This is a genomic window from Harryflintia acetispora (assembly GCA_004340125.1).
Lineage (GTDB): Bacteria > Bacillota > Clostridia > Oscillospirales > Ruminococcaceae > Harryflintia > Harryflintia acetispora.
In genome coordinates this window covers 56,760-169,286 of sequence record SLUK01000007.1, presented here as the reverse complement: position 1 = coordinate 169,286, position 112,527 = coordinate 56,760, and the positions used below count along the sequence as shown (strand labels likewise).

Genomic DNA, 112,527 nt, shown 5'->3' with positions numbered 1-112,527 from the left:
GGATATTCTTATAGATATGCCGCGTGTCGTTGGTGATGGTCACCTCGACCCGGCTGCCGTGCCCGAGCCCCAGCGCAAGGAACATCTCGCGCGGGATGTTGGTCCACAGGCTGCCGAAGCGCACGTCCAACACGTCGATGGTGCCGGCGACCAGGTCGCCCTCCCGCCTGGCCTCGACGACCGGCAGCTCGACCACACTGTCGACGGGCACCTCGGGCCCGACCTGCTCAAAGGTGATCACCCCGGAAGCCAGCCGCGCGCCGGTATAGGCGTAGATATCCCGCCCGTGGAAGGTATAGCTCTCGCCGGAATTCGGCAGGCGGTTGACGCTCTCGTCGATCACCCGCGCGGCGACGACCCCGCACATGCGCTTGACATGGGTCAGGGTGCCGTTGTCCGGGGAGACCACATACTGCCCGCTGCTGGTCTCGACCACGATCGAGCGCCGCGTCGAGCCCACGCCGGGGTCCACCACCGAGACGAAGACCGTCCCGGCGGGCCAGTACTGCACCGTCTGGATCAGGCGGTAGCTGGCCTCCCAGATGTCATAGGGGGTAATTTCATGGGTGAGGTTGCTTATCTTGAGATCCTCGCTCACCGAATAGGCGACGCCGTACATGGCGCTGACCGCCCCGTCCGCGAGGCCGAAATCGGTTTGAAACAACAGGGGATGTCCCATGTTATGCTCTCCTTTCCCAAAAGCCGACGGCTTTATGTCTCAAGTTTCGCTTGAGACTATAGGTTTATTATAGTCTTTTCGGATCAGGCTTGTCAACCGAAGCGGACCAACCAGTCCGTCTATCTTTATTATATCAAACCCCCGCGCCATATCCAAGCATTCCACCTGAGTTTTCTGCCAATTTCGATCCTGAAAAGAAAAAACCCGCAGAAGCTCTGCGGGTTTTGTGCTTGTTAAAGCCCTGTCAATCCAGGATGATCGACTTGCCGTCCATCTCGGCCGGCTGCGGCAGTCCGAGGATTTTCAGCATGGTGGGCGCGAGGTCGGCAAGCCTTCCCCCCTCGCGCAGCTTACACGGGTACCCCGCCACCACCAGCGGAACCTGGTTGGTGGTGTGCGCGGTGAAGGGGGAGCCGTCTGGCTCGTACATCTTGTCGGCGTTGCCGTGGTCGGCCGTGATCAGCGCGGCGCCGCCCTTTGCGAGGATGGCGTCCACCACCTTGCCCAGGCACTCGTCCACCGCCTCGACCGCCTTCTCGGCCGCCTCGAACACGCCGGTATGCCCGACCATGTCGCAGTTGGCGAAGTTGAGAACGATGACGTCGTACTTGTCGCTGGCAATCCGGCGAAGCAGCTCGTCGGTCACCTCATAGGCGCTCATCTCGGGCTTGAGGTCGTAGGTGGCCACCTTCGGGGAGGCGATCAGCGCGCGGTCCTCGCCGGGATAGGTCGCCTCGACGCCGCCGTTGAAGAAGAAGGTGACGTGGGCGTACTTCTCGGTCTCGGCGATGCGCAGCTGATGGAGGCCCTTCTGGGAGATGTATTCGCCGAAGGTGTTCTTGAGCGACTGGGGCTTAAAGGCGACGTGCACGTTCGGCATGGTCGCGTCGTACTGGGTCATGCAGACGAAATAGAGGTCCAGCGCGCCGTCACGCCGCGCAAAGCCGTCGAAGTCCGGATCGACGAAGGTGCGGGTGATCTCGCGCGCACGGTCGGGGCGGAAATTAAAGAACACCACCGAGTCGCCGTTTTTGATCGGCTCCATCCCCTCCACCACGAAGGGGATCACGAACTCGTCGGTCACGCCCTCTTCATAGGACTTCTTGACCGCCTCATACGGGCAGGCGGCATGGCCGCCCTGACCCAGCACCATCGCATCATAGGCCTTCTGCACCCGCTCCCAGCGGTTGTCGCGGTCCATGGCGTAGTAGCGGCCCATCACGCTGGCGATCCTGCCGACGCCGAGCTCCTCCATCTTGTCGTGGAGCTCCTTGACATAGTCTGCGCCCGAGGAGGGGGGAACGTCCCGCCCGTCGAGGAAACAGTGCACATAGACCTTATCGAGGCCTTTTTTCTTGGCCATCTCGAGCAGCCCGTAGAGGTGCTTGTTGTGGCTGTGCACCCCGCCGTCCGAGAGCAGGCCCATCAGGTGCAAAGCGCCCCCGTTCTGCTTGCAGTTGTCCATCGCGCCGCAGAGCGCCTCGTTCTCGAAGAAGGTCCCCTCGCTGATCGCCTTGGTGATCCTGGTCAGCTCCTGGTAGACGATCCGCCCGGCGCCGATGTTGGTATGCCCGACCTCGGAGTTGCCCATCTGCCCGTCGGGAAGGCCCACGTCCATCCCGGACGCGCCGATCAGGGTGTGCGGGCAGGAGGCCATCAGCTTGTCCATGGTGGGGGTATTGGCCGCGGCAATCGCGTTGCCGTAGCTGTCGGGATTATAGCCGTACCCATCCATGATGATGAGTGCAACAGGTTTTTTCATAGTATGAACCTTGCCTTTCTCAGCGAATTTTACTTGGAGGCCGCCTTGACGATCGCCGCGAAATCGGGCGCCTTTAAGGAGGCGCCGCCGATCAGCCCGCCGTCGACATTCTTCTTCGAGAGCAGCTCGTCGGCGTTGGCCGCGTTCATCGAGCCGCCGTACTGGATGGTGAGCGCATCGGCCGCCTTCTTATTATAAAGTTTCTCCACCACCGAGCGGATAAATGCGCAGACCTCCTCGGCCTGGTCGGCGGTCGCGGTTTTGCCGGTGCCGATCGCCCAGACCGGCTCATAGGCGATGATGATCCTTTCGAGCTCGGCCTCGCTCACCCCCTGGAGCGCCACCTTGGTCTGCATGGCACAGATCTCCTCGGTGATCCCCTGCTCGCGCTGCTCGAGCAGCTCGCCCACGCAGAGGATGACCCGAAGGCCCGCATCCAGCGCGGCGCGCACCCGCTGATTGACGGTCACGTCGGTCTCGCCGAAGTACTGGCGGCGCTCGCTGTGGCCGATGATGACGTACTCCACACCCATCTCGGCGAGCATGTCGGCCGAGATCTCGCCGGTGAAGGCGCCCGACTTGGCCCAGTGGCAGTTTTCCGCCCCCACGCCGACATTCGAGCCCTTGCAGAGCTCGAGCGCGGTCTCCAGATTGGTGTAGGGCACGCAGACGATCACGCCGCAGTCGGCGTCCTTGACCAGGGGCTTGATTTCCTCGATGAGGGCTTTCGCCTCGGCGCGGTTCTTGTTCATTTTCCAGTTTCCGGCGATGACCGCCTTGCGAAGGGACTTCTCCATAACGTTTTAACTCCTTTGTCTTCTTATCTTATATTTAATATTTCGGCTGCTTGGGGATACACACGCCCGCCACCCCGACCGGCACATTGCTGCGGATCAGGAACTTGGCGATCCCATCCAGGCGCAGCACCGACAGGATGGTGTAGAGCGCCGCCATCGACGGCTCAAAATCGGTATAGAGCCAGTAGTCGGCCAGCACGCTTGCCACCAGCCAGCAAAGCCCCACCAGCGAATAGGCGAGCCTGAAAATCCAGCCCACCAAAAAGATGTGCCAGAAGATCGGGCGCAGCACGAAGCCCGCCACCGCGATGACCCCCACCGCGATGGTAAGGCTGCATAAAAACTCGGTCTTGCCCTGCGCCTTGCGCGCGCGGTCCCCCATCCTGGCGCACTGGTACTCGTGCAGGAAGGGGACCCAGGCAAACCACGCGCGGCCCAGCCCGGTGTTCTTCGACATCCGGTACAGCCCCAGCGCGCGTAGCACATAGAGCGCGACCCCGGCCAACGAGGCCAGCGCGCCCAGCAGCTCCCAAGTGACGTGGTAGTCGTAATAAAAGGGGTAAAAAAAGTGCATCGTTTCCTCCCGCTCCTCACCAGCCCAACGGGCGGGAGAAGGCTATATTGCGAAAGACGTGGCGTTTCCCCCACGTCTTTCGCTTTCAAATCATTACTTATCGTTCAGGCAGGCGATTCCGGGGAGCTCTTTGCCCTCGAGGAACTCGAGGGACGCGCCGCCGCCGGTCGAGATGTGGGACATCTTGTCCGCGAAGCCCAGCTTGGTCACCGCCGCGACCGAGTCGCCGCCGCCGATGATCGAGATGGCGCCGCTGTCCGCGACCGCCTTGGCGATCTCCAGGGTACCCTCGGCAAAGGGCTTAAACTCGAACACGCCCATCGGCCCGTTCCAGATCACGGTGCCGGCGCCCTTGATCGCCTCGCAGAAGAGGGCGATCGACTTCGGGCCGATGTCCATCCCCATCCAGCCGTCCGGGATGTCGTCGGACTCGACCAGCTTGCGCTCGCAGTCCTCCTTGAACTCGTTGCCGACCATGTTGTCCACCGGCAGCAGGAACTTGACGCCCTTCTCTTCGGCCTTCTTCATCATCTCGCGGGCCAGCTCCACCTTGTCGTCCTCACAGATCGAGGTGCCGATGGTGTGCCCCTGCGCCTTGAAGAAGGTGTAGGCCATGCCGCCGCCGACAATCAGGGTGTCTACCTTATTAATAAGGTTCTCGATCACGCCGATCTTGTCGGACACCTTCGCGCCGCCCAGGATGGCGACCAGCGGGCGCTTCGGGTCCTCGAGCGCGCCGCCCATGAAGTTGATCTCCTTCTGGATCAGATAGCCGCAGGCGGCGGGCAGGTAATCGGCCACGCCGGCGGTGGAGGCGTGGGCGCGGTGCGCCGCGCCGAACGCGTCGTTGACATAGAGTTCGGCCAGGGAGGCGAGCTCCTTGGCGAACGCCGGGTCGTTCTTCTTCTCTTCCTTATGATACCGCACGTTCTCCAGCAGCATCACGTCGCCGTCCTTTAAAGCCGCGGCCTTCGCCTTGGCGTCCTCGCCGATGACGTCCTTCGACATGGCGACCTCCTTGCCCAGCAGCTCGCTGAGCCTCTTGGCGACCGGGGCCAGGGAAAACTCGGGCTCGAAGCCCTCCTTCGGGCGGCCGAGGTGGGAGCACAGGATCACCCGGGCCCCCTTGTCGATCAGATATTTGATGGTCGGCAGGGCGGCCACAATGCGCTTGTCGTTGGTGATCACGCCGTCCTTGAGCGGGACGTTGAAATCACAGCGCACCAGTACGCGCTTGCCCGATACCGGCAGGTCTTCCACGGATTTTTTGTTCAATGAAGTCATTTTCAAAACACCCTTTCTTTTCTATTGAAACGCCACTTGTTAAACATACTACAATCAAACCTATTGTAAAACAATCGGCTGTATTTTGCAAGGGGAAACCGGGATGGTCACAAACTTTTTACACATTTTTCCCACCCGCCGAAACGGAGAAAAAAAGAAAGCCCCTCCCCCGGAGAAGCCCTTCAAAATCCCCTATTCCTTTGCCGGCCTTGTCGCCGGCCGCCCGGCCTGGTAGCCGAGCTTGTAAAACGCCTCGATCTCCCGGTGTACCGTCCCGTTGAGCTCCCGGTACATTTCGGTGAACTCCCGCAGCTCGCCGCTCTCCCAGCCCAGCCCGTGGCGCAGCCGCTCGTAGCTCTCCTGGAGCTGCTCGTAAAGATAGATTGCCTGTGGGCGCAGATGCTCATAGCGCAGATAGTGCAGGAAGCCCTCCTTCTGCGGAAGCTGCGACCAGGCGCACAGCCGCCCATAGCGGAAGGCGCGCCCGGGGTCGTATAGCTGCTGCTCCTGTTCGAGCAGCCCCATATAGCGGGTCATCTCGCTCGGGTCGCTCTGCAAGCGCGCGGCAAGGCGCGACTGCAAATAAGCCAGCTCCAGCGGAAGTTTGGTCTGGCGCATGGACGCCGCCTGCTCTTCCAGCAGATGTTCCTGTAGGGTGGCGACCACCCCGTAATCATGTTCGTTCAGCCGCACCGTTCTCATCTCCCTCGAAATTTTTACCCCTGTATAGGGTACCCCTTTTTAAGGTAGATGTCAATATGGATAGCCTTGTGCTATGCTGAAACCACTTTTATTAAAGAAAGGGGGCTCAGGTCAGGTTCGGACGATATTCGACATTTGGGACAACAAAAAAGGAGGAAAACAACATGAGAAGGATGTATCAAGGGCAAGACCACGGAAGAATCTTAGTGAGGATCGACGAGAAAATGGCGGAGCTAAACGTCAGCAAAAGCACATTGTGCAGGTATACCGACAGCAAATACGATGTGATCAATCGTTACTGGCACGGTGCCACGCTGCGCAGGGCCGATCTTGATATTCTCGCAAGGATTTGTTATGTCCTGGAATGCCCGCTGCACGAGCTGATGTACTACGCCGAGCCCGAGCAGGAAGACGAGCAGCCCGACGAGAAAGACGAGCAGCCGGAAGAGGCAGCCGCCCCTTCGGCGCAGGAGTAACGGCGCCGGGGGCAACCGGCAACACTCCATAGGATGAAGAAAAGGAAGAGGGGCGGGACAAGGGTCCCGCCCCTCTTTCTCCCCCTTTCGGGGAAGGCGGGGGTAAGCCCCATATTTGAGGTGTGGCGTTGCCACAAGTATATTATACTGCTTTTCTAATAGAAAAGCAATTGTTTTCAAATATATAATTATTAGTCTTTCTAATGTACAATAATACTTAGAAAGGGGGTATCCGTGTGCCATTCAAGCTAAAAAGTGGAGACGATTCAGAAACAAAGTCTGTTTACATGCCAAAAACTTTGATTAACAAGCTAGATGAGCTGGCTGGCAAACGGAAACTCAGTTTCAGTCAAGTCGTTGTACAGTGTTGCGAATTCGCATTAGAAAGTATGGAAGAAGAAATTGTAGACAACTAATTTGGCGGCCGGAGGCCGCCCTTACCCCCTTCGCGGGAAAAGGCCCCCGAAGGGGGTGCAATCGTTGTTGCCATCAGTCGCCTGCGCGGGCAAAAAGCCCCGCTCCGGGTTTCCGGAGCGGGGCTTCGCATTTCGCGGCGGGCTAGACATGTATAGTCCGCGCGTGGTCGCGCGAGGGGTGGTCAAGGAGGGGCGTCCCCTCCTTTGTTTGCTTTCTTTCCCCCTTTCTTTTCAAATAAAAGAAAGGGGTCGGGGTGCGGGGCGGACAGCCCCGAAGCAACACCCCCGGGGTGCCGGGGCAAGGATGCATTGATCCTGAATAACCCGTCATCAGTCCGCGACTGGCGGACAGCTTGGAGCTTCCGCGTTGGGAGAAGATGGCGGCAAAACCGCCATGGGGAAACCCCTTGATAGGGTTTCCCCACGCAAAAACCTCCCACTGGGAGCTTTTTGCTCCCCTTCCTGATCCGAGGAAGGATTCCGTCAAGGCGAGTGCCAGCAAACCCGGCTAAGGTCGCGGACGCAGTCCGCACCTGCCAAAGGGGCGCCGCCCCCTTGGAACCCTTTTCTTAAATCGAGCAGATGTCAACCAGCTCGATGTCGCCCAGAGAATGGCGCTTCTTGAGCGAGTTGGCCATCGCGTTGGCCGTATCCAGCGAGGTGAAGCACGCAACCGAACGCTCCACCGCCTTGCGGCGCATCTGCACCGAGTGGCGCGCGGGCTTGCGCCCCTTCGCCGAGGTCGAAATCACATAGTCGATCTTCCCTTCGTCGAACAGGGTCATGATGTTCGGCTCGCCTTCCTCGATCTTGCGCACCACCGAGGCGGCCACCATGTGCCGGTTGAGTTCGTGCGCCGTGCCCTCGGTCGCGTAGATGTCAAAGCCCATGCCGTCAAACTTGGCGGCGATCGGGATGACCTCCTGCTTGTCCGTGTCCCGCACCGTGATCAGTACCCCGCCGGTGCGCTTCATGTTGTACCCCGCGGCGGCAAGCCCCTTGTAGAGCGCCTCCTCCAGCGAGTGGGCGATCCCCAGCACCTCGCCGGTGGACTTCATCTCGGGGCCCAGGTGGGTGTCCAGGTCGTGCAGCTTCTCAAAGCTGAAGACCGGCACCTTGACCGCGACGTATTCGGCCTCCTTGTAAAGCCCCTTGCCGTAGCCCTGCTCCAGCAGGGATTGCCCCAGCATGATCCGGGTGGCGATGTCCACCATCGGCACACCGGTCACCTTGCTGATATAGGGCACGGTGCGGCTCGAGCGGGGGTTGACCTCGATGACGTAGACCTCGTCCTGGTAGACGACGTACTGCACGTTGACCAGGCCCCGAACGTTCAGCGCGAGCGCCAGCTTCCCGGTGTAGTCGATGATGGTCTGCCGGGTTTTTTCGCTGAGGTTCTGCGCCGGGTAGACCGAGATCGAGTCGCCCGAGTGCACGCCCGCGCGCTCAATGTGCTCCATGATCCCGGGGATCAGGAAATCCTTGCCGTCGCAGATGGCGTCCACCTCGACCTCGGTGCCCATCAGGTATTTGTCGATCAGCACCGGGTTTTCCAGCGAGTTGTGCGCGGTGATGACCGCCATGTACTCGACGATGTCCTTGTCGTTGTGGGCGATGATCATGTTCTGTCCGCCCAGCACGTACGACGGGCGCATGAGCACCGGGTATCCGAGGTCCTGCGCGGCGGTCAGCGCCTCCCCTTCGGTGAAGACGGTGTGCCCGGCGGGGCGGGGGATGCCGCAGGCGGCGAGCAGCTCGTCGAACCGCTCGCGGTCCTCGGCGGCGTCAATGCTGTCGTATCCGGTGCCGATGATGTTGACGCCCTTCTGGTCCAGGTACTTGGCCAGCTTGATGGCGGTCTGCCCGCCGAACTGGACCACCACGCCGTCCGGGCGCTCGACCTCGAGGATCGCGTCCACGTCCTCGGGGGTCAGCGGGTCGAAGTAGAGCCGGTCGGCGGTATCGAAGTCGGTCGAGACGGTCTCGGGGTTGTTGTTGATGATGACCGCCTCGCACCCCTGCTCCTTGAGCGCCCAGACGCAGTGCACCGAGCAGTAGTCGAACTCGATCCCCTGCCCGATCCGGATCGGGCCCGAGCCGAAGACCAGGATTTTCTTTTTCCCGGTTTTGTGGTTTTCGATGAACTCGGCCGCCTCGTTCTGCTCATCGAAGGTGGAGTAGAAGTAAGGGGTCTGGGCCTTGAATTCGGCCGCGCAGGTGTCCACCATCTTGTAGACGGCGCGGCGCGGATGCGCGACCTTCTGCGAGCTTAAGCGCTCGATGGTGCTGTCGAGGAAGCCCAGGCGCTTGGCGTCGAGGTAGAGCGCGTCGGTGAGCGGCTCGCTTTGCAGCGCCTTTTCCATGTCGCTGAGGTTTTTGAGCTTTCCTAAGAAGAGGCGGTCGATCTTGGTGATGTCGAAGATGGTGTCGAAGCTGATCCCGCGTCCCAGCGCCTCATAGACCACGAAAATCCGCTCATCGTCGCACTCGTGCAGCTGCTGCACGATCTCGTCGTCGCTCTTTTCCCGGAGCTTCTTCAGCTTCAGGGTGTCCATCCCCAGCTCGATCGAGCGCACCGCCTTCATGATGGCCTGCTCGAAGCTGGAGCCTATACTCATCACCTCGCCGGTGGCCTTCATCTGGGTGCCCAGGCGGCGCTTGGCGTAGACGAACTTGTCGAACGGCCACTTCGGGAACTTGAGCACCACGTAGTCGATCGCCGGCTCGAAGCAGGCGTAGGTGGTGCCGGTCACGGCGTTGACGATCTCGTCGAGGGTGTAGCCGATGGCGATCTTGGCCGCGACCTTGGCGATCGGGTAGCCGGTCGCCTTGGAGGCCAGGGCCGACGAGCGCGAGACGCGGGGATTGACCTCGATGACCGCGTATTCCATCGAATCGGGGTGCAGCGCGAACTGGCAGTTGCACCCGCCCTCCACATCGAGCTCCTCCACGATCTCCAGCGCCGCGGTGCGCAGCATGCCAAATTCCCTGGGCGAGAGCGAGAGGGCCGGGGCGACCACGATGCTGTCGCCGGTGTGCACCCCGACCGGGTCGATGTTCTCCATCGAGCAGACGGTGATCGCGTTGCCCTTGCGGTCGCGGATGACCTCGAACTCGATCTCCTTCCAGCCCGAGATGCACTTTTCCACCAGCACCTGGGTGATCGGCGAGAGGCGCAGGCCGTTTAGGGCGATTTCGTGCAGCTCGTCTACATTTTCGGCGATCCCGCCGCCGCTGCCGCCCATGGTGAACGCCGGACGGATGATCACCGGGTAGCCGATCTCTTCGGCGAAGGCGAGCGCATCCTCCACGGTGTTGACCACCTTGGAGGGGATGCACGGCTGGCCGATCTTCTCCATGGTGTCCTTGAAGATCTGCCGGTCCTCCGCCTTGTCGATGGTTTCGGGCTTGGAGCCGAGCAGCTTCATCCCGTGCTTGGCGAGGAAGCCTTCCTTGGCCAGCTGCATCGAGAGGGTCAGCCCGGTCTGCCCGCCGAGGTTTGAGAGCACGCTGTCCGGTTTCTCGATCTCGATGATCCGTTTGATCACCTCGAGGTTGAGCGGCTCGATGTAGATTTTGTCCGCCATCGCCTTGTCGGTCATGATGGTGGCAGGGTTGGAGTTGCAGAGCACCACCTGCAGCCCTTCGCTTTTCAGCGCCCGGCAGGCCTGGGTGCCCGCATAGTCGAATTCGGCCGCCTGGCCGATCACGATCGGCCCCGAGCCGATCACCAGCACTTTTTTGATATCGTCCCTGAGCGGCATACTATTTCTCCTCCTTCTTCACCATCGTCCTATATGCGCGGAAGATATCCCCGGTGTTCATATGCCCCCGCTCATAGGCCGGGATGAACGCCACCGACATTGCGTTGGGATAGCGCACCCCTTCGCAGCTCCCGTCGCTGAGGTTGCGGTGGGATACCTCCCCCGCCCCCACGCTCTCCAGGATCAGGCCGTGGTTTTGGGAGGTGATCACCGTGCGCCCGCTGCGCAGGTCGGTCACCGGGATGTTCGCCCCGCGGTGGCCGTGGGTCAGTGCGCCCACCTTGCCGCCGAGCGCCGCCCCCAGCAGGACATGCCCGAGCCCCACCGCCAGGATGGGGAGCCCCAGCTTGTAGATTTCTTCCAGCTGCTTTGCGTACGCCCCTGGCTCCACCCCAAATTCCGGGCCGCTGGACAGCACGACCCCCTCCGCTTCGAGCCCGGCGAGCGCCTGGGCCTTGGTGCCGGCTGGGCAGACGGTCAGCGCAAACCCCGCCGCCCGGAGCGAATCGAGGAAGGAGCGCTTGCATCCGAGGTCGAGCACCGCCAGCCTCGGGCCGTCGTTTTCCGTCGCAATGCTTTCCATTTTGTCACAAGTGGTCTTTGTTATACCATCCGTAATATTTTCACCCTTGATTTTGGCGACCGCCGCCGCAAGGTCGGCCGGGCGCTCGGTGGTGAGAAGGCAGCGCTGCTCCCCGCCGTCGCGGATCGCGCGCACCAGCGCGCGGGTGTCGATCCCGCACATCCCGACAATCCCCTGCTCTTTCATGAAACCGCCGATGTCCCCGCTCATGCGGAAGTTCGAGGGCGCCTCGCACCACTCGCGCACCAGGAGCCCGTGCACCGTCGCGCCCGGCGACTCGAAGTCCTCGCCATTGACCCCATAGTTTCCGATGCAGGGAAACGCCTGCACCACGATCTGCCCCAGGCTGTCCGGGTCGGTGAGCATCTGCTGATAGCCGACGCAGGCGGTGTTAAACACCAGCCGGCCGATCTGCTCCCCCTTCGCCCCGAAGGAAACCCCTTCGATCACCCTTCCGTCCTCCAGCACCAGCCAGGCGGGCGACCTCTGTGCACCATACGCCACCATGATTCCTCCTTTATACCACTTGTTGCTTTTCTCTCCAAAGCGCTTCGGTTTCGTCCCCGCCGAAGGTCCATCCTTCGAGCGCCTACCTATTTATATATACTTTAGATGTGTATCGCTTTGTTCACCGCGGCGAGGTCCTCTTTCATGCGCAGCGCCTCGCGGCGCGCGGCGCCCGCGAAGTCGCGCTCGTCGCACCCTTCCTTCTTCCAGGCGGTGAGCACCGCGCGGGAGGAATTGACGACCGCTCCGAGGCCCCGTTCATCGAACGCGCCCGCGATTCCCGCGGCGCTTCCGCCCTGCGCGCCGTAGCCCGGCACCAGGAAGAAGGTGTGCGGCAGCCGCAGGCGCAGCTCCTGCAGCTGCTCGGGATAGGTGGCGCCCACCACCGCGCCCACCGCGCTGTAGCCGTATTTGCCCAGGTGCTCCCCGCCCCACGTCTCGCACAGGTCGCCCATCATCTGGTAGACCGTTCGCTCCCCGCAGAGCTTGTCCTGCACCTCTCCCGAGGAGGGGTTCGAGGTCTTGACCAGCACGAAGATCCCGCGGTCCCGCTCGTCGCACACCTCGAGCAGCGGCGCGATCCCGTCGGTGCCGAGATACCCGTTGACGGTCAGCGCATCGCCGCCGAAGGGCTCGGCCTGCTTCCCCGCTGCCCCGAAGGTGCCCAGATGGGCGCTCGCATAGGCCTTCATGGTGCTGCCGATGTCGTTGCGCTTGCCGTCGGTGATGACGAACATCCCCTTCCCTTTGGCATAGCGGATGGTCTCGCAGAGGGCGCGCACACCCTGCCAGCCCAGCGCCTCGTAGTAGGCCGCCTGGGGCTTGACCGCGGGGACAATGTCATAAATGGCGTCGATGATCCTTTTGTTGTACTCCAAAAATGCCGCGGCCGCACCCTCCATCGGGTCGTCGAATTCGGCCAGGAACGGCTCCTTAAGGAAGCCGGGGATGTAGTCGAGCGTCGGGTCCAGCCCCACCACGGCCGGGTTCTGGGTCCTCACGATGCCTTCGATCAAACGGTCCAGTGACATGTCTTCTCCTCCAAACTTTTATCTCTGTCTTTGATATACGATCCGTCCGCCACACACCGTCAGCACGCAGGGGCCAAAGAGGGCCGTCCCGGCAAACGGGGTGTTGCGCGCCTTGGAGCGAAACCGCTCCGGGTCCACCGTGACCTCCCGCTCAAGGTCGAAGACCGCCAGGTCGGCGTTTGCGCCGACCGCCAGCGTTCCGGCGGGCAATCCCAGCAGCCGCGCGGGCGAGAGGGACATCAGCTCGACGAGCCGCCGCAGCGGCAACAGTCCGGTTTTCACCAGGTTGGTGTATCCCAGCAGGAAGGAGGTTTCCAGCCCCACGATTCCGTTGGGAGCGCTCAGGAAATCCGCCTTCTCCGCCGGCGTGTGCGGGGCGTGGTCGGTCGCGATCGCCTCCAGCGTCCCATCGCGCAGCCCCTCGATGACAGCCAGCCGGTCGGCCTCCTCCCGCAGCGGGGGGTTCATGCGCCAGTTCGCGTCCCGGCGTAGCAGCTCGCGCTCGGTCAGGGTAAAGTAGTGCGGCCCCGTTTCCCCGCTGACCGGTACCCCCCGCGCCTTGGCGCGGCGCAGCAGCTCGACCGAGCCGCGCGTACTCACATGGGCGATGTGCACATGCCGCCCGGTGCGCTCGGCCACCGAGATTTCCCGCGCGGTAATGCTGTCCTCGCTCTCGCGGTCCATCCCCCGAACACCGAGCTGCTCGCTGACAGCCCCCTTGTTGATGATCCCGCCGTCGATGATTTTAAGGTCCTCACAGTGGCTGATGGTCAGCAGCCCCGCCTCTGCCGCCCGCTTGACCGCCCTCTCGAACATCCCTTCGTCTTCGACCGGACGGCCGTCGTCGCTGACCGCGACCGCGCCGGCCGCACGCAGGGACTTGTAGTCGCAGAGCTCCTCGCCGCGCAGGCCCTTGGTGATCGCCCCGCAGGGATAGACCCGGGCACTCCCCCACCGGGCGCGCTCCAGGATATAGGAGACGGTTTCGGCGCTGTCGATCGCCGGGGCGGTGTTGGGCATGCAGACGAGGGAGGTCACCCCGCCTGCGGCCGCGGCCGCGGTGCCGGTGATGATGTCCTCCTTGTGGGTCTGGCCGGGGTCGCGCAGATGGACGTGCATGTCCACCAGTCCCGGGGCCACCAGCTTGCCGCCCGCGTCATAGCAAAGGTCCGCCCGCTCGTCGCAGTGCTCCGAGAGGGCGGCGATCTTCCCGTCCTCAATGAGCAGGTCCATGCGCCCGTCGATCCCCTGTGCGGGGTCGAGCACCCGTCCGTTTTTAATCAGAAGCCTCATGTAAGACCATTCCTTTCCTGGGGATTTGCAGGGGATCATTCTTTTAATTCTTCTCTTCCTCGGCATAGATGGCGACGTAGTCCTCCCCGTCGCATTCGCGCAGCTTGACGCGCACCATCTCGGACTTGGAGGTGGGCAGGTTCTTCCCGATGAAGTCCGCCCGGATCGGCAGCTCGCGGTGGCCCCGGTCGATCAGGGCGGCGAGCTGGATGTTCTGCGGGCGCCCGCGGGCCATCAGCGCATCGATGGCCGCGCGCACCGTGCGCCCGGTGTGGATCACGTCGTCCACCAGCACCACCCGCCGCCCCTCGATGGGGAAGCCGATCTCGGTGGTGTCCTCGCCCGCCTCTCCGCGGCGGTCATCCCGGTAGGGGGTGATGTCCAAGAATCCCACCGGCACCTGTTCGCCCTCGACCTGCCCGATCTTCTGGGCCACCCGCTGCGCGAGGTAGATCCCCCGCGTACGTATCCCGACCAGGCAGAGCGCCTCGGTCCCCCGGTTGCGCTCGATGATCTCGTAGCCGATCCGCGCGACGGCCCGTGCCATCGCCTTTTCATCCATGATCCTGGTTTTTTCCAGGTGCATTTTCTTCTCCCCCGTTTTTGTATAACAAAGTATAACAAAAGCCGCCTTTCCCGCAATCGGAAAAGACAGCCCGCCATCCGGCCCCCAAATTCAGCAGTCGCCCGCCGCCTGGTGCCTTGCTTATATACTGCCTTGTCAGCCTCACGGGACCAACTTAAAGGAACAACATCTTTGTTTCAGCTTTTTACTAAGTATAGCGCAAAACCCCATCCAAGTAAAGAGGCAAATTGACCGTATCCACCGTTTTTTTCAGCCAATGTTTGCCCAGGGCTACAAAAGCGCGTTATATCCTGGTCACCTGCCAGATCCCGACAACGATCAGGAAGGACCCGGCAAACAGGGCGGCGCTCAACGGCTCGCCCAAGAACAGCACCCCGGCAAAGGTGGAGCAGACCGTGCTGATCGCCCCGAAGGTGGTCAGCTTGACGACCGGCATTTTACCTGTGGCATAATTGACCATGATCCCCGCCACGATGGAACAAAATACCCCGAGAACCAAAGCGGGCCCCAGCACCCTCGGCTGCAGCGCCAGATCAAAGTATTTGCCGAAGTCCCCGCCGACCGACCGGAAGGCCGACAGGGTGAAGACCACGCTCCCGGCCAGCAGCCCCATATAGGTGCGCTCGAAGGGCGAATAATCCCTGGACACCCTGCGGTTGAGCGTTTTCGATGCCGCCGAAATCAGGCAGGTGCAAAAGAGGAGCACCAGCCCGAGCGCGCTGGCGATCCCCATCGAGCTGCCGCAAACCGTGATGACGATCACGCCCGCAACCGGGAACAGGCAGAAGAGCACCTGCCGCCGCAGGGGGTATTCCTTGAGGAAAACGGCGGCCAGTACAATGGAAACCACCGGCGTCGCCGCCAGGATCACGCCGGCCAGGGTGGCGTTGGTATAGAGGATGCCATAGCTTTCAAAGAAGAAGTAAACCGGCTCCAGCAGCCCCAGGACGATCAGGGGCTTGAGATTCTTGCCCCTCAGCGAGACCCTCCCTTTTCCCAGGAGAATCAGCAGGTTCATGAAGAGGAAGGCCGTGACGAACCGGACCGAAAGGAGGATTTCCGGGCTGGCGGCCTGAAGCGCCATCCGGGTGAACAAAAAGCTGAAGCCCCAGAGCACATTGCCCGCACAGGCGGGGATGAACGGCGGCAGATTGCGCAGCTTTGACGCGGCAGGCCCAAAAGCGTTCCGGCCCACGGGCGCGGCTATGGCGGCCGTATCTACTTTTTCCATGGTAGTACCCCCATTCGGTTTCTCGCCAAGCGAAGCAAGCATAAGCTCCGCGGCTGTTTTTATTATAGGGGCTGTCCGCGGCCTTGTAAAATACCATGTTTTTGTATATAATATTGAATCAAATCAATATATGAAATGAGCGGGTGAAAACGATGACCAATGCGCAGATCGAGGCTTTTCTGGCCGTCTGTGAATACAAAAGCATCTCCCGGGCCGCCGAGCGGCTTTTTATCAGCCAATCCTCTCTGAGCACCAAGATGCGCACCCTTGAAAATGAAACCGGCTGCCTGCTCATCGAGCGCCGCAAGGGGGGCCGCACGGTCGCCCTGACCGAAGCCGGCGAAACCTTCTACCGGCTTTCGCTGCAATACCGGGAGATCACAAGGCAGATGCTCGCTCTGGGCAGGGCCAACCTGCCCGACAAGCTGCGCGTCGCCACCATCAACAGCCTCGGCACCTATCTGTTCCCAAGTGTCTACGAGCGGTTCCTGCAGAAATCGCCCGACACGGTGCTGGAGGTCCAGGAAATGGCTTCCAATACCGCCTGCCTCAATCTGGAAAACGGCCTGACCGATCTCGCCTTCACCCCGATCAGCTACTCCTCCCAAAGGGTGCTGTCCTTCCCCGTCTTTTCAGAGGCCATGGTTTTCGTCTGCTCCCAAGGCTCCGATTACCCAGAGGTGGTGGAGGCCGGGATGCTCGACGTAAAAAAAGAGGTTTATATCAACTGGTCCGATCCATTCCAGCTTTGGCATGAAACGGCCCTGGGCGATCCGCTGCATTCCCAGATCAAGCTGGAGATCATGGGCCAGCTTCAGTACTTTGTCATGAAGGGGCGCAACTGGGCCATCGTGCCCGCCAGCGTGGCGCACGGCCTTTGCCAAAACGGCGGGATCAAGCGCTGCCGCATGGCGTTCGCGGTACCCAACCGCATCGTGAATTGCTTCTATCTGTCCGACCGGGCCAAGGATGGGCTGACCGATTGCTTCAACGGCTGCCTGCGGGAAGTCCTGCTCGGTATGAATGACAGCGAAATCAAGCTTTACATATGACCGTAGAATGGGACCTTTCCGTAAGCACGCAAAGGGCGGAGCGCCAGACCCGGGGCCCTGAAGAAAAAAAGCGCGCCCTTCCCGGGCGCGTTTTTCGCTTCAACTGATCGCTATATTAAGGTTGCGTCATAATGGCACAAAAAGAGCGGGCCCACATGGGCCCGCTCTTGGAAGAAACTGATGGTTAAATCAGTTGCAGATGCACTTTTCGGTCTCTTTGTCGAAGAGGTGGAGCTTGTTGACATCGATCGCCATCTTGATGGTGTCGCCGGTCTTCGCAGTGGAGCGCGGATCGACACGGGCGGTCATGCTCACGCCAACGCAGGTCAGGTACAGGTAGGTCTCGGCACCCATCATCTCGGTGACCTCGACATCCGCGTCCACGATACCAGTGGTGGCGCTGGAGAGGAACATCTCCTCGTCATGCAGGTCTTCCGGACGAACGCCCAGAACAACGTCCTTGCCCACATAGTCGCGCAGACCCGGGGTGTTGGCCTTGCTCTCCGGCATAACGACGGTGTACTTCTTGTCGTTGCCGAACTCGACGACCATCTTGCCGCCCTCTTCCTTGAGCTTGGCGTCCACAAAGTTCATTTGCGGGGAGCCGATGAACCCGGCGACGAACATGTTGACCGGGGTGTTGTAGAGGTTCTCAGGAGAATCGACCTGCTGGATGAGACCGTCCTTCATGACGACGATCCGGTCGCCCATGGTCATAGCCTCGATCTGGTCGTGGGTAACGTAGATGAAGGTGGTGCCCAGGCGGATGTGCAGCTTGGTCAGCTCGGTACGCATCTGAGCACGGAGCTTCGCGTCCAGGTTGGACAGCGGCTCGTCGAGGAGGAAGACCTTCGGCTCACGCACGATAGCACGGCCCAGCGCAACACGCTGACGCTGACCACCGGAGAGCGCCTTCGGCTTTCTGTCGAGCAGGTGGGCGATGTCGAGGATTCTGGCAGCCTCTTCCACGCGGCGCTTGATCTCATCCTTCGGGGTCTTGCGCAGCTTCAGGCCGAACGCCATGTTCTCGAACACGGTCATATGCGGGTACAGCGCGTAGTTCTGGAACACCATCGCGATGTCTCTGTCCTTCGGGGCCACATCGTTGACCAGCTTGTCGCCGATGTACAGCTCGCCCTCGGAGATTTCCTCCAGACCGGCGATCATACGCAGGGTGGTGGACTTACCGCAGCCGGAAGGTCCGACCAGGATGACGAACTCCTTATCCGGAATCTCGAGGCAGAAGTCGGTTACGGCGGTGACGCCGCCTGCATATCTCTTATAAATGTGCTTTAACGAAAGACTTGCCATGTTACAATCTCCTCCTATTTGCTGGATGACCCCGAGGGGCCAAATTATGTACTTCACGTAAGTTTTAGCTTGTATCCATATCATAACAAAACGGCGCCAAATGTGCAATTTGCCGATTATCCAAACTTATATTTTGCCGTTCGGTCACTTTGACAACAAAAACAGCATTATCACCAAAAAGGCGAATGGAATTATCAGGTTTTATACATTTTTTAATGACTTTGGCTTGATAAAGCCATTTGAGGCGATCTTTTCCAGCTCCCCGGCGTCCAGCGGGCGGCACCCGCCGAGCGGAAGGGACCCGTCAAGCGGCAGCTCCCCGATGGCCTCCCTCTTTAAATAAACGACCTGCGCGCCGCAGGCGAGGAACATCCTTTTCACCTGGTGGTACATCCCCTCGTGGAGCACCACCCGGTACTCCCCATTTTGGGGTGAGAGGGCCTCCAGCTTTGCCGGACGGCAGAGGGCGCCGTCCTCCAGCGTCACCCCCGCGCCGAAGCGGGCGGCGGCATCCGCGCACAGCTCCCCTTCCACCCGCGCGAAGTAGGTCTTGGCGACATGGTTTTTCGGCGAGAGGATGCGATGCGCAAAGTCCCCGTCGTCGGTCAGCAGCAAAAAGCCCTCGGTGTCCTTGTCCAGCCTCCCCGCCGGAAAGAGGCTCTTGCGCCTCAGTTCGGGCGGCACCAGCTCGAGCACCGTCTTCTGTCTGGGGTCGTCGGTCGCGCTGACAAAGCCCGCGGGCTTGTTCATCATCAGATAGCTGTGCCCGCAGGCGATTGGGCGGCCGAGCAGGGCGATCTCCTGCCTGTCGGGGTCCACCTTCTGCTCGGGGCGCCGCGCCGCTTCGCCGTCGACCGTGATTTCACCGCGCAGAATCATCCTTTTGAGCTCGCTGCGGGTATAGGTCGTGCATTCGCTCAGTATCCGGTCCAAACGCTGCGGCAAGGCGCAATCCCCCCTTCCAGATTCTCCTGCGTCATTATAACACAATATCGAAAAATAAAAAGACCCATAGTATAAGAATCTACCGGTCTCTTTGTCCTTTTATTTGCGCAGGGGATTCGAGCGCGCTGCCGTTTATCCCCGCCATTTTTCTAATTATATCCTTTTTTGAAAAAATATGCAAGCCAAAGGCCCCTTTCTTCCCGCCTTCTCCCCTTCCAATGACCGATGGATTCTTATACTAACGGTCATTTAAAGGAGGATGGCAATTCAGATGAAACGCTTGGGCAGATGGTGCGGGCTTCTCTGCACAGCAGGGCTTATCATCGCACTCTCGTTCACGGCGCACGCGGCGCAGCCCGAGGCCTTCGCCGGACTTTTAGGGATCACGGTGCCGGTCACGCGCGGCGCGCAGGGAGTGCAAACCATAGAGGGCTTCCGCGTCTGGGCGGTCGGGGTCGGGGCGGGCTCGGCACAGGAAGGGCAGGTTTTCCAGGCGCAGGATACGCCGGCCGCGTCGGGAGACGCATTCCGGTATTTTATCCCCATCTCCTTCCCCGATGCTGTCCAGGAGTATGAAATCCATGTCGTCTCGAAACCGCCCGAGAGCCTGCAGGGGCTGCGCCGCGAGGCGGAAAAGACCGTCCGCTGGACCTTCTATCCCATATCCATCGAAGAATCCGTAACCCTCACCTTTGCCAAGGCTTTAAACCGCGCGACGATTGCGGCCGACAATCCGCAAAACATTCCCCTCTCATGGAGCAGCAGCGACCCGAACATCGCCACGGTGGACGCCAACGGGCAGCTTACGGGAACCGGAATCGGCTCCTGCACCGTCACCGCCGCGATCCCGGGCACCACCTTTTTTGACAGCTGCACGGTGCGCGTAAACCCGCTTTCCGAGGAGCAGATCCGCACCGGGTCGAGCGGCAGCCCGCACATCTGGGGAGAAGACCTGGGCGGGTATGAATGGTACGCGATGGACCGGGACGGCGCGGGCGTATACACCCTGCTCTGCACGGGCAACCTGTCCACCGCCCAGCTTTGGGACAACCGCGCGACGGAGGACGACAGCCGCAGCGTCGGCAAGAACGACTGGTCGGGCAGCCTGATCCAGGGGTATCTTGTCGGCCATCCGCTCAACCAGACCCTGCGAAACGACGCCCGGGTACTAAGCGCCGCAGACTGCCTCAAGCCGGTCGCACGGTATTACTACGGCTCCAACCTCTCCCCCAGCACGGGATACCTGTCGAGCGAGAAGCTGTTCCTGCCCGCGGTCTCGCAGCTGTGCGGCGCGACCAATCCTTCCGGATTGGGCAACCCTCTCATGCCGGATCTGACGGCGCGCAGCTGGGACGGCCTCGTCGATGGGCGGGGCGGGCCGCAGTGGGACTGGTTCTCCGCGCATAACCGGAAGAGTGCCCTCGCCGCCGTCTTTGGCGGGAGCAACTGCTCCTGGACCTCGTCCCCACAGCCGCAAAGCTCCAGAAGCGTCGTCTTTGTACGCACCGACGGGGACCTGCATGCCAACTACGGCGGCTGGTATTCCTACAACGTGCGTCCTGCCATCAAGCTGAAGCCCTAACCGTCTCTGGACAATTCCCGTGATATAAAATAAAAAGGCCGCAAGCAAGGGTTGCTTGCGGTCTGCTCTTCCTGCCAACGGCGCGCCGGGCGCGCCCATTTCGGTCTTTTCCTGCTTTATTTTACCATATCCTTGTAATATTTTCAAGTAACCGCCCGGTACTCCCCAAACGACCCGGGAATCCCTCCGCTCCTTTGACCGCAAGCAACCCTTTCTGTCGGTCAAAGGCTTTTAGGAGGGATTCCGGATGAAACCAAACCGTCTGTTCGTGCTCGCCGCGGCGGGCCTCTGCCTGCTCTCTGGCGCCGCCGCGCACGCGCAGGAGCCGCTCGCCGCTTCCTATGCGGCGGTGCAGGGGATCAAGATCGACTTCACCCCCTCCCCGCGCACCCCGCATTACCGGTTCGAGCTGCGGGAAAAGGGGGGCGAAACGCTGCTGTGTGCGAAAGAATTCGACTCCCTCCCCGGGCGGACCGACGTCTTCCTCCCCTTTGACGCCGCGCTGCCGGGGGCCCAATATACCCTGTCGGTGACCGCCCTGCCCCAGACGGAGAGGGCGGGGCTGGACGACGCCGCCACCAAGGTGCGGGACTTCTCCCTCCCCACCGTCTGCGGGCATACCCTGGCGCAGGGCGGCTTCCTCTATGGCGACGGGAGCGAGGGGAACCCCTATCTCGTCGCCTCCCCGGCCCAGCTGCAGCACATCTCCCACGCCGACCACCGGGGCAAGGGGCAGTATTTCAGGCAGACGCGGGACATCGACCTGCTCGATCCCGCCTTTTATCAAGACGGCGCGCCCTACGATGCGGACACCAGCCCCTCCAACGGCAACTGGCTGCCCATCGCCCCGGCCCACAACTGGAACAATACCTTTATCGGCCACTACGACGGGGGCGGGCACGCGGTGCGCAACATCTCCTACATCAACTCCCTGACCAGCAACCAGGACGCCGGGATTTTCGGCATCGTCAGCCGGAACAGCTCGATCCACGACCTGGGGGTGGAAAACTTCCACTTCGAGGGGCTCGGCGCCGGCGGCATCGTCGGCGCCGCCAGCGGCTGGACCACGGGGATGACCACCCGCTTCTACCGCTGCTATGCCCTGAATGGTTACGCCAAGGGCGCGAACGCCGGCGGGTGCTTCGGCTATCTGCACAGCGACACGGGAAACCTGCAAATCGAGGACTGCTACTGCGCCGGGTTCACGGGCGAGGTCGTCTACAGCAATGGGTATAACGACGCCGGCGGGATCGCCAGCGAAATTTCTTCCAACCACACGGGGCAAAATTGGGTGCGCGGCTGCTACGCTATCCCGCTCTCCCTGAGCACCAACAACACTTCTGCGCGCCACGGCCTGGGCGGGGTCGTCGGCACCGTCGTCCACCCCTCCTATGTCTCTTACCCCAGCTATGCCGATTTTGTGGACGTGCAGGGCAACTACTATCTCGCGGGCTCGGCGCCCTACGGGGTGGGCCATCCGGCCTCCGACAGCGGGGCCGCGCCCATTTCTTCAAGCAGCTTCGGCGAGCAGTCCACCTTCTCCGGCTGGGATTTCGAGGGCACCTGGACGATGGGCGCCGTCTCCTATACCGACGCCTCGGGCGCGGAGCGGACCATCGCCGCCCCGGTGCTGCGCGCCTTCCAGGGCGGCCGGGACTATGCCGCCGCGCAGGGCGCACGGATGCGCGCCGCCCTCACGCTGGGGTTCTCCGAATAGAGGGAATAACAAAAACACCCGCGCCGGTTGGCGCGGGTGTTTTTATCTGTGATAAGAAACTTATTTGACTTCGACTTCGGCGCCGGCATCTTTGAGCTTCTTCTCAATCTCGTCGGCATCGGCCTTGGAGACGCCCTCTTTGATCGGCTTCGGAGCGCCGTCGACCAGCTCCTTGGCCTCCTTGAGGCCCAGACCGGTGATCTCCTTGACGACCTTGATGACGTTCATCTTGCTCTCGCCAGCGGACTTGAGCACAACGTCGAACTCGCTCTTCTCTTCACCAGCCGGGGCAGCGCCGCCAGCAGCCGGAGCAGCGGCAACGGCAACCGGAGCAGCGGCGGAAACGCCGAACTCCTCCTCGAGGGCCTTGACGAGCTCGGAGAGCTCCAGAACAGTAAGGGACTTAACATCTTCGATCAGCTTTAAAACTTTCTCAGAAGCCATGGTAATTTACCTCCATAAATTTCATTTTAATGTTGTTTGGATGCGGGGCTTTAGGCGCCCTGCTTTTCGGCGATGGCGTTAAGCGCCACCACCAGCCCGCGGATGTTGCCGTTAAGCACATTGACAAATCCGGTGATCGGCGCGTTGAAGCCCGCGAGGGCCTTGGCAACGAGCTCTTCCCGGCTGGGCAGCTTGGCAAGGCTCTGCACTTCGTCAGCGTCGAGGACTCCGCCATCGACGTAGCCCGCCTTGACGTTAAAGACGGTCTTGGACTTCTCCGCATACTTGCAGATGATCTTGGCGGCGGCGACCGGGTCGCTCTCGCTGATCGCGACGGCGGTGGTCCCTTCGAGCACCTTGGTCAGGTCCTCGAGGCCCGCATCCTTCGCAGCGAAGCGGACCATCGAGTTCTTGTAGACGGCGTAGTGCACGCCCGCCTGACGCAGCTCGCGGCGCAGCGCGGTGTCGTCGGCCACGTTGATCCCTTTGTAGTCCACCAGGACGCCGGCCACGGAGCCTTTCATCTTTTCGGTGAGGGCTGCGACCGCTTCCTTCTTGCTTTGCAGTATCTTTTCACTCGGCAATTTCTGTTCACCTCCCGAACGATTGGTTCGATTTTTCATGCTTGCAAATGCGCAAATGTTCATGAAAAAAGCTCTTTCCGCATACCGCGAAAAGAGCTTTGAAGACAAAACATCTTACATAAAAGCGTCTTTCCTCGGCGGGCAGGGAGTGCTCCCTTTACGGCAAAACTGCCGCCAGCTGTCTGCGGAATCTGACAACTATATTAGTATAACCGCTTCCACGGTGCTTGTCAAGCCTTTTTACACCCCGAAGCGGGACGGGTTGATCCGCACGCCGGGACCCATGGTGGTGGCCAGGACGCAGCTCTTGATGTACTGGCCCTTGGCCGCGGCCGGCTTCGCCTTGACGATGGCGCCCATCAGGGTGTCGAAGTTCTCCTGCAGCTTCTCGGTGCCGAAGGAGGCCTTGCCGATCGGGCAGTGGATGATGTTGGTCTTGTCCAGGCGGTACTCGATCTTACCGGCCTTCGCCTCGGTGACCGCCTTGGCGACGTCCGGGGTGACGGTGCCGGCCTTCGGGTTCGGCATGAGGCCGCGGGGTCCGAGGATTTTACCGAGGCGCCCGACGATCCCCATCATGTCCGGGGTCGCGATCACCACGTCGAAATCCATGAAGCCCTCGCCCTGGATCTTCTGCATGAGGTCCTCGGCGCCGACGATCTCCGCACCCGCATCCTCGGCGGCCTTGGCGTTGTCGCCCTTGGCGAAGACGCAGACGCGCACCTTCTTGCCGGTGCCGTTGGGCAGCACGACCGCGCCGCGCACCTGCTGGTCGGCGTGGCGGCTGTCGACGCCCAGGCGCACATGCAGCTCGACGGTCTCGTCGAACTTGGCCTTGGCGCACTTGGCGCACAGCTCGATGGCTTCCTTTACATCATACAGGTTCCCGCGCTCAATGGTCTTGGCGCTGTCCTGATACTTTTTACCGTGTTTCATACTGAAAATCTCCTCCTATAGAGTGGTATATACGGAATTTTCCTCCCACCCGGGGAGCCTAGTCTTCTACTTCAACGCCCATGGAACGCGCGGTACCGCAGATCATGCTGGTCGCGGTCTCGACGTTCGCGGCGTTCAGGTCGGGCATCTTCTGCTCGGCGATCTTGCGGGCCTGCTCGCGGGTGATCTTGGCGACCTTCGTCTTGTTCGGGGCACCGGAGGCCTTGTCGATCCCGGCGGCCTTCTTGATGAGCACCGCGGCGGGCGGAGTCTTGGTGACGAAGCTGAAGGAGCGGTCCGCGTAAACGGTGATGACGACCGGGATGATCATCCCCGCGTCGTTCTTGGTACGCTCATTGAATTCCTTGGTGAACGCCATGATGTTGACGCCATGCTGTCCGAGAGCAGGACCAACAGGGGGCGCCGGAGTAGCCTTTCCGGCCGGGATCTGCAGCTTGATAAAGCCGACAACTTTCTGAGCCATTGTTTGCACCTCCAAAATATTGTGGTAATTGGCGGAGGCCGCTTGGCCTCCTCCCACTTCTAAGACCCGTGGCGCACGGGCTCACAGCGCCATACGGGTCCGGCGGTGTTAGTTCACCACGGGCGAAAACCATCGTTTCCCCGTTTATCCGGCAGTGTGACCGGATAGTCCTACAAAGGGTTAATCCAGCGCGGCGACCTGACCGAGCTCCAGCTCGACCGGTGTCTCGCGGCCGAACATCGAAACCGTGACCTTGAGCGTGCCGCGGTCGGTGTCGATCTCGTCCACCACGCCGATGAAGCCGTCGAGGTATCCGTCGATAATGCGCACGGAATCGCCCACCCCGTAGTTGACCTCGATCTCCTTGCGGTCCACGCCCAGGGCGTTTACCTCTTCCTCGGTCAGCGGCACGGGCTTCGAACCGGGGCCGACGAAACCGGTCACGCCCCGGATATTGCGGACAACGTACCAGCTGTCGTCGGTCATGATCATCTTGACCAGCACATAGCCGGGAAAGAGCTTGCGTTCCACTTCACGCGTCTTGTTGTCCTTGACCTCCTTGACCATCTCGGTGGGTACCATGACCTCCGGGATCAGGTCGTGGAGCTTGCGGTTCTCCACCGCCTTTTCAATGTCGGTGGCAACCTTGTTTTCATACCCCGAATAGGTATGCACGACATACCATCTTGCAGCTTCAGCCATTTAGCAATCCTCCATCCTTTAAGCGGCGCGCAGGAACAGGTCCACAGCCACTTTCAGGAGCGCATCGAACCCGCCGATGAACGCCGCCGAAATGACGACCACGACGATGACGATACCGGTGTTGTTCAGGATCTGCTTTTTGGTAGGCCATACGACTTTTTTGATCTCACCCAGCATGTCCCGGAAGGACTTCTGCATGCGTTTGAAAAAGCCGGGCTTTTTCGCCTTTTTTTCTTCCGCCATACCTCAAACCACCTTTACTTCGTTTCTTTATGAACGGTATGCTTGCGGCAGAAGCGGCAATACTTGTTCATTTCCAGCCTGTCCGGATCATTCTTCTTGTTCTTGTTGGTCTGGTAATTGCGCTGCTTGCACTCAGTGCAGGCGAGAACCACCTTGACTCTCATAAATCGGCACCTCCTGATTGTAACGAAATCGTGTCCCGCCCAGCGCGGGGCACCTCGATTGATTGCCTCCCTCGACCAAAGGATTATCCTTTGCCAGGTCAAGTGCGCGGCAAGTGGACCGCGCCCAAGAACGGCTCCCAAAAAAGAGGGTGTTACGCCCGTTTTTTGGGCATAAAAAAATAACCCTTTTTAGAGGTGATATTATATTACCACAAGCCCCCGCCCAAAGTCAAGGGCTTCCCGACGGTTTGTCCAGAGTTTTCACCGTTTTTGTGAAAAATATGCCGCGGCCGGGTATCCGGCCGCGGCGTTTTTCAGGAATCCTTCGGATTGTCGAACACGCGAAGCACCGGACGCCCCGCCCCCGCATCCATCCGCCAGACGTTCGCAAAGTCCCAGCCAGAGAAATTTGCAGCATTGGAAAAAGAGGCGAGCGGAAGGCCGGTCGATCCGGCAACATTGCCCTTATAGGTGGCGGTGGTGGCACCGCAGGAGATGTTGGTGGGAAAATAGCAATTGACCATCTCCCCGTAATTCCATTTCCCGGCCAAAATTCCTTTCATCGGGCCGGTCAGCCTGGTAGGAATGGCGTAACAGCGGCGGATGGCATTTTCAGCCTGGTTGCCATCGAAGTTTCCGGCAATTCCTCCCGGCCCCTCGCCCTGGCAGGTGTAGCTGCCGCCGACTTCATAACAATCCTCGATAATGGCGGTTAAGTCGTCCCCCAGAATGCCTCCAGCGCCCCCCTGCGCGCTGACGGTGCAGTTTTTGGCGTAGCAGCACTGTATGACGACGTTCTGCCCGCTGCCAACCAGGGCGCCGGCAAAGGCACTCGTGGTGGTGATGTTTGCATTTTCGACCCCCAAGTTCATCAACGTGCCGACAAATGAAGCAAACAGCCCTCCCGAACCACTGTAGGAACCCTTGAGGTTTCGCACCACATGCCCGCCCCCATCATAGGTCCCGATAAAGGCAAAATTTTGCCAGGCGTTTCCTGCCAGGTCGATATCGACGGTCTGAAGGAAAGTGCTTCCGTCGCGCGCATGGGCCGAGACATGCGCGAGCTGCTGCTGCGAGCCGACGTAGAAGGGATCCGCCGCACTCCCGCTCCCCCGGTAGAACGCGCCCGCAGTCCCTGAAGCGCACCCGCAGGTCGGCTTGGTGGTGAAGGAGAATTCCCGCACCGCCGCCGTGTCCGTCCCGAGCCGGCCCGGCAGCGGGCGCGCTTCAATTTTCAGGGTGTAGCTCTGCGGCCCGGTGATGTCATAGGCCAGCGGCAGGTAAACATCCCCCTGCGCCGCCGTCATCTCCACCTTCGCGCTGACCGCCGGGGTCCCGGCGGCGCTGCCGCCCTCGTAGAGCGAGAAGGTGTAGTCGGTGGTGCGCGGCGAGCGGGTGAAGGGAATGGTCACCCCGTAGTCCGCTTGGTAGTTATCCTGCACCGTCACGGTGATCCCGCTCTGCGCCGCCCCGGCGCTGGCGGTGAGCAGGAACATGCCTGCTGTGAGCGAAGCGGTCAGCAGCCGGCGCAGGCGCACTGCCCGGCTCATCATTCCGCCCCCTCCCGCACGCAGGTGGTGATCTCCCCGATCACGAACCCGTCGAGCGGGAGCTGCTCGCTCTCGGGCAGCTCGAAATCGTACCGCTCGAGCAGCTCATACTCCTGCGCGGTGATGATCCCCTGCCCAAGCAGGGAGGCGTAATACTCCCGTGGGTTTTCCTGCGAGGAAAACCCGCAGAAAGTAAGTATCGCCAGAGCGGGCAGGAACGCGGTTAGGAATTTTTTCATTTGACTTCCCCCTTAAGAATAAAAGACCAGTAGATAAGGCAGCTTGCGGTCTTTCGCTCCGGGGGTGGGGGCGGGAAAGGGAAGATTTCACTTGAAATCCGTACCAGAACAGGATATAATTAGGATAAACAGGGAGGAAACCGGCGGAAAGCTCGATCCTCCTTCCAAAAAAACACAAAAAGACGACCGTTAGCTGCCTTAGCTAACGGTCTTTCTTTTGTTTCCCATCACCAGTTTTCACGCCGTTTGAGGTGTAAATTTTGCGTTGTAAATCGCATATGGATGTGCTAAACTAAATATACTTATGACTAACAGGCTCTATTGACAACATCAGGCGCCCCGTGCGCCGCTTGAATAGGAAGGATCTGATTCCGCAACATGGAAAAACTGAGTCTCTGCGTTCTGTTCGGCGGATGTTCGAGCGAATATGAAGTCTCGCTGATGTCGGTAACGTCGATTTTAAACAACCTGGACCGGGAAAAATACGACATTTATATGGTAGGCATCACCCGTGACGGGCGCTGGCTGCTCTACGAGGGCGAGATTTCCAACATCCGGCCCGACCGCTGGAACGATAGGCGGTACGTCACCCCCGCCATCCTCTCGCCCGACCGGGCCGACCACGGCCTGCTGGTCCTGCGCGAGGGCGGGGTCCAGCGTATCCGCCTGGATGTGATCTTCCCGGTGCTGCACGGCAAGAACGGCGAGGACGGCACGGTGCAGGGGCTCTTTGAGCTTTGCGGCGTGCCCTACGTCGGGTGCGGCGTGCTCGCCAGCGCAGTCTGCATGGACAAGGACGTCGCCTACAGCGTACTCACCCAGCGCGGAATCCCCAGCGCGCGCAGCATCTGCGTGCGGGAGGAGGAGCTCACCCACCCCGAAATGGTCGCCCGCAAGCTCCGGGAGGCCGCCCTTTCCTACCCGGTCTTTGTCAAGCCCGCCAACGCGGGCTCCTCGGTGGGGATCAGCAAGGTGCACGGCGAGGGCGAACTGCTCCCCGCCTTGCAGCTCGCGCTGCGCGAGGATGGGCGGGGCAAGGCCATCGTCCAGGAATTCCTCGATGGGATCGAGGTCGAGTGCGCCGTCCTGGGGAACGGCGACCCCGTCGCCTCGGCCGACGTCGGGGAGATCGAGCCGCTGCGCGAGCTCTACGACTACGAGGGCAAATACTGCGACGACACCACCGCGCTGCACATCCCGGCCCGCCTGCCGCCTGCTAAGGCGCAGGAGGTGCGGGAAATCGCGGTGCGCGCCTTCCGGGCCATGAACTGCCAGGGGCTGGCGCGGGTGGACTTCTTTGTGCTGCACAAGGATGGCCGGGTGGTGCTCAACGAGCTCAACACCCTGCCGGGCTTTACCGATATCAGCATGTATCCCAAGCTCTTCTGCCACGGCGGGATGGGCTACGGCGAGCTGCTGGACCGGCTGATCGAACTTGCGCTCGGACGCTGAGAAGCGGAAAACTTCCCGGCGTTCCCGCCTTCCTCATGAAAGGAGGCCTTTTCCATGGATAACCGCCCGATCGGCGTCTTCGACTCCGGCGTGGGGGGGCTGACCGCCTATAAAGAGCTGGAAGCCCTGCTGCCGAACGAGGACATTATCTACTTCGGGGATACCGGCCGGCTGCCCTACGGCAGCAAGAGCCGGGAGACCATCATCGACTACGCCCAGCAGGACATTAAATTCCTGCTTTCCCACGACGTAAAGTTTATCCTCGCCGCCTGCGGCACCGTCAGCTCGACCCTGCCGCAGAAGGTCGCTGACGCGCTGCCCGTCCAGTATTCGGGGGTGGTCGGCCCGGCGGTACAGACCGCCTGCGCGCTGACGCTCTGTGGGCGGATCGGGGTGATCGGCACCAATTTGACGATCCGCACCAACGCCTACGGCAAGGCGATCCGGGCCATTAAGGCGGACGCCCATGTCTTCGGCAACGCCTGCCCCCTCTTCGTGCCGCTGGTGGAAAACGGCCAGTTTTCCCCCAAGGACCCCATCGTGCGCCTGGTCGCCGAGACCTATCTGCAGCCGCTGCGGCGCGAGGGGATCGACACCCTGATTCTCGGGTGCACCCACTACCCGCTGCTCTACGATGTGATCAACGAGGTGCTCGACTACCAGGTGACCCTGATCGACCCCGGCCGCGAGGCCGCAAAGTCGGTGCAGAGCTTCCTGACGGTGAACGGGCTGCTTAGCGAACGGCAGCAGGAGGGCAGGCGGGAATTCTATGTGACCGACAGCGCCGAGGATTTTTGCTCGGTGGCGAAAATATTTTTACAGCAGGATGTTTCAGGGAGCGTCAAAAAAATCTCCCTGTCCTGATAGGGGAAGGTTGGAAGGAAGAAACTTTCAAACGCCCGGGAAAGGAACTATCATAAACATGAAAAAAGACGTGCTGATCTCCATCAAGGGGGTCCAGCGGGTGGAGGGCCAGGAAGAGGTCATCGAGCTGATGACGGTCGGAAACCTGTATAAAAAGAAGGACAGCTACTACCTCTCCTACGAGGAGACCGAGGCCACCGGCTTTGGTGGCAGCAAGACCACCCTCAGGCTGGAGCAGGACGGCCGGGTGACCATGCTGCGCTCGGGGGCCTACCGTTCCCACCTGATCGTGGAGAAGGGGCGGCGGCACCAATGCGTGTATGACACCGGCTACGGCGAGATGATGATCGGGGTGCTGGGCAACCAGATTTCCTCCACCCTCACCGACAAGGGCGGGAATATCCAGTTTAAGTACTCGCTGGACATCAACACCTCGCTCGCCAGCGAAAATGAAGTGTATATCGACGTCAAGGAATGTAAATAGCAGGAGGTAGAACTACGATGCACAATCCCGTCAAGCAGGCCACCGACCAGCTCGAAGCGCTGATCCAGGCGGCTGCAAAGTCCGCCATGGAGGACGGCTCCCTGCCAAGCTGCGAGCTGCCCGATTTTGTGGTGGAGATCCCCGGAGACACCAAGTTCGGTGATTTCGCCTCGAACATCGCGATGGTCTCGGCCCGCGCGTTTCGCATGGCCCCCCAGAAAATCGCCCAGGTAATTTTAGATCATCTCGATTTTTCGGATAGCCTTTTCGTGCGCGCCGAGGTCGCGGGCCCCGGGTTTTTAAATTTCTTCCTCGCGCCGCGCTGGTTCGGCTCGGTGCTGGAATGCATCGCCGGGGACGGGGACGCGTATGGCCGCTCGGACTACGGCAAGCAGGAAAAGGTCATGATCGAGTTCGTCTCGGCCAATCCCACCGGCCCCATGCACATGGGAAACGCCCGGGGCGGGGCGATCGGCGACTGCCTGGCCAGCGCGATGGACGCGGCCGGGTACGACGTGACGCGCGAATTCTACGTCAACGACGCGGGCAACCAGATCGAAAAGTTCGCAAAGTCGCTTGAAGCGCGCTACTTGCAAATTTACAAGGGCGAGGACGCCATCGAATTCCCCGAGGACGGTTACCACGGCGAGGACATCAAGGAGCGCGCGCAGGAATTTGCCGGCCTGCATGGGGACAAGTATTTAAATGTGCCGGATCAGGAGCGCCGCCAGGCGCTGGTGGACTACGCCCTGCCGCGCAACATTCAGAAGCTGCACGACGATCTGGAGAAGTACCGGATCGTCTACGACGTGTGGTTTAGGGAGAGCACCCTGCACGAGAGCGGCGCGGTGCAGGAGGCCATCGAAGCGCTCAAAAAGCGCGGGCTCGCCTATGAGAGCGAGGGGGCCGTCTGGTACAAGGCCACCGAGTTCGGGGCCGAGAAGGACGAGGTGCTGGTGCGTCAAAACGGCAATCCGACCTACTTCGCGGCGGACATCGCCTATCACTACAACAAGTTTGCGGTGCGCGGCTTCAGCCGGTGTATCAACGTCTGGGGCGCGGACCACCACGGGCATGTTGCCCGCCTCAAGGGCGCGATGGACGCCATCGGGCTGGACGGCTCGAAGCTCGACATCATCCTCATGCAGCTCGTGCGGCTGATGAAGGACGGCGAGCCCTACCGCATGAGCAAGCGCACCGGCAAGTCGATCACTCTCGGCGACATCCTCGAGGAGATCCCGATCGACGCGGCCCGCTTCTTCTTCAACATGCGCGAGGCGGGCTCGGCGCTGGACTTCGACCTCGACCTCGCGGTCGAGCAGTCGAGCCAGAACCCGGTCTACTACGTACAGTATGCCCACGCGCGCATCTGTTCGATCGAAAAGAAGCTGGCGGCCGAAAAGATCGCCTACGACCCCGCGAAGGCCGAGCTGCAAAAACTCACCGAGCCGGGCGAGATCGAGCTCATCCGCCGCCTTGCCGGCCTGCCCGGCGAGATCATCGAGGCGGCGCGCTCCTATGACCCCGCGCGGCTGACCCACTACGCCATCGACGTGGCCACCCTGTTCCACAAGTTCTACAACGCCTGCCGGGTGGTGGGCGAGGACACGGGGCTTATGCAGGCGCGGATCATGCTGTGCATGACCACCCGCCAGGTGCTGCGCAATGTGCTCCGGCTGCTCAAGATCAACGCACCCGAAACGATGTAAACGCTGCTGTTTCACAGCAGCAATAAAAAGTCTCTTGCAACCCATAACGAGTTGCATTTCGGCGCTACGCGCCGAACACGAGCCTTTTCTGGTAGCTTGCAGTCCAATGGGAGTGTAGTTTGGGCGCATAGCGCCCAAACATTCAGATTTTTCTGAACCGGCACTTTCTGCGTCCCCGGCCCATCAACCAACTTGTCATCCGTAAGGAGCTGAAAACGAAGCGATGAATACCCCTCCTCCCCGAAGGCCGCTGCTGCTCGACGGCGCGACCGGGACCAATCTGCTGCAGCAGGGAATGCCCCCCGGCGCCTGCACCGAGACCTGGGTCCTCGATCATCCGCGCGCGCTGCAGGACTTGCAGCGCGCCTACCTCGAAGCGGGCAGCGACCTGCTGCTCGCTCCGACCTTCGGCGCCAACCGGCTGCGGCTGCGCCAGCAGGGACTGAGCCTCCCGGTGATCGAGCTCAACGAGCGCCTCGTCGCGCTCACCCGCGAGGCGGCGGGCAGCCGCTGCCTGGTCGCGGGCGACATCTCAGCCACCGGCGAGCAGGTCGAGCCCTTCGGGGACCTGCCCTTCCTGGAGCTGGTGGACTGCTTTGCCGAGCAGGCCTTTGCCCTTAAGAGAGCGGGGGTGGACCTGATCGTCTGCGAGACGATGACCAGCCTGACCGAATGCCGCGCCGCCCTGCTCGCCGCACGGGAGACCGGGCTTCCGGTCTACGTCTCGGTGACGGTGGACGACAGCGGCCGCACCCCGCAGGAGGCCGACCCCATGGCCGTGCTGATCACCATGCAGGGGCTGGGCGCGAGCGCCTTCGGAATAAACTGCTCGGACTCCTCGCAGGGGCTCGAGGAACAATTTTTACGTCTGGCACCCCAGGCGAACATCCCCCTGCTTGCGAAGCCCAGCGCCGGGCTCTCCCCCGACCGCGTGCTCTCCCCGCGGGAGTTCGCCCGCACCATGGAGCGGCTTCTGCTGGCGGGGGTCACCATCGCGGGGGGCTGCTGCCAGACCACCCCCGCGCATATCCGCGAGCTGCGGCGGCTGCTGGACAGCTTCGACTTTTCGGCGGTGCGGATCGAGCGGGACGAACATGAGATCACCGCCGCCTGCGACGCGCAGAGCTTCTCCCTCGAGGAGGAGTTCGAATTCTCCGACGAGCTGCGCTGCTCGTTGGACATGTCGGATGAAATCCTCGAAATCGAGGACCGCGGCGAGGACGTGCTCCTCGTGCGGGTGCATACGGCGGAGGACGCGCACTTCTTCGCCCTCAACGCGCACATGGCCCGCCTGCCGGTCGCCTTCGTCTCGGACAGCGAGGAGGCGCTGGAGATGGCGCTGGTCCTCTACAACGGCCGGGCGATCATCGACTCGATGTCCGACCTGCCGCGCGAGATCCTGGAGCGGCTGGCGATGGGATATGGTGCAACCGTTATCTAGAATGCGCCTCCTTCCGGCAATCCGGAAAGAGGCGCATTCTTTTTCAAAAGCCCCTTGCGGTCTTTTGAGATTGATACCATCTAAATTCTTCCAGTTTTGTAAACCCGGTGTTAACTCATTGTGAATCCCGCGCCGCCGCGCTTGCAATGCCTCAAAACGGCTGTATAATAGGCTTATCGGCAGTTTTATCAAAAGGAGAATCCATATGAAACTAAAGAACTTGCTTGCAGGCGCGGCTGCGGCGGCGCTGCTTCTGGGCAGCGGGACGAGCGCCTTCGCGCTGCAGGATTATCACCAATATCTGCTGGATGACGAGGACATCCCCGAATACCGCTTCGAGACCCACAAACCAAACGCGGTCAGCGCGATCAAGACCATCCCGGGCGGGGAGGTCACAAGGGTGGAGATTAATTCCTCGAACTGCGGAATCGTGGTGGAGAAGGGCAGCGGCAAAAACTTCAAGCTGGATTACGTCGGGGTGGACGATCAGGACCTCTTCGAGGTATCCGCCGCGGTGGACCGCTATGGCAAGCTGACCATTTCGGTGGAGGCGGACGAGGACCTCGACTATGTCAGCGTTCCCAAGGGCTACCAGGTCAACGTGGTCCGCCTGACCATCCCGGACAAGGAGTACCAGAACTTCGCGGTCAACGACGCGGGCGGCGTGGTCTACCTGCCGGACATCAATTCCACCGTGCAGATCTCCTCCGACGAGGGGACGGTGCGGGTGGACGCCGAGGAGATGCTGCACTCCCGCCTTTACATCGAGGGCAAGGCCGCGCAGGTGCTGCTCAACGCCGACGGGTTCCTGGATAACGCCGACATTGCGCTGACCGACCACCGCAGCATGATCCGGCTGCGGCTGCGCGAGGCGCCCGAGAATCTCACCATCAACACCAGCGGCTGTATTGGGGATCGGGATTTCCCCGACGGCTACAAGCGCTACCGCACCACCATCGGGGACGGCACGCCGGTGCTCACCCTCTCCAACGAAGGGGAAACCTACATTGCGGAGTACAATTTTTAATTTTTCGGGGAGGGCGCGCCGATGAAACTGAAAAAGCTGATTGCGCCCATTATTATTACGGCGGTGCTGACCCTTTATTTTTTAGGCTTTGTGGCCGCTTGCTTTTTGATCGCCATGCCCTTCTGGATAAAGGCACTGGGCTGCCTGATCCCGCTGGCGCTGGCCGGCGTTTCCATCTATGTGCTGATCGAGAGAATCCATGAAGTTAGGAGCGGAGAAGAAGATGATCTTAGTCACTACTGAAACCATTTCCGGCAAGGAGCTCGAGATGCTGGGGCTGTGCCGCGGGAGCACCATCCAGTCCAAGAATATCGGCCGGGACATCACCCAGAGCTTCAAAACCCTGGTGGGCGGCGAGCTCAAGGCCTATACGGACATGATGAACGAGGCGAGGGCCCTGGCCACCAAGCGGATGGTCGAGGAAGCCGAGCAGATGGGCGCGGACGCCGTCGTCTGCATGCGCTACGCCTCGGCGGCGGTCATGCAGGGCGCGGCCGAGGTCATCGCCTATGGCACCGCGGTAAAGTTCAAATAATCCCTCTGTCTTTTATAAAAGAAACAGCCTGCCGCGGTGCCGCGGCAGGCTGTTCTGTTTAGTTCCCTGTTCACATGGCTCATTCTTTTTCGACTCTGAGCTTCGGCGCGCCCATATGGTCGTCCCATATCCATACCGTATCAAAATCGAAGCCGCTGTAGACAGTGGCGCGCAGGTCAGGGTTGGTCAGCTGCGCAGTTGTATAGCCTCTCGTCCCGGGCGGATTTTTCATATTGTATGCGCTGGCATAGGAGGCGATATTGGTGTTCCAGCAGCAGTTGGCATAAACCGTGCTGTAGCCGGCGGAATCAAATCCGCCGACATAGTGACAGCTGACCGAGGCCGGAAGGGCGTAACAGTTTGAAATAGTGGAAAATGCAAACGGATTCCCGTTAAGGCCGCCCGCACTCGCCGTCCTCTTCTGCCCGCCGATGACGACGGTGCCGTTGACATAGCAGTCCTCCATCGTGTTGTTGGCCTCGCCTAGCGCATAAGCCACCAGCGGGCCGGTATCCCCGCCGGCCCGCACCGTACCGCCGCGGGAAAAGCAGCGCCGCAGGGAGCTGGCATTGCCTATCTGTCCGATCAGTCCCGCCACATAATCCGAGCCGGGCGCATTGACATTGTAATCCTGTATCCCGAGGTTTTGGATCACCGCCCCGGAGACCAGGCCGAACAGCCCGCTGTATTGCATGGTGTTCCCCACCGTGAACCCGGTGATCTTGTATCCGCCGCCGTCGTAGGTCCCCGAAAAGGCTGCATAGCTGTTTCCCCCGATGGGGGTCCAGCTCCCATAGGCGCTGAGGTCAATGTGATTCACTTGCCGGAAGCTGCCGCCCAAATGCCGGTTGACATGCTGCAGCTGCTCGGATGCCCCGACCCGGTAAGGGCTTTTTCCACTTCCATCCCCCGCGTAAAAGGCACCCGCCGTCCCCGCCGGACATCCGCAGGACGGGCTGGTCTCAAAAGTTTTGACGAGCGTCGCCTCCCGGTCAAATGCTTCCCGCCCCGCCGGGGCGCGCGCCGTCACCTCCAGCGTCCAGGTGCTCGGGCCGCTCACGTCGTAGCGCAGCGGCAGATAGACGGTTTGCCGGGCGCTCCCCGCCGTATCCACCTCGGCCGTCACCTCGGGCGCGCCCGACGCTCCCTCCCCCTCGTAGAGTGCGAAGGTGTAACTGCCGGTGCGGGGCGAAGGGGTAAAGGGAATATACACCCCGTAGTCGCAGTCATAGCTCTCCTGGACCCGTACCGCCGCACCCCCGGCCGCGCCGGCCGGCACAGACCAAATCAGCGCTAGCGCCAGGATCGGCGCAAATGCTTTCCTGTTCAATGGTTTCCCTCCCTCATAAATGACCGCCAGATAAGCTTTCTATCGGTCATGCGGGAAGAGAGGGACAGGCACGGAAGTATGTATTCACTTGCAAAATCCTCCAGAAGAGGATATAATTGGGATAAGTTTGAAAAAAGCAAGGGATTTGCTCCGCTTTTCCTGGGAAGGGAGCGGAAGTATGCCAACAAGAAAGCTTATCTCGCGGTCATTTATAAAGCCACCCGTGAAGAACAGCCTGCCGCGGCAGGCTGTTCTTTGTCTTCCCTTCTGTCCACCCTCCCGGGCGAATAAGGATATACGGGGGGATTACTATGAATCCAAGCGAGCTGGCCGCCGCCGTGGCCGCGACCGCCATCACCATCGCCAACAATACCCCGACCGAGGACCTTCTTCTGCTCGGCTCGGTCTTCGTGCAGCTGGGCGAAACGCTGGAGACCATTGCGGTCCAGCGGGAATACCTCAGCCGCAAGTGTGGCGAAAACATGAACAAAAATGAAACAATTTGAATTCTGTTGAAAGGCCGAGGCCTTCCGGCTATAATAAAAGGGAGGGGGCGCATGCCCTCACATCCCATCCGAAAGGCATGAAACGGCTATGATTCCCTATCTGCGCAAAACCAAGATCATCGAATATCTCTCCCAGCATGAGATTGCTTATATTGCGGAAATGACCGAGACGCTGGGCATCTCGGTCTCCACCGTGCGCCGGGACCTCTCCACCCTCGAGCAGGAGGGGCTGATCGTCCAGCTGCGCGGGGGCGCGGCCAAGCTGGCCCGCGCCGAACCGGCCCCGGCCGCGGCGGTCTCCCCCCCGGCGGAGGGGAGCGAGCTGGCCCGGAGGGCGGCCGAATTCGTGGAAGAGGGGGATGTGATCTTCCTCGATGCGGGAGCGGACTGCGCCGCCATTCTGCGCTTTCTGGGCGAGAAGCGGGTCACCATCGTCACCGCCAGCCTGGCGGTGGCCCTGGCGGCGGGGAGTGGGCGCTCGTGCATCCTGCTCGGCGGCGAGGTTTCCCCCGCCGCGCGCACGGTGGGCGGGTCGCTGACCGAGCGGATGATCTCCACCTTCTACTTCGACCGGGCCTTTTTGCAGGCCGAGGGCTACCTCCCCGAGGAGGGCGCCTATGTCTGCGACCTGAAGGCGGCGCACCAGAAGGCGCTGGTCAAGTCCCGCAGCCGGCACACCTATCTGCTGGTGCCCCCGGGCTGCGAGGGGCGGCGCGCCTTCTGCCTGGCCGTCACCCCCGAGGACTGCACCGTGATCTGCGAAGCATAGCAAGCGGACCCGCACAATTGTGCGGGCCTCGGTTTATCAAACCCGCCCACCTATTACAGGGTTCCAAGGGGGCGGCGCCCCCTTGGCGGGGAGTTTGAGGGCGAGAAGCCCTCATTAAGACGTAAAAAGCGCAGGAGGGGTGAATCGGAGCGCCACTGGAGCTCCGGGAGGGGAACCCCCAAGAGGGGGACCCCCTCCCTTTGCGCCAATTGTCAAGTGATTCGTCATCGAAAAGCTACGCGGGCCCGCACTAAGGGCACCCTCATGGGTGCGCCCTTAGTGCGGGCCCGCTGTTTTTCCAAAAATTCCACCGACCAGGTCTGTAAGCCGAGTTCTGTATTTGACGACAATCTATCTTGTTTGCCCGTCGCCGGGCAAATCCAGCCACCTACCCGAGGGCGCGGCGGGCCGCCGCTTTATGCCCTCTATGCGGTGTTGCTCCGGATAGGGTTTACATGGCCACACAGTCGCCAGTGTGCCGGTGAGCTCTTACCTCGCCTTTCCACCCTTACCGCGCAAAGCGCGCGGCGGTATCTCTCTGTTGCACTGTCCCTGGGGTCGCCCCCGGCTGCCGTTAGCAGCTATCCCGCCCTGCGGAGCTCGGACTTTCCTCACACGCGGCCTTTCGGCGCTGCGCGCGCTGCCGTCTGGCCTGCTCGATGGAATATCCCCATTATAACCCATCCGCGGGGAAAGCGCAACCGGGATGCCTCCCAATCCTGCATTGCTTGAATTATTTGCAGGGCAATCCTGCAAAATAACCATCAAAAACCATAAACCTGCGGCCAAACCGCTTGTACAGGATGTGCGGGTCATAAAAATATTCTCGTCCTGCAATTTTTATATTGCAAAATTGCAAATTTCTGCTTATAATAGTATATATACAAAGAATATTAAAGGAGTGGTTCCCATGGCATTCAAAAACTCGTACCTGAAGAAGGTATATGACGACGTCGCCGCAAGAAACAAGGGTGAGACCGAGTTTTTGCAGGCTGTGGGCGAGGTGCTTGAATCCCTCGAGCCAGTCGTCGAGCAGAATCCCGACATCATCAAAACCGGCGTGATCGACCGGATCGTGGAGCCGGAGCGCTTCATCCAGTTCCGGGTCTCCTGGGTGGACGACGCGGGCAACGTGCGGGTCAACCGGGGCTTTCGGGTCCAGTTCAACTCCGCCATCGGCCCGTATAAGGGGGGCCTGCGCCTGCACCCCTCGGTGACCGGGTCGGTCATCAAATTCCTCGGTTTCGAGCAGACCTTCAAAAACTCCCTGACCGGGCTGCCCATGGGCGGCGGCAAGGGCGGCTCCGACTTCGACCCCAAGGGCAAGTCGGACGCGGAGGTCATGCGCTTCTGTCAGAGCTTCATGACCGAGCTGTGTAAACACATCGGCGCCGACACCGACGTGCCCGCCGGGGACATCGGCGTGGGCGCGCGGGAGATCGGATACATGTACGGGCAGTATAAGCGCCTGCGCAACGAGTTCACCGGCGTGCTGACCGGCAAGGGCCTCACCTTCGGCGGCTCCCTCGGGCGCACCCAGGCGACCGGCTACGGGCTGCTCTACCTCACCGAGGAGATGCTCCGGTGCATGAAGAACGACTCGGTGGCCGGCAAGACGGTGGTCATCTCCGGCTCGGGCAACGTCGCCATCTACGCGACCGAAAAGGCCCAGCAGCTGGGCGCCAAGGTGGTCGCGCTCTCCGACTCGGACGGCTACATCCACGACCCCGACGGGATCAAGCTGGATATTGTCAAGGACATCAAGGAGGTCCGCCGCGCGCGGATCAAGGAATATGTGCAGAGCGTGCCCACCGCCACCTACACCGAAGGGTGCACCGGGATCTGGAGCATCCCCTGCGACGTGGCCCTCCCCTGCGCCACCCAGAACGAGCTGGACGGCGCGTCGGCCGACAAGCTGATCCAGGGCGGCGTTACCGCGGTAGCCGAGGGCGCCAACATGCCCTGCACCCCCGAGGCGGTGGAAAAGCTGCAGGCGGCCGGGATCCTCTTCGCGCCCGCCAAGGCGGCCAACGCCGGAGGCGTCGCCGTCAGCGGGCTGGAAATGAGCCAGAACTCGCTGCGCTACGGCTGGACCTTCGAGGAGGTCGATTCCAAGCTGCACGACATCATGCTGGGCATCTTCCACGCCGCCTACGACGCCAGCGAAAAATACGGCAGCGCCGGCAACCTCGTGATGGGCGCCAACATCGCCGGCTTCCTCAAGGTGGCCGAGGCGATGATCGCCCAGGGCGTGGCCTATTAAACCGCTATCTCCTACATTTCCATATCTGATTATCTAAACCACCAGGAAGGGCGGGCACTGCGGTGCCCGCCCTTCCTGGTTTCTGCCTACAAGGCGTTGACGTGGACGGTGCAATGCTTGAGCGCCGGGAACTCCCGCTCGAGCGCGACGTGCACTCCCTCGGCGATGGCGTGCGCCTGGTAGAGGGTCATCGAGCCGTCCGCTCCGATGGCGACGTCGGCATAGAGCCGCGAACCGAAGACCCGGGTGCGCAGCTCATCCAGCGAGAGGACCCCCGGCTGCGCGAGGATAGCGGCGCGCATGCGCGCTGCAATCTCCTCATCGCAGGCGCGGTCGGTCAGCCTGCCGACCGAATCCCGGGCGATCCCGAAGGCCGCGCGCAGGATAAAGAGCGCGATCACCGCCGCGGCCAGCGGATCGAGCAGCGGGAACCCCAGGCGCGCGCCGAAAATCCCAAGGAAGCTGCCCACCGAGGAGAGCGCGTCCGAGCGGTGGTGCCAGGCGTCGGCCATCAGCGCGTCCGAGCCGGTCTTCTGAGCGGCGCGCTTGGTGTAGCGGTACATCCACTCCTTGACCCCGATCGAGAGCGCCGCCGCCCAGAGCGCCAAAGCCCCCGGCACCTGCAGCGCGCCGGGATTCAGGACATGGCGCACCCCCTGCACGCCGATCAACAGACCCGTGAGCGCGAGCATCCCCGCGAGCAGGAGCGCCGCGACGCTCTCCAGCCGCTCATGCCCATAGGGGTGGTCCCAATCCGGTTCCTTCCCCGCCAGGCGCACCCCCACCATCACCACCAGGGTGCTCAGCACGTCCGACGCGGAGTGGACCGCGTCCGACAGCATGGCCCCCGAATGGGCCAGGAGCCCCGCCATAAACTTCAGCGCCGATAGCAGCAGGTTGACCCCGATGCTCACCCGGGATACCCGGAGCGCCACGCGCTCGTCACACTTTTTCATTTTTCGTCCTCCCCGCTTCCCTGCCGGAGGGCGAGAGAGGCACACCCGCAAACGCGGATGTGCCTCTCTCGCCCGCTGTGGCAGGGGTCTTTCCCCATCCTATGCGCGAGGAGGGGAGAAGGTTCAGCAGCCGGTGGCCGAGGTGTAGCTGCGGTCGAACGTGACGACGGTATAGTAGTAGCCGGGGTCGAGCTCCTCCACCGCCTGCTGGATCTGCTCGCCGAGCTGATGGTCGCTTTGACGAAAGCCCACGGGCACCACCACATCGAAGATCAGGTTGGTGTGGGTTTCGCCGAAGACCACCCGAAAGTCGTGCATTGAGAGGGCGGGGTCGATCGCGCGCAGCTTGCCGCGCACGAATTCGCGCAGCTCGTTGATCGCCGGGTCGTCGGTCACCACCGGGTCGAGGTGGATGACCAGGTGGATCCCCATCTGTGCGAGCACCTCGCGCTCGATGTTGTCGATCACGTCGTGGCTTTTGAGGATATCCTCCTTGGCCGACACCTCGGCGTGCACGCTGGCGTACCAGTTGCCCGGCCCGTAGGAGTGGACCACCAGGTCGTGCACCCCCAGCACCTCGTCATAGGAGGTGATCTTTTTCTCCAGCGCCTGCACCATCCCGGGGTCGGGCGCCTGGCCGAGCAGGGGGCTGACCGTCTCGCGCGCCAGCCCCAGGCCGGAATAGAGGATGAAGAGCGCCACCGCGACGCCCATGTAGCCGTCGATCTGCAGGCCGGTGAACTTGGCGAGCGCCGCGGCGAGCAGGACCACCGAGGTGGTGATCACGTCGTTGAAGCTGTCCTGCGCGGTCGCCAGCAGCGCGGCGGAATCGATCCGCTTCCCGACCCGGCGGTTAAAGAGGCCCATCCAGGCCTTGAGCAAAATCGAAAGCAAAAGCAAAAAAAGGGCCAGCGCGCTGATGGTCACCGGCTCGGGGTGCAGAATCTTTAAAAAGGAGGAGCGCAGGAACTCCACCCCCAGCAGCAGGATCATGAAGGAGACGATCAGCCCGCCGATGTACTCGGCGCGCGCGTGCCCGAAGGGATGGCCCTCGTCCGCCGGGCGCCCCGAAATCCGGAAGCCGATCAGGGTGACCACCGACGAGCCCGCGTCCGAGAGGTTGTTCACCGAGTCGGCCATAATGCTCACGCTGCCCGAGACGGTGCCGATCAGGAACTTACAGAGAAACAGCACCGCGTTGCAGCAGATGCCGACCAGCGAGGAGAGCAGCCCATACCGCCCGCGCACCTTGGGGTCGCCCAGCTGCCCGCTGTCCTTGATGAAATGCCGTATCAAAAACTCCGTCATCCGTTTGTCCTCCCTCAAAAACACAGCAGACAGGAGCGCCCCTGCCTGCTGCCCGCCCAAGAGACGGGGTTGGTATATCTCACTTATCGAAGCTGCACCAGGTTGCACAAAATCTGCCCGTTTTGAATCTCGATCACCGCGTACCCCCGGGACGTGCCCCGCGGATGGGAGAGGCTGCCGGGGTTTAAGAGATGGAGCCCCTCGTCATAGCGGTAGTACTGGCAATGCGTATGCCCGAAGAGCACGATAGCCGCGCCGAGGCGGCGGGCGTTCTGCTCGAGCTCCTCCACCGAATATTTTACCCCGAAGCCGTGCCCGTGGGTGACGAAAATCTTGACCCCTCCCGCATCGATCAAATCCACCTGCGGGTCGCTGGAATATAGGTCGCAGTTGCCGCAGACCGCGCGCAGCGGCAGCTCGGGATAGAGCGAGCGGATGTCGTCGAGCTCCCGCTCCCCATCGCCGGTATGAATAAACAGGTCGGTGCTGTCCATCTGCTGCTCGATCAGCTCGCGCAGGCCCATGAAGTCACGGTGGGTATCCCCCACTGCCACAATTCTCATACTGATTTCATCCTTTGCTTTCGCGTCATACATACCTATAATTTATCATAAAATGTAGGGAAATAAAAGGTTTTTCACAAATTAACTCCCGGCGGCATAGCATGGTGTAAGAAGCCGGTGGAAAGGAGTTTTTTGTGATGAATCAGAATAATCGGGGGCCGTCAGGCGGCCCAAATATGTCCCAGCAGGCCATGAACAGCCTCTTGGGTATGGCCGGGCAGAAGCTGGGGAAAAATCCCCAGCAGCTTCGCCAGCAGATCGAGGGGGGCCAGGTCAAGGACCTGCTCGGGAACCTCGATCCGCAGAAGGCCGCCCAGGTCAACCAGCTGCTGAACAATCCCCAGCAGCTCGAACAGTTCCTCAATTCCCCCCAGGTCAAGGGACTGCTCGGAAAACTCATGCAGAAATAACAGACTAAAAACGGAAGGCGGGTGCGCGCATGGAAGATATGGCTTCGGCCCTCGGTTCTCTTCTGAACAACCCCCAGACCATGCAGCAGATCATGAACCTGGCAAACCAGCTGGGACTGGGGGGAGACGGCGCCGCCCCCGCGGCGGACGCGCAGCCGCCCGCCGCACCGCCTCCCGCACAACCCGCGCAGCCCCAGGCACAGCCCATCCCCCCTTTGCAAAACCTGTTTACCCCGCCGCCCGCCCAGCCCGCGGCGCCCAACGCGGCCGCGAACCTCTTGGGCAGCCTGGATGTAAACACCATCGCAAAGGTCTCGCAGATTTTGCAGGGGCTCAATACCCGGGACTCCAACGTTGAGCTGCTGCTCGCGCTCAAGCCCCATTTCGGGGAGAAGCGGCAGAAAAAAGTGGACGACGCGATCCGGATCATGCAGCTGGTCAAGATGCTCCCCCTGCTCAAGGAGACCGGCATCTTCGGCAACCTGTTTGGTGGTGATGATGGCTGATGGCCGATTGGAAAGGTGTGAGTTATACCGAAAAGGATCTTCTCAACATGCAGCAGGAGGCGATCCGCCGGGTGCGCCAGATGCAGCAGCGCTCCCGCCAGACGGTGCAGCAGGCCAACGCCGTGATCTCGCCGCCCATGCAGGACACCATACATATCCCGGTGCAGGGCCCCACCCAGGGCCCGGGCAACGCCGCCCCAAACGCGCCGGGCCCGCAGGCGGCCGGCTCGAACCATCCGTCGGACGGCGGCGCGCATAGCGGAACCGCGGGCGCACAGAGCGGCGGCACGGTCTCCTCCCTTCTCAGCCAGCTGACGGGGAACCTGGGAATCCACCTGCCCCAGTTCGGGCAGGGCGAAGGGAAGGGCCTCGGGAACGTCATCTCGAACTTCGTCGGGGAGGACTCCCCCATTGGGAAGGTGCTCGACGCTTTAAACATCGACAACGAGCGGCTGCTGCTCATCGGGCTGCTGCTGCTGTTGATGAACGAAAAGGCGGATTTTACGCTGCTGGTCGCCCTGTTCTACCTGTTGCTATAATTGTAATGGCCACCGGCTATGCCGGTGGCCATTCATTTGCCCGGAGCGCTGTGGATAAAAAATAGCTCTTCGATCTATTGTGTTCAGCAATAAAAAATAGCCGCGTAGCGGCTATTTTTTATAGTTTATTCGCTTTTGGGAAAAGCTCTTCCTCCAGTATTTCAGCCGCGCAGCGCACCAGCTCGGGACAGGGGCGCTTTTTGTAGTACGCCCCGGTGCGCGCCTCGGGGGTGGGGGAGTCCGGCCCGGCCGGGAGCCCGAGCAGCTCGCGGCAGACGATCGAACCGTTCTCCTCCCGGTAGCGCGCGGCCAGCCGCTGGATCAGCTCGTAGTGCGCCTTTTTGGCGGCGGGGTCCTTCGGGTCGCTGTAGCCGCGCAGCAGCCCGGCGGCCAGGAAAATACCGCTCACCGCGCCGCAGACCTCCCGCAGCCGGCCCATGCCGCCGCCGAAGGAGGAAGCGAGCGCCGCGGCCGTCTCCCGGCTGAGCCCGCATTCCTCGGCAAAGGGGAGGAATGCCGCCTGCGCGCAGTTGTACCCCTCCCTGAAAAGTTTTTCCGCCTGCTCCGGTCTAGTCATCCGTTTTGCCTCCCTGATCTTCAAGATAAGTGTTCCGCGCCGCGTCCCACACGTAGGGGACCTGCTCGTATTCCCCGGTCGCGTTGTTGTAGACTTGGGTGGCGAAGCCGTTTTCCTTCTGCACAAAGACGGCGCAGTATTCATTGTCCCCCTTGCCGTCGCTGGCAAAGATCGCGTAGGGTCCGCTTTGCGGGGTGATCGTCCCGTCGGGCGCGATGGTAAAAAGAGTGTAGCAGTCCGCCGTGCTGCCGGCCCACTGGCCGATGGTGAAGTCCGGGTTCCCGTCGCCGTTATAGTCTGCAAAGTGCAGCGCGAAGGGAAGGCCGACATCGCTGAAAAGCAGCTCCTCCCGGCCGTCGCCCTCCAGCGCAAGGGAGGAAAGCGCCTCCCCGTCCGCCAGGACCTGCACCTCGCAGACGCCCTGGTAGTTTTCCTCGCCCAGGCCCCCGCCCAGGGCCACCTGATCGCCGGTGAGGAAGACCCCCTCGCGCAGGACGAGGCGCACGGTCGCGCTTCTGCCGCCTCCGAGGACGGTGTCCCCCTGCGCCAGCAGAAGATCGCGTACCGGCGCACCCGCGGTCTCGTCCTGTGGGTCGCCCTGTGTTGTGCGGGCGCAGCCCGAAAGCAGGAAGGATACGGCAAGCAGCCCGGATAGGAAACGTTTCATGGTCTCCCTCCTTCATGACAAAGAAATGGTGGGGAACGAAAGCTCCCCACCATTGTAATCTTATTTTTCCCGGATGGCAAGGGCCCCGTTCTCGAAGTAGATTTCCATCGCGGTGCCCGGCGCCAAGTCTTTCCCGATAATCTCCTTGGCGATCAGGGTTTCCACCTTGTGCTGGATAAAGCGCTTTAGCGGCCGCGCGCCGTAGACCGGGTCGAAGCCGCTGTCCACGATGAAGCGCTTGGCGTCGTCGGTGACGGTGAAGCTCAGCTGCCGCTCCTCCATCCGCCGCCCGAGGTCCTGCAGCAGCAGGTCGACGATCTTCATGATCTCATCCTTCTGCAGGGGCTTGTAGAAGACGATCTCGTCCAGCCGGTTTAAAAACTCGGGCCGGAAGGACTGGCGCAGCAGGGCGTTTACCTGCTCCTTGCTCTCCTCGCTGATCTCGCCGCCCTCGGTGATCCCGTCGAGAATGTAGTTCGAGCCGAGGTTGGAGGTCAGGATGATGATGGTGTTCTTGAAGTCCACCGTGCGCCCCTGCGAGTCGGTGATCCGCCCGTCGTCCAGCACCTGGAGCAGGACGTTGAACACGTCGGGATGGGCCTTCTCGATCTCGTCGAAGAGCACCACCGAGTAGGGCTTGCGGCGAACCGCCTCGGTGAGCTGGCCGCCCTCCTCGTAGCCCACATAGCCGGGAGGCGCCCCGATCAGGCGGGAGACCGAATATTTCTCCATGTATTCGCTCATGTCGATCCGCACGATGTTGTGCTCGTCATCGAAGAGGCATTCGGCCAGTGCCTTGGCAAGCTCGGTTTTCCCGACGCCCGTCGGCCCCAGGAAGAGGAACGAGCCGATCGGCCGCCCCGGGTCCTGGATCCCCGCGCGGGAGCGCAGGATGGCTTCCGACACCTTGGTGACCGCCTCGTCCTGGCCGATCACCCGCTGATGGAGGATCGGTTCGAGATTTAAGAGCTTTTCTCGTTCGCCCTCCATCAGCCGGGCCACCGGGATGCCGGTCCAGCGCCCGACGATCCGCGCGATCTCCTCCTCGGTCACCTTGTCGCGCAGCAGATTGTCGCTGCTCGTGCGCTCCTGCTCGGCGATGGTTTCCTCGGCCTCCAGCTCCTTTTGGAGCGCCGGCAGCCGACCGTATTTGAGCTCGGCGGCCTTGTTGAGGTCATATTCCCGCTCGGCCTTTTCGATCTGGGCGTTGACCTGCTCGATCTCCTCGCGCAGGTGCTGCACCTTGCCGATGGCCTGCTTCTCGTTCTCCCAGCGCGCCTTCATTTCGCCGAAGGTGGCGCGCATCTCGGCGAGCTCCTTCTGGATTTCCCGCAGATGCTCCTGCGAGAGCTTGTCGCTCTCCTTTTTGAGCGCGGCCTCCTCGATCTCATGCTGCATGATCTGCCGGGAGATGTCGTCCAGCTCGGTGGGCATGGAATCCATTTCGGTGCGGATCATCGCGCAGGCCTCGTCCACCAGGTCGATGGCCTTGTCGGGCAGGAAGCGGTCCGAGATGTACCGGTGGGAGAGGACCGCCGCGGCGATCAGGGCGTTGTCCTGGATTTTGACGCCGTGGTAGACCTCGTAGCGTTCCTTGAGCCCGCGCAGGATCGAGATGGTGTCCTCTACCGTCGGCTCGTCCACCAGCACCGGCTGGAAGCGCCGCTCGAGGGCGGCATCCTTCTCGATGTACTGGCGGTACTCGTTTAGGGTGGTGGCGCCGATACAGTGCAGCTCGCCGCGCGCGAGCATGGGCTTTAAGAGGTTGCCCGCGTCCATCGAGCCCTCGGTCTTGCCGGCGCCCACAATGGTGTGCAGTTCGTCGATGAAGAGGATGATCTTCCCCTCGCTCTTCTTGACCTCGGTGAGCACCGCCTTGAGGCGCTCCTCGAATTCGCCGCGGAACTTGGCCCCCGCGATCAGCGCCCCCATGTCCAGCGAGAAGAGGGTGCGCTCGCGCAGGTTTTCCGGCACGTCCCCGCGCACGATCCGCAGCGCCAGCCCCTCGGCGATGGCCGTCTTGCCGACGCCCGGCTCGCCGATCAGGCAGGGGTTATTCTTGGTTTTGCGGCTGAGGATGCGGATCACGTTGCGGATCTCGCCGTCCCGCCCGATCACCGGGTCGAGCTTTTGCTGGCGCGCCAGCTCGGTCAGGTCCTGGCCATATTTTTTGAGCACGTCATAGGTGTCCTCCGGGTTGTCGCTGGTGACCCGGGCATTGCCCCGCACCGTCTGCAGGGCGTCCAGGAACTTGTTCTTTTGCAGATCGAAGCTCTCGAACAGCTCGCGCATCGAACGGCTGGGGCGCTCCAGGAGCCCCAGGAAGAGATGCTCGACCGAGACGTATTCGTCCTTCATTCGCTCTGCGATCCGCTCGGCCTCGGTCAGCGCCCGGTCGGTGTCCTGGGAGACGTAGATTTTCCCGCTCTCCCGCCCCGAGCCGCTCACCGCCGGCAGCTTTCGCACAAGCTGTGCGACCGAGCTCGTCATCATCTGGGGGTCGATCCCGATTTTTTTGAGCAGCTGCGGGATCAGCCCGCTCTCCTGCTCCAGCAGCGCTTGGGCGATATGCTCCTGCTCGATCTGCTGGTTTTGGTTTTCTATGGCAATGTTCTGTGCCGCGCCAATCGCTTCCATCGATTTTTGGGTAAGCTTTTGGGTGTTCATCTGTGATTCCTCCTCACTGGGGTAACATTTCTATTCTGCCCTAGTTTCTATTATAGTCATAAATATGAAAAGAATATGAATCAAAATGATTTATTTTGAAAATTAGTGAAATAATATTGTTCTTATCACTGGGAGCCAACCCTATGACGATTGCCCCCGGACGGTTCCTTTTTCACACAAAAAGCCCCCGCTCGTATACGAGCGGGGGCCCGGCCGACCCGATTAAATCTCGTTCTCGATCCAGTCCAGGATGTCCCCATAGACCTCTTCGCGGTTGAGTTCATTGAGCAGCTCGTGCCGCGCGCCCTCATAAAGCTGCATTTCCAGGTCCTCGACCCCGGCGCTCTGCAGCCGGTTATAGACCTGCAGCACCCCGCGCCCGAAGTTCCCCACCGGATCGCAGTCGCCCGAGAGCAGCAGGGTGGCAAGCCCCTTGGGATAATCCCTGGCCCAGCGCGGGGAATTTGCAACCTCCATCATGGTGAAGAGATCGAGATAAGCCGAGGCGGTGAAGCGCTGCCCGCTTACAGGGTCGGCAAGATAGCGGTCCACCGCCGCCTCGTCCCGGCTGAGCCAGTCGCTGGCGGTGCGCGTGGGGGTGAAGCGCCGGTTCATGTTGCCGATGACCAGCTCGTGCAGCCGTTCGGGGCGGCAGAATTCGCCTTCCTTACGCAGATACCGCTGTGCGAGCAGGATCCCGAAGCCGGTCATCGGGTTCGGCCCGGCGGTGCCCATCAGGATGACCCCCGCCAGGGTGTCCGGGTATTTCACACAGTAGAGCCGCGCGATCAGCGAGCCCATCGAATGCCCCAGCAGGAAGATTTGGCGCTCGGGGAACATCCCCGCCGCGATGTGGCAGAGATGCCGCAAATCCCTGATCAGGCACTGGTAGCCGTTCTCGTGCGCAAAGTAGCCCAGCCGCTCGGGACTGCCGGCGCTCTTGCCGTGGCCGAGATGGTCCTGTCCGAAGACCGCAAGGCCCTGCTGCGCGAGATAGAGCATAAACTCGTGGTAACGTCCGATGTGCTCGAGCATCCCGTGGCTGACAAGCACGATCCCACGGATCTCCTCCCCCTCGGGGAAGTAGGCGACGGCGCTGATGTTGTCCTCGCCGTTCGCGCTGTGAAAGCTGATGGAACGAATATTGATGCGCATATCATTTCACTTCCTTTGATTGGCCCACCTCAGATGGAGGCGGGCTTTGCCTTGCGCCGCGCCGGAATCTGCGCGCGGGTCACCTCGGCGGTATTCCCCTCGCCGTCCACCGTGAAGAAGCGCACATGGGTGAACTTGCGCCACACGTCGCAGAGGATGGAATCCTCCCCCTGTGGCAGGCCGGTGAGGACGTTCTGGGTCTTGTTATGCTTGATAAAGCTGATGATCAGCTTGACGGGGTCGTCCCCGTAGACGATGTTCATGGTGGCGTCATGGCTTTTGGAGACCTTGTAAAGATGCTCGAGCGCCAATGGATTCTGCGGGTAGCGCCCACTCTGTACGCTGAAGACGCACAGCTCGGTCTTGGTAATATCCGCCACGGTCTGCCCCGCGTGGATGATCCGCTCGCACTGGAATTGGTTTGTCACCAGCACCACGGTTTTGGGCGTCGCCTCTTTGCGATTGGCCGTCATGGCATTCTCCCCAATCTGTATCGTTGCGCTGCGGTAACAGCGTTCCATCATTATTATAACGTATCTTTGTGAAGAAATCATTACTGGCCTGTATTTTTTCCGCACAGGCTGTCGCATAATGGAACTTGCAATGCAGTATAAAACTTATTGTCATATAATTGACAATCGTTCCCGATTATACTAAAATAAAACCATTGAAGGAAGGCCATGTGTTGATTTTGAGAAGACCCCTAGGAGGTTTACTGTGGAAGATAAGCTCAGCGGCGCCACCGCCCGTTTCGAGCAGCTGGTGAAAGACCAGCTCGCCCGGGTCGAGCGGATGAAGGCGCAGAAGGATTTTATTGACTATAAAACGCTCGACCCCATCATCATCGGGGTGTGCGGGGGTGACGGGATCGGCCCGGTCATCACCGGCGAAGCGAGAAGGGTGCTCGAGTACCTGCTCGCGGACGAGGTGGGGCGCGGCAAGGTGGAGTTCCGTTCGATCGACGGGCTGACCATCGAGAACCGCGCGGCGCAGCATAAGGCCATCCCGGACGACGTGCTGCAGGAGCTCAAGGCCTGCCATGTCATCCTCAAGGGCCCCACCACCACCCCGCGTGCCGGGGACCCCTGGCCGAACATCGAGAGCGCCAACGTCGCCATGCGCAAGGAGCTCGACCTGTTCTGCAACATGCGCCCGGTCAAGGTGCCCAGCGAGGGGATCGATTGGACCTTTTTTAGGGAGAACACCGAGGGCGCCTACGCGGTGGGCTCCTGCGGGGTGAACGTGGACGAGGATTTGGCGATCGACTTCGTGGTCACCACCACCGAGGGCACCGAGCGGATCGCCAAGCTCGCCTATGAGTTCGCGGATAAAAACAAAAAGGACCGCGTCTCGATCGTGACCAAGGCCAACGTCGTCAAGACGACCGACGGCAAGTTTTTGAAGCTCTGCCAGGAGATCGGCAAGCAGTATCCGCACATCACCACCGACGACTGGTATATCGACATCCTGACCGCCAAGCTGATCGACCAGAAGCGCCGGCGCGATTTTAGGGTGTTTGTGCTCCCCAACCTCTACGGGGACATCATCACCGACGAGGCCGCCGAGTTCCAGGGCGGGGTGGGCACCGCGGGCAGCGCCAACATCGGCAAGCGCTACGCCATGTTCGAGGCGATCCACGGCAGCGCGCCGCGCATGGTCAGCGAGGGCCGCGCCCAGTATGCCGACCCCTGCTCTATGCTGCGCGCGGCGGTGCTGCTGCTCTCCCACATCGGGTATCAGCAGCAGGCCGACAAGCTCGAGCGCGCGCTGGATATCTGCATGTATGAGGAGAAACGCCTGAGCGTCACCGGGCGGGACACCGGCGCGACCTGCGAGGACTTCGGCGACTATGTGATGGAGACGATCACAAAGCTCTAGAATTGACACCGCGGGGGCAGACAGGACCGTCTGCCCTCGATTGGTTCTTTCGACGGATGGTCGCAATATGGGAAAATGAAGGGTTGGAAGGTGAAATAGTGGCACGATATGAAGGGGTCTCCCCATCGGTGATCCGGCGGCTGCCGCGGTACTACCGCTTTTTGGAGGACCTGCAGAAAAAGGACGTGCACCGCATCTCTTCCCGCGAGCTCTCCCAGCTGATGAACCTGACCGCCTCGCAGATCCGGCAGGACCTCAACTGCTTCGGCGGGTTCGGCCAGCAGGGGTACGGCTACAACGTGGACGCCCTGCTCGGGGAGATCGGCAATATTCTGGGGCTACATAAGGGATACAAGGTGATCCTAATCGGGGCGGGCAACCTGGGCCTGGCGATCGCCAAGCACATGTCCTTCGAGACCAAGGGCTTCAACCTGATCGGGATTTTTGACAAGCAAAAGGAGCTCATCGGCATGCCGGTGCGCCATCTGGTGATCTCGGACGTGAACCGGCTGGAGAACTTCTGCAAGACCTTCTCGCCGCAGGTGGCGATCCTGTGCATCCCGCGCGAGGAAGCGCCCGAGCTGGCCGACCGGCTGGTGAACTACGGGATCAAGGGCTTTTGGAACTTCTCGCACTATGACCTGGCGATGGATTATCAGGACATCGCGGTGGAGAACGTCCACCTGGGCGACAGCCTGATGACGCTGTGCTACGAGATCAGCGAGATATTGGAATGACCACGGGCGGGCTGCGGCCCGCCTTTTTTAAAGGAGACAGCATGGGAGAAATTGTGATCCGCTCCCTCGGCGTGCGCGACTGCGTACCGGGCCTGCTGCAAAGTTTCGAGCGCTACCAGCAGGTCACCAGGGTCTGGCGCACCGTCGGCGGGGAGCAGAGAATTGTGGATTGCCCCTTCACCGAGCACTGGAGCGGGGAGGAGAAGGACGAACTGGTGATAAATACGCTCCTGCCCGCGCTGCAAGCCGGCGGCGCGCTCTACGTCGCCTACGACGGGGAGACGGTGGCCGGCTTCGCGCTGCTGGAGGGGGTGCCTGCGGGCAGCCGGGGGCAGTACCGCATCCTCGCCGAGCTCTACACCTCTTATCCTTACCGCGGCAGGGGTATCGGGCGCAGGCTCTTTTTGCGCTGCGCCGGTCGCACGCGGGAGATGGGCGGGCAGTATCTCTATATTTCGGCCCACTCGGCCGTGGAGAGCATGGCCTTTTACCGGGCGATGGGTTGTGTTGCCGCCGGGGAGGTCAATCAGAGGCTGGCCGAAAAGGAGCCTTGCGACTGCCAGTTGGAGTGTAGGATTTAGCGGGGTTTCGCCCCCGTACGACGACCCCTTTCTTTTGTTTGAAAAGAAAGGGGGAAAGAAAGCAAACAAAGGAGGGGGTACTCCTCCTTGACCACCCCACGCGCGACCACGCGCGGACTATACACGTTTTCGCACGCCGCGAAATGCGAAGCCGCCCCCGACGTATGTCGGGGGCGGCTTTTTGCCCGCGCAGGCAACTGATCACTACAACGATGGTGCCCTTTCCCGCGCAGGCCATTTTAAATTTCAAGAACTCATAATAAGTTCTTTTTAAACTTAATCACATAGAAAAATTGTATAATCAAATCACGAAAGGGGAGGTGGGAGTCTTGCAGGACAGGGAATATGGATATATAAAAATAAAACTGGAAAAGGTCATCCGGGAAAGCGGCCTAAGCAAAAACAAGGTGTCCCACTTTTCTGAAATGCAGCGCACGCAGCTAAACACCTATTGCAAGGGCGAATTGCAGCGCGTGGATTTGGTTGTTCTGGCTCGGATATGTCATACGCTAAGCTGCAAAGTCCAGGACGTTCTTGAGTATGTGCCGCCTCAAGGATAATTCGCCTGGTGTGGTTGGCATTTCTTTTGCGGGCCGAGCTGCGACCCGGTTTGCAGCTGCTTGGCTTCGCGTTCTGCTGTGTCCGGCGGCGCAGTCAGCTTTGAGCAGTGCGTGAGGGGGAACATAAAAAGAGGGGGATACTTCCCCCTCTTTTTCGTCTTTTCAGAGCCCTTTTCTTTGAAAAGGGCTAAATCTTCTTCTACGTCGAAAAGGTTACTCGGGGCGTGGGGCGGACAGCCCCACAAACGAAACTCCCGGTGTACAGCCGAGGAAATCCTCGGCCACCGGCCGCCCCGACACTGCCGCGCGGCGGCCTCGGATGACAGTTAAAGAGAAATCCCCAGCTTGATCTCGAGATAGGCCTTGGTCAGCGCCACGCACTTGTCCCACCCCAGGTCGCTGGAGTTGAGGCACAGGTCGTAGTTGTCCGCGTCCCGCCAGCTGTTGCCGGTGAAATAGCGGTAATAGTCCCCGCGGCGCTTGTCGGTCTTGCGGATAAAGCGCTTGGCCTCCTCCTCGTCGAAGTTGGGGTGTACCTCCATCGTCTTTTTCACGCAGTAATCGAACGGCGCGTGCACGTACAGGCGCAGCACGTTCGGGTAGTCGCGCAGGATGTAATCCGCGCACCGCCCCACGATGACGCAGCTCTCGGTGTCCGCGAGCTGGCGGATCACCTTGCACAGATAATTAAAGAGGTTCTGATCGCTCGTGAAATCGTCGCTCTCCGGGGGGATGACCTCCCCGGTGTGCACGCTTTTGGGCGCCTTGAGGATCAGGGGCTTTTTCAGGTTCTCGTCCGCCTTGGCGAAGAGCGCCTCGTTGATCCCGCTCTCGTCCGAGGCGAGGCGGAGCAGCTCGTCGTTGTAGAACTTGATCCCCAGTTCCTCGGAGAGCATCTTGCCGATGGTCTTGCCGCCGCTGCCGTATTCCCGCGCGACTGTGATCACATAGTTTTTCATATGACCGCCGTCCTTTCCTGTTTGCATGACGGATATTTCCTACCTTCAGTATAGGATATTGTTGGGGACAGGTCAAGGAGAAGGCGGCAATTTTTTATGATTCATAAGGACAGTATGTTTATTTTTTACTCTCGTTCGGCAATTTAGAATAGTGTATTTATACTCTGCCAGATGGATAAATTTGAGAAAAAATATAGAGATACTGTAGAGTTATGTGAAGAAAGAATAAATTTAACTGCTTAATGGATTACCCAACTATTAGCTAGCCTCCTACTTGACTGCAAGACCAAGCTGCTGGCGAATGTAGGAGAGACCAATCGAAACTGTGCTTGTTGATGGCACAAAAACAACATATTCTGCATCGCATGCGGCTGCATAATCATAGAGGGTTTCCTCCACATTGAGATATCGATAGTCCAGCGACTCCATACTGCGACAGACCGGAAGAACAAGTGCCTCTAATATATTAGTAAAGGAAAGACCGCTAATGAGAAACGACGGGCCGTCATTTTGCGTTGTTTTGATCAAGGTATGTCCAAAATCGCCCCCCATATAAGCAGAACTGTATGTGTTTTGATCACCGAAGATGGGCTGGTCACTTTCTTTGTCCATATCCCACCTTTGATAGGACAACGATGGGCTACTTACGACGTTGAGGGGTTCCTCATCCGGGATAATAATCCTACCGATTGTTCGATTATAGGTACCATCCATCCTGCGTAAGGCGAGAGTGTAATCTGCCTTTGTATACTTCGGAATAGCGGGGTAGTGATTTGATACAATTTTTATTAAATCATGGTAAACCAGCATTGCTCCGTCAAAATTAGCATGGTGATCCGTTTGATAATAAAATGGGCCCTCCTCCTGATTTTGAAGAAATAGTTCATAGGCATTAATAAAAACAACGTCGTCAGAAAGATGTTCCCGAAACAGCGCGATCTCTTCCGCCTCATGTGATATCGGATAGTACCAAGGCAGGTATTCCTCCATCACAGTATCCTTGCGTGGAAAGTGAATGTAGATGAACGTCTTCCCAAGAGCGGCAATCTTTGCGGCTTCCTCATTGACGAGCTCTGCCGCAGCAATCAGTTCACTTTTGCGCTTTTCCAAATCGTCCGGTATTAAGGGAACTCCAAACAGTTGATCTTCTTTGCCAACTACATGTTTTAAATAAGATAGCCCACAAGAATGCATTAGGCTGTAATATTGATGAACAAACTGTTCCCTATACTGAATTTGGTCGGTAAACGCAGTTTCTAACTGTTTAAGATATTTCATATCGAACAGGCTCTTCCAATCAAGCTGCGGAAATTGTGTATAGTTACGCCACTCCATTTCGCTCCACTTTTTGTGATTGTCTGCCGTTAGCATCCCAAGCCCTCCGCAGAACAGAAGCACGAGTGCCACGAACACCGCCTCAATTTTTATCCTGAGTTTCATTTGCAATCCCTTTCAAAACCGAAAATAAATAAACGGGTTATACGTAGAATTGACGAGGAACAGCACGCAAACATAAAACAGCCCCAGCAGCACAGCATATTTCATTCCTGCTGCGATGCTATCTCCGACCTTCACGCACAAAAATGCACCTATATTTCGTCTGACCATATCGTAGACCGGCATACTGAACACGACACCAAGAATTAAAAACGGCCAGAAGCGGCCGACATAGACCCAAAACTCATCCATCCCGTGCAGATCGACGTGCGGAATCAACATGGCCTTCAGGAAGCGCGCACATCCACGCAGGCTATCTGAGCGAAACAGTACCCACCCGAAGATTACGCCCAGCAACGTATATGCATGGCGAAATAGCCGCGGCAGCTTCTCCAGAAATCCACGCAAGAAAAACTTTTCGAGCGCCAGCAGCACAAAATAGTAAAGCCCCCAGAGTACAAAATTCCATGCCGCTCCGTGCCAAAGTCCTGTCGTCAACCAAACGACAAACAGCGTAAAGACATTGTGCAACCAACTGCCGCGGTTGCCTCCAAGCGGGATATAGAGGTAATCGCGAAACCAAGTACTTAATGAGATATGCCAACGCCGCCAGAATTCTGTAATCGACTGCGAGATATAAGGAAAGCGGAAATTCTCCTCAAAATGAAATCCAAACATTCGGCCCAGGCCGATCGCCATGTCAGAATAAGCCGAAAAATCAAAATATATTTGCAATGTGTAGCCGATCGCCCCCAGCCATGCAACCGGTGTTGTGAGCACAGTCAGCTTGAAAACTGCATCTGCGAGGGCACCCATGTTGTTGGCAACGATGAGCTTCTTTGCCATGCCGAGAATGAAGCGTTCGAGTCCCTGAGCAGCATCGGAGACTGTCGTTTTACGGTTGTTTATTTCCTGTGCGATCGTGGAATACCGCACAATCGGCCCAGCCACAAGCTGCGGGAACAGCGAAACATACAGCAGCACGTTTGCCGGGTTTTTTTGTGCAAACACTTGTCCCCGATAAACATCGATCACATATGACATCGCCTGAAACGTAAAAAACGAGATGCCAATTGGCATGACGATATTGGGTATTATTATTTCCGTATGAAAAGCGGCGTTCAGAGTTTGGAGTAAAAATCCGGTATATTTGAAGTAGACTAACAATCCCAGATTTAAGGCCAATGCAAGGGCTACAAGAAGTTTGCTACGCCAATTTCGACCACCACAGCGGCCGATCAAGAGAGCCGCAACATAATCAACCGTTACTTCTGCTACCATGACAAAAACGAACTTTGGCTCGCCCCATCCGTAGAATGCCAGACTAAATAGGAGGAGGACATAATTCCGATATCGTTCCCCGGAGAGAAAATAAGTCACAAGTAAACAGGGCAGAAACGCAAATAAAAAAACTGTACTGCTAAATACCAACTGGTTTCCTCCTAATAGGTATCTTTAATATACATTCTGCAATTTATCATTTTTTAGAGAAGAACAACAAAAAGCAACTCTCTAATTTAGAGAGTTGCACAAAAAGCTCCTTATAATCTATGTGTTGTTAAAATTATAGTTTAATTGTCGCCGCCTCATCGAATTAAATACTAGCATCACGTACTCTATCATCAGTTTCTGTAAAATTTATTCTTTCTTCTTCGATAACAAGCGGACGATGGATGATGCGAGTATTCATACTCAAGATATATTCACCCAGTAAACCGATAAAAAACAATTGGATCCCCCCAAGAAAGAAGACACCAATCAAAATTGGCGCATTGCCCGCTATAAACTGATCCCAATGATTCAGCTTTTGAATCAAATAAAAAATTGCAATTAAAAAACTAACTCCAGAAACTATAAAACCGGCGAATGTAGCAAATCGCAAACCAGCTTTTGTATAACTGGTAAAACTCAACATAGCAGCATCAAACAAAGAAAAAAAGTTATTTGATGTTTTTCCTGCTTTACGTTTCTGCTGCTCATAAGAAATTTCCAAATGGTCCGGCGCATACTCAGCAACTATACCCCTCAAGAATGGGGTAGGATCGTCTAAGGTCTTCAGCACTTCTATGAAGCTTCGGTCATACAGTCCGAAGCCTGTAAAATGCTCTATTTGCTGCACATCGCTCATCGCACGAATCAACTTATAATACATTCCTCGCAGCCAATACCTCAAAGGATTTTCTTTACTGCTAGTTTTGATCATACTAATAACTTTGTGCCCTTTTTCCCACTCATGTACCATGGTCGGTATCAATTCTACGGGATCCTGGAAGTCTGCACAGAGCAAAATTGTACAATCGCCAGTCGTCTGACATAAACCATAATAAGGGCTATTAAACTGCCCAAAGTTCTTCATATTAAAAATAGCTTTAACACGCGTATCTTCTTTACACAGAATCCGTAAAATCTTCCGCGTATCATCCTTTGATTTGTTATCAATAAACAATATTTCGTAATTATATTCCGAAAGTTCCCTTTCAAAGACTGCTTGTACAGCCTTACAAATTGACCACACGTTATCCTGCTCATTATAGCAAGGTATCATAATTGAAATTTTTCTCATGCCTTTATCCCTCCTTTTTATTGAAAAGTCCAGAATTTATTCAGAAAAAAATTAAGTGGGATAGTCACCAATAGATTCAGCACTGGGCAAATGACTGCAGACCTCCCCATTATATCAACCTCCAAGTACAGCAAGCCTGTACTCAGCAGGAATGTCGCACCGTAACTGAGATATGTTTTTCCTAGCTTTATCACCATTCGACCGAAATTATGGCTTTTATCAGCAAAGACGTATTTATTATTCCAATAAAAAGCATTGGCTACGCTAACAGCCCAGCCGACTACATTTCCAACCAGATAACAATCAGGATCGATCCAAAGAAAAATGTAGTAGATAATCAAAGAAACCAGCGTATTAGATATTCCCACAATTCCAAATTTGAGGAACTGCAATATGTTTTTTTTTTCAAATTTTATCATTAAACGGCCCCAAAAGCATCCAGCACAGACTGAATCCCTTCCGCAAAAGATATTTGGGGGCACCAATTCAATTCCCTTTTTAATTTGGAGATGTCCGGCCAAAGTGAAACCATTCCCGTCTTCGGATATGGAACTGACCCAAATAGTAAATTACTTTTTGTTTCAGTAATCCTTGCCATTTCGAGCACATAATCTCGCAGCATCCGAACATCTCCACTGCCGAAATTATAGACACCATTTGGACACGGAATCTCGCATAAACGGACAAGCGCATTCATTGCATCCTCAATATGCAGGAAATCCCACATTTGGATGCCCTTAGTCAATTGACACGGACGCCCTGCCAACATATCTCGCAAAATACTGATGACCATTGTTCCATCAAAATCACTAGGTCCATACAGGCTAAAAAATCGCGGTTCTTTATACTCCACTCCATTGTTCTCGCACAGCATTGCTGTCTGTTCATAAAACTCCAGCTTAGCCTTTCCATATTCTGTATTCGGAGAGCAAACACAATCTTCTGAAATGATTTCCTTGTGTGGACCATATTCTGCCTGTGAACCCGCCGTCACTACCCTGCCGCATCCTGCATACAACATCGACCTTACACCCTGTATTGAAAACTCTAGATTTGCTTGCTGCAAATCACGATCCATTCGAGCCATTGCCCGCGTACCATTCCACGCAAGATGTACAAAACAATCACATGGGCCGACAAGTTCACCGATTTGATGATAGTCCTCAAGGCATAGGTGTATTTGTTTGATCTGCAGTAAATCCTGAATAGGATTTCGAGTGACTAAAACTACTTCCCATCCGGCCTTAACCGCTTTAATAGTTAGTTGCCTCCCGATGAAGCTGTTAGCCCCTGTGATGACCATTCGCCTCATTATCAGTTCTCCCAACACTCTAAGATCCGTTTAGTTATTTTCTCCGCATTCAGCCCATAATAAGTGCGTAAATATTGCTGGCTTCCTACGACACTAGTATACTCATCATCGAGGCCTAATCGAAGCAGTCTTGCATGGGGAGCAGAAAGTTCTGAAATTACTTCAGCAACCGCACCGCCTAATCCTCCCAATCGATTATGTTCTTCAAGCGTTACAATGAGCTTGCTTTCCCATGCGCATTGGCAAATCAATTCTGTATCGATTGGCTTGATCGCAGGAAAGCTATATACACCGCCAGAAACCCCATGATCAGCCAATTGTTTGGCTGCTAATCTGGCTTCAGAAACAATTGTTCCAGTGGTAAAAATATTGACGCAATCTCCCGCTTTAAGTTGTATTGCTTTATTTATATCCGCTATAGCATCGGCATGAATACACTGTTCTCCGCCCTTTGCTAGTCGAACATAGCAGGGGCCCTCAACACTGTTCACCTCATGTAACACCGCTACTGCCTCTACGGGGTCAGCCGGACAATAAACTCGCATATTGGGAAGCGCCCGCATGACAGCTATATCTTCAGTTGCATGATGACTCATTCCCAGCTGTCCATAAGCAAATCCACCGCCTACAACAACAATTTTTACATTGGCACTATGATAGCAAACATCATTTCGAATTTGCTCCAAACAGCGTAATGTAACGAAGTTTCCAATAGAATATACATAGACTGTATTTCCATTTAACGCAAGGCCAGCAGCGACAGACATCATATTTTGTTCGCTAATACCCGCATTGATAAAACGTTCAGGAAATCTTTCGGCAAAAGCATCCAAAACACTGAAGCCCAAGTCTCCAGTCAAAAGGAAGATTCCAGAATCGGTTTCAGCTAATTGCTCTAAGCCCTTAATAAATCTATTTCGCATGCCTAGCAGCCCCCAATTCTCTCATAGCCCTCTCGTAATCTTCACCTTGAGGATCACGATAATGCCATAAGAGTTTATTTTCCATAAAAGAAACTCCCTTACCCTTAATCGTATTTGCAATAATGCAGGTGGGCATACCTGACACACTCTCATGCAGCGCCATGCGGAGCTGGCTGTGGTCATTGCCATCCTTTACATCAATAACATGCCATCCAAAAGCACGCCATTTAGTTGGCAGATCCTGAAGATCAGCAATATCTTTACACCATCCCAGTGCCTGCATTCCATTATGATCTACAAGAACTGTTAAATTATCCAGTTTCTGCTGCCGTGCAAATAAGGCCATTTCCCATATAGTCCCTTCGTCGCACTCACCATCCCCGACGATAACATAGACACGATACGGGCTGACCGCTCGTTTCGCAGCTAAAGCCATTCCAGCTGCAACACTCGCTCCATGACCAAGACTGCCAGTTGAAAACTCGACTCCGGGGACCTCTTTATGAGAAACGTGGCCAGAATATACGCTTCCATCGGTATAGTACTTTGATAGTTCAGATCTCGGAAAAAAGCCCATTTCCGCCAAAGCTGCATAAACGGCTATTCCAGCATGCCCTTTGCTTAATATAAAACGGTCGCGCTCGGGCAATTCAGGATTTTGCGGATCAATATGAAGAATATCCGCATACAGAACAGCCATCATATCTGCAACCGATAGAGCGGCCGCTATATGGGATGCATGATGCTCATGTACCATTGTCATAGCATCCTCCCGGATACGTATTGCAAGTTCGTAACTATCCAATATTAGGACACTCCTTCAATTATAGTTTTGCTGTATCTCTTATCATGCTTGCTATAATCTCATCCGTCATTCCCGGACAGCGTCAGCCCATAAGGTATCTTACATAATACAGTCAATATTTTCAATGTCTCCACGACACAATATTTCTTAATCACTCTAGGGCATCCGATCGAAACAAGAACGTTTCATAAGATTTCCACTGAACAACATCCGGGACTATACACCTTTTACTTTAATGCATAGACAATGCGATTGCCATGCTAAAGTATGATGGCAAATAGCAACGGCATCCAAAATCTCCTGCTGCTGCACTGCCCGTTCGTTTTGCCATTAAAACATTCTCAAGTCTCCAAATACGCGGCGATCTGCCGGTCCATCTCTCCAGGGACATCTCCGCCGGACATCCATACCTGCGTCCACTCTACCGTCTTTCCGACTGCCTCCTCGATATGCCATCGGGGAGTCCATCCGAAAATCATCTTTATCTTGGAACAATCTAAGCGCAGAAAGTTGGCCTCATGAGGGGCGTTCTTTTCGACCTGATTTTTCCACCGGGCGCTTCCACCCCATGTGCGACAGAAAAGATCTACCAATCTACCGGTAGCGACACAATCACAGTCATCAGGGCCCACGTTGTACCACCCCGCCAGGGACGGCTCCTCATACTGCCGGGCGGCAATCATCAAATAGGCCACTACCGGCTCCAAAACATGCTGATAGGGTCGAGTAGAAAAAGGGTTGCGCACAAGGATAACTTCACCCTTCTCCTGGGCCCGGATACAGTCGGGAATGATGCGGTCATCTGCAAAATCTCCGCCGCCGATGACGTTGCCCGCTCTGGCCGTAGAAATAGGGAGACACCCATCGGCAAAAAAGCTGTTTTTGTAGCTGTGAGTCACCAACTCTGAGCAACTCTTACTGTTAGAATAGGGATCAAAGCCGTCCAAAAGCTCATTTTCCCGATACCCCCAACACCACTCGTTGTTCTGATACACCTTATCAGTGGTGATATTCACCACTGATTTCACAGACGTCTGTGAAATCCGCACACATTCCAACAAATTCACTGTTCCCATCACATTAGTTTCATAGGTATAGCGAGGGTTCTTGTAGCTGTCCCGGACAATGGGCTGGGCTGCTAAATGCAGGACAATCTCCGGACGGGCGGCTTCAAAGGCTGCACTTAGTTTACTCATGTCTCGAATATCCCCAATGATGCTGGTCATTCGCCCTTCTAGGCCTGCTAAACTAAACAGGTTTGGCTGCGTAGGAGGTTCCAGGCTGTAGCCAGTAACTTCGGCTCCGGCTCCCACCAGAACCCGACACATCCAACTCCCCTTAAAGCCGGTATGGCCGGTAATGAATATCCGCTTGCCGCGGTAAAATCTGATATCTTTCATCAGTCGGTCCACACTTTCCAGGGGGCTTGTCCCTTCGCCCACAGTTTTTCCAAGGCTTCCTTCTCCCGCACAGTATCCATACATTGCCAGAAACCCTCATGCTTGTAGGCCATAAGCTGGCCCAGCTTTGCCATCGATTCCAGGGGCAACTTTTCCAACACAGTACTGTCACCCTCTATGTAATCGATAAACTCCGACTGGCAGACCATAAAACCAATATTAATCATATTACCGTCACCCTGGGTCTTTTCCCGGAACTCCCGGATGGACCCATCGTCGCCGATATCCAGTACGCCGAAACGCTGCCCGGCGTTATAGGCAGACATGGTTACCATCTTTCCATGGGACTGGTGAAATTTCACCAGCTCCGTAATATTGAGGTCCGAAACCCCATCACCATAGGTGAGCATAAAGGGTTCCTCTCCAATGTACTCCTTTACACGCTTTACTCGGCCTCCGGTCATGGTGTTGAGGCCGGTATCCACCACTGTTACCTTCCAGGGCTCTGACGAGTTGTGATGGACAATCATTTCGTTTTTGCCCTGAGTGAAATCATACGTAATGTCCGAAGTGTGAAGGAAGTAGTCGGCAAAATACTCCTTGATAACATGTTGCTTATAGCCTGCACAAATCACGAACTCATTGAAGCCATGTGCGGCATAGAGCTTCATGATGTGCCACAAGATGGGCATCCCTCCGAGCTCCACCATGGGTTTAGGCTTGAACTGGCTTTCCTCTGAGATCCGGGTGCCGAAGCCGCCGGCTAAAAGAACTACTTTCATGTTTTCTCCTCATATTATTAACAGATTAGTATTACCATACCGCCAAAAACAAGGCCGTGCCAACCTTATGACCCCTCGCCAAGCTTCACTACAATGACATCGTTAATTTTTTTGATATAGCCATGAGCAGGAAAACAGGGCATTTTCATAAATTCTTCTGTGGACTTAATCTCTTCTCTTAGGTCGGAACTCACACCCTTATATGACATACCCAGATAGCATTCCATCATTTTGGGGAAATGATAGTATGCATAGAAATTTTCCCCATTGGAGACACCGGTATATGGCTGCATATAATAAAGTTGGTCTTTTGAGCTAAGAGAAAATGGTTCCACAAACATAACCTCAGACGAAACATCAAAACCTTCCACATTGGTCAAGTCCGTTTTAATTTGCACAGCAGCGGCATAATCCGCTTCATAGCCCAGCCGTAGACGCGTATAGCCGGCGTTTGTTAAAACAAACCACTGGAAAAGTTGTACAGCAATGAGCGCCCAAACCAATACCGGTAAATATATTTGCAATCTCCCAATTTTCTCTTTTTGAACGCTGCCGTCATCGAAAGTCGTAAGGGTTTTCTCCGCCAGAACTAAACCAAATACAAAAATCAGCACAAATGGGTATTTCATCAGCCAATGAGTATTTGAATTTTGCCCCAAAACCGCAATTAGATGAACCCCAAAGGGGAGTATCAGTATTAACGTGGTCACCAACAACAATTTTATAGGTTTCATTTGCGACTTGTTCTTAAAAATTGCCAAAGCAATTAACACTAAAAATAACAGCGTGATTATACAGTAAAGCCACCGAAAGTTTAGATACCCGATCGCTCCAAATTGATCCTTAAAGAAAAAACCCAAAACTGATTGATATGTTCCAATTAGCAAGCCAGGAATTTGTGCAAACTCCACATGCTGCATCTGGTCGATCCCACGATAGCCCGACAAAGACATATCTTTAATATCAAGATAAAGATTCAAAATAACATAGTAAAGTACGCAAGAGGTAAGCAGAATCAAAATATACTTAACGCCTTTTCTAAAGACAGTCGAAATCTCTGAACTTGTAAAAAGCAATTCATAAATACATAGAAAAATTAGTACCGCTGCCGCAACACCAATGTAGGCCTGATAGGTGAGCAAAGAAACTGTAATAAAGATAATAGCTAAGACGATATTTCGCCTCTTACTTTCCTTTTGCGCAAAATAAGTACCGATCACTGCTAAAAGCATCGACAAGAAGAAAACGTTCTCCATCTCATAGGCAAAAGTACACATAACGGACGGAAAAGTTACCAAGACAGCTCCCATCAGAAGAGCCGTAAGCTTAGTTTTAATTGCAAATATGTTTCCTAAAATTGCAGAAGCAATAGAAATGAAGAAAATAGCCATCAAGCTGTTCAAACTGCCAATACTGACACTACCCAATAATTTGACCATAATCGGGAATAACGGCTTTCCCTGAGCAATCAAATGATTATAATTGTATTGTGATATTTCATGAGCTATGACATCCCAATTGGCTATCCAGCCGGTTATAGCGGAAATATGATAAAACAAGCCAAACACTAAGCTACTTCCCGCAGCCCACCAGAAGCAGGGGGAAACTTTACTAAAATTGAGCTCCGAAAAAATTTGGAGTTTCTTCAAAATATTTTCCAAAGTACTTACCTCACTTCCTTATCAATTTTTCTAAGTTTCGCAAAAATGCATCCGGCAACTTGCATTAGCCTCTAAAATACCAAACCCTGTAAAAGTCTTATACATCACCGACTCCAGTTCCGGGCTATATCCATTGATTATAATTACTTGGAGTCAGCATTGAACTTTTCTTAGTCCCGGAAACATAGCTTCCGATAAGTATCATTCCATCCCTCATTGCTATTGACAACGTAATTCTTACTTTGTCAATCTTTGCCTTACAGCTCCTAAATATTATTTTATATTCTAGCATAGTGTTCCTCTTGATGCAAGAAATAACGTCATAATTGAGCATGGAAAAAAGGCCGGAAGCAGTTTTCTGCATCCTGCCTTTTTCCCCTGCCTTTTTCTATTGGATTTATTAAAAGACCCCAAATTTGATAATACTGAAAGTTTTTCAGCATTCCCCATAAAGAATAATTCTAGTCCAAGTAAGAATTATGTTTATAACTATCTTTAAAGGATCAGTCGCAACTGTTCCAGTCGCCGGATGTGCTCCGCCCCACTGGAAACCAAGTAGATTCTGGTGGTCTCGATGCTACTGTGCCCAAGAACGTCCGCCAGTTGGGCAATGTTCCGGCTCACCTGGTAAAATATCCGAGCAAAGAGATGGCGTAGATTGTGGGGGAACACTTTGGCTGGATCCACCTTCGCCAACCAACACAAGGCTTTCATTTCTGCCCATATCTGTCTTCGGGAAATTCCTCTCCCACTTCTGGTAATAAAAATCTCGCCAGAGACAATTTTTTGTTTTTTAGCGTATTTTACCAGTTTACGGCACAGCTTACCTGGCAGCAGGATGGTGCGAATCTTCCCCTTCAAGGAAATATCTGCCCGCCCCGCTTGGATGGCTTCCACCGTGATATATCTCACCTCACTGACTCGGATACCGGTAGCACAGATAGTCTGGAGCAATAGGGCTAGACGCTTCTTGCCCAAGTCCTGGGCCGTCTCCACCAATCGCTCGTATTCTTCCCGGGTCAGTTCCCGTTCCCGGATACAGAACATCTGACGCTGAATCCTCAGGTACCTTGTCCGACACTCCTGCCACCCCGCAAAGATGAAGAAGCGGTTGAGGGCGATGAGCATTGAATTCACCGTCCGAGGGCGGTAGCCTAACTCCAGAAGCCATTCCTTCCATCTGGAGGTCGTTTCCCTAGTTGCCTCCTCTCCCCCCAACCAGACGGAAAATTGTCTAACGTCTCGCAGGTACTTTTCTATCGTTCCGCCACTCCGCTCCTCTTCCCGCAGGTGCTCTGCGAATCCCGCCAGTAGCTCCTCTGTGACTCTATACCCTTTCATTATGACCTTGCCTCCGTTTTCTAATTAATGTTGCTATTTTACATTTTTATCCTCATTTTATTTTAACGAAAAATTTTATTGGTTGATATAGGCAACATCGGTAAATAGTTAATTATTTTTTTCACAAGTATGTTCGCAAAGCTAAAGCCGAGCAGATACAGGGCAATATGATTATGCTAGCACGCGCACAGATCGTTGACTTGGTGCATCTCCACCCACCGGTTTCACGTTAGCGAAAGTGTAATATATAATATTATGGCCCGGTCCATAGGTGTGGAAGTATCGAATTTTTCCTTGGTATTGAGGTACAGATAAACGGCATCTCGGGCATTTAAACCTTCCACCCATAGCGCGAAATCTCCTATGCTGCGGCATGATTGGTCTAGGTGTTATAGGCAATATAAGCCGACTTTCATTTTCTCTAGATGACAGCTATCCTTTTTGTCAACCGGATGAACCTTTACCAGCTTCTCCATCAGTTTGAGTGTAATCAGTAAAGCCATCCAAAAAATTAAAAATTATTGCTGAAATTAAAAACAATGCCCTACTTGGTATTTTGCAGCCATCTCCCCAACTGGTCAAAATTTTACCATCATGATTCGGCCGCTAAGGAAAATGAGAGGATATTTAAAACAGGCCATATTCAATCCGTTATTAAATATTTTTATAAACCCTTATGAGAGGATATAGGACATATTTTATTTATCTAATCAATAAATAGTTAGCGAGCCGTGTAAGGTCAGACCGTGAACATGATTGTTTAATTGATCCGTTCCCACTCGGCAATATAACACCAGGGGCGCATGCAAAAGCATGCGCCCCTGGTGTTATCACTCTGTTTGCCGGGGAGATTAATACTCCACCTTGAACATGTATCTTCTGGTCTTGAGCGGGTGGTTGCGGATGACGGACAGCTCGTAGGAGTAAACCGCCAGGATCTCGGTGAGCATGAAGGGGGTGAACACCTCGCGGAAAATCCCCTTGACGCTGGGCATCTGATCGGCATACTCGGCGGTGTCGACATGGATGATCTTCTTGGTGTAGCGCTTGGCAAAGCTCAGCACGCGGTCGGACAGCGGACGGGTCGCGTCCTCGCCCTGCAGCACGATGATCGGGCTTTCCTCGGTGAGCATCTCGAACGCGCCGTGGAAGAACTCGCCGGCATGCACCGGATGCGCATAGATCCACTGCATTTCCTCGAGGATGCAGTTGCCGTATGTATAGCACTCGCCGTAGCCCGCGCCGGAACCGGTGACGAAGAAGAACTTCTCGTCCTTATAGGTCTTGGCGAACTCCTTGGCTTTATCCTCGGCGGCCAGCTTGGCATCGTACATCTCGTCCGCGATCTTCGAGAGGATGTCCTGCATCTCCTCGTACTGGTCGAAGTCGCCGTGCAGGCGGAGCATGTAGAAGATGATCTGATACATGATGATCAGCTTGGAACCGCAGGAGAAGGAGTAATCAGCGGTCTGGGCCAGAGGAGATTCGAGGTTGCCGGTGAAAGCGATGATGTGCGCGCCGGTCTCTTTGGCGTACTGGGCGGCGGCAACGGTCTCGGGGGTGGTGCCGGTGTAGGAAGAGGTGATGAACATGGACTCGCTGCAGAACTGTCTGGGCTTCATGTGCACAAACTCGTTGGAGTTGAACTCATAAACCGGCAGCTCGGAGTACTTCTCGATGAAGTATCTCATCGGGGACATGACAGCCAGGCTTCCGCCGCAGCCGACGAGAAATACGTTCTTGCAGCCCTTCTTGTAGATCTCGGCAACTGCCTTCTCAACGGCCTCTCTCTGCGCTACGCCTTCGTTAATGCTTTTTGTGTACTCTTCTCTGGTTTTTTCCATTTGTGATTCCTCCCGTTTTCTCAAGATTTAGAACCCACGGTCATTGTATAATGTTCTATATTGTTCTGTCAAGCGAATTCTGATAAATTCTTTGAAAAGCCTGTTTTTCGGCAGTTTGACGAAAAACAGGCTTTTCTTTTGGCAAATTATCAGCAATGTCCGTTTAGGTCCTATCCTCAATCCGGTTCGTGGATCCGCTTCCTCACCCGCCAGACCGCGGGGTTAAAGAGGAAGATCACCGGGAAGAACTCCAGCCGCCCGAGCAGCATGTCCAGCGTCAGCACCGCCTTGCTCAGGTTGGAAAAGCTGGAGAAATTCCCCAGCGGGCCCACCAGGTCCAGCCCGGGGCCAATGTTGTTGAGACAGGACAGCACCGCCGTCAGGTTGGTGACCATGCTCTTGTTGTCCAATGAAACGATCAAAAAGGAGGCGGCGACCGTGATGAAATAGGCGGTCATGAAGAGGGAGACGCCCTTGACGATCCGGTTGTCCAGCTGCTTGCCGTTCATCCTGAGGATCTTGACCTGCCTGGGATGGAGCATGCGGCTGATCTCCTTTTTGACCGATTTGAGCGCGATCACCAGCCGCGCCGTCTTCATCCCGCCCCCCGTCGAGCCCGCGCAGGCGCCCGCGACCATCAGCAGCACCAACAGGCTGCGGGAGAATTCGGGCCACATGTCGAAGTTGGTGGTGGTGAAACCGGTGGTGGTCATGATCGAGACCGTCTGGAACGCGGCCTGGTGGAACGCCTCGAAGGTGTTCCCATAAATCGGAAGGATGTTGAGGGTGATCAGCGCGATCGAGCTCAGCATGATCCCCAGGTAGACGCGCAGCTCCTCGTCGTGCCAGGCCTGGGAAAACTCCCGCATGAGCAGCAGAAAGAAGATGTTGAAGTTCACCCCGAAGAGCGCCATAAACACCGTCACAACGCCCTGCAAATAGTAGCTCTGGTAAAAGGCCATGCTCGTATTCTTGATCCCGAAGCCGCCGGTGCCGGCGGTGGCGAACATGGTGCACAGGCTGTCATAGAGCGGCATGCCGCCTGCCAGCAGGAACAACACCTCCACCAGGCTGAAGACGACATAGAGCCCGTAGAGGATCTTGGCGCTCTTCCCCACCTTGGAGGTGAGCTTGCCGACGTTCGGGCCGGGGCTCTCGGCCTTGAGCAGATAGAGCTCGTGCCCGTCCCCCTTCCCGATCGAGGCGACCGCCAGCAGGAAGACCAGCACCCCCATCCCGCCCAGCCAGTGGGTGAAGCTGCGCCAGAAGAGCAGCCCGTGGGAGAGGGCCTCGACGTCGCTGAGAATGCTCGCCCCGGTGGTGGTGAAGCCCGAGACCACCTCGAAGAAACAGTCCATCAGGCTGGGGATGGCCCCGCTGAGGTAAAAGGGCAGCGCCCCGAAGAGCGAGATCACGATCCAGGAGAGCGCCGTGACCACGAAGCCCTCCAAAGCGTAAAATTGTTTGTGCTGGGCCTTGACCCGCAGCGCCAGCAGCCCCACGGCCGCGGTGCAGGCCATGGTGATCAGGAAGGCCTTTGCGCTCCCGGCCTCCCCGTAGATCAGGCAGACCGTCAGCGGGAGGGCGAGCGCGATCGTCTCGATGATCAGAATCCTTCCCAGCAGCCGGGCAACCACGCGGTGATTCATGGCGGTTCTCCTGCCTTTCAGCTTAGTGATAAATATCGTTGAGCTCGCCGATGGTGCGCTCGCCCGAGGTGACGGCGATGACCGTGTCCCCGAGCTGGATGCTGTCGTCGCCGCTTGGGAAGATGATCGTGCTGCCGCGCTTGAGGCAGGCGATGAGCACCCCCTTGCGGATGGGCGCTTTTGCAAGCGGCACCCCCAGATAGCGGGTATCCTTGGCGGCCCTGAATTCCAGCGCCTCGACCTGGTCGTTGACCAGGCGGTAAAGGGTGATGACCGAGCTTTCGGCCGAATTGCACAGCGCGCGCACGTATTGCAGCACGTCGTTGCAGATGATCCCCTTGGGGCTGATGATCGACTCGAGCCCAAAGTTTTTGTACACGTCCATGTATTCGGTCCTGTCGATCTTGGCCACGATGATCGGCACCCCGAGCCCCGAGAGGTACATCGAGACCACCAGGTTCGCCTCGTCGATATTGAGCAGCGCCACCACCGCGTCGGCCTTGCGGTTGATCTCCTCATCGAGCAGCTTCTGCGCGCAGCCGTCACCGTTGATGACCAACGCCCGGGGCAGCTGCTCGGAGAGCTTGACGCAGCGCTCGTATTCCTTCTCGATGATCTTGACGCTGATCCCGGCCACGATCAGCCGCCGGGCCAGGTAGAAGGCGATCTTGCTGCCGCCGATCAGGACCACGTCCCGCACCTTCTGCATGGGGATCCCCAGGTATTTAATCAGCCCCGCCAGGTTGTTCGTCTCGGCGGTGACGTGGATCTTGTCCCCCGCCCGGATGACGAAGTTCCCGTCCGGGATAAAGACCTCGTCCTCCCGCTCCACCGCGCAGACCAGGACCTTGACCTTCGACTCGCGGTAGAGCTCGCTGAGGGGCTTGCCGATGATGGTGCAGCCCTGCCGGATTTTAAGGCCGACGATCTCCACGCGCCCCTTGGCGAAGGACTCCCGCTTGATGAAGGAGGGGAACTGCAAAATATGGCTGATCTCCCGCGCGGCCGAATCCTCGGGGTTGATGACCATGCTCAGCCCCAGCTCCTCCTTGAGCAGCGAGAGCTGTTTGACATATTCCGGGTTGCGCACCCGGGCGATGGTGTGGGCGCAGCCGAGCTTTTTGGCGGTGACGCAGGAGAGCAGGTTGATCTCGTCCGCCCCCGTCACCGCAATGATCAGATCGGCAAATTCCGCCCCCGCCTCGCGCAGCACGCCGAGCGCAGCGCCGTTGCCATCCGCGCCGATCACGTCGAAGGTCTCCTGGGTGTTCTGCAATACCACGGGGTCGCAGTCCACCACCACCAAGTCATGGCCCTCCCGCGAGAGCATGGCGGTCAGCGCCAGCCCAACCTTGCCAAGCCCCACTATGATGATCCTCATAACCAGTCCCCTCGCCCTTCATACACTGTTTTTCCCGGTTTTTCGCTCCTTTCAGTATAGCAAGAAGAAGGAGAAAAGACAAACATCTTTTAGTCAACCAATTTAAAATTTATAGTTGACAAAAGAAAGCCGCTCCGCTATCATATTCCTATCGAAGTATGGCAAGGAGGAAACACCCATGGAAACGACCCGCACCACCACCGCGGGCCGCAGCCGCACCCGGCAGCTGCTGCTTTGCGCCCTGTTCGCCGCCCTGACGGCGGTCTGCTCGCAGATTCAAATTCCTCTGCCGCTGGTGCCGATCAATCTGGCGCTGCTGGCGGTGCACCTGGCCGGCGGGCTGCTGGGGGCGAAAAACGGGGCGATCAGCATGGTGATCTACCTGCTGCTCGGCGGGATCGGCGCGCCGGTCTTTGCGGGGCTGACCGGGGGACCGGGCATCCTCTTCGGCAAGACGGGCGGGTATATCATCGGCTATATCGCGGCCGCCGCGATCGTCGGCGCGCTCTCGGGCCGGCTGCGCTCCTTCTGGGGGCTCTGCCTGTCCATGGCGATTGGGGTGGCGGCCTGCTACCTCTTCGGGACGATCTGGTTCATGGTCGTCACCGGGATGGACCTGTGGACCAGCCTCCTCTATTGCGTCTTCCCCTTCCTGCCGGGGGATGTGATTAAAATCCTGCTGGCCGCCAGCCTCTGCCGAAAATTACGCGATCCCCTCTCACGCCATGGGCTGCTCTGAGGCGGTGGCGCTTCGGCCCCATCACGGGCTGTGCGCGCAATTTTTTGAAGGAAAAGGCTACAGCGAAGGGTTCGTTAAGAATATGACCGCCGTGCTGCAAGACCTCGGCGGCGACCCGTCGCGGCCGGTACGGCTTTGGTGCGAAGCGGACGTGATCTGCGCGCACTGCCCCCATAACTGCAAAGGGACCTGCGAGAGCGGGCAGAAGGTGCGCGCCTACGACACGGCGGTGCTGCGGCTGTGCGCGCTGCGGGAGGGGGATCTCCTTTCCTGGGGGGAATACTGCATACGGGTAACGGAGCGAATCATCCTTCCCGGCAGGCTGCGGCAGGTATGCGGGGGCTGCGAGTGGCTCGCCATCTGTGAGGGGAAGGCGGTCAATCGGTAAAGGGGGATTTCTCCTGGCGGGCGGCGGGCTCCAGGCCCGGGCGAAGGCCGTAGATGAAAGTACAGCCAGATCAGAAAAGTCCCCGCGTGAAACCGCCAGTTTCACGCGGGGACTTTTCATTTTTTATTCATGGCCTGTCATGGCCTGGACGTAATCCGCATACACGGCGTCGGCCACCAGATCGCTGGTCTCTTTAAATTTCTCCGGGGACTGATATTCTGCATAGGTTTCTCCATAAGGGCCATCGTCCGCCTCCACAATCTCTTTATAACGAAACTCAATCCCGATATCGTACCAGTTGTATAAATGATAATAAATGCTATACTCAAACGGCACATCCTCTGCCCAGGCGAGCGAACTCATATACTCCTGAATTCGCTTTTCATATTCCTCTTTTGTTACCTCTATTCCTGTATTCGGGCCCTTGTAGAGCAAATCACCCGTGCATAAAAAATGATTGGTACAACGAATTTGTTCATTATCCGGGGACGGATAGACATAGTAGCCTATCGGGTCTTGGTCATAACCGCTGTACAGTCCAGCTATCGGAAAGGTTTGCAGACTGTTCACATCCGTCGCAACCCATGTATCATTGCAGCCGCCGTAGCCAGCGTGCGTTTGCTGCACCAGCAGCAGGCGATTCTGTGCGTCCCGATAAAAGGAGAGCATAATTGGGCCCTCCTTTTGATAAAACTTGCTTTGGAAGAAGCCGCCGGCCGATTGCAAGCGGTCATCCCTGAACTCGAAGACTTCCACCGACGGGATTCCCCTAGGACAGTGCCAGATTCCCATCACGAACTCCGGTTCACCATCCCGGTCGATGTCCAGAACCCCCGCGGCACCGGTTATCCCGTCGTCGTTTTCCTGTAAAAATGGCTTTCCTGCAAATCGCTCCTCAGAAACCCCGTCGCTTCCCATCCAGTTGAAGGCGTGAAGTGCCTCCCAAACCTTGGGGTACAAGGCGGGCGGCCTAGGCAGCTCTGTTGCAGCCGCCGATGACGCTTCCAAAGAGGAGGTAGTGGTGGAGCCTGCGGGTTGCTCAGCCAAAGGGGCTTCCATCGTGTAGGAATTGTCCCTTGTGTCCTGGCAGCCGCAAAATGTCAACGACGCCGCCAAAAATAAACCCAGCAATCTAAAGAGCTTTATCAACAAAGCCACATCCTTTCCTACTTGTTTAGAACTGTCATAGGAAGTTTCTCCATTCTAATAATTCCACCATGAAAATAGGAAGGTATTTCTTTGAAATTATTTTCATACATCTTGGAATCCATTTGAGCCCGGTCAATGATGAACTCAATTATGTCCGTATTAGACTCAATAATATTATAATCTACATTATAAGTATATTGATGCGTGTCTGTATTGGTATCATTATCTGCTTTCATATCTCCGGCAACCAAATAAAACGAATATCCATTGGACAAATATACTTGGAAGACAACGCCATTGGGATTCACTTTCCCCATTTCATCTTTTAAGTAAAAAGACCCCAGCGCAGCCATATAGGCAGCTTCTTCCAACCCCGAAACATGAATTCGTCGAAACCCGTCTTGGTCCGTATAAGCCATATCTTGCATGATTTTAGGATTATCTCTTTTTATTCCATTATAATCCTCCCATCGGTACATTTCAAAGTTAACATTTTCTTTTGGAAGCTCCATTTCCTTTCCTAATGATTGCGGAGCTTTTCCCAAAATAAAAAAGAACGTTTTTATCTGATCGAGTACTGACTCATTCGTATTCCCGTAAATATCAGGATTGCGTAAAATAAATAAAACCCTTCGAATGGATTGAATTGAAAAGTCTGTAATATGATAAAAATCAATCAGTAGCTGCGATCTCTGTTCACAGTTCAGACTTTCGTCATCCACTTTTGCCCAGATGAAATTTTCAGCCTGCCAAGAGTCAATTTCCCACGGTTCCACTCTACATTTGCAGTTTGGATGAAATGGTGGAAGATTTTCTCCTATTGCGCCTTCTAAAGTAAGTACAGGGATACCGCTGTGTCGTTGGCAGTTTTCACAGGCTCCGGATTCACAAATAACTTGTAAATATTTTGATTCCATTTTAGGGTATTGATTTTTGCTGCGTATATACTTTTTATCAGCCCCACATAAGACAAACCCTGTCTTTGTGACCTGTTTACTACTTTTATTTTCCATATTTTTAATACCTCCATTGTTACTGTCCTATCGTAAAGGGAGGTATTCTAAAATCGTTACATTAACGTATCACTTTTTCACACATTATATTGTAATTTTCAAAATATCCCCATGCAAAAAAACCAAACGCGCTCTCACATTTGTGAGGAGCGCGTTTGGAAGCGGCGGCTCGCCGCTGGTGCCGCCGACCGGACTTGAACCGGTACGCTGTTGCCAGCGAGGGATTTTAAGTCCCTTGCGTCTGCCGATTTCGCCACGGCGGCCGATCTAGAGCCCGCATGGCTGCGTGCCGTGCGGGAATCTTAATTATGATACACCTTTTTGGGGCCTCAGTCAAGTATTTGGCCCGGTTTTGGCCGTTGACAGAACCCCGGTTTTACAGTATTATCTATTTTGAGGTAATTCGGCCCGGCGCCTCATCACCATGGGGCACAGCCCCGAACATTGAAAGGAATGGTTATAAACATGCCCGACCCTGACGGTAATTGGTTGACCTACATTGTATTGCTGATCGTCCTGATCCTGACCAACGCATTCTTCGCGCTCAGCGAAATTGCGGTGATCTCCCTCAACGACAACAAGGTGCAGCGCCTGGCCGAAAACGGCGATAAGCGCGCCAAGCGCATCCTTGCCCTCGTCAGCGAGCCCTCCCGCTTCTTGTCCACCATCCAGGTGGGCGTCACCCTTTCCGGGCTGCTCGCTTCGGCTGTGGCGGCCGACCGTTTCGCCGAAATGCTGGTCGCGGCGCTCACCTTTGTGCCCATCCCGCGCCCGGTGCTGCACATCATCTCGCTGGCGCTGATCACCATCCTGCTCTCCTTCTTCACCCTGGTCTTCGGAGAGCTGGTGCCCAAGCGGTTCGGCATGCTCTATCCCGAAGCGATCGCATACAAAATTTCCGGCCTGCTTACCGCAATTTATAGAGTGGAAAAGCCCTTTGTCGCGCTGCTGAGCGCCTCGACCAACGGCATTTTGCGTCTGTGCGGGATCAACCCGCACGACGAGCCCAACAAGGTCACCGAGGAAGAAATCCGCATGATGGTGGACGTGGGCAATGAAAAGGGCGTCATCGAGCAGAGCGAAAAGGACATGATCGACAACATCTTTGAGTTCGACGAGCGCACCGCGGGCGACGTGATGACCCACCGCACCGAGCTGGTGGCGGCGGACGCCGATGAGAAGATTTCCGACATCATCCAGCTCGCGATCGAGGAGGGATACTCCCGCATCCCGGTCTATGAGGAGGACATCGACAACATCATCGGCATCCTCTACGTCAAGGATATGCTCTCGCTGGTGGGCAACCCCGACTACGACAGCGTATCCGTGCGCTCGATCATGCGCGAGGCGATGTACGTGCCCGAATCCAACAACTGTAGCGAGCTGCTGCACTCCTTCAAGGAGAAGAAGCTGCAGATGGCCATCGTGGTGGACGAATACGGCGGCACCTCGGGTGTGGTGACCATGGAGGACCTGCTCGAGTCGATCGTCGGCAACATCCAGGACGAGTACGACAACGAGGAGGAGGAGGTCCGCAAGATCAGCGACACCCTCTATGACTTCGACGGCTCGGTCTCGCTCGAGGACGTGGAGAAGCTGATGAACATTACCTTCGACGAAGAGAACGACGACTACGACACGCTGGGGGGCCTCATCACCGATCTGCTCGGCTACATCCCCAAGGAGGATGAACACCCCTCGGTGCAGATCGAGGACGTGATCTTCTCGGTGCTGGCGGTGGAGGACCGCCGGATCGCGATGGTGCGCGCGGAAAAGCTGCCGCCCCCGCCCCCCGAGCCGCTGCCCAAGGAAAAGTCCCGCAAGGAAAAGCGGGAGCGCGAACGGGAAGAAAAAGAATAAAATACGAGGCCCTTTCTCTAAACGACGAGAAAGGGCCTCGCTTTTGCTCCCTGGGGGCCTCTCAAAGATCAGGCCTCTTCCTTCTTAATTTTAAAGAGCATGCGCAGGATCGGGCTTAAAAACTTCGGGCTCTTGACAACGACGATCTTCATACCGGGTCTCCTCCCAAACTGAAAGTATTGAATGTACGCTTTGGCCGGCAGTCAGCATCTCCAGGAGGAGACGCCCGCCAGGATGAGCAGGAATGCGGCGATGATCAGCACCAGGCGGATCGGACAAAAGCAGATCAGGAACATGGCGCAGCCGAACATGACCGCCGTTCTGCACCAGATCCCGCTTCCGGGACCGCGCGGCATGCTCCTCCCCCCTTCCCATCAGCTTTCCTTACTATAGGATACGCCGGGCGGGGAAAAAAGGTGAGAAACCCCGCGAAAACTTCCTTTTGTTTACGTTGTGTTCAAAGTTTTCTGATATAATAAATCAGTTATCAATATTTGGTTCGGGCCCTTCGAGACCTTTCCGCCGGCATGATCCCCAAACCGGCGGCGCGGTCTCTTTTCGCGCTGTAACAGGGGTCCCGCGAAAGGAAATGCTCATGAAGAACGCGCAGAATTCGGTGAACGACCTCGGCACCGGGCCGGTCGGCAGACTACTGGTGAGGCTGGCGGTGCCAACCATCACTGCCCAGCTGATCAACGCCCTGTATAACATTGTGGACCGGATGTACATCGGGCATATGGAGGGGGTGGGGGACCTCGCGCTCACCGGTGTGGGGATCACCTTCCCGATCATCATGCTGATCTCGGCCTTTGCCGCGCTGGTCGGCATGGGCGGCGCGCCGCTGGCCTCGATCGAGCTCGGGCGGGATAACCGCGAGCGCGCCAACCGCATCCTCAACAACGCCGCCACCTCGCTGCTGATCCTCGCCGTGGTGCTGACCGCCTTCTTCCTCGCCTTCAAGCGCCCGCTGCTGATGTTTTTCGGCGCCTCCGAGGCGACCATCGAATACGCGGTGCGCTACATCACCATCTACGTCAGCGGCACCGTCTTCGTGATGATCGCCCTGGGGCTCAACGCCTTCATCACCACCCAGGGCTTCGCCAAGGAGGGGATGCTCACCGTCCTGATCGGCGCGGTGCTCAACATCGCGCTCGACCCGCTCTTTATCTTCACCTTTGATATGGGGGTGCGCGGCGCGGCGCTGGCGACCATCCTCTCGCAGGCGGTCTCGGCCGTTTGGGTGCTGCTCTTTCTCACGGGCAAAAAGACGGTGCTGCGCCTGACCCTCAGGCACATGCCCCTGCGCCGTGACATCATGGGCGCGATCCTCAGCCTCGGGATCTCCCCGTTCATCATGCAGTCCACCGAGAGCCTGGTGATGATCACCCTCAACTCGGGGCTGCAGCGCTACGGCAACGACCTGTATGTCGGCGCGATGACCATCATCAGCAGCATCATGCAGTTCATGTCCATGCCGCTGATGGGCCTGGGACAGGGCGCCCAGCCGATCATCAGCTACAACTACGGCGCGCGCAACTACGAGCGGGTCAAGCACACCTACAAGCTGCTCATCAAGGTGAGCGTGATCGCCTCCTGCCTGCTCTGGGCGGCGCTGCAATTCTTCCCGCAGGTGTTTATCCTGATCTTCAACGACAAGCCCGAGCTGATGGAGGTCGCCGTCCATTCGCTGCGCATCTACATGGCGGGCGTCTTCATGATCGGGCTGCAATTCAGCTGCCAGCAGTGCTTCATGGCGATGGGCCAGGCCAAGACCTCCCTCTTCCTGGCTCTGCTGCGCAAGGTGATCCTGCTCATCCCCCTGGCGCTGGTGCTGCCGCGCTTCCTCGGGACCTTCGGAATCTTCCTGGCCGAGCCGATCGCGGACATCACCGCGGCGAGCGTCACCTTCCTGATGTTCCTGCGCTTTTCGCGAAAGCTCTTCCGCGAGCTCGAGACAAAGCCGCAAAGCGAAGCGTAACCGCCCAAACAAAAACAGCCGCTGCGGGGTCCCGCAGCGGCTGTTTTATTATCCTATTTGTAATATCCGTATTGAATATTACTTTTTGAGGCTTTCGGCGAACTCCCGGCCGAGCGCCACGGCCTTTTCGAGGTCCTGCTCATCCGGCACGAAGTTGACCTTGAAGCCCTCGCCGAAGACGGCGAGCTTCAGCAGGCTCAGGCGGCTGATGATGGCGGGAACCGCCTCGCCGCTCCAGCCGAAGGAACCGAAGACCAGCACCGGCTTCTTCTGGTTGTTGATCGCGTCCACATGGCTGAGCAGCTCCCAGATGGGCGGCACCGCGTCGCGGTTGATGGTCGGCGAGCCGACCATGAAGGCGTCGGAGCAGCCCAGCTTTTCCTGCAGCAGCCCCATATCGTGGTCGATGATGTTGTAAAGCGGGACCTCGGCCTCGGGCAGCACCGCTAAGACCCCCTCGCGCAGCTTCTCGGCGACCCGCTGCGTGTTCTCATAAGCCGAGCAGTAGAAGATCGGAATCTGCGGCTTGTCGTTTTTAACCGGCTGCGCCCATTCGGTATACTGCGCCAGCACCTGCGGGAAAAGGCCGCCGGGGGTGAGCACCGGGCCGTGGCTAGTGCAGACATAGTCGATCGGCAGGTCCTTGATCTTTTCGATCCCCTTAAGCACATAGGGTCTAAAGGGCCCGAAAATCGCGTCGAAATAGCCCTTGAGGGCGACCTGGTACTTGGCGGGATAGGTGATGTGCACATCGATCATCCGCGGCTCGCAGTAGTGGGAGCCGAAGAAGTCGCAGGAAAAAAGCACCCGCTCGTCCGGCAGGTAGGTGAACATGCTGTCCGGCCAATGGAGGAAGGGGGCGTTGATGAAGCGCAGCTCGCGCCCGCCGCCCAAGTCCAGGGTGTCGTTGTCCCGCACCACCTTCGCCTGAAAATCCTTGGCGTTGGTGATGTTTTTTAAATAGATCGAGGCCGCCTGCGAGCAGACGATCTCGGCCTTGGGGCAGAGCTCGAGCAGCCGGTAGAGCGCGCCGGAATGGTCCGGCTCGGTGTGGTTGAGGATGATATAATCGATCTCGGCCGGGTCGCACACCTCGCGGATGTTCTCCAGATACGCCTCAAAGAAGGTGTCGTGGCAGGTCTCGATCAGCGCCTTCTTCTCCCCGCACACCAGGTAGGAGTTGTAGCTGGTGCCGAAGTCGGTGCGCATCACGATATCGAACACCCGCAGATTGGGGTTGAGCACCCCGACCGAATAGACCGAATCGGAAATTTTGATCATCTTGCATTCTCCTTCTCTTTGAAATCGGCCCCCGCATAAGGCGGAGGCCGATCGTCCTGCAATTATTCCGCCTGGAACATCGATTTGTCAACGCCGCACATCGGGCAAACGAAATCGTCGGGAACATCTTCCCATTTGGTCCCGGCCGCGATCCCGCCGTCCGGATAGCCCTCGGCCTCGTCGTACACATAACCGCACACCGTGCACACATATCTCGCCATCTTCTATTTCCTCCTAAATTATAACATTCAGATTGTAGCTCAATTGTATACTATTTAAGTATAATTGTCAATAGGCTTTTGACAGAAATCTTGGATAATGATAGATTTTCCCAAAACTCTTCCATTATCCCGCCCGGATCAAATTTTCAGCCGGATGGCCAGCAGCTTTCCGCTCTCGAAGGACACGCGCGCATCCCCCAAAAGGAACTCGTTGCTCACCCCGATGGGAAAGCTCATGACCAGCCGGTAACGCTCCAGCGGATACTTCGCATTCTGAATGCAGACCCCCTCGCAGGCCCCCTCCAGCGGGAAAAGGGAAAAGAGGTTGTAGCCCTCCTTTTTTAGGGTGTGCTCCCCCGGCGCGAATGCCTCGGCGCAGCAGCGGGAATCCACGATCCGGCCCGCGGCCCCCTGCTCGAGCAGGAAGCAGAGCACGCCGAGGTTCCCCAGCATGTGGTCCAGCCGGCCGCCCAGCGCGCAGGCGAGGGTGATCCGCTCCACCCCCTGCGCGAGCAGCCTGCGTGCGGCATAGAGGGCGTCGGTGTCGTCCTTCTCGCAGGGGAGGCGCTCGAAGGGCACCCCCGTCTCCTCGGGCGGTATCCCCAGCGAATCCATGTCCCCCAGCAGCAGGTCGGGGGCGATCCCCGCAGCTTGACAGTGGCGGTAGCCGCCGTCCACCGCGTAGACAAGGTCGCTCTCATCCGCGAGTGCTTGCAGCAGCCTGGGGGGGACCCCCTCCCCGGCGGCGACGATCAGTCCCCTTTTCATCGCTTATCGAGCTCCCATTCCTTGATCTGTTTGGCGTCCTCGTACATCACCCTGTAGCTTTGCAGGCGGCTTTCGGCGATCCTGCCCTCCCCGGCGGCGATTAGCACCGCGCACCCCTTTTCACAGGTGTGTGAGCAGCCGGTAAACCGACAGCCGTCGAGATAGGGAGCAAACTCCCGAAAGCAGCGCTGCAGCTCCTCCTTGCGGATGACCTCGTAGCGGGAGAGCTCCACCGCCGAGAAGCCGGGGGTGTCGGCGATGTAGCCGCCGCCCTCGAGCTCGTAGAGCTCGGCATGGCGGGTGGTATGCCGGCCCCGGCCGAGCTTCTGGCTGATCTCGGCGGTCTTGAGCGCGAGATCGGGCATGATGGCGTTGAGCAGGCTCGACTTCCCGGCGCCGGTGTTCCCGCAAAAGCAGTTGATCCCGTCCGAGAGGTATTCCCGCAGCGGGCGGGTGCCCTCCCTCGTGACGGCCGACACGGCAAAGACCCGGAAGCCCGCCTCGCGGTAGAGCGCGCAGAGCCGGTCGTATTCCGAGCTGTCCTCGCACAGGTCGGTCTTGGTCACCGCTAGCACCGGCTCGATGTTCTTGTATTCGGCGATGGCGATCATCTTGTCCAGCACCAGGAGGTTTGGCGGCGGCGAAACGACCGACACCACCAGCACCAGCCGGTCCAGATTGGCCACCGGCGGGCGGATCAGGCTGTTGCGCCTCTCGTCGATCTCCTCGATAAAGCCCTGCTGCCCGGTGAGCTGGATCTTGACCCGGTCGCCCACCAAAGGGCTGATCCCCTCCTTGCGGAACAGCCCGCGCGCCTTGCATTCATAGGTCCCGCCGGGGGTTTTGACGTAGTAAAAGCCCCCCAGCGCCCGCACGATCAATCCCTGCTGATACTCTGGCGTCATCGGTTATTCCTCATCCTCCGGTTCCTCCGAGCTGCTGGAATCCTCCCCGCCGCTGCTCTCGGGCACGCCGGACGTGAACATCTCGGAGTTGTCGACCTCCTTGCGGTGCTTGCCCTCGTCGAAGTCCACCTCGAAGGACTGGTAGAGCACCCCGTTGATCCGGATCTCCAGCGTCTGGGTGCCATAGCCCTCGTAGGCCTTCTCCCACTTGGTGTCCTCCTGCTGGGCGGGGGTCATCTTCTCCTCGTGGATCAGCACGCCGTCCAGCCACGCCTCGACCGTCACCAGCGAGTCGATCTTCGGCAGGGTGATGGCGATAGACAGCTTCTGCAAGTCCCCGTCGCCCGAGCTGATTTCGACGTCGATCGAGCTGCCCTGCGGCACCTCGGCCCCCTCCTCGGGATACTGCTTGACGATGGTCCCGGGCGGCAGGTCGCTCTCGACCGATTCCACCTTACCGATGGAAATCTTGAAGTTCTTGAGCAGCCGTTTGGCGTCGGTGACGTTCATCCCCTCGACGTTCGGGATGGAGAGCATCTTGTTCTCCCGCCCCATGCTCACAAAGACCTGGATTTCGGTGTCCGGCCCCACCTGGGTGTTCGGCTCGGGATCGGTCTTGACGACGTACCCCTCGGCCACCGTGTCCGAGTAGACCCGCATCTCGTTGACCTTTTCGAGCCCCTTGGCCTTGAGCGCGGTATAGGCCTCGTTGACCTCCATGCCGCTAAGGTCCATCAGGGTCATCACCTGCGCGCCCGCGCTGACCTTGACCTCGATCACCGAGCCCTTTTTGATGTCCCGCCCGGCCTTGGGGTTCTGCTCGTAGATTTCTCCGTTTTCATACTTGTCGTTGAATTCCTTGCGCTCGACCCGGATCTCCACATCCGCATAGGTCGGGTCGTACTTGACCGAGTCGAACTTCTGCCCCACCAGATCGGGGGCCTTGACGTTCTCCACCGTCTGGAAGGGGTTGTTGAAGTAAAACATCGTCCCCACGAAGATGGCGGACACCAGCACAAAGGCCACCGTGATCCCGGTGAGCACCGAGAGGAAGGGGATGCGCCGCGGCTCGTCGAAATCGTCGTCCTCATCCTGGGCGGGCGGCTCGGGCGCGGCATGCTTTTTGCCCAGCTTCTGGGCCGCGGCCACATTGGCGGAGTGGACCGCGGTGCGCGAGCGGGTATGCCCTTCGGCGGCGTTGGCGTGCACCGGGGCCGCCTCGGGGGTGGTGAGATATTTATAGGCAAAGCTTATACTCGGGTTTTTCTTGAATTCGTCGATGTCGCGCAGCATCTCGGCCGCGGACTGATAGCGCCGGGCCGGGTCCTTCTGCATGGCGCGCATGGTGATCGCCTCGAGGCCCTCGGGGATCTCGGGGTTGAGCGCAATCGGGCGCACCGGCTGGGACTGGATCTGCTTGAGGGCGACCGACACGGGGGATTCCGCGTCGAAGGGCAGCTTTCCGGTGAGCATCTCGTACATCATCACGCCCACCGAATAGATGTCGGTCTTCTCGTCGATCACCCCGCCCTGCGCCTGCTCGGGGGAGATATAGTGCACCGAGCCGATCGCCCGGTCGGTAATAGTCTTGGTGTTGCTCCTGGCAAAGCGGGCGATCCCGAAGTCGGTAACCTTGATGGTTCCGTCCGAGAGCAGCATGATGTTCTGGGGCTTGATGTCCCGGTGGACGATCCCGTTGTCGTGCGCATGCTGCAGCGCGCGCAGCACCTGCACGGTGAAGTGAAGCGTCTCCTTCCAGCTGAGCTTGCCTTGCTGGTCGATAAACTCCTTTAGGGTGATCCCGTCGATGTACTCCATCACGATGGAATGCATCTTCTGGGAGAAGCTGACGTCGTACACCTTGACGATGTTGGGGTGGGAGAGGGTGGCGACCGCCTTGGATTCGTTGCGGAAGCGCCGCAGGAATTCCTCGTTGCCCATGTATTCGTCCCGCAGGATTTTCACCGCCACCGGGCGGTTTTCGACGATGTCGTATCCCTTGTAGACGTTGGCCATCCCGCCGATCCCGATCAGCTCCCGGATCTCATACCGGCCGTCCAGCCTTTTTCCGATGTATTTATCCATAATCACAGGTCCTCCGCATTTCGCAAGGTTGGGCTGCGCTGAGCCCTCATTCGTCGGTCAGGATGACCGCGGTCACATTGTCCGCGCCGCCGGCGGCCAGGGCGTAATCGATCAGCGGGGCGGCCGAATGCTGCCGCACGCATTTCATCACTTCTTCGGCTACCTGCTCCTGCGGCAGGTAGTTCGACAGCCCGTCCGAGCAAAGAAGCAGCACCTGCCCCTGCCCGAAGGGGTATTCCGCGTAGTCCGGCTCCACCCTGGGAGCGACCCCAATGGCCCGGGTGATGTAGTGCTTCTTGGGGTGGGTGTCCGCCTCGCTCTGGCTGAGCTCCCCCTTGTCGACGAGCATCTGGACCATCGAATGGTCCTTGGTCAGCTGCAAGGTCTCGCCGCCCTGGACCAGGTAAATCCGGCTGTCCCCCACATGGCAGATGTGCAGCGTCTGCCCCGAAACGATGGCCATCACCAGGGTGGTGCCCATCCCATGGAAGCGCTCGTCCTTCTGCGCCTGCTCGTAGACCACCGCGTTCGCCGCGCTCACGGCGGTCATGATGAGAGAACGCACTGAGTTGAGGGGCAGCTGTGGCGTCAAGCCCTTTTTGAGATAGCGGTCGATCATCTCGATGGTGGCAAGGCTGGCGATGTCCCCCGCCTTCTCGCCGCCCATCCCATCGCAGACCATGGCGTACCCGAGGCTCTCCCCCAGGACCTTGAGCCGAAAGACATCCTGATTCTGGGCACGTACCGTGCCCTTGTGGGTCAGTCCCGTCGCTTTGAGCACCTCAAAGTTCCTCCTTTTGCTCTGTCTGTCGAGCGCTCTCCCGCCGCAGCTGCCCGCAGGCGGCGGCAATGTCGCTCCCCAGCTCCCGGCGCACCGTGGCGTTGAGTCCGGCGCGCTCGAGGCTCGCGCGAAACGCCTCGACCGCCGCTTTTTGCGGGCGGCGCGCGGCGCGCTCCTTGACCTCATTGACCGGGATCAGGTTGATATGGCAATTCTTCCCGCCCAAGAGCTTTGCGAGCTCCTTCGCGTGGGCGGGGGTGTCGTTCTGGCCGACGATCAGGGCGTACTCGAAGGAGATCCTGCGCCCCGTTTCGGCAAAGTACCGCTCGCAGGCGGCCATGAGTTCTTTTAGCGGATACCGGTTTGCTATCGGCATGATCTGCCGCCGGGTCACGTCCTGCGGCGCGTGCAGCGAGATGGACAGCGTCAGCGGGAAGTGGTACTGCGCGAGGCGCTCAATCTCGGGCACCAGCCCGCAGGTGGAGAGCGACAGATGCCGCAGGCTCAAATTGCGCCCCTCCTTGGAGGAGAGGATCGTCATGAAGGCCACCACGTTGTCAAAGTTGTCCAGCGGCTCCCCGATCCCCATGAGCACCACCCCGCCCACTGTCCGCCCGCTGACGCGCTCGGCGGTGTAGACCTCGTCGAGCATTTCGCTCGCCGTCAGGTTGCGCACCAGCCCGCCCAGGGTGGATGCGCAGAATTTGCAGCCCATCCGGCAGCCGACCTGGGTGGAGATGCAAAGGGTGTTGCCGTGGTGATACTCCATCAGCACCGCCTCGATGCAGTTGCCGTCGCCAAGGCGCAGCAGGTACTTTTCAGTGCCGTCGACCTTCGAGACCAGCCGCCGCTCCACCTCCAGGCGGTTTATGTAATACCGGCCGTCGAGCTGGGCGCGCAAATCCTTGGGGAGGTTGGTCATCTCCTCAAAGGAGCGCGCCCCCTTCTGGTGGAGCCAGGCGTAGACCTGCCCGGCGCGGAAACGCGGCAGCGAAAGGAGTGAAAACTCCTCCTGCAGCTGTTCGGTTGTGCGTGATTTGATGTCCTGTTTCATTTCTTTGTCCCCGTGCGTTTGATGGCCGCAATGAAGAAGCCGTCCCCGCTATAATCCGCTCCCGTCAGGAGGGTCCTGCTCCATGCGCCGCCGAGAACCTCGCGCTCACAGGGCGCAAAACCGGGGTGCCCGTCTAAAAAGCGGTCCACCACCTGCTCGTTTTCTTCCCGTCTCAGGGTACAGGTCGAGTAGATTAAAATGGAATCCCTTCCCATATAGTGTGAGGAGGTTTCCAGGATTTTATACTGGAGGTCCGGCAGCTCCCGATATTTTGCCGGGTCCTTGTATTTGATCTCCGGCTTGCGCCTCATGATCCCCAGGCCGCTGCAGGGCACGTCGCAGAGGATCCGCTCAAACGCCGCCTCGCCCTCCTGCGGCACGGCGGCGTCCCGCTGCCGGGGCGTCAGAATATTGATCCCCAGCCGCCCGGCCCCCTGCCGCAGCAGCTCCACTTTGTGCTCATGGATGTCGCAGGCGATGAGCTCCCCGCGGTTCTCCATGTACTGCGCGGCGGTGAAGCTCTTGCCCCCGGGCGCCGCGCAGGCGTCCAGCACCCGCATGCCGGGGCGCACATCCAGCGCGCGCACGCAGAGCTGGCTGGAGAGGTCCTGCACATGGAACAGCCCTTCCCGGAACGAGGGCAGCCCCAGAAGGGAGCCGCTGTCTTTGAGGATAAGAGCGCTCTCTTCTCCCCGCGCCGGCGCGGCTTCCACCCCTTCGTCCCGCAGCCTCGCGATCAGCGCCTGCGGGGTGGTTTTCAGGGTGTTCACCCGCACCGTCAGCGGCGCGGGAACAAGAGAATGCTCCAAAAACGAGGCGGCCGCCGCCTCGCCGTAAGTTTCCATCAGGCTGGAAACCAGCCACTGAGGGGCGCTGTAGCGCACGCTCGCCGCCTTCTTCGGGTCGCCCGGAAGGACCAGCTCCCCCCCGTCGCGCAGAAACGCGCGCAGCACCCCGTTGATTAAACTCCCCGCACTGGTTTTGCCCGCGGCGCGCGCGAGCTTCACGCTCTCGTTGACCGCCGCCGAGGGGGGCACCGAATCCATATAGAGCAGCTGGTAGACCCCCATGCGCAGGATGGCGCGCACCGGCGCATCCAGCTTTTCCACCGGGCGCCTGAGGTAGCGGGAAAGCACAAAGTCGAGCGTGATCCGGCGCTCGAGCACCCCGTAGACCAATGCGCAGACGAAGGCGCGCTCCCGCGCGCCGAGACCGCCCGGCAAACGCTCGAGCACCAGGTTGGAATAGCTTTCCTGCTCTTCGATTTTTTGCAGCGCATCGAGCGCAATCTTTCGCTCGCCGCCCATCAGTCCCTCCTCCTGCCGCCGAAGCGCAGGATGATCCGCAGCAGCTGCATGAGCGACACCAGCAGCGCCGCCACATAGGTGAGTGCCGCCGCGCCCAGCACCTTTTTAGCACCCCGCAGCTCCTCGCTTCCCAGCAGCTCCTGCTCCTCGATGATCGCCAGCGCCCGGGAGCTCGCGTTAAACTCGACCGGCAGGGTGACCAGCTGGAAGACGACCATCGCCGAAAAGAGGATGATCCCCGCGTAGACCAGCGGCTGCAGCCCCATGAAGAAGCCGAGCAGCAGCACCGGGATCGAGAGGGAGGAACCGAACTGGGTGATCGGCACGATGGCGTTTCGCAGCTTGATCGGCGCGTAGCCGGTGGCGTACTGCACCGCGTGCCCGCTCTCGTGGGCGGCCACCCCCACCGCCGCGACGGTGGCGTTGTCGTAAACCCCCTGGGAGAGGCGGATGACGTTCTGGCGCGGGTCGAAGTGGTCACTCAGGTTCCCGGCGACCCGCTCCACCCGCACGTTATACAGCCCGTTCGCGTCCAGGATCGCCCGCGCCGCCTCGGCGCCGGTGTAGCCGCGCGCGGTGCGCACCTTGGAATATTTACTGAACGTGCCCGACACGTTGGCCTGTGCGATGGCCGCGATAATCACCGCGGGAATCACCAGGATAATATACAGCGGATCGAGATACATATAGCCGAGATACATCGCCACGTTTCCTTCCTTCGCAGGTCATTCTACAGGACTTTATAAGAAGTCCAGCATACCTACTTAGTTTACCCCAAAGAGTTTAACGTTCTGTGAATGAAGCGTTATAAAATCCATTTCCTGTCTATTTTCCGAGAATTTTCCCGGCGCACCTGCGCCCGCGCAGGAAAAGGGAGGCCTCCATGCGCTGCTTGCCCTCGAGCTGGACCTCGCGCAGCTCGAGCACCCCGTCCCCGCAGCCGACCAGGAAGCGCTCGCCCTCCAGCACCACGCCGGGCCCCGGCGAGGGCAGTTCGCACACCGCCGCGCGGTGGATTTTCAGTAGCTTGCCGTCGAGATAGGTGTAGGCCACCGGCCACCCGCTGAGCCCCCGCACCAGATTGTGCAGCTCCCCGGCGCTCTTCTTCCAGTCGAGCTCGCCGAGGTGCTTGTCGATCATCGGGGCCAGGGTGGCTTCCCCATCGTTTTGGGGATGGCGCTTCGCCCGCCCCGCCTCGAGCAGGCTGAGGGTTTCCGAGATGCACTGCGCGCCCATCACGCTGAGCCTGTCGTGCAGCTCGCTGGCGGTCTCCTCGGGGCCGATCGGGGTCTCCTGCCGCAGGATCACATCCCCGGTGTCCAGCCCCTCGCCCATATACATGCTGGTCACACCGGTGACCTGCTCGCCCCGGATTACGCTCCACTGGATCGGTCCGGCGCCCCGGTACTTGGGCAGCAGTGAGGCGTGCAGGTTGATGCAGCCATACTTTGGAATGTCAAGTATCCCCTTGGGCAGTATCTTGCCATAGGCGACCACCACCACCGCGTCGGGGGCGAGGGCCGCGATCTCTTCGGCCGCCTGCCCGTCGCGCAGGGTTTTGGGCTGATAAACCGGGATATCGTGCGCCTTGGCCAGGACCTTGACCGGCGGCTCACGCAGCTGGTAGCCCCGTCCCACCGGCTTGTCCGGCTGGGTGTAGACGGCCAGCACCTGGTGGTGGTCGTCCAGCAGCCGCTGTAAAGTGGGCACCGCAAAATCGGGGGTGCCCATGAATACAACCTTCATCCGTTATTCCTCCACGTCCCCCGAGACCTCGTCCGGCTCGAGCATGCGCGAGGCGATGTCCTTGAAGAGCCGCCCCTCGAGGTGGTCGATCTCATGGCAGAAGGCCCGCGCGAGCAGGTCCTCGCCGCTGATTTCATAGGGCTTGCCGTGCCGGTCGAAAGCTCGCACCCGCACCTTCTTCGGGCGGGTGACGATCCCGTACTCGCCCGGGCAGGAGAGGCACCCCTCGCTGCCGGTCTGCTCGCCGCTCTTGGAGACGATCTCGGGGTTGACAAGCTCGATGAGCCCCTCGCCCACATCGATCACCACCACCCGCCGCAGGATCCCCACCTGGGGGGCCGCGAGCCCCACGCCGTTGCCCGAACCGTAGAGCGTCTCGGCCATGTCGTCGAGCAGCTGCCAGAGCCGCTCATCGAACTTGGTGACCTCCCGGCTCTTCTTGCGCAGGACATCCTCGCCCTCTTTGACAATAATTCTGATGGCCATAACATAACCTCCATGCCGCCATGGGCGGCCTAAATCATCATATTAAAAATTATCGTAATACATGTCGACAAACACCGTTACCTTCTTCTTTTGCTTTTGCTCCTCGAAGGCCGCGAGCACCTGCCGCAGCAGCGCGCGGGTGCGCGCGTTGTTGCGGCACTTCAAAATCAGCTTGCGCCGGTACTTGCCGCCCATCTTGTATAGCGCGAAGTCGCTCGGCCCGAGCACCCGCAGCGGCAGGTCGGGGTAGCTCTGCGCGGCGATCCGGCCCAGGATCGCGCTCAGCTGCTGTGAGGCGGCCTTCGCCGCCTCCTCGTCGGGCGAGGTGACCCCTAAAGCGCACACGTCGCAAAAGGGCGGGTAGAGCCCGAGGCGGCGGGTGCCGATCTCCTGCGCGAAAAACTGCTCGTAGTGCTGGGCGGCGGCCTGCTCGATCACCGGGTTTTGCGGCCACATCGTCTGCACGAAGGCCCGGCCCCGCTTTTCGCTGCGCCCGGCCCGGCCCACCACCTGGGTGAGCAGGCCGAAGGTCCGCTCGAAGGAACGGAAATCGTCCGAAAAGAGCCACTGGTCGGTGCCGAGCACCCCCACCAGCGTCACGTCGGGAAAGTTGAGGCCCTTGGCCACCATCTGGGTGCCGACCATGATGTCGTATTCGTGCGCGGCGAACCGGCCGAAATACTCCTCGTGGGAAAACTTGTGCATGGTGGTGTCCATGTCCATGCGCAGCACCCGCGCGCCGGGGTAGAGGCTTTTGAGCTCCTCCTCCACGCGCTGGGTGCCCGCGCCCTGCCAGCGGGTGAGCTGGCCGCCGCACTCCCCACAAGGCGACTCCCGCGGCTGGATATAGCCGCAGTAGTGGCAGCACAGCGAGTCGTTGGCGCTGTGGTAGGTCAGCGAGACCGAGCAGTTGGGGCAGCGCGCCACCTCGGAGCAGTCCTTGCATTTGACCAGGGTGTGGTAGCCCCGGCGGTTGAGCAGCAGGATCGACTGCTCCCCCGCCTGTAAATTGTGGTACAGCTCGTCGCAGAGCCTCTGCGAGAGGACCGACGAGCCCGCCGCGAGGCCCTCGGCGGCCGTGTCGATGATATAGACGTCGGGAAGGCGCGAGCCGGTATACCGCCCGCGCAGGGGGATGAGCGCGTACTTCCCGTTTTTGGCTTGGTAATAGCTTTCCACCGAGGGGGTGGCCGAGGCGAGCAGCAGCTGGGTGCTGTGGTAATGCGCCCGCCATTTGGCGACGTCCCGCGCGTGGAAGCGCGGGGTCTTCTCGGACTTGTAGCTTTGCTCCTGCTCCTCGTCGATGATGATCAGCCCGAGGTTTTCGATCGGCGCGAAGACGGCCGAGCGGGTGCCCACCACCACGCTGGCCTCGCCGCGCCGGATACGTTTGAACTCGTCGAGCCGCTCGCCGAGTGAGAGGGCGCTATGGATGACCGCCACAGAGCCGCCGAAGCAGCACTGGAATTTCCCAATCGTCTGCGGGGTCAGGGCGATCTCGGGCACCAGCACCAGCACGCCCCGCCCCACCTTCACCACCTGCTGGGCCAGCTTCAAAAAGACCTGGGTCTTCCCGCTGCCGGTCACCCCGAACAGGAGCGAGACCGCGTACTCCCCTTTTTTCTGGATCTCCTCCAGCGCCGACAGGGCCTGCTGCTGCTCGCCCGAGAGGACGATCTCCTCCCCCGCCTTGTGGACGCGGTCCCGGTAGGGGTTGCGGTAGACCTCCCGCTCGTAGTATTCCACCAGGCCCTTTTTCTGCATGTTGTCGACCACCGCGCGGGTGACCGCGGCATAGTAGCAGCATTCCTTGAGCGAGGCGGTGCCGCATTCCTGCAAAAACTCATAAACCGCCCGCTGCTTTTGTGTCATGGAGGCCCCTTCCTCCCTGCACAGGCGCACCATGGTGATTTTATCGTCCAGCACCCGGCGGCGCAGCTCCTCCTCGCGCACCAGCGCCCCCCGCTCATAGAGGGTGCGCAGCACCCGCTCATCCGCAAAGCCCAGCGCGTCGCAGACCGCCTTTTCCCGCGTCGGGGCGCGGCGGTGTGCGAGGTAGCCGAGCACCAGGCTCTCGTCGGCGCTCAGCGCCCCGTCCTCCTCCCAGTCGGGATTTAAGGCGTAGCTGTGCTCGACCTTGGTGTCCAAAGCCGCCGGGACCATCAGGCGCACCGCCTCGTAATAGGTGCAGAACACCGTGTCCCGCAGATGCTTCGAGAGCGCGAGCAGCTCGGCGCTCAGCACCGGGTTCTCGTCGAGCTGGGCGGACACCGGCTTGAGCGTAGCATCCTCCGCCGCCTCGGCCAGGGCGAACACCATCCCCTGGCGCTTCCTGTTCCCCGCCCCGAAGGGGACCATCACCCGGCAGCCGGGGCGCAGCGTCCCCTCCATCTCCCGCGGGACGCGGTAGGAAAAGAGCTTGTCGAAGGACGAAGTCGCCTTGTCCACCGCCACTTGCGCTACCTGCGGCATATCGTCCCTCCCGTCAAAATTCTATGCCTCGAGCATGGCGGCGAGCTTCCCCATAATGACCGCGGCCAGCTCCCGCTTGCTCATCAGCGGCAGTTCCTGCTCGCCTCCTTCGGTCAGCAGCCAGGCGACGTTGGTGTCCACCCCGAAGCCCGCCCCCGGCGTGCGCAGGGAGTTGGCCACCAGCAGGTCGCACCCCTTGCGCCGCAGCTTCTGGCGCGAGTTTTCCAATAGGTTCTCGCTCTCCATCGAGAAGCCGCAGACCAGCTGCCCGGGCGCCTTCTTCTGGCAGACCTCGTATAAAATATCCCGGGTGCGGGTGAGCGAAAGGGTCAGAGCCCCGTCGGACTTCTTGATCTTTTCCCCCGCCGTCTCGGCCGGGCGGTAGTCGGCCACCGCCGCCGTCTTGACCACGATGTCCGCTTCCGGCAGCCGCTCCATCACCGCGTCGTACATCTCCTGGGCGCTCACGACCGGGACCACCTCGACGTCGTAGGGGTCGCGCAGCGCCACGTTGGCCGAGACCAGCGTCACCCGGGCGCCCATGGCCCTGGCGGCCAGAGCGATAGCGTAGCCCATCTTCCCGGTGGAATGGTTGGTGATAAAGCGTACCGGGTCCAGCGCCTCGCGGGTGGCCCCGGCGCTGACGAGCACCCGCTTTCCACAGAGGGGCTTCCCGGTTTGCAGCGCGTAGGAGATGGCCTCCTCGATCACCGGGAGATCAGCGAGCCTCCCCCTGCCCTCATCCCCGCAGGCGAGCAGGCCGCTGGCGGGTTCGACAATAGAAATTCCGCGCCCACGCAGAATCCGAAGGTTCTCCTGGGTCGCGGGATTTTCATACATGCCGGTATTCATCGCCGGGCAGATGAGCTTGGGGCAGCCAGCGGCGAGGATGGTCGAGGAAAGCATGTCGTCCGCCAGGCCCTGGGCCATCTTCGCAATGAAATTGGCCGTGGCGGGTGCGACGACAAACACGTCCGCCTTCTTGGCCAGCGAGACGTGCATGACGTTCCACTCGAAATTGCGGTCGAACGTCTCCACTGAGACCCGGTTCCCCGACAGGGTCTCGAAGGTCTGCGGCGCGACGAGCTTCGTCGCGCTCCCGGTCATGATGACATGCACCTGCGCCCCGGTCTTATGCAGGTCGCTGCAAAGCTGCGCCGCCTTGTAGGCGGCGATCGACCCGGTCACCCCGAGCACGATGGTCTTATCGCGAAAACACATGGGACATTCCCCCCTTGCGCACGGGCCCTATTTCTCGTCGATGGTGACGACCCGGCCCATCTTCACCTTGCCGGTCGCGAACTCGTTGACCGCCAGGTCCACCGGCTTGTAGTCGGACGAATCCGGATCGTTCTCGATCTCCTCGGCGATCTCGCGGGCGCGCTTGGCCACCGCGAACACAAAGGAATAATTGCTCTGGTCTTCCCGTTTAATCTGCGACATCACTGGTCTGAGCATCTTGTAATACCTCCGAAATAAAGTTAAGGTTATATTTTACCAGATCACGCGCCCCGTCGAGCACCCTCGAAAGGGTGGACGCGGCGCTTTCCACCGTATCGTTGATGACGATATAATCGTACTCGTGCGCGTGTGCGAGCTCGCGCGCGGCTGCACAGAGCCGGCCCCTGATCGTCTCGGGGTCCTCGGTGCCCCGCCCGCAAAGGCGGCGGCGCAGCTCCCCGAAGCTCGGCGGCATGACGAAGACCAGCAGCGCCTCGGGCAGCTGCTCCCTTACCTTCATCGCGCCCTGCACCTCGATCTCGAGCACCACGTCCTCGCCCGCTTCGAGCGCGCGCTCCACATAGTCGCGCGGGGTCCCGTAATAGTTATTATTGTACTGTGCCCACTCGAGCATACCGCCGCGCGCGATTCTTTCCTCGAACTGCTCCCGGCTCAAAAAGAAGTAGTGCTCGCCGTCGGCCTCCCCCGGGCGCGGAGCGCGGGTGGTGGCCGAGATGGACAGGCGCACACCGGGATGCTCCTCCCGGTACCTGGCGAGCACCGTCCCCTTGCCGACTCCGGAGGGGCCGGAAAGGACGATCAGCCGCCCGCGCTTATTCATCCTCGTCCTCCTCATCCTCGTCGATGAAGCGGTTGGCAACCGTCTCGGGCTGCACCGCACAGAGGATGACGTGGTCGCTGTCGGTGATGATCACCGCGCGGGTGCGCCGGCCATAGGTCGCGTCGATCAGGCTGCCGCGCTCCTTGGCGTCGGCGATGATCCGCTTGATGGGTGCGCTCTCAGGCGAGACGATGGCCACCAGGCGCTGGGCCGACACCATGTTGCCAAACCCGATATTGATCAGTTTCATACAGAGAGGCTCCTTCTTCGATTACTCGATGTTCTGGATCTGCTCACGGATTTTCTCGATCTCGCTCTTCATCTCCACCACGACCCCGGCGATCTGCACGTCCTGCGCCTTGGAGCCGATGGTGTTGCACTCGCGGTTGATCTCCTGCACCAGGAAATCGAGCTTGCGCCCGACCGCCTCGGGGGTGTCCAAAATCTTGCGGAACTGGGAGAGGTGGCTGCGCAGGCGCACCGTTTCCTCGTCCACCGCGATCCGCTCGGAAAAGACGGCCGCCTCGGTCAGCACCCGCCCCTCGTCCACGCTGCGGTCGCCCAGCACCTCCTGCAGCTTCTGATAGAGCCGCTCGCGGTACTGCGCCACCGTCTGCGGGGAGCGCTCCTCCACCGTGCCGACCAGCGTTTCGATCCTCTCGAGCTTCTGGAGCAGGTCCTCGCGCAGGCGCTTGCCCTCCCGCTCGCGCATGGCGACAAAGGCGGCGACCGCCTCCCCGGCGACCTCGCAAACCGCCGCCCAGACCTCCTCTTCATCCTCCTCGCTCTTGCGCACGGTGAAGATGTCATTGAAGCGCGCAATGGCGCTCAGCGAGAGGTCGTCACGCAGCTCCAGCGGGTCGCACAGGTCCCGCAGCGCACAGACATAGCCCCTGGCCAGGTCGAGATTGATCTGCACGTCGGCACTGCCGCTTTGCAGGTTCAGGATGGTGACCCCGGCCTCGACCTTCCCGCGCGCGACGCGGCTCCCCACGAAGGATTTGAGCTTCTCCTCAAGGTATCCGTAAATACGGGGCACCCTGGCGGAAAACTCGAAAAAGCGGTGGTTCACCGCCTTGATTTCAACGGTGATGTCCCGCCCGCCGATCTGGCGCTGGGCCCGGCCGTAGCCGGTCATACTTTTGACCATATTGGACCATCCTCTCCTGCTCTTACAGCCCTGTGCCGTGCTGCGCAGGGCGCAAAACTCCACAATGAGGCTATTATAATATTTTACTATCCCCCCTGCCATCTGTCAAGGGAAAAGCGGGGGGTGCGATGCAGGGCTTCCGCCCCGCACCCTGAGGTCTTTTCTTTATTTGAAAGAAAAGACCCAAAAGAAGCAAACAAAGGAGGGGATACCCCTCCTTGACCTCCCCTCGCGCGACCACGCGCGGACTATACATATTTTAGCACGCCGCGTCTTGTTTTGCCCGCGCAGGCAACTGATCACAACAACGATTGTGCCCTTCCCCGCGAAGGGGGTCGCCCTCTTGCATTTTCTGGCGGGTGTGCTATAATAAAAACACAGGGACACCGCAAAACGGCTTGTCCGATTTACGCAGAAATAGCCGCACTCATTGGACGTGGGCGGCTATTTTTTTATGGTTATTACCAACAGTAGTAACAAGGTTAAAACTATTATGTAATACTCCATTGGGCATCACCCCCTTCGTTCGGGAGTGACAAGCCGCCCTGCGTTTGGTGTCCCTGTAAGGAATATTATACCATTTTTATAGTAAATGGACAAGTGCAATAATAATTAAGGACCAGGTGCAACCTGGTCCTTAATTATTTGTGTTCTTATACAAATCTTCAAAACTTACACCAAGCACTTCTTTCAAAGCCCGAACTTCAAAATCCGTTACTAGTCTTTCGCCTCTTTCAATTCTGCTGATCGTCAAACGGTCAATGTCACACCCTGCCAGTTGAAGTTTCTCAGCCAACTCCCTTTGATTTAACGGCGGCTTGAGCCTCCTCCTTGCTTTGCGGACATTTGATCCGATCACGTTCTTTTTACCGTCTGGAAAATTAATCTTCATCTTTTCACCAAAATAAAATGTTCTAATAATGAACTTCCTACCTTGATATTAAATCCAGACAGTGATAGAATATGATCTAATAAAGATCATTTTTAAATTTTAGGAGGTATCCCATGCCCTTCACTGAAATACCTTATGAGCGCTCGGTAGCCATCATTCCGATGGTCCGGCCGGGGCTCCCCTTTGAAGACGAAAGCAACACTGCCGCGATCCGGGCGCTCAAGCGGACCGTTTGCAAGGCGTTCCATGAAATCATTGAGCGGGAGTATCCGCTGGCCTTCTGGTTTTCCGGCGACAGTGTCTTTCAAATACTCGCCGTAGAGACGCTGTTGCGCATGAGGGATGCGAAGGAAATCTTTTGTATTGAAGCCATAACCGGGCGGGAGCACCTTCATTTGACCCCTTACTGGTATGAACGTTTTCTTCACCTTCCGCTGCACGACTGCGTGGCTCTGCCGCATCAACCGGAGCCCACCACCAACGCGGCTATATATATGTCTGACCGCTGCCGGATCAAGGTTTATTATATTCCCAACACGCAAAGGATATTGTGGGGATAATCCCAAAGAAAGAACGCTGTGGAGTATCCACAGCGTTCTTTCTTTTCCCCCTTCGCGGGAAAGGGCCCCCGAAGGGGGTGCAATCGTTGTTGCCATCAGTTGCCTGCGCGGGCAAAAAGCCCCGCTCCGGTTTTCCGGAGCGGGGCTCCACACATGCGGCGTGCTAAAATATGTATAGTCCGCGCGTGGTCGCGCGAGGGGTGGTCAAGGAGGGGCGTCCCCTCCTTTGTTTGCTTTCTTTCCCCCTTTCTTTTCAAACAAAAGAAAGGGGTCGGGGCGTGGGGCGGACAGCCCCACAATCTCACCACCGGTCTGCGACCGGTGAACAGTCCCGGGCACCGCGCCGTTAATCGATTAAAAGCACCACCGCGTGGCAGGCAATCCCCTCCTGCCGCCCGGTGAAGCCCAGGCCCTCCTCGGTAGTCGCCTTGACGTTCACCCGCGACTCCTCGCAGGCGAGCAGGTGGGCGAGCTGCGCCTTCATCTGCGGGATATGGGGGGCGAGCTTCGGGCGCTGTGCGAGGATGGTCACATCCAGGTTGCCCACCCGGCAGCCCTCGATCACCATCATCTTGAACACCTTTTCCAGCAGCACCCGGCTGTCGATGTCCTTGTATTTCTCGTCGGTGTCCGGGAACAGGGCGCCGATGTCCCCCTTGCCCAACGCCCCGAGGATGGCGTCGATCACCGCATGGATGACCACGTCCGCATCCGAATGGCCCAACAGCCCCAGCTCGTGCGGGATTTCCACCCCGCCGAGCACCAGCCTGCGCCCCGGGACGAGGCGGTGTACGTCATATCCGTGTCCGATTCTCATTCATCAGCCGCCCTTTAATAGATTTCCCCGGCCGCCAGCGCCTGCGCCAGAATCAGGTCCTCCGGGGTGGTGATCTTGAAATTGAGATAGCTCCCCTCGCTGAGAAAGACCCGGTGGCCCAGCGCCTCGACGAGCTGGCAATCGTCGGTATAGTCCTCCCCGCGCGCCAGGGCGTTTTCCATTGCCGCCGTGTAGAGCGAGCGCTCGAAGACCTGCGGGGTCTGGGCGATGAAGAGCCGCTCACGCGGCGGGGTGCCCTCGATGCACCCGTCCTCCCCGCGCAGCTTGATGGTGTCCTTGACCGGTACCGCCGCGCAGGCCGCGCGGCAGCGCGCCGCATCCGCCACGCAGGCGGCGATCGCCCCCGGGTCGATGAAGGGCCTCGCCCCGTCGTGGATGGCGACGAAGCCGCATTCCGGCGAGAGGGTACGCACCCCGTTAAAGACCGACTGCTGCCGGCTTGTACCCCCCGCGCAGATGGTCTTGACCTTGGAAAGGCCGAAGGCGCGGGCCATCTCCATGGTGCGGGGAATTTCCTCCTCGCGCACCACCACCGCGATCTCGCGCACAAAGCCGAGCTCCTCGAAGGCCCTGATCGAGCGGATCAGCACCGGCACGCCCTCGAGCTCGAGGAACTGCTTGTCCACGCCCTGCATCCGGCTGGACTTGCCCGCCGCGACGATCACCGCGCCGAGGGTGAGTGCCTCCCCTTCTCTTTTCTGCTTCAATGCGAGCCCCCGCCTTTCACGCTATTTCCCTTCTTCCTCCTTGGGGATGAGCCGCTCGTCCGAGAAGACGGTCTCCTCGTCCTCGCTCTTCTCCTCGGGCTCGTGCTCCTTCATATAAGGGATGATCATGTGCTTCTCGATCCTGGGATAGGCGTTGAAGGTCACCACAAAGCACATGGTGGACAGTGCGATCACGATCACGAACAGCAGGCTGATGGGGAAGAAGAGCACGAGCGCCACCGTGATCCCACCGACCACCAGCAGCGAGACGAGGTTTGGCACCACCCCGATCACCGCGAAGATAAAGGCGTTTTTGAGCATGGCGGGCAGCTTCATATCGAAGGTGACGATCATGGTATACATATAAAAGTTCATGAACAGGAAGATGATGAAGGTCGCCATGGCGATGATGAGCGGGACGTACATCAGCTTATTGTCCTTGGCGCTGCCCAGGTAGAACCAGATGGCGACCGACATGAGGATCATCACGACCGCCGAAAACACGCCGTAGATGGACGCCTGCTTAAAGTTGGACTTGAAGTTGTCCTTAAAATCCGCAAAGAGGAAGGCGTGCTCCTGCCGGGCATAATTGCGCAGCACATAGGTCATCGCCGCGGTGGCCGGCCCATAGAGCACCAGGGAAATCAGCACGAGCAGGGTACATAGGATGTTCGCCCCGCCGACCAGCCACATCCAGGCGCCCACCGCCGCCGGGATGAAAAAGACCACGTAGAGCAAATTGAGCTCGATCATCTTCCAGAACTTGCGAAAATACAGCTCGAAAAAGAGGAAAAACCGCTTTTTCTCCGGAGCGTCCTTGGAAACGCCCGGTCCTTCCTTCATATAGCTTCCGCCAAACAATCCCACGTTTTCAACTTCCCTTCCTTGATTGAACCGGCCCGCCCGGCGGCGGCCGGTTTCTCTAATATTCAGCCGGTGACGACGGCATATGCCAGATCGAAGAGCACGTCGATCAGCGAGAATGCCGCGCAGACCAGCACGAAGAACAGGTATTTCATTCCATACAGCCCCACCAGCGAGGTTGGGCGGGGGGCTTGGCGCGGCGCGCCGCCCCCCGAGGGCGGGCAGAACACCGAGCGGCAGACATAGCAGGACAGCCCCAGCGACTGCTTGGCGCACATCAGTATCAGCGCGGTGGCCAGGAAGGCCCCCGGCATAAACTTGAGCCAGAAAAAGGAGGAGTAGGGCGAGAGCAGCACCATGTTATAGGCCGCCACCAGCCCGAAGCCGAGCCCCTTGACAAAGGGGATGAGCACGATCACCGGCTGCGAAATGGCACAGAAGCCGCACAGGAAGAGCAGCGCCACCATCGCGAAATTCGCCAGGAACACGGCTCCCCAATCGGCAAAGAAGTGAAACTCCTCCCCCGTCCCGCTGCCCGAAAGAAGCAGCATGAGCATGGATGAAGTCTTTGGGCTCATCGTCTGATACAGCCCGCTGCCGCAGAGCGCCCCAAGTACAAAGAGCGCCCCGAGCAGGATCAGCGGCAGGTTCTCCCTCGTCTTTTCCCAGAAGGAACGCACCTGACGCGGCAGGGCGGTCCTTGTCCGAATTGTTCCCAATGATGATGTCCCTTCCTTTCCCGGAATTTGCGCCGGTTTCGGCGAAGCCGAAATGGGGGCTGCAAGACCCCCAAGGGGCAAAATCACAAGTCTGAAAGATTCATCTTTCAAACTTCCCCCTCCTGAGCCTTCCTCGTCTCTTCCAGTATATGAGGGGAGGGAATTTTCTAGACCTGTCCGGATTACACCTCTATGGGTTCCAGCTCGGCGGCTTTCATCATAATCGCGCACTCCAGGCGCTTCTTCTCAAGCTCGCAGGTCAGCGTATAGGGGGTGCGCACGCTGCCGCCATACTGCAGGTTGTTGGCGTTGCACCCGCCCGAGCAGTAAAACTTCGCCCAACATTCCTTGCACTGCGGCTTGTCGTAGACGGTGGCCTTGGCAAAATCCTCCTTCATGCTGCGGTCCACCGACAGGTCGTAGACCGAGCCCATCTTCCAGCCGTCCAGCCCGACGAACTGGTGACAGGGGTAGACGTCCCCGTCCGGGGTGATGGCGACATACTCGTTGCCGCAACCGCACCCACGCAGCCGTTTGATGGCGCAGGGCCCCTGGTCGAGGTCGAGCATGAAGTGGAAGAAATTGAAGCGCTCGCCCCGCCCTCTCATCTCCAGCATGGTCCGCGCCAGCCGCTCGTATTCCTCAAAGATGCGCGGCAGATGCTCCTCGCGGATGGCATAGTCCGCCGTGGCGGGGGCCACCACCGGCTCGACCGAGATCTGATCGAACCCCTCGCGGTAGAAATGGAGCACGTCCTCGCTGAAATCGAGGTTATAGCTGGTGAAGGTGCCCCGCACATAGTACTGCCCGTCGCCCCGGCGCTCGACGAGGCGCTTAAACTTGGGCATGATCAGATCGTAGCAGCCGCTGCCGTCCACCCTGGCGCGCACCCGGTCGTTGACCTCTTTGCGCCCGTCCACCGAGAGGACGACGTTGTACATCTCCCGGTTGATGAAATCGATCTTCTCGTCGTCCAGCAGCACCCCGTTGGTGGTGACGGTGAAGCGGAACTTCTTGTTATGCTCCCGCTCGAGCGAGCGGGCGTATTCCACCACCGCGCGCACCAGCTCGAAATTGAGGAGCGGCTCGCCGCCGAAGAAGTCCACCTCCAGGTTGCGCCGCCCCTCGGAGTGGTGGATCAGGTAATCCACCGCCTTCTTCCCGACCTCTATTGGCATGACCGAGCGCTGCCCGCTGTAGTTGCCGGTCCCGGCGAAGCAGTATTTGCAGCGCAGGTTGCAGTCGTGCGCCACATGCAGGCACATCGCCTTGATCGGGGAGGAGACCATCTTGCCCGCGAACTCATCGTAGGTATCCGCACTGAAGAGCTGGTCCTCTTTGTAAAGCTCGTACAGCTCGGCATAGGACTCGACGATATCGGACAGGGGGTATTCCCCCTGCAGCGCGTAGAGCACCTGCTGCGGGCACTCCTCGCTCAAGGGAGGGGCCAGCAGCGAAACCATCTTGAAGCTGAGCTCGTCGAGCAGGTGCACCGCGCCGCTGTGCACGTCGAGCACGATGTTGTAGCCGCCCAGGGAATAGCTATGTATCATTTGCACTTCTCCTTAGTTTACAAAACAAAATCCCCGCACCCGTACCTGACGACACGGCCGCGAGGATTTGTTCATCTTTGGCCGGGCCACGAACCCGGGAAAGAAAATCTTACTTCTCGCACTTCTGGTTGGCAACGGTGCAGGAGGTCTTGCAGGCAGACTGGCAGGAAGCCTGGCACTCGCCGCAGCCGCCCTTGGCAGCGCTCTTTTTGAGGTTGGCCTGGTTGAGGGTTTTGATATGTTTCATATTCAAAATCAATCCTTTCCGGGAATTTCGGCGGCGGATACCGCCCTTCGCCACAAGGCGAAAACATCCCGCCTAAAAAATTTACGGTCCTAGTTTAGCATATTTCGCACCCGCGCGCAACTATCTGGGGCGCACCTTGCGGTTGACCCCGAGGATCCCCCCGATCGCCCCGGCGAGCAGCATGGCGAAGAGCTTCACCAGCAGGATGGTGCCGAAGCTGCAGGTGGTGATCAGCAGGTTGCAGAGCACCAGCAGCAGGAAGAGCGCAAAGGAGGCGCAAAGCCCCATGAGCATCCCCCGCTCCTTCGTCAGCCGCGCGCTGAGATAGCCCGCGGCAAGGGCGCCGAGCGCACCGACGACCACCATCAGCGGGTCGAAGGCGATGTGCGGGATATCCCGCACCGCGATCACGGCGGATAAAAGCAGCAGCAGCGCCACACAGACGGCGCACCCCGCGCCGAGCCCCCACAGCAGGGGATGGACGTATTTCTGGAGCCCGTGAAGCTCGGCCTTGTTGTGGTTGCCGGACATAAACAGCACCTCACAAATATAGACTGGGCGGTGTGCGCCCTCGCTATATTTGTATTCCACGGCGCGGCCGACTATTCGTTATTCGGCAACGTCGTCGTGCACGGTGTTGTTCGTCTGCACCGCCCAGCGCGCAATGCGGATCTTGCTGCGGTCCGAACCGGTTTCGATGACCAGGGTGTCGTCCTTGAGCGAGACGACCCGGCCGATGATCCCGCCGGCGGTGGTGATTTCATCGCCAACCTCCAGGGCGGAGCGCATTTTCTGGATTTCCTTGTCGCGCTTCTTCTGCGGACGGATGAGCAGGAAATAGAAGACCACAAAGATCAGCACCAGGGGGAGCAGTTGGATGAGCATGACCGCCATCCCGCCGCCGGCGGCGCCTTCGGCCCCGGCCTGGAGCAGATAAGAACTGAGCATATTGTTTTACCTCCGATAACGTCTGTTTTTGTGTAACGTAACCTATTATAGCATGGAGCAGACCGCTATTCAACCCGCTTTGCGCGAATTTTTCCCCTCAAATGCGCGTGGAGAGAACCGGGAGCCACCTGCGGCAGTATTCCTCGTAGCGGCCCTCGTCGAGGGCCCGGCGGATCTGCTCGAGCAGGGAGTTGTAGAAATAGAGGTTGTGCATGACCAGCAGCCGCATGCCGAGCATCTCCCCCGCGCGCAGCAGGTGCCGCAGATAGGCCCGCGAGAAGCCGCGGCAGCAGGGGCATTGGCAGCTTTCGTCCAGCGGGAGGGGGTCGAGCTTATACTTTTCGTTGTTGAGGTTGCGGATCCCTTCCCAGGTAAAGACGTGCCCGTGCCGCGCGTTGCGGCTGGGCATGACGCAGTCGAAGAGGTCCACCCCGCGGCGCACGCTCTCCAGGATGTTCGCCGGCGTGCCCACCCCCATCAGGTAGCGGGGCCTGTCCTTTGGCATGAAGGGCTCCACCTGCTCGATGACATGGTACATCTCCCCGGCGCTCTCCCCCACCGCCAGCCCCCCGATGGCATAGCCCTCGCAGGGGATTTCGCGGATCACCTTCATGTGCTCGATCCGCAGGTCGTCATAGGTCGAGCCCTGGTTGATCCCGAAGAGCATCTGGCGGGGATTGAGCGTGCCTTCCAGGGCGTTCAGGCGGTCCAGCTCCTGCCGGCAGCGGCGCAGCCAGCGGGCGGTGCGCTCGGTGCTGCGCTTGGTGTAATCATATTCGGCGGGGTTTTCAATGCACTCGTCAAAGGCCATCGCGATGGTGGAGCCGAGGTTCGACTGGATTTTCATGCTCTCCTCCGGCCCCATGAAAATCCGTTTCCCGTCGAGGTGGGAGCGGAACTCCACCCCCTCCTCGCGGATCTTGCGCAGCGACGAGAGGGAAAAGACCTGGAACCCCCCGCTGTCGGTGAGGATGGGCCCCTCCCAGTTCATGAAGCCGTGCAGCCCGCCAAGCGCCCTCACCACGTCGTCCCCCGGGCGCAGGTGGAGATGGTAGGTGTTGCACAGCTCGACCTGGCAGCGCAGCTCTTTAAGGTCCAGCGAGGAGACCCCGCCCTTGATGGCGGCGGCGGTCCCGACGTTCATGAAAGCGGGCATCTGGATGGTCCCGTGCGGGGTGGTAAAGGTACCGCGCCGGGCCCTGCCCTCCTGTTTGATTAAGGTATACATCCGATCTTCCTTATCCTTATTTTAGTCGTGTACCATCCCCACAAGCTCCAAAAAACGGTCCTGCGAGGGGGCGTAGCCCTTCTCCTTCTTTGGGAAGGAGCGGTCAAATTCCTTGGAGGCGGCGGGATCGATCTCAAATACCGGGTCCTCGGCAAAGCGCCCGGTGATCCCCCGCAACGCCCCGGGCAGCAGCTCGATCCCCTGCAGCGCGGCGGCGAATTTCCCCTCCCGGTTGCGCACCCCGAAGCGCTCGGCCGGCAGCAGCCCGCAGCGCCGGTAATAATCCGGGTCCCCATAGATGAAGACGGCGGGGATTCCCATCCCGCGCGCGAGGGAGAGCGAGTGTTCGATCAGCTTCTGCCCGATCCCGCGCCCTTGCAGCTTTGGCCGCACGCTCACCGGCCCGAAGGTGGCGACCGCGTGCTCCTCCCCCTGCCCGTCCACGATCCCGGCGCGGGTATAGAGGATGTTCCCCGCAAGCTCCCCGTCCAGCTCGGCGATCAGCGCCAGCTCGGGGATGAGCGCTCCGCTTTGCCATAAGAGGTGCGCCAGGTAGTGCTCGTCGCACCCGGGGGCGTAGACGTTCCAGAACGCCTCGCGGGTCAGCTCCTCCACCGCCCGCTGGTCCGACTTGGTGACGTTGCGAAATTTAAGCTCCATAATTCCTCCGTTATAGAATCAGCATACAATCGCCGAATGAAAAAAACCGGTACTGCTCGCGCACCGCCTCGCGGTAGGCCTCCATCGTCTCCCGATACCCCAGGAAGGCCGAAACCAGCATGATCAGGGTGCTTTCGGGCAGGTGGAAGTTGGTGATCAGCCCGTCGAGCACCCCGAAGCGGTAGCCGGGATAGATAAAAATATCGGTGTACCCCTCGCAGGGGATGATTTTCCCGTACTTTGCATAGACTGATTCCAGGGTGCGGGTGCTGGTGGTCCCCACCGCGATCACCCGGCCGCCGGCAGCCTTGGTCTCTTCGACCAGGCGGGCAGTCTCTTCGGGGACGAAGTAGTGCTCAGAATGCATCTTGTGCTCTTTGATGTCGTCCACCTTGACCGGGCGGAAGGTCCCGAGCCCCACATGCAGCGTGACGCTGGCAAAGCGCACCCCCATTCCCTCGAGCTCCTCCATCAGGCGGGGGGTGAAGTGCAATCCCGCCGTCGGCGCGGCGGCCGAGCCGACCTCCTTCGAGTAAACGGTCTGGTAGCGCTCCTTGTCCTCCAGCTTCTGGGTGATATAGGGGGGCAGGGGCATCTGTCCGATCTTTTCCAGCACCTCGTAGAAGCTCCCCTCGTAGGAAAAGCGCACCAGCCGGTTGCCGCCCTCGACGGTCGTCAGCACCTCCCCCTCGAGCAGCCCGCCGCCAAAGACGAAGCGGGCCCCCTCCTTGGCGCGCTTGCCCGGGCGGACCAGCACCTCCCAGATATCCTGTTCCTTCTGCTCGAGCAGCAGGAACTCCATTGCGCCGCCAGTCTCCCGCTTCTCGCCGTAGAGCCGCGCGGGCAGGACCCTGGAGTCGTTGATCACCAGCAGGTCGCCCTTTTTGAGCGCCTGCGGCAGGTCGTAAAAATGCCGGTGGCTGATCACGCCGCCGGCGCGGGAAATCTCCATCATCCGCGAGTGGTCGCGGGGGGTGATGGGGGTCTGGGCGATCAGGTGCTCGGGAAGCTCGAACCAGAAGTCGGATTTATTCCACGAACCGCTTTCAAATTTATCCATTTTATCACAACTTTCAAAACTTGTTGACATCAGCGCTTTACAATGCTAAGATATGTGTAATATCCGCACGGCGAAGCCCTTTGCAGGCTGTCCGTGCAGGATGGACAGACAAGGAAAATAACAGGATAGAGGCGCAGCCTTCAAAAGTACAGCGCGGCGAGAAAGGACCGATTTCGCCATCAGCCGCGCATGGAAAGGGTGGGCTGCCGAAGAGAGCGTGGGCCGGTCCGCGCCGCTTTCTGGTCAGTTGTCCGAACAGGAAAATGACTGTCATCATGCAATATGATGGAGCGCTATCGCTTTTTTGAGGATGGTACGACGGGGTGCCACGCCCGCATGGCGGCGTGCCGCAGCCCGCGCGCCGCCTCAGGCGCTAAGTTCTATTATATTGTAATGCATGCCGGTTTTCAACCGGTTTTTTTATTATCCGAAATCCGAAAGCCAAAAACCGCACACCCGCATAATCTATTAACAGAGGAGAGAACGTCATGAAAAATTATCGAGTCGCCGTCGTCGGCGCGACCGGGATGGTCGGGCAGCGCTTCATCACACTGCTGAGCGAGCACCCCTGGTTTCATATCACCGCCCTCGCCGCCTCGGCGCGCAGCGCGGGAAAGCCCTATGCCGAAGCGGTCGGCGAACGCTGGGCCATGAGCACCCCCATCCCGGCCTTTGTGCGGGACATGGTGGTGCTGGACGCGAGTTCGGACGCTGAGCGGATCGCCGCGTCGGTGGACTTCATCTTCTGCGCGGTGGACATGAAAAAGGAGGAGATCAAGGCGCTCGAGGAGCGCTACGCCAAGCTCGAGTGCCCGGTCATCTCCAACAACTCCGCCCACCGCCACACCCCCGACGTGCCGATGATCATCCCCGAGATCAACGCCGACCACGCCGCCGTGATCGAACACCAGCGCAAGCGCCTGGGCTCCCGCCGCGGCTTCATCGCCGTCAAGTCCAACTGCTCGCTGCAAAGCTACGTCCCGGCGCTCCATCCGCTGATGGGCTTCGGCGTGACCAAGGCCCTCGCCTGCACCTATCAGGCAATTTCCGGGGCGGGCAAGACCTTCAGCTCCTGGCCCGAGATCATCGATAACGTCGTGCCCTACATCGGGGGCGAGGAGGAGAAGAGCGAGTGCGAGCCGCTCAAAATCTGGGGGGAAGTCGTGGACGGCGAGATCGTAAACGCCGCCGGCCCCTCGATCACCACCCAGTGCCTGCGCGTACCGGTGTCCGACGGCCACACGGCGGCGGTGTTCGTCTCCTTCGAGCGCAAGCCGTCCCTCGAGGAAATCAAGCGCTGCTGGCGGGAGTTTTCCGGCGAGCCGCAGAAGCTCTCGCTTCCAAGCGCGCCGAAGTCACTTCTGCACTACTTCGAGGAAAACGACCGCCCGCAGGCGCGGCTTGACCGCAACCTGGAAAACGGGATGGCCGTCTCGATCGGACGGCTGCGCGAGGACAGCCAGTATGACTATAAATTCGTCTGCCTCTCCCACAATACCCTGCGCGGCGCGGCGGGCGGCGCCGTGCTGATGGCAGAGCTGCTCGCGGCAAAGGGCTATCTCGACTGATCCCCTTATCGCCCGCCCGCAGTGCCGAAAGCCCACCACCATCATCACCTTTGGAGGGACCAAGCATGAAAAAAACAATCTTTCGCGGGGCGGGCGTCGCCATCGTCACCCCCATGCATGAGGACGGCTCGATCAACTTCGAAAAGCTGCGCGCGCTGATCGACTGGCAGATCGAGGAAGGGACCGACTCCATCGTCATCTGCGGGACCACCGGCGAGAGCGCCACCATGACCGACGAGGAGCATGTACATACCATTGCCGCCGCGGTGGAATACGCCGCCGGGCGGGTCCCGGTCGTCGCCGGGGCGGGGAGCAACCACACCGAGTATTCGATCTGGATGTCCAAGGAGGCCAAGGCCGCCGGGGCCGACGCGCTGCTGCACGTCACCCCCTACTACAACAAGACCTCCCAACGCGGGCTGGTGCGCCATTTCCTGAGCGTCGCCGAGGCGACCGACCTTCCGGTGATCCTCTATAACGTCCCCTCCCGCACCGGGATGGGAATTTCCATTGATTCTTTCAGGGAGCTTGCCAAGCATCCGAACATCGTAGCGGTCAAGGAGGCCTCGGGGAGCATCCAGCTCGTCACCGGGATCGCGGCCGCCTGCGGCGAAGAGCTCGACATCTACTCCGGGAACGACGACATGATCGTCCCCATCCTCTCGCTCGGCGGCAAGGGGGTCATCTCGGTGCTCTCCAATGTGCTGCCGCATGAGACCCACGAAATCTGCCAATCCTATTTCGACGGCGATGTAAAGCGCTCCTGCGCGCTGCAGCTGCGCTACCATTCTCTGATTGAGGCGCTCTTCTCGGACGTCAACCCCATCCCGGTCAAGGAGGCACTGAACCTCATGGGCCGGGAGGCCGGTCCCTGCCGCATGCCGCTCGTCGAGATGACCGATGAGGGCCGCGCCCGCCTGCGCGACGCCCTTTTGGAAGCCGGAGCGCTTTCGTAGCCACTTTAAAAGGATGTTGGGGATTGCACCCAGGCGCCGATCCCCGGGAAAGGAAAGGTTGTAACCATGACCGAGCTGATTCTCAGCGGGGCCTGCGGTCAGATGGGCCGCGCGGTCGCGGCTCTCGCCGCCGCAAGGGAGGACTGCCAAGTGGCGGCGGGGATCGACCGCCGCCACTTCCCCGGGGCTCCGTTTCCTATCTTCCCCTCCCCTGAGCAGTACGACGGGCCAAACGGGGTGCTGGTGGACTTCTCCCATCCCGACCTCTGCCAGGGGCTGCTGGCCCTGGCAAGGGAACGGCGGCTGCCCGCGGTGATCTGCACCACCGGGCTTCGAGAGGAGCAGATCGGCGCCATCCACGAGGCGGCAAGCGAAATCCCGATCTTCTTTTCAGCCAACATGTCCCTAGGGGTCAACCTGCTGCGCGAGCTCTGCAAGCGGGCCGCGCAGGTGCTCGGCGGGGAATATGATATCGAGATCATCGAGCGGCACCACAACCAGAAGCTCGACGCGCCCAGCGGCACCGCCCTCATGCTCGCCGACGCGCTGGCAGGGGAGCTGTCCCCCGCCCCGCAATATGTCTACGACCGGCACTCCCGCCGGATGAAGCGGCCGAAAAATGAGATCGGCATCCATTCGGTGCGCGGGGGGACCATCGTGGGGGAGCACGAGGTGCTCTTCTGCGGGGAGGACGAGGTGATCACCCTGTCCCACTCGGCCTCCTCCAAGCGGGTCTTCGCCGCCGGGGCGCTGCGGGCCGCAATTTTTTTGCAGGATCGCGCCCCGGGTCTTTACGACATGGGCGATTTGGTGTAAAATATGTTAACAAGCAACAAAAAATCCTTATGCGAGTAAACTCAGTTTGGGTCGCCACTGCGACGGGGAGGTTCATATGTACGGCGTAGATAAAATCACGGTGACGGAGGACGCTTCCCTCATCACCTTTTCCAAAATTCCCGCGGACCTGCGGCTGATCTCGGAAATTTTCCTGCGCTTCGGCGAGGCGGGGATCGACATCGACATGATCTCCCAGTCCGCGCCCAAGGGGGAAAACACCAGCGTCTCCTTCACGGTTGGAAGTGAAAAGCTGGTGCAGGTGCTCGAGCTGATCAACGAATTCCGGGAGGAGCACCCCTCCATCAAACCCCTGATCGCCGGTGGGAATGTCAAAATCCAGCTTTACGGCGAGCAGATGCCCGGCACCCCGGGAATCGCCGCCAGAGCCCTCGCGGCGCTGGCCAAGACCAAATGCGACCTCATGCTGATCACCACCTCGGAGGTAGATATTTCCCTGCTGGTGACCTCGGCCCATCTGGGGGATGCGCTGCGGGTGCTGCGCGAGGAGTTTGCGCTCGAGTCATAAGAAACGTTGAATATGTAAGCGCCCTCCGGCATAACCGGAGGGCGCTTGTTTTCCGCTATCTTATTTTACTGTGATACTTTTTACCGTAGCGCTCATGCAAAAAGCCGTCGAGCAGGCCGATCTCCTGCCGGCCCATGCCCTGCTTTTTCAGGATGATCACATGGGACACGCCGAGGAAGAGGTAAAAATATTCCCGGGTCTGCCAGGCGTCGGTGACCATCTCCCAGGTGTAGGTGGCGTGCCCTTCGGTCTTTTGGGAAAACACCTCGATCCGGTCGCGGTAAAGGGTGTGCCCGCTGGGATTGTTAATCGAAATGGTGTCCCCCTTGATGATCCGGCGCACCCCGAGCTCCAGCACGCCCCACTCAGCCAGGAATACCACCACGATGAAAGTAATTGCCCGCGTCAGCATTTTACTGTCATCCAGTATCAGCGCCGAGGACAGAACGACCAGCATGCAGGCGGCAATCACCACGCTGAGCACCTTAATGGTTTTGTTTTTATGGAAGATATTGAAATAGTACAGCGCCCGGTAGTCCTTCGGCGTGATGACCGATTCCACCGTGAAAAACGCTTCTTCCTGCTGCGCGTGTTCGAGCTCCTCCATCGACTATCCCCCGTTTCTTCTTTCCCTTATTTTAACACACTCCGTTCCATATGACAACAAAAAGCCCCCGGCTTTCGCCGGGGGTTTTTTCGTTATCTCAGACGGGATGGACCATGTCCTTCTTGTCGGCATGCTCGCCGTCCACGCCGTACTTCTTGTTCTTGCGCTTCTCAAAGAATTTGGGCGCCACCTGCGGGAACATCGCCCAGGTGAGGACGTCCTCCTCCTGCTCGAGATATTCGGCGGGAACCTCGGCGCGCATCTTCTCGACCTCGGGCTCCAGCAGGTCGGCCGGCCGGCAGTCGATCGGCTTCTCGTCGCCGATGATCTTCTCCCGGAACGCGGGGTCGATCGGGGCGGGGGTGCGGCCGTACTCGCCGCGCACCAGGCCCTTGAACTCCTTGGTGACCATCTTGTACCGCTCGCCCATGATGACGTTGAACACCGCCTGGGTGCCCACGATCTGGGAGGTCGGGGTAACCAGCGGCGGGAAGCCGGAGTCCTCGCGCACGCGCGGGACCTCTTTGAGGACCTCCTCGAACTGGTCCTCCTTGCCCGCCTGCTTGAGCTGGGAGATCAGGTTGGAGAGCATGCCGCCCGGGACCTGATAGAGCAGGGTGTTGGCGTCCACGCCCAGCACCTTCGGGTTGAGCAGGCCGTTGGCCAGGTACTTTTCACGCAGCTTGGCGCAGTGTGCGCGCACCACGTTGAGCTTGTCGAGATCGAGCCCCGTGTCGTAGGGCGTGCCCTGGAAGGCCGCCACGATCGACTCGGTCGGCGCGTGGGAGGTGCCCAGCGCCAGCGGGGACATCGCGGTGTCCACAATGTCGACGCCAGCCTCGACCGCCTTGATGATCGCCATCGAGGCGAGGCCGGAGGTGTAGTGGGTGTGCAGCTGGACGGGAACCTTGATGTTCTTCTTGAGCTCCTGCACCAGCTCCTGCGCCGCATAGGGGGTGATCAGCGCGGCCATGTCCTTGATGCAGATCGAGTCGGCGCCCGCGTCCTCATAGGACTTGGCCAGCTTGACGAAATACTCGATGTTGTGCACCGGGCTCAGGGTGTAGGAGATGGCGCACTGGGCGTGCGCGCCCTCCTTCTTGGCGGCCTTGATCGAGGTCTCCAGGTTGCGGATATCGTTGAGCGCATCGAAGATGCGGATGATGTCGATCCCGTTGGCAACCGACTTCTGCACGAAATACTCGACCAGATCGTCGGCGTAATGGCGGTAGCCCAGCATGTTCTGGCCGCGGTAGAGCATCTGCAGCTTGGTGTTGGGCATGTTCTTGCGGATGATGCGCAGCCTCTCCCACGGGTCCTCGTCCAGGAAGCGGATGCACGCGTCGAAGGTCGCGCCGCCCCACACTTCGCAGGAGTAGAAGCCGACTTCATCCAGCGGCTTTAACATCGGCTCCATATCGGCCATCGACATGCGGGTCGCGATCAGGGACTGATGCGCGTCGCGCAGGACGGTCTCGGTAATTTTCAGTTTACCCATGTGTTCGATAAACCCCTTTCCTTGTCAGATTGAATCCTCAAAAACGATTAGTCGAGCGAAACGAGCAGATCGTTGGAGTTGACCACGTCGCCCTTCTTGACGTGGACGGCGGCGACAACGCCCGCCTTGGGGGCCACGATGTCGTTCTCCATCTTCATCGCCTCGAGGATGACCAGGGGCTGGCCCTCGCTGACGCTCTCGCCGGCCTTGACCTTGACGTCCAGGATGTTGCCGGGCATCGGGGCGTTGACCTTCACGGCGCCGGCGCCAGCGGCGGCAGGGGCCGCAGCGGCGGGAGCCGGGGCAGCGGCCGGGGCGGGAGCGGCGGCGGGAGCCGGAGCAGCAGCCGGGGCGGGCGCGGCGGCCGGCGCGCCGGCGCCGACCTCATCCACAGAAACGTCGTAAGCCTTGCCGTTGACGGTGACGGTATATCTTTTCATCTTTCAAATACCTCCTTGATTTTTCGGGCGATTATTTACATCGGCAGGTTGGAATGCTTCTTGGGCAGACGGCTGACCCGCTTGCCGGAGAGCATGTCCAAAGCCTTGATCAGTTTCTCGCGGGTGTCCTTCGGATCGATGATGTCGCTGACGAAGCCTTCCTCGGCGGCTCTGAGCGCCGAAGCCTCGTTGTCCTTATACTCGGCCTCGACCTGCTCGCGGCTCTTCTGGGCGGTGATCTCGCCGCCCTTTAGGAAGGCGACCGCCGCGGACACGGGCAGGGCGCTGATGGAAGCGTTCGGCCAGGCCAGGGTGAGATCGGCCTGGGAGAGGGCCACATAGGCGCTGCCGACGGCGCTGCCCGTGATCAGGGCGACCTTCGGGGTGGTGGCCTCGGCGTAAACGTGCGAGAGGCGCGCAATGTCGCGGATCGAGCCCGCGAGCTCCTCAGCGCCGGCGGGGGCGAAGCCCTCGGTGTTGATCATGGTGACAACCGGGATCTGGAAGCTGTCGCAGACCGAGACGAAGCGGGCGATCCGCGCCGCGCCGTCGTGGTCGAGCACGCCGCCGGCGGTGACCATGCCCACGGTGAAGCCGGAGAGGGTGCACAGCGCGGTGTGCGCGCCCTGGCCGAAGCCGGAGCCGATCAGCAGGAAGCTGCCCTCGTCCGCGATGGCCCGCACCAGGTCGCACTTGGTGGTCTCGCCGAGGGTGCTCTCGATGGTGTCGAGCAGCGAAGCCGTCTGCGGCTCGGAAAAATCAAAGGTGGCGGCGGCCGACAGGTTGTTGGCCGGCAGCATGGAAAGGAGCTGGCGGGCCTTGGCGATCGCCTCGTCCTCGTCGCTTGTTACGATCTGGGCGGTGCCGGACTTCTGCGCCGCCTCGGCGGTGCCGGCGACCGCACCGTCCTTGGCCACGGCCGGAGGGGTCAAGAAGAGCTCGGCCTTTTCGCTCATGATCACGAAGTCGGCCGCGCAGGCCGCCATCGCGCTCAGTCCCCCGCAGACGCCCAGCACCAAAGAAACCTGGGGTACCACGCCGGAGAGGTTGTTTGCCGCCGAAAGGATTTCGCGGTAAGCGGCGAGCATCCCGTTGCCCTCGGCGATGTCGGCGCCCTTGGAGTCATAGACCCCGACCACCGGCGCGCCGGTCTTGACCGCCATCTCATAAAGCTTCACGATCTTTTTCGCCTGAC

General features: G+C 58.9%; 115 protein-coding genes, 1 tRNA gene, 1 other RNA gene, 1 riboswitch and 1 other annotated feature (2 of these 119 running past the window's edge). Of the genes, 31 read left to right on the top strand and 86 right to left on the bottom strand.

Annotation, left to right across the window (positions count from 1 at the left end; translation table 11 throughout):
• From EDD78_RS09310 to EDD78_RS09285, 6 genes are all read right to left on the bottom strand, one after another.
• A protein-coding gene (locus EDD78_RS09310) for an SAM hydrolase/SAM-dependent halogenase family protein (RefSeq protein ID WP_079698504.1) crosses the window boundary here: on the bottom strand, positions 1–679 show its 5' portion. The gene continues 179 nt to the left of window position 1, outside the view; 679 of the gene's 858 nt are visible here — the first part of the coding sequence; the start codon lies at positions 677–679; its stop codon lies off the left edge, out of view.
• Between the two features lie 244 nt (positions 680–923).
• Positions 924–2,441, bottom strand: a complete 1,518-nt coding sequence (gene gpmI / locus EDD78_RS09305) for a 2,3-bisphosphoglycerate-independent phosphoglycerate mutase (protein ID WP_079698503.1) — start codon at positions 2,439–2,441, stop codon at positions 924–926.
• Positions 2,442–2,470: 29 nt separating this feature from the next.
• Positions 2,471–3,238, bottom strand: coding sequence for a triose-phosphate isomerase (gene tpiA, locus EDD78_RS09300; RefSeq protein ID WP_132084762.1), 768 nt, complete (start codon positions 3,236–3,238; stop codon positions 2,471–2,473).
• Positions 3,239–3,272: 34 nt separating this feature from the next.
• Positions 3,273–3,812, bottom strand: a complete 540-nt coding sequence (locus EDD78_RS09295; RefSeq protein WP_132084761.1) for a hypothetical protein — start codon at positions 3,810–3,812, stop codon at positions 3,273–3,275.
• A gap of 93 nt (positions 3,813–3,905) precedes the next feature.
• Positions 3,906–5,096, bottom strand: coding sequence for a phosphoglycerate kinase (locus EDD78_RS09290; RefSeq protein WP_132084760.1), 1,191 nt, complete (start codon positions 5,094–5,096; stop codon positions 3,906–3,908).
• Positions 5,097–5,288: 192 nt separating this feature from the next.
• Complete coding sequence (locus EDD78_RS09285) at positions 5,289–5,789, bottom strand: hypothetical protein (RefSeq protein WP_132084759.1); 501 nt, start codon at positions 5,787–5,789, stop codon at positions 5,289–5,291.
• A 173-nt stretch (positions 5,790–5,962) separates the two neighbouring features.
• Between EDD78_RS09285 and EDD78_RS09280 the strand changes: the two genes are divergently transcribed.
• Positions 5,963–6,274 (top strand): helix-turn-helix domain-containing protein, encoded by a 312-nt coding sequence (locus EDD78_RS09280; RefSeq protein ID WP_079698496.1) that lies wholly within the window; start codon positions 5,963–5,965, stop codon positions 6,272–6,274.
• A 985-nt stretch (positions 6,275–7,259) separates the two neighbouring features.
• On the opposite strand, the gene carB is transcribed toward EDD78_RS09280, so the two are convergent.
• The 6 genes from carB to EDD78_RS09245 form a co-directional block, all read right to left on the bottom strand.
• On the bottom strand, positions 7,260–10,454 hold the full coding sequence (gene carB, locus EDD78_RS09270) for a carbamoyl-phosphate synthase large subunit (protein WP_132084758.1): 3,195 nt from the start codon (positions 10,452–10,454) through the stop codon (positions 7,260–7,262).
• Position 10,455: 1 nt separating this feature from the next.
• The gene (locus EDD78_RS09265) at positions 10,456–11,544 is read right to left on the bottom strand and encodes a carbamoyl phosphate synthase small subunit (protein ID WP_132084757.1); all 1,089 of its coding nucleotides are present in this window, start codon (positions 11,542–11,544) and stop codon (positions 10,456–10,458) included.
• 101 nt (positions 11,545–11,645) lie between these two features.
• On the bottom strand, positions 11,646–12,575 hold the full coding sequence (gene pyrF / locus EDD78_RS09260; protein WP_132084756.1) for an orotidine-5'-phosphate decarboxylase: 930 nt from the start codon (positions 12,573–12,575) through the stop codon (positions 11,646–11,648).
• Positions 12,576–12,593: 18 nt separating this feature from the next.
• Positions 12,594–13,868 carry a dihydroorotase gene (locus EDD78_RS09255; RefSeq protein WP_132084755.1) on the bottom strand — a complete coding sequence of 425 codons (1,275 nt, stop codon included), beginning with the start codon at positions 13,866–13,868 and terminating at the stop codon, positions 12,594–12,596.
• 43 nt (positions 13,869–13,911) lie between these two features.
• Positions 13,912–14,454, bottom strand: coding sequence for a bifunctional pyr operon transcriptional regulator/uracil phosphoribosyltransferase PyrR (pyrR, locus tag EDD78_RS09250; RefSeq protein ID WP_132084754.1), 543 nt, complete (start codon positions 14,452–14,454; stop codon positions 13,912–13,914).
• 283 nt (positions 14,455–14,737) lie between these two features.
• A complete protein-coding gene (locus tag EDD78_RS09245; RefSeq protein WP_165873175.1) occupies positions 14,738–15,685 on the bottom strand; it encodes a DMT family transporter in 948 nt (315 codons plus the stop codon).
• A gap of 152 nt (positions 15,686–15,837) precedes the next feature.
• On the opposite strand from EDD78_RS09245, the gene EDD78_RS09240 reads away from it, so the two are divergent.
• A complete protein-coding gene (locus EDD78_RS09240) occupies positions 15,838–16,737 on the top strand; it encodes a LysR family transcriptional regulator (protein ID WP_286170824.1) in 900 nt (299 codons plus the stop codon).
• 189 nt (positions 16,738–16,926) lie between these two features.
• Here the strand turns inward: EDD78_RS09240 and EDD78_RS09235 are convergent, their stop codons facing one another.
• Both EDD78_RS09235 and EDD78_RS09230 read right to left on the bottom strand, forming a co-directional pair.
• Positions 16,927–18,048, bottom strand: coding sequence for an ABC transporter ATP-binding protein (locus tag EDD78_RS09235; RefSeq protein ID WP_079698485.1), 1,122 nt, complete (start codon positions 18,046–18,048; stop codon positions 16,927–16,929).
• 201 nt (positions 18,049–18,249) lie between these two features.
• Positions 18,250–18,993: a pseudouridine synthase gene (locus tag EDD78_RS09230; RefSeq protein ID WP_286170822.1), complete on the bottom strand. Its 744-nt coding sequence runs from the start codon at positions 18,991–18,993 to the stop codon at positions 18,250–18,252.
• Between the two features lie 271 nt (positions 18,994–19,264).
• Between EDD78_RS09230 and EDD78_RS09225 the strand changes: the two genes are divergently transcribed.
• The gene (locus EDD78_RS09225) at positions 19,265–20,575 is read left to right on the top strand and encodes an immunoglobulin-like domain-containing protein (protein ID WP_286170821.1); all 1,311 of its coding nucleotides are present in this window, start codon (positions 19,265–19,267) and stop codon (positions 20,573–20,575) included.
• 247 nt (positions 20,576–20,822) lie between these two features.
• Positions 20,823–22,292, top strand: a complete 1,470-nt coding sequence (locus tag EDD78_RS09220; RefSeq protein ID WP_132084750.1) for a hypothetical protein — start codon at positions 20,823–20,825, stop codon at positions 22,290–22,292.
• A 60-nt stretch (positions 22,293–22,352) separates the two neighbouring features.
• Here the strand turns inward: EDD78_RS09220 and rplL are convergent, their stop codons facing one another.
• The 9 genes from rplL to EDD78_RS09175 form a co-directional block, all read right to left on the bottom strand.
• On the bottom strand, positions 22,353–22,736 hold the full coding sequence (gene rplL / locus EDD78_RS09215; protein ID WP_079698482.1) for a 50S ribosomal protein L7/L12: 384 nt from the start codon (positions 22,734–22,736) through the stop codon (positions 22,353–22,355).
• Between the two features lie 50 nt (positions 22,737–22,786).
• Complete coding sequence (gene rplJ / locus EDD78_RS09210) at positions 22,787–23,320, bottom strand: 50S ribosomal protein L10 (protein ID WP_079698481.1); 534 nt, start codon at positions 23,318–23,320, stop codon at positions 22,787–22,789.
• A 55-nt stretch (positions 23,321–23,375) separates the two neighbouring features.
• Positions 23,376–23,526: a sequence feature (ribosomal protein L10 leader region), on the bottom strand.
• A gap of 34 nt (positions 23,527–23,560) precedes the next feature.
• On the bottom strand, positions 23,561–24,256 hold the full coding sequence (gene rplA, locus EDD78_RS09205; protein WP_079698480.1) for a 50S ribosomal protein L1: 696 nt from the start codon (positions 24,254–24,256) through the stop codon (positions 23,561–23,563).
• A 58-nt stretch (positions 24,257–24,314) separates the two neighbouring features.
• The gene (rplK, locus tag EDD78_RS09200; protein WP_079698479.1) at positions 24,315–24,740 is read right to left on the bottom strand and encodes a 50S ribosomal protein L11; all 426 of its coding nucleotides are present in this window, start codon (positions 24,738–24,740) and stop codon (positions 24,315–24,317) included.
• A gap of 180 nt (positions 24,741–24,920) precedes the next feature.
• Complete coding sequence (nusG, locus tag EDD78_RS09195) at positions 24,921–25,442, bottom strand: transcription termination/antitermination protein NusG (RefSeq protein ID WP_079698478.1); 522 nt, start codon at positions 25,440–25,442, stop codon at positions 24,921–24,923.
• Positions 25,443–25,460: 18 nt separating this feature from the next.
• A complete protein-coding gene (secE, locus tag EDD78_RS09190) occupies positions 25,461–25,685 on the bottom strand; it encodes a preprotein translocase subunit SecE (RefSeq protein ID WP_079698477.1) in 225 nt (74 codons plus the stop codon).
• A gap of 14 nt (positions 25,686–25,699) precedes the next feature.
• The gene (gene rpmG, locus EDD78_RS09185) at positions 25,700–25,849 is read right to left on the bottom strand and encodes a 50S ribosomal protein L33 (RefSeq protein WP_079698476.1); all 150 of its coding nucleotides are present in this window, start codon (positions 25,847–25,849) and stop codon (positions 25,700–25,702) included.
• Between the two features lie 314 nt (positions 25,850–26,163).
• The gene (locus EDD78_RS09180; RefSeq protein ID WP_132084749.1) at positions 26,164–27,402 is read right to left on the bottom strand and encodes a hypothetical protein; all 1,239 of its coding nucleotides are present in this window, start codon (positions 27,400–27,402) and stop codon (positions 26,164–26,166) included.
• Positions 27,399–27,638: a hypothetical protein gene (locus EDD78_RS09175; protein ID WP_132084748.1), complete on the bottom strand. Its 240-nt coding sequence runs from the start codon at positions 27,636–27,638 to the stop codon at positions 27,399–27,401. Before EDD78_RS09175 ends, EDD78_RS09180 begins: the two co-directional genes overlap by 4 nt.
• 378 nt (positions 27,639–28,016) lie before the next feature.
• On the opposite strand from EDD78_RS09175, the gene EDD78_RS09170 reads away from it, so the two are divergent.
• From EDD78_RS09170 to EDD78_RS09135, 8 genes are all read left to right on the top strand, one after another.
• Complete coding sequence (locus tag EDD78_RS09170) at positions 28,017–29,090, top strand: D-alanine--D-alanine ligase family protein (protein WP_079699982.1); 1,074 nt, start codon at positions 28,017–28,019, stop codon at positions 29,088–29,090.
• 54 nt (positions 29,091–29,144) lie between these two features.
• Positions 29,145–29,954, top strand: a complete 810-nt coding sequence (murI, locus tag EDD78_RS09165; protein WP_079699983.1) for a glutamate racemase — start codon at positions 29,145–29,147, stop codon at positions 29,952–29,954.
• Positions 29,955–30,012: 58 nt separating this feature from the next.
• Positions 30,013–30,438, top strand: coding sequence for a YwiB family protein (locus EDD78_RS09160; protein ID WP_165873174.1), 426 nt, complete (start codon positions 30,013–30,015; stop codon positions 30,436–30,438).
• Between the two features lie 17 nt (positions 30,439–30,455).
• A complete protein-coding gene (argS, locus tag EDD78_RS09155; RefSeq protein WP_132084747.1) occupies positions 30,456–32,147 on the top strand; it encodes an arginine--tRNA ligase in 1,692 nt (563 codons plus the stop codon).
• Between the two features lie 223 nt (positions 32,148–32,370).
• Positions 32,371–33,588, top strand: coding sequence for a homocysteine S-methyltransferase family protein (locus EDD78_RS09150; protein WP_132084746.1), 1,218 nt, complete (start codon positions 32,371–32,373; stop codon positions 33,586–33,588).
• Positions 33,589–33,793: 205 nt separating this feature from the next.
• Positions 33,794–34,615: a hypothetical protein gene (locus EDD78_RS09145; RefSeq protein WP_132084745.1), complete on the top strand. Its 822-nt coding sequence runs from the start codon at positions 33,794–33,796 to the stop codon at positions 34,613–34,615.
• A gap of 21 nt (positions 34,616–34,636) precedes the next feature.
• Complete coding sequence (locus tag EDD78_RS09140) at positions 34,637–34,858, top strand: hypothetical protein (protein ID WP_079699987.1); 222 nt, start codon at positions 34,637–34,639, stop codon at positions 34,856–34,858.
• Positions 34,839–35,150, top strand: coding sequence for a YbjQ family protein (locus tag EDD78_RS09135; protein ID WP_079699988.1), 312 nt, complete (start codon positions 34,839–34,841; stop codon positions 35,148–35,150). Before EDD78_RS09140 ends, EDD78_RS09135 begins: the two co-directional genes overlap by 20 nt.
• 79 nt (positions 35,151–35,229) lie before the next feature.
• On the opposite strand, the gene EDD78_RS09130 is transcribed toward EDD78_RS09135, so the two are convergent.
• Positions 35,230–36,480 (bottom strand): hypothetical protein, encoded by a 1,251-nt coding sequence (locus EDD78_RS09130; protein ID WP_132084744.1) that lies wholly within the window; start codon positions 36,478–36,480, stop codon positions 35,230–35,232.
• 311 nt (positions 36,481–36,791) lie between these two features.
• Here EDD78_RS09130 and EDD78_RS09125 point away from each other — a divergent pair, with 311 nt between their 5' ends.
• Together EDD78_RS09125 and EDD78_RS09120 are read left to right on the top strand one after the other, a co-directional pair.
• Positions 36,792–36,986 (top strand): DUF6774 domain-containing protein, encoded by a 195-nt coding sequence (locus EDD78_RS09125; protein WP_079699990.1) that lies wholly within the window; start codon positions 36,792–36,794, stop codon positions 36,984–36,986.
• 88 nt (positions 36,987–37,074) lie between these two features.
• On the top strand, positions 37,075–37,755 hold the full coding sequence (locus EDD78_RS09120) for a DeoR/GlpR family DNA-binding transcription regulator (protein ID WP_132084743.1): 681 nt from the start codon (positions 37,075–37,077) through the stop codon (positions 37,753–37,755).
• Positions 37,756–38,062: 307 nt separating this feature from the next.
• On the opposite strand, the gene rnpB is transcribed toward EDD78_RS09120, so the two are convergent.
• Positions 38,063–38,414: RNase P RNA component class A (gene rnpB, locus EDD78_RS09115), an RNA gene on the bottom strand.
• Between the two features lie 251 nt (positions 38,415–38,665).
• Between rnpB and gdhA the strand changes: the two genes are divergently transcribed.
• Complete coding sequence (gene gdhA / locus EDD78_RS09110) at positions 38,666–40,018, top strand: NADP-specific glutamate dehydrogenase (protein WP_132084742.1); 1,353 nt, start codon at positions 38,666–38,668, stop codon at positions 40,016–40,018.
• Between the two features lie 86 nt (positions 40,019–40,104).
• Here the strand turns inward: gdhA and EDD78_RS09105 are convergent, their stop codons facing one another.
• From EDD78_RS09105 to EDD78_RS09095, 3 genes are all read right to left on the bottom strand, one after another.
• Entirely contained in the window at positions 40,105–40,974 is an 870-nt protein-coding gene (locus EDD78_RS09105) for a cation diffusion facilitator family transporter (RefSeq protein WP_132084741.1), read from the bottom strand.
• A gap of 123 nt (positions 40,975–41,097) precedes the next feature.
• Positions 41,098–42,282, bottom strand: a complete 1,185-nt coding sequence (locus EDD78_RS09100; RefSeq protein WP_079699994.1) for a cation diffusion facilitator family transporter — start codon at positions 42,280–42,282, stop codon at positions 41,098–41,100.
• A gap of 83 nt (positions 42,283–42,365) precedes the next feature.
• Positions 42,366–42,845: a metallophosphoesterase family protein gene (locus EDD78_RS09095; RefSeq protein WP_159449045.1), complete on the bottom strand. Its 480-nt coding sequence runs from the start codon at positions 42,843–42,845 to the stop codon at positions 42,366–42,368.
• 176 nt (positions 42,846–43,021) lie between these two features.
• Here EDD78_RS09095 and EDD78_RS09090 point away from each other — a divergent pair, with 176 nt between their 5' ends.
• From EDD78_RS09090 to EDD78_RS09080, 3 genes are read left to right on the top strand one after another with little or no spacing between them, the layout of a single operon-like run.
• Positions 43,022–43,255: a hypothetical protein gene (locus EDD78_RS09090; protein WP_079699996.1), complete on the top strand. Its 234-nt coding sequence runs from the start codon at positions 43,022–43,024 to the stop codon at positions 43,253–43,255.
• Between the two features lie 29 nt (positions 43,256–43,284).
• A complete protein-coding gene (locus tag EDD78_RS09085; protein WP_132084740.1) occupies positions 43,285–43,761 on the top strand; it encodes a hypothetical protein in 477 nt (158 codons plus the stop codon).
• Between the two features lie 17 nt (positions 43,762–43,778).
• Positions 43,779–44,300 carry a hypothetical protein gene (locus EDD78_RS09080; RefSeq protein ID WP_132084739.1) on the top strand — a complete coding sequence of 174 codons (522 nt, stop codon included), beginning with the start codon at positions 43,779–43,781 and terminating at the stop codon, positions 44,298–44,300.
• 118 nt (positions 44,301–44,418) lie between these two features.
• Here EDD78_RS09080 and EDD78_RS09075 read toward each other — a convergent pair whose 3' ends face one another.
• The 5 genes from EDD78_RS09075 to EDD78_RS09055 form a co-directional block, all read right to left on the bottom strand.
• Positions 44,419–44,877, bottom strand: a complete 459-nt coding sequence (locus EDD78_RS09075) for a C-GCAxxG-C-C family protein (RefSeq protein WP_132084738.1) — start codon at positions 44,875–44,877, stop codon at positions 44,419–44,421.
• A complete protein-coding gene (locus EDD78_RS09070) occupies positions 44,870–45,544 on the bottom strand; it encodes a putative periplasmic lipoprotein (RefSeq protein ID WP_132084737.1) in 675 nt (224 codons plus the stop codon). Before EDD78_RS09070 ends, EDD78_RS09075 begins: the two co-directional genes overlap by 8 nt.
• A gap of 60 nt (positions 45,545–45,604) precedes the next feature.
• A complete protein-coding gene (clpB, locus tag EDD78_RS09065) occupies positions 45,605–48,211 on the bottom strand; it encodes an ATP-dependent chaperone ClpB (protein ID WP_132084736.1) in 2,607 nt (868 codons plus the stop codon).
• Between the two features lie 222 nt (positions 48,212–48,433).
• A complete protein-coding gene (locus tag EDD78_RS09060) occupies positions 48,434–49,366 on the bottom strand; it encodes an alpha/beta fold hydrolase (protein WP_132084735.1) in 933 nt (310 codons plus the stop codon).
• A 29-nt stretch (positions 49,367–49,395) separates the two neighbouring features.
• The gene (locus EDD78_RS09055; RefSeq protein ID WP_079700004.1) at positions 49,396–49,839 is read right to left on the bottom strand and encodes a hypothetical protein; all 444 of its coding nucleotides are present in this window, start codon (positions 49,837–49,839) and stop codon (positions 49,396–49,398) included.
• 244 nt (positions 49,840–50,083) lie between these two features.
• Between EDD78_RS09055 and EDD78_RS09050 the strand changes: the two genes are divergently transcribed.
• From EDD78_RS09050 to EDD78_RS09035, 4 genes are all read left to right on the top strand, one after another.
• Positions 50,084–51,244, top strand: a complete 1,161-nt coding sequence (locus tag EDD78_RS09050) for an isocitrate/isopropylmalate family dehydrogenase (RefSeq protein ID WP_079700003.1) — start codon at positions 50,084–50,086, stop codon at positions 51,242–51,244.
• A gap of 98 nt (positions 51,245–51,342) precedes the next feature.
• Positions 51,343–51,981: a redox-sensing transcriptional repressor Rex gene (locus EDD78_RS09045; protein WP_079700002.1), complete on the top strand. Its 639-nt coding sequence runs from the start codon at positions 51,343–51,345 to the stop codon at positions 51,979–51,981.
• A 41-nt stretch (positions 51,982–52,022) separates the two neighbouring features.
• Complete coding sequence (locus tag EDD78_RS09040; RefSeq protein WP_165873173.1) at positions 52,023–52,562, top strand: GNAT family N-acetyltransferase; 540 nt, start codon at positions 52,023–52,025, stop codon at positions 52,560–52,562.
• A gap of 329 nt (positions 52,563–52,891) precedes the next feature.
• Positions 52,892–53,122: a helix-turn-helix domain-containing protein gene (locus EDD78_RS09035; protein WP_132084733.1), complete on the top strand. Its 231-nt coding sequence runs from the start codon at positions 52,892–52,894 to the stop codon at positions 53,120–53,122.
• A 326-nt stretch (positions 53,123–53,448) separates the two neighbouring features.
• Here the strand turns inward: EDD78_RS09035 and EDD78_RS09030 are convergent, their stop codons facing one another.
• The 15 genes from EDD78_RS09030 to trkA form a co-directional block, all read right to left on the bottom strand.
• Positions 53,449–54,081, bottom strand: a complete 633-nt coding sequence (locus EDD78_RS09030) for a cytidylate kinase-like family protein (protein ID WP_079699999.1) — start codon at positions 54,079–54,081, stop codon at positions 53,449–53,451.
• A 270-nt stretch (positions 54,082–54,351) separates the two neighbouring features.
• On the bottom strand, positions 54,352–55,521 hold the full coding sequence (locus tag EDD78_RS09025; RefSeq protein WP_132084732.1) for an alginate O-acetyltransferase AlgX-related protein: 1,170 nt from the start codon (positions 55,519–55,521) through the stop codon (positions 54,352–54,354).
• A gap of 12 nt (positions 55,522–55,533) precedes the next feature.
• Positions 55,534–56,949, bottom strand: a complete 1,416-nt coding sequence (locus tag EDD78_RS09020; protein ID WP_132084731.1) for an MBOAT family O-acyltransferase — start codon at positions 56,947–56,949, stop codon at positions 55,534–55,536.
• A 163-nt stretch (positions 56,950–57,112) separates the two neighbouring features.
• Positions 57,113–58,081: a glycosyltransferase family 2 protein gene (locus EDD78_RS09015; RefSeq protein ID WP_132084730.1), complete on the bottom strand. Its 969-nt coding sequence runs from the start codon at positions 58,079–58,081 to the stop codon at positions 57,113–57,115.
• A 17-nt stretch (positions 58,082–58,098) separates the two neighbouring features.
• Positions 58,099–58,500 carry a GtrA family protein gene (locus tag EDD78_RS09010; protein ID WP_132084729.1) on the bottom strand — a complete coding sequence of 134 codons (402 nt, stop codon included), beginning with the start codon at positions 58,498–58,500 and terminating at the stop codon, positions 58,099–58,101.
• Positions 58,500–59,393, bottom strand: coding sequence for an NAD-dependent epimerase/dehydratase family protein (locus tag EDD78_RS09005; RefSeq protein WP_132084728.1), 894 nt, complete (start codon positions 59,391–59,393; stop codon positions 58,500–58,502). The genes EDD78_RS09010 and EDD78_RS09005 overlap by 1 nt, the downstream gene beginning before the upstream one ends.
• A gap of 2 nt (positions 59,394–59,395) precedes the next feature.
• Positions 59,396–60,316 (bottom strand): transketolase family protein, encoded by a 921-nt coding sequence (locus tag EDD78_RS09000; RefSeq protein WP_132084727.1) that lies wholly within the window; start codon positions 60,314–60,316, stop codon positions 59,396–59,398.
• Complete coding sequence (locus EDD78_RS08995) at positions 60,306–61,121, bottom strand: transketolase (RefSeq protein ID WP_132084726.1); 816 nt, start codon at positions 61,119–61,121, stop codon at positions 60,306–60,308. Before EDD78_RS08995 ends, EDD78_RS09000 begins: the two co-directional genes overlap by 11 nt.
• 341 nt (positions 61,122–61,462) lie before the next feature.
• Positions 61,463–62,521, bottom strand: coding sequence for a CDP-glucose 4,6-dehydratase (gene rfbG, locus EDD78_RS08990; protein ID WP_132084766.1), 1,059 nt, complete (start codon positions 62,519–62,521; stop codon positions 61,463–61,465).
• Positions 62,521–63,303: a glucose-1-phosphate cytidylyltransferase gene (gene rfbF / locus EDD78_RS08985; RefSeq protein WP_132084725.1), complete on the bottom strand. Its 783-nt coding sequence runs from the start codon at positions 63,301–63,303 to the stop codon at positions 62,521–62,523. Before rfbF ends, rfbG begins: the two co-directional genes overlap by 1 nt.
• A gap of 65 nt (positions 63,304–63,368) precedes the next feature.
• Positions 63,369–64,964, bottom strand: a complete 1,596-nt coding sequence (locus EDD78_RS08980) for a glucosyltransferase domain-containing protein (RefSeq protein WP_132084724.1) — start codon at positions 64,962–64,964, stop codon at positions 63,369–63,371.
• Between the two features lie 495 nt (positions 64,965–65,459).
• Positions 65,460–66,305 carry a tyrosine-type recombinase/integrase gene (locus tag EDD78_RS08975; RefSeq protein WP_132084723.1) on the bottom strand — a complete coding sequence of 282 codons (846 nt, stop codon included), beginning with the start codon at positions 66,303–66,305 and terminating at the stop codon, positions 65,460–65,462.
• An 851-nt stretch (positions 66,306–67,156) separates the two neighbouring features.
• Positions 67,157–68,149 (bottom strand): SIS domain-containing protein, encoded by a 993-nt coding sequence (locus tag EDD78_RS08970; protein WP_079700009.1) that lies wholly within the window; start codon positions 68,147–68,149, stop codon positions 67,157–67,159.
• 176 nt (positions 68,150–68,325) lie between these two features.
• On the bottom strand, positions 68,326–69,798 hold the full coding sequence (locus EDD78_RS08965; protein WP_132084722.1) for a TrkH family potassium uptake protein: 1,473 nt from the start codon (positions 69,796–69,798) through the stop codon (positions 68,326–68,328).
• A 22-nt stretch (positions 69,799–69,820) separates the two neighbouring features.
• On the bottom strand, positions 69,821–71,179 hold the full coding sequence (trkA, locus tag EDD78_RS08960; RefSeq protein ID WP_079700011.1) for a Trk system potassium transporter TrkA: 1,359 nt from the start codon (positions 71,177–71,179) through the stop codon (positions 69,821–69,823).
• A 178-nt stretch (positions 71,180–71,357) separates the two neighbouring features.
• Between trkA and EDD78_RS08955 the strand changes: the two genes are divergently transcribed.
• Both EDD78_RS08955 and EDD78_RS08950 read left to right on the top strand, forming a co-directional pair.
• Positions 71,358–71,918, top strand: coding sequence for a biotin transporter BioY (locus tag EDD78_RS08955; protein WP_132084721.1), 561 nt, complete (start codon positions 71,358–71,360; stop codon positions 71,916–71,918).
• Positions 71,905–72,306, top strand: a complete 402-nt coding sequence (locus tag EDD78_RS08950) for a DUF1284 domain-containing protein (protein WP_132084720.1) — start codon at positions 71,905–71,907, stop codon at positions 72,304–72,306. The genes EDD78_RS08955 and EDD78_RS08950 overlap by 14 nt, the downstream gene beginning before the upstream one ends.
• A gap of 123 nt (positions 72,307–72,429) precedes the next feature.
• Here EDD78_RS08950 and EDD78_RS08945 read toward each other — a convergent pair whose 3' ends face one another.
• The 3 genes from EDD78_RS08945 to EDD78_RS08935 form a co-directional block, all read right to left on the bottom strand.
• A complete protein-coding gene (locus tag EDD78_RS08945; RefSeq protein WP_132084719.1) occupies positions 72,430–73,455 on the bottom strand; it encodes a hypothetical protein in 1,026 nt (341 codons plus the stop codon).
• Between the two features lie 17 nt (positions 73,456–73,472).
• A complete protein-coding gene (locus EDD78_RS08940; protein WP_132084718.1) occupies positions 73,473–74,468 on the bottom strand; it encodes a structural protein in 996 nt (331 codons plus the stop codon).
• A 176-nt stretch (positions 74,469–74,644) separates the two neighbouring features.
• Positions 74,645–74,731 (bottom strand) — tRNA-Leu (locus tag EDD78_RS08935).
• A 226-nt stretch (positions 74,732–74,957) separates the two neighbouring features.
• On the opposite strand from EDD78_RS08935, the gene EDD78_RS08930 reads away from it, so the two are divergent.
• Positions 74,958–76,328, top strand: coding sequence for a hemolysin family protein (locus EDD78_RS08930; RefSeq protein ID WP_286170818.1), 1,371 nt, complete (start codon positions 74,958–74,960; stop codon positions 76,326–76,328).
• A 68-nt stretch (positions 76,329–76,396) separates the two neighbouring features.
• On the opposite strand, the gene spoVM is transcribed toward EDD78_RS08930, so the two are convergent.
• Complete coding sequence (gene spoVM / locus EDD78_RS14265) at positions 76,397–76,480, bottom strand: stage V sporulation protein SpoVM (protein WP_117507962.1); 84 nt, start codon at positions 76,478–76,480, stop codon at positions 76,397–76,399.
• Positions 76,481–76,531: 51 nt separating this feature from the next.
• Positions 76,532–76,684: a hypothetical protein gene (locus tag EDD78_RS13995; RefSeq protein WP_159449047.1), complete on the bottom strand. Its 153-nt coding sequence runs from the start codon at positions 76,682–76,684 to the stop codon at positions 76,532–76,534.
• 233 nt (positions 76,685–76,917) lie between these two features.
• Here EDD78_RS13995 and EDD78_RS08920 point away from each other — a divergent pair, with 233 nt between their 5' ends.
• The gene (locus EDD78_RS08920) at positions 76,918–78,306 is read left to right on the top strand and encodes an MATE family efflux transporter (protein ID WP_350308584.1); all 1,389 of its coding nucleotides are present in this window, start codon (positions 76,918–76,920) and stop codon (positions 78,304–78,306) included.
• A gap of 78 nt (positions 78,307–78,384) precedes the next feature.
• Here the strand turns inward: EDD78_RS08920 and EDD78_RS08915 are convergent, their stop codons facing one another.
• The 18 genes from EDD78_RS08915 to EDD78_RS08830 form a co-directional block, all read right to left on the bottom strand.
• The gene (locus EDD78_RS08915; RefSeq protein WP_079700018.1) at positions 78,385–79,587 is read right to left on the bottom strand and encodes an FprA family A-type flavoprotein; all 1,203 of its coding nucleotides are present in this window, start codon (positions 79,585–79,587) and stop codon (positions 78,385–78,387) included.
• A 62-nt stretch (positions 79,588–79,649) separates the two neighbouring features.
• The gene (locus tag EDD78_RS08910; protein ID WP_079700019.1) at positions 79,650–79,808 is read right to left on the bottom strand and encodes a rubredoxin; all 159 of its coding nucleotides are present in this window, start codon (positions 79,806–79,808) and stop codon (positions 79,650–79,652) included.
• A 138-nt stretch (positions 79,809–79,946) separates the two neighbouring features.
• The gene (locus EDD78_RS08905) at positions 79,947–80,576 is read right to left on the bottom strand and encodes a thiamine diphosphokinase (protein WP_132084716.1); all 630 of its coding nucleotides are present in this window, start codon (positions 80,574–80,576) and stop codon (positions 79,947–79,949) included.
• On the bottom strand, positions 80,573–81,481 hold the full coding sequence (gene rsgA / locus EDD78_RS08900) for a ribosome small subunit-dependent GTPase A (RefSeq protein ID WP_079700021.1): 909 nt from the start codon (positions 81,479–81,481) through the stop codon (positions 80,573–80,575). The genes EDD78_RS08905 and rsgA overlap by 4 nt, the downstream gene beginning before the upstream one ends.
• 3 nt (positions 81,482–81,484) lie before the next feature.
• Complete coding sequence (gene pknB, locus EDD78_RS08895) at positions 81,485–83,566, bottom strand: Stk1 family PASTA domain-containing Ser/Thr kinase (protein WP_079700022.1); 2,082 nt, start codon at positions 83,564–83,566, stop codon at positions 81,485–81,487.
• A gap of 46 nt (positions 83,567–83,612) precedes the next feature.
• On the bottom strand, positions 83,613–84,347 hold the full coding sequence (locus tag EDD78_RS08890) for a Stp1/IreP family PP2C-type Ser/Thr phosphatase (protein WP_165873171.1): 735 nt from the start codon (positions 84,345–84,347) through the stop codon (positions 83,613–83,615).
• Position 84,348: 1 nt separating this feature from the next.
• Entirely contained in the window at positions 84,349–85,401 is a 1,053-nt protein-coding gene (gene rlmN, locus EDD78_RS08885; RefSeq protein WP_132084714.1) for a dual-specificity RNA methyltransferase RlmN, read from the bottom strand.
• A complete protein-coding gene (rsmB, locus tag EDD78_RS08880) occupies positions 85,398–86,708 on the bottom strand; it encodes a 16S rRNA (cytosine(967)-C(5))-methyltransferase RsmB (protein WP_132084713.1) in 1,311 nt (436 codons plus the stop codon). Before rsmB ends, rlmN begins: the two co-directional genes overlap by 4 nt.
• Entirely contained in the window at positions 86,708–87,409 is a 702-nt protein-coding gene (locus tag EDD78_RS08875) for a zinc metallopeptidase (protein ID WP_207668669.1), read from the bottom strand. Before EDD78_RS08875 ends, rsmB begins: the two co-directional genes overlap by 1 nt.
• Before the next feature lie 124 nt (positions 87,410–87,533).
• A complete protein-coding gene (gene fmt / locus EDD78_RS08870) occupies positions 87,534–88,454 on the bottom strand; it encodes a methionyl-tRNA formyltransferase (RefSeq protein ID WP_132084712.1) in 921 nt (306 codons plus the stop codon).
• A 3-nt stretch (positions 88,455–88,457) separates the two neighbouring features.
• Positions 88,458–88,940: a peptide deformylase gene (def, locus tag EDD78_RS08865; RefSeq protein ID WP_079700027.1), complete on the bottom strand. Its 483-nt coding sequence runs from the start codon at positions 88,938–88,940 to the stop codon at positions 88,458–88,460.
• A gap of 42 nt (positions 88,941–88,982) precedes the next feature.
• A complete protein-coding gene (priA, locus tag EDD78_RS08860; RefSeq protein WP_132084711.1) occupies positions 88,983–91,412 on the bottom strand; it encodes a replication restart helicase PriA in 2,430 nt (809 codons plus the stop codon).
• A 21-nt stretch (positions 91,413–91,433) separates the two neighbouring features.
• The gene (gene coaBC, locus EDD78_RS08855; RefSeq protein WP_132084710.1) at positions 91,434–92,633 is read right to left on the bottom strand and encodes a bifunctional phosphopantothenoylcysteine decarboxylase/phosphopantothenate--cysteine ligase CoaBC; all 1,200 of its coding nucleotides are present in this window, start codon (positions 92,631–92,633) and stop codon (positions 91,434–91,436) included.
• Between the two features lie 27 nt (positions 92,634–92,660).
• The gene (locus tag EDD78_RS08850; RefSeq protein WP_079700030.1) at positions 92,661–92,870 is read right to left on the bottom strand and encodes a DNA-directed RNA polymerase subunit omega; all 210 of its coding nucleotides are present in this window, start codon (positions 92,868–92,870) and stop codon (positions 92,661–92,663) included.
• Complete coding sequence (gene gmk / locus EDD78_RS08845; protein WP_079700031.1) at positions 92,842–93,474, bottom strand: guanylate kinase; 633 nt, start codon at positions 93,472–93,474, stop codon at positions 92,842–92,844. Before gmk ends, EDD78_RS08850 begins: the two co-directional genes overlap by 29 nt.
• Complete coding sequence (gene remA / locus EDD78_RS08840; protein ID WP_079700032.1) at positions 93,467–93,724, bottom strand: extracellular matrix/biofilm regulator RemA; 258 nt, start codon at positions 93,722–93,724, stop codon at positions 93,467–93,469. The genes gmk and remA overlap by 8 nt, the downstream gene beginning before the upstream one ends.
• 21 nt (positions 93,725–93,745) lie before the next feature.
• Positions 93,746–94,624, bottom strand: coding sequence for a YicC/YloC family endoribonuclease (locus EDD78_RS08835; protein ID WP_079700033.1), 879 nt, complete (start codon positions 94,622–94,624; stop codon positions 93,746–93,748).
• A gap of 637 nt (positions 94,625–95,261) precedes the next feature.
• Positions 95,262–95,516: a helix-turn-helix domain-containing protein gene (locus EDD78_RS08830; protein WP_132084709.1), complete on the bottom strand. Its 255-nt coding sequence runs from the start codon at positions 95,514–95,516 to the stop codon at positions 95,262–95,264.
• A 113-nt stretch (positions 95,517–95,629) separates the two neighbouring features.
• On the opposite strand from EDD78_RS08830, the gene EDD78_RS08825 reads away from it, so the two are divergent.
• Positions 95,630–96,076, top strand: a complete 447-nt coding sequence (locus tag EDD78_RS08825) for a hypothetical protein (protein WP_132084708.1) — start codon at positions 95,630–95,632, stop codon at positions 96,074–96,076.
• A gap of 346 nt (positions 96,077–96,422) precedes the next feature.
• Here EDD78_RS08825 and ispF read toward each other — a convergent pair whose 3' ends face one another.
• The 11 genes from ispF to queA all read right to left on the bottom strand — a co-directional run bounded on the left by ispF (position 96,423) and on the right by queA (position 104,900).
• Positions 96,423–96,893, bottom strand: coding sequence for a 2-C-methyl-D-erythritol 2,4-cyclodiphosphate synthase (gene ispF / locus EDD78_RS08820; RefSeq protein WP_132084707.1), 471 nt, complete (start codon positions 96,891–96,893; stop codon positions 96,423–96,425).
• A gap of 14 nt (positions 96,894–96,907) precedes the next feature.
• The gene (gene ispD / locus EDD78_RS08815) at positions 96,908–97,621 is read right to left on the bottom strand and encodes a 2-C-methyl-D-erythritol 4-phosphate cytidylyltransferase (protein ID WP_242942201.1); all 714 of its coding nucleotides are present in this window, start codon (positions 97,619–97,621) and stop codon (positions 96,908–96,910) included.
• 21 nt (positions 97,622–97,642) lie between these two features.
• Positions 97,643–98,464 carry a YesL family protein gene (locus EDD78_RS08810; RefSeq protein WP_132084706.1) on the bottom strand — a complete coding sequence of 274 codons (822 nt, stop codon included), beginning with the start codon at positions 98,462–98,464 and terminating at the stop codon, positions 97,643–97,645.
• Positions 98,465–98,550: 86 nt separating this feature from the next.
• Positions 98,551–99,204 (bottom strand): hypothetical protein, encoded by a 654-nt coding sequence (locus tag EDD78_RS08805; protein WP_079700038.1) that lies wholly within the window; start codon positions 99,202–99,204, stop codon positions 98,551–98,553.
• A gap of 182 nt (positions 99,205–99,386) precedes the next feature.
• Positions 99,387–100,757: a thioether cross-link-forming SCIFF peptide maturase gene (gene scfB / locus EDD78_RS08800; RefSeq protein WP_132084705.1), complete on the bottom strand. Its 1,371-nt coding sequence runs from the start codon at positions 100,755–100,757 to the stop codon at positions 99,387–99,389.
• 109 nt (positions 100,758–100,866) lie between these two features.
• Positions 100,867–101,004, bottom strand: a complete 138-nt coding sequence (gene scfA / locus EDD78_RS08795) for a six-cysteine ranthipeptide SCIFF (RefSeq protein ID WP_079700040.1) — start codon at positions 101,002–101,004, stop codon at positions 100,867–100,869.
• Positions 101,005–101,124: 120 nt separating this feature from the next.
• Entirely contained in the window at positions 101,125–101,535 is a 411-nt protein-coding gene (locus EDD78_RS08790) for a TIGR04086 family membrane protein (protein ID WP_132084704.1), read from the bottom strand.
• Between the two features lie 78 nt (positions 101,536–101,613).
• A complete protein-coding gene (yajC, locus tag EDD78_RS08785) occupies positions 101,614–101,952 on the bottom strand; it encodes a preprotein translocase subunit YajC (protein ID WP_079700042.1) in 339 nt (112 codons plus the stop codon).
• A 97-nt stretch (positions 101,953–102,049) separates the two neighbouring features.
• Positions 102,050–103,180 (bottom strand): tRNA guanosine(34) transglycosylase Tgt, encoded by a 1,131-nt coding sequence (gene tgt / locus EDD78_RS08780; RefSeq protein ID WP_132084703.1) that lies wholly within the window; start codon positions 103,178–103,180, stop codon positions 102,050–102,052.
• A 21-nt stretch (positions 103,181–103,201) separates the two neighbouring features.
• Positions 103,202–103,840, bottom strand: a complete 639-nt coding sequence (locus tag EDD78_RS08775) for a GNAT family N-acetyltransferase (RefSeq protein WP_132084702.1) — start codon at positions 103,838–103,840, stop codon at positions 103,202–103,204.
• Between the two features lie 10 nt (positions 103,841–103,850).
• Positions 103,851–104,900, bottom strand: coding sequence for a tRNA preQ1(34) S-adenosylmethionine ribosyltransferase-isomerase QueA (queA, locus tag EDD78_RS08770; protein ID WP_132084701.1), 1,050 nt, complete (start codon positions 104,898–104,900; stop codon positions 103,851–103,853).
• 118 nt (positions 104,901–105,018) lie between these two features.
• A riboswitch (Lysine riboswitch) is annotated at positions 105,019–105,204 on the top strand.
• A 184-nt stretch (positions 105,205–105,388) separates the two neighbouring features.
• Here queA and asd point away from each other — a divergent pair.
• The 4 genes from asd to EDD78_RS08750 all read left to right on the top strand — a co-directional run bounded on the left by asd (position 105,389) and on the right by EDD78_RS08750 (position 108,787).
• Entirely contained in the window at positions 105,389–106,468 is a 1,080-nt protein-coding gene (gene asd, locus EDD78_RS08765; RefSeq protein ID WP_132084700.1) for an aspartate-semialdehyde dehydrogenase, read from the top strand.
• Positions 106,469–106,533: 65 nt separating this feature from the next.
• Positions 106,534–107,424, top strand: coding sequence for a 4-hydroxy-tetrahydrodipicolinate synthase (gene dapA / locus EDD78_RS08760; RefSeq protein ID WP_132084699.1), 891 nt, complete (start codon positions 106,534–106,536; stop codon positions 107,422–107,424).
• 66 nt (positions 107,425–107,490) lie between these two features.
• Positions 107,491–108,240 carry a 4-hydroxy-tetrahydrodipicolinate reductase gene (dapB, locus tag EDD78_RS08755; protein WP_132084698.1) on the top strand — a complete coding sequence of 250 codons (750 nt, stop codon included), beginning with the start codon at positions 107,491–107,493 and terminating at the stop codon, positions 108,238–108,240.
• A gap of 76 nt (positions 108,241–108,316) precedes the next feature.
• Positions 108,317–108,787, top strand: coding sequence for an ACT domain-containing protein (locus tag EDD78_RS08750; protein ID WP_079700049.1), 471 nt, complete (start codon positions 108,317–108,319; stop codon positions 108,785–108,787).
• A 55-nt stretch (positions 108,788–108,842) separates the two neighbouring features.
• Here the strand turns inward: EDD78_RS08750 and EDD78_RS08745 are convergent, their stop codons facing one another.
• The 4 genes from EDD78_RS08745 to EDD78_RS08730 all read right to left on the bottom strand — a co-directional run.
• Positions 108,843–109,394 (bottom strand): YcxB family protein, encoded by a 552-nt coding sequence (locus EDD78_RS08745; protein ID WP_079700050.1) that lies wholly within the window; start codon positions 109,392–109,394, stop codon positions 108,843–108,845.
• A gap of 97 nt (positions 109,395–109,491) precedes the next feature.
• Positions 109,492–110,892, bottom strand: a complete 1,401-nt coding sequence (locus tag EDD78_RS08740) for an oxaloacetate decarboxylase subunit alpha (RefSeq protein ID WP_079700051.1) — start codon at positions 110,890–110,892, stop codon at positions 109,492–109,494.
• A 47-nt stretch (positions 110,893–110,939) separates the two neighbouring features.
• Positions 110,940–111,332, bottom strand: coding sequence for a biotin/lipoyl-containing protein (locus EDD78_RS08735; protein ID WP_132084697.1), 393 nt, complete (start codon positions 111,330–111,332; stop codon positions 110,940–110,942).
• Between the two features lie 35 nt (positions 111,333–111,367).
• A protein-coding gene (locus EDD78_RS08730; protein ID WP_132084696.1) for a carboxyl transferase domain-containing protein crosses the window boundary here: on the bottom strand, positions 111,368–112,527 show its 3' portion. The gene runs 241 nt beyond the window's last position; the window shows 1,160 of its 1,401 coding nt (coding positions 242–1,401); its start codon lies off the right edge, out of view — the gene reads right to left on this strand; the stop codon is at positions 111,368–111,370.

Bases quoted from the DNA above. Each gene is read 5' to 3' on its own strand.
- gpmI (WP_079698503.1), bottom strand. From the start codon at position 2,441: ATGAAAAAACCTGTTGCACTCATCATCATGGATGGGTACGGCTATAAT.
- tpiA (WP_132084762.1), bottom strand. From the start codon at position 3,238: ATGGAGAAGTCCCTTCGCAAGGCGGTCATCGCCGGAAACTGGAAAATG.
- EDD78_RS09295 (WP_132084761.1), bottom strand. From the start codon at position 3,812: ATGCACTTTTTTTACCCCTTTTATTACGACTACCACGTCACTTGGGAG.
- EDD78_RS09290 (WP_132084760.1), bottom strand. From the start codon at position 5,096: ATGACTTCATTGAACAAAAAATCCGTGGAAGACCTGCCGGTATCGGGC.
- EDD78_RS09280 (WP_079698496.1), top strand. From the start codon at position 5,963: ATGAGAAGGATGTATCAAGGGCAAGACCACGGAAGAATCTTAGTGAGG.
- carB (WP_132084758.1), bottom strand. From the start codon at position 10,454: ATGCCGCTCAGGGACGATATCAAAAAAGTGCTGGTGATCGGCTCGGGG.
- EDD78_RS09265 (WP_132084757.1), bottom strand. From the start codon at position 11,544: ATGGTGGCGTATGGTGCACAGAGGTCGCCCGCCTGGCTGGTGCTGGAG.
- pyrF (WP_132084756.1), bottom strand. From the start codon at position 12,575: ATGTCACTGGACCGTTTGATCGAAGGCATCGTGAGGACCCAGAACCCG.
- EDD78_RS09255 (WP_132084755.1), bottom strand. From the start codon at position 13,868: ATGAGGCTTCTGATTAAAAACGGACGGGTGCTCGACCCCGCACAGGGG.
- pyrR (WP_132084754.1), bottom strand. From the start codon at position 14,454: ATGCACCTGGAAAAAACCAGGATCATGGATGAAAAGGCGATGGCACGG.
- EDD78_RS09245 (WP_165873175.1), bottom strand. From the start codon at position 15,685: ATGGAAAAAGTAGATACGGCCGCCATAGCCGCGCCCGTGGGCCGGAAC.
- EDD78_RS09240 (WP_286170824.1), top strand. From the start codon at position 15,838: ATGACCAATGCGCAGATCGAGGCTTTTCTGGCCGTCTGTGAATACAAA.
- EDD78_RS09235 (WP_079698485.1), bottom strand. From the start codon at position 18,048: ATGGCAAGTCTTTCGTTAAAGCACATTTATAAGAGATATGCAGGCGGC.
- EDD78_RS09225 (WP_286170821.1), top strand. From the start codon at position 19,265: ATGAAACGCTTGGGCAGATGGTGCGGGCTTCTCTGCACAGCAGGGCTT.
- EDD78_RS09220 (WP_132084750.1), top strand. From the start codon at position 20,823: ATGAAACCAAACCGTCTGTTCGTGCTCGCCGCGGCGGGCCTCTGCCTG.
- rplL (WP_079698482.1), bottom strand. From the start codon at position 22,736: ATGGCTTCTGAGAAAGTTTTAAAGCTGATCGAAGATGTTAAGTCCCTT.
- rplA (WP_079698480.1), bottom strand. From the start codon at position 24,256: ATGAAACACGGTAAAAAGTATCAGGACAGCGCCAAGACCATTGAGCGC.
- rplK (WP_079698479.1), bottom strand. From the start codon at position 24,740: ATGGCTCAGAAAGTTGTCGGCTTTATCAAGCTGCAGATCCCGGCCGGA.
- nusG (WP_079698478.1), bottom strand. From the start codon at position 25,442: ATGGCTGAAGCTGCAAGATGGTATGTCGTGCATACCTATTCGGGGTAT.
- secE (WP_079698477.1), bottom strand. From the start codon at position 25,685: ATGGCGGAAGAAAAAAAGGCGAAAAAGCCCGGCTTTTTCAAACGCATG.
- rpmG (WP_079698476.1), bottom strand. From the start codon at position 25,849: ATGAGAGTCAAGGTGGTTCTCGCCTGCACTGAGTGCAAGCAGCGCAAT.
- EDD78_RS09180 (WP_132084749.1), bottom strand. From the start codon at position 27,402: ATGATGAGCCGGGCAGTGCGCCTGCGCCGGCTGCTGACCGCTTCGCTC.
- EDD78_RS09175 (WP_132084748.1), bottom strand. From the start codon at position 27,638: ATGAAAAAATTCCTAACCGCGTTCCTGCCCGCTCTGGCGATACTTACT.
- EDD78_RS09170 (WP_079699982.1), top strand. From the start codon at position 28,017: ATGGAAAAACTGAGTCTCTGCGTTCTGTTCGGCGGATGTTCGAGCGAA.
- murI (WP_079699983.1), top strand. From the start codon at position 29,145: ATGGATAACCGCCCGATCGGCGTCTTCGACTCCGGCGTGGGGGGGCTG.
- EDD78_RS09160 (WP_165873174.1), top strand. From the start codon at position 30,013: ATGAAAAAAGACGTGCTGATCTCCATCAAGGGGGTCCAGCGGGTGGAG.
- argS (WP_132084747.1), top strand. From the start codon at position 30,456: ATGCACAATCCCGTCAAGCAGGCCACCGACCAGCTCGAAGCGCTGATC.
- EDD78_RS09150 (WP_132084746.1), top strand. From the start codon at position 32,371: ATGAATACCCCTCCTCCCCGAAGGCCGCTGCTGCTCGACGGCGCGACC.
- EDD78_RS09145 (WP_132084745.1), top strand. From the start codon at position 33,794: ATGAAACTAAAGAACTTGCTTGCAGGCGCGGCTGCGGCGGCGCTGCTT.
- EDD78_RS09140 (WP_079699987.1), top strand. From the start codon at position 34,637: ATGAAACTGAAAAAGCTGATTGCGCCCATTATTATTACGGCGGTGCTG.
- EDD78_RS09135 (WP_079699988.1), top strand. From the start codon at position 34,839: ATGATCTTAGTCACTACTGAAACCATTTCCGGCAAGGAGCTCGAGATG.
- EDD78_RS09125 (WP_079699990.1), top strand. From the start codon at position 36,792: ATGAATCCAAGCGAGCTGGCCGCCGCCGTGGCCGCGACCGCCATCACC.
- EDD78_RS09120 (WP_132084743.1), top strand. From the start codon at position 37,075: ATGATTCCCTATCTGCGCAAAACCAAGATCATCGAATATCTCTCCCAG.
- gdhA (WP_132084742.1), top strand. From the start codon at position 38,666: ATGGCATTCAAAAACTCGTACCTGAAGAAGGTATATGACGACGTCGCC.
- EDD78_RS09105 (WP_132084741.1), bottom strand. From the start codon at position 40,974: ATGAAAAAGTGTGACGAGCGCGTGGCGCTCCGGGTATCCCGGGTGAGC.
- EDD78_RS09100 (WP_079699994.1), bottom strand. From the start codon at position 42,282: ATGACGGAGTTTTTGATACGGCATTTCATCAAGGACAGCGGGCAGCTG.
- EDD78_RS09095 (WP_159449045.1), bottom strand. From the start codon at position 42,845: ATGAGAATTGTGGCAGTGGGGGATACCCACCGTGACTTCATGGGCCTG.
- EDD78_RS09090 (WP_079699996.1), top strand. From the start codon at position 43,022: ATGTCCCAGCAGGCCATGAACAGCCTCTTGGGTATGGCCGGGCAGAAG.
- EDD78_RS09085 (WP_132084740.1), top strand. From the start codon at position 43,285: ATGGAAGATATGGCTTCGGCCCTCGGTTCTCTTCTGAACAACCCCCAG.
- EDD78_RS09075 (WP_132084738.1), bottom strand. From the start codon at position 44,877: ATGACTAGACCGGAGCAGGCGGAAAAACTTTTCAGGGAGGGGTACAAC.
- EDD78_RS09070 (WP_132084737.1), bottom strand. From the start codon at position 45,544: ATGAAACGTTTCCTATCCGGGCTGCTTGCCGTATCCTTCCTGCTTTCG.
- clpB (WP_132084736.1), bottom strand. From the start codon at position 48,211: ATGAACACCCAAAAGCTTACCCAAAAATCGATGGAAGCGATTGGCGCG.
- EDD78_RS09060 (WP_132084735.1), bottom strand. From the start codon at position 49,366: ATGCGCATCAATATTCGTTCCATCAGCTTTCACAGCGCGAACGGCGAG.
- EDD78_RS09055 (WP_079700004.1), bottom strand. From the start codon at position 49,839: ATGACGGCCAATCGCAAAGAGGCGACGCCCAAAACCGTGGTGCTGGTG.
- EDD78_RS09040 (WP_165873173.1), top strand. From the start codon at position 52,023: ATGGGAGAAATTGTGATCCGCTCCCTCGGCGTGCGCGACTGCGTACCG.
- EDD78_RS09030 (WP_079699999.1), bottom strand. From the start codon at position 54,081: ATGAAAAACTATGTGATCACAGTCGCGCGGGAATACGGCAGCGGCGGC.
- EDD78_RS09025 (WP_132084732.1), bottom strand. From the start codon at position 55,521: ATGAAACTCAGGATAAAAATTGAGGCGGTGTTCGTGGCACTCGTGCTT.
- EDD78_RS09015 (WP_132084730.1), bottom strand. From the start codon at position 58,081: ATGAGAAAAATTTCAATTATGATACCTTGCTATAATGAGCAGGATAAC.
- EDD78_RS09010 (WP_132084729.1), bottom strand. From the start codon at position 58,500: ATGATAAAATTTGAAAAAAAAAACATATTGCAGTTCCTCAAATTTGGA.
- EDD78_RS09005 (WP_132084728.1), bottom strand. From the start codon at position 59,393: ATGAGGCGAATGGTCATCACAGGGGCTAACAGCTTCATCGGGAGGCAA.
- EDD78_RS09000 (WP_132084727.1), bottom strand. From the start codon at position 60,316: ATGCGAAATAGATTTATTAAGGGCTTAGAGCAATTAGCTGAAACCGAT.
- rfbG (WP_132084766.1), bottom strand. From the start codon at position 62,521: ATGAAAGATATCAGATTTTACCGCGGCAAGCGGATATTCATTACCGGC.
- rfbF (WP_132084725.1), bottom strand. From the start codon at position 63,303: ATGAAAGTAGTTCTTTTAGCCGGCGGCTTCGGCACCCGGATCTCAGAG.
- EDD78_RS08975 (WP_132084723.1), bottom strand. From the start codon at position 66,305: ATGAAAGGGTATAGAGTCACAGAGGAGCTACTGGCGGGATTCGCAGAG.
- EDD78_RS08970 (WP_079700009.1), bottom strand. From the start codon at position 68,149: ATGGAAAAAACCAGAGAAGAGTACACAAAAAGCATTAACGAAGGCGTA.
- EDD78_RS08965 (WP_132084722.1), bottom strand. From the start codon at position 69,798: ATGAATCACCGCGTGGTTGCCCGGCTGCTGGGAAGGATTCTGATCATC.
- trkA (WP_079700011.1), bottom strand. From the start codon at position 71,179: ATGAGGATCATCATAGTGGGGCTTGGCAAGGTTGGGCTGGCGCTGACC.
- EDD78_RS08955 (WP_132084721.1), top strand. From the start codon at position 71,358: ATGGAAACGACCCGCACCACCACCGCGGGCCGCAGCCGCACCCGGCAG.
- EDD78_RS08950 (WP_132084720.1), top strand. From the start codon at position 71,905: ATGGGCTGCTCTGAGGCGGTGGCGCTTCGGCCCCATCACGGGCTGTGC.
- EDD78_RS08940 (WP_132084718.1), bottom strand. From the start codon at position 74,468: ATGGAAAATAAAAGTAGTAAACAGGTCACAAAGACAGGGTTTGTCTTA.
- spoVM (WP_117507962.1), bottom strand. From the start codon at position 76,480: ATGAAGATCGTCGTTGTCAAGAGCCCGAAGTTTTTAAGCCCGATCCTG.
- EDD78_RS13995 (WP_159449047.1), bottom strand. From the start codon at position 76,684: ATGCCGCGCGGTCCCGGAAGCGGGATCTGGTGCAGAACGGCGGTCATG.
- EDD78_RS08920 (WP_350308584.1), top strand. From the start codon at position 76,918: ATGCTCATGAAGAACGCGCAGAATTCGGTGAACGACCTCGGCACCGGG.
- EDD78_RS08915 (WP_079700018.1), bottom strand. From the start codon at position 79,587: ATGATCAAAATTTCCGATTCGGTCTATTCGGTCGGGGTGCTCAACCCC.
- EDD78_RS08910 (WP_079700019.1), bottom strand. From the start codon at position 79,808: ATGGCGAGATATGTGTGCACGGTGTGCGGTTATGTGTACGACGAGGCC.
- EDD78_RS08905 (WP_132084716.1), bottom strand. From the start codon at position 80,576: ATGAAAAGGGGACTGATCGTCGCCGCCGGGGAGGGGGTCCCCCCCAGG.
- rsgA (WP_079700021.1), bottom strand. From the start codon at position 81,481: ATGACGCCAGAGTATCAGCAGGGATTGATCGTGCGGGCGCTGGGGGGC.
- pknB (WP_079700022.1), bottom strand. From the start codon at position 83,566: ATGGATAAATACATCGGAAAAAGGCTGGACGGCCGGTATGAGATCCGG.
- rlmN (WP_132084714.1), bottom strand. From the start codon at position 85,401: ATGAAACAGGACATCAAATCACGCACAACCGAACAGCTGCAGGAGGAG.
- rsmB (WP_132084713.1), bottom strand. From the start codon at position 86,708: ATGGGCGGCGAGCGAAAGATTGCGCTCGATGCGCTGCAAAAAATCGAA.
- EDD78_RS08875 (WP_207668669.1), bottom strand. From the start codon at position 87,409: ATGTATCTCGGCTATATGTATCTCGATCCGCTGTATATTATCCTGGTG.
- fmt (WP_132084712.1), bottom strand. From the start codon at position 88,454: ATGAAGGTTGTATTCATGGGCACCCCCGATTTTGCGGTGCCCACTTTA.
- def (WP_079700027.1), bottom strand. From the start codon at position 88,940: ATGGCCATCAGAATTATTGTCAAAGAGGGCGAGGATGTCCTGCGCAAG.
- priA (WP_132084711.1), bottom strand. From the start codon at position 91,412: ATGCCGCAGGTAGCGCAAGTGGCGGTGGACAAGGCGACTTCGTCCTTC.
- coaBC (WP_132084710.1), bottom strand. From the start codon at position 92,633: ATGTGTTTTCGCGATAAGACCATCGTGCTCGGGGTGACCGGGTCGATC.
- EDD78_RS08850 (WP_079700030.1), bottom strand. From the start codon at position 92,870: ATGCTCAGACCAGTGATGTCGCAGATTAAACGGGAAGACCAGAGCAAT.
- gmk (WP_079700031.1), bottom strand. From the start codon at position 93,474: ATGAATAAGCGCGGGCGGCTGATCGTCCTTTCCGGCCCCTCCGGAGTC.
- remA (WP_079700032.1), bottom strand. From the start codon at position 93,724: ATGAAACTGATCAATATCGGGTTTGGCAACATGGTGTCGGCCCAGCGC.
- EDD78_RS08835 (WP_079700033.1), bottom strand. From the start codon at position 94,624: ATGGTCAAAAGTATGACCGGCTACGGCCGGGCCCAGCGCCAGATCGGC.
- EDD78_RS08830 (WP_132084709.1), bottom strand. From the start codon at position 95,516: ATGAAGATTAATTTTCCAGACGGTAAAAAGAACGTGATCGGATCAAAT.
- EDD78_RS08825 (WP_132084708.1), top strand. From the start codon at position 95,630: ATGCCCTTCACTGAAATACCTTATGAGCGCTCGGTAGCCATCATTCCG.
- ispF (WP_132084707.1), bottom strand. From the start codon at position 96,893: ATGAGAATCGGACACGGATATGACGTACACCGCCTCGTCCCGGGGCGC.
- EDD78_RS08810 (WP_132084706.1), bottom strand. From the start codon at position 98,464: ATGAAGGAAGGACCGGGCGTTTCCAAGGACGCTCCGGAGAAAAAGCGG.
- scfB (WP_132084705.1), bottom strand. From the start codon at position 100,757: ATGATACATAGCTATTCCCTGGGCGGCTACAACATCGTGCTCGACGTG.
- scfA (WP_079700040.1), bottom strand. From the start codon at position 101,004: ATGAAACATATCAAAACCCTCAACCAGGCCAACCTCAAAAAGAGCGCT.
- EDD78_RS08790 (WP_132084704.1), bottom strand. From the start codon at position 101,535: ATGTCCGGCAACCACAACAAGGCCGAGCTTCACGGGCTCCAGAAATAC.
- yajC (WP_079700042.1), bottom strand. From the start codon at position 101,952: ATGCTCAGTTCTTATCTGCTCCAGGCCGGGGCCGAAGGCGCCGCCGGC.
- tgt (WP_132084703.1), bottom strand. From the start codon at position 103,180: ATGTATACCTTAATCAAACAGGAGGGCAGGGCCCGGCGCGGTACCTTT.
- EDD78_RS08775 (WP_132084702.1), bottom strand. From the start codon at position 103,840: ATGGAGCTTAAATTTCGCAACGTCACCAAGTCGGACCAGCGGGCGGTG.
- queA (WP_132084701.1), bottom strand. From the start codon at position 104,900: ATGGATAAATTTGAAAGCGGTTCGTGGAATAAATCCGACTTCTGGTTC.
- asd (WP_132084700.1), top strand. From the start codon at position 105,389: ATGAAAAATTATCGAGTCGCCGTCGTCGGCGCGACCGGGATGGTCGGG.
- dapA (WP_132084699.1), top strand. From the start codon at position 106,534: ATGAAAAAAACAATCTTTCGCGGGGCGGGCGTCGCCATCGTCACCCCC.
- dapB (WP_132084698.1), top strand. From the start codon at position 107,491: ATGACCGAGCTGATTCTCAGCGGGGCCTGCGGTCAGATGGGCCGCGCG.
- EDD78_RS08750 (WP_079700049.1), top strand. From the start codon at position 108,317: ATGTACGGCGTAGATAAAATCACGGTGACGGAGGACGCTTCCCTCATC.
- EDD78_RS08745 (WP_079700050.1), bottom strand. From the start codon at position 109,394: ATGGAGGAGCTCGAACACGCGCAGCAGGAAGAAGCGTTTTTCACGGTG.
- EDD78_RS08740 (WP_079700051.1), bottom strand. From the start codon at position 110,892: ATGGGTAAACTGAAAATTACCGAGACCGTCCTGCGCGACGCGCATCAG.
- EDD78_RS08735 (WP_132084697.1), bottom strand. From the start codon at position 111,332: ATGAAAAGATATACCGTCACCGTCAACGGCAAGGCTTACGACGTTTCT.